Annotated in this window: 98 protein-coding genes, 1 tRNA gene and 1 pseudogene; 60 read left to right on the forward strand and 40 right to left on the reverse strand. The window is 64.6% G+C overall.

Translation table 11 applies throughout. The features are described 5' to 3' along the window. The coding region (locus tag IPP90_22540; protein ID MBL0173414.1) for a hypothetical protein at window positions 1–430 on the forward strand (430 nt) is incomplete at its 5' end. Between the two features lie 33 nt (window positions 431–463). On the opposite strand, the gene IPP90_22545 is transcribed toward IPP90_22540, so the two are convergent. Then, window positions 464–1,879: a sulfatase gene (locus IPP90_22545; protein MBL0173415.1), complete on the reverse strand. Its 1,416-nt coding sequence runs from the start codon at window positions 1,877–1,879 to the stop codon at window positions 464–466. 102 nt (window positions 1,880–1,981) lie between these two features. On the opposite strand from IPP90_22545, the gene IPP90_22550 reads away from it, so the two are divergent. The 3 genes from IPP90_22550 (at window position 1,982) to IPP90_22560 (ending at window position 4,781) form a co-directional block, all read left to right on the forward strand. Next, window positions 1,982–2,899 carry an ABC transporter ATP-binding protein gene (locus tag IPP90_22550; protein ID MBL0173416.1) on the forward strand — a complete coding sequence of 306 codons (918 nt, stop codon included), beginning with the start codon at window positions 1,982–1,984 and terminating at the stop codon, window positions 2,897–2,899. Window positions 2,900–2,902: 3 nt separating this feature from the next. Continuing rightward, window positions 2,903–3,670: an ABC transporter permease gene (locus tag IPP90_22555; protein MBL0173417.1), complete on the forward strand. Its 768-nt coding sequence runs from the start codon at window positions 2,903–2,905 to the stop codon at window positions 3,668–3,670. An 82-nt stretch (window positions 3,671–3,752) separates the two neighbouring features. Next, complete coding sequence (locus tag IPP90_22560; GenBank protein MBL0173418.1) at window positions 3,753–4,781, forward strand: c-type cytochrome; 1,029 nt, start codon at window positions 3,753–3,755, stop codon at window positions 4,779–4,781. Window positions 4,782–4,834: 53 nt separating this feature from the next. Here the strand turns inward: IPP90_22560 and IPP90_22565 are convergent, their stop codons facing one another. Further along, window positions 4,835–7,294, reverse strand: a complete 2,460-nt coding sequence (locus IPP90_22565) for a fused MFS/spermidine synthase (protein MBL0173419.1) — start codon at window positions 7,292–7,294, stop codon at window positions 4,835–4,837. Between the two features lie 351 nt (window positions 7,295–7,645). On the opposite strand from IPP90_22565, the gene IPP90_22570 reads away from it, so the two are divergent. Genes IPP90_22570 through IPP90_22585 form a run of 4 tightly spaced genes read left to right on the forward strand, consistent with a single transcriptional unit; the run spans window position 7,646 to window position 11,822 of the window. Then, the gene (locus tag IPP90_22570) at window positions 7,646–8,623 is read left to right on the forward strand and encodes a glycosyltransferase family 8 protein (protein MBL0173420.1); all 978 of its coding nucleotides are present in this window, start codon (window positions 7,646–7,648) and stop codon (window positions 8,621–8,623) included. After that, on the forward strand, window positions 8,623–9,585 hold the full coding sequence (locus IPP90_22575) for a glycosyltransferase (GenBank protein MBL0173421.1): 963 nt from the start codon (window positions 8,623–8,625) through the stop codon (window positions 9,583–9,585). Before IPP90_22570 ends, IPP90_22575 begins: the two co-directional genes overlap by 1 nt. A gap of 3 nt (window positions 9,586–9,588) precedes the next feature. Further along, the gene (locus IPP90_22580) at window positions 9,589–10,620 is read left to right on the forward strand and encodes a Gfo/Idh/MocA family oxidoreductase (GenBank protein MBL0173422.1); all 1,032 of its coding nucleotides are present in this window, start codon (window positions 9,589–9,591) and stop codon (window positions 10,618–10,620) included. Window positions 10,621–10,631: 11 nt separating this feature from the next. Then, window positions 10,632–11,822, forward strand: coding sequence for a glycosyltransferase family 4 protein (locus tag IPP90_22585; GenBank protein ID MBL0173423.1), 1,191 nt, complete (start codon window positions 10,632–10,634; stop codon window positions 11,820–11,822). 96 nt (window positions 11,823–11,918) lie between these two features. Here the strand turns inward: IPP90_22585 and IPP90_22590 are convergent, their stop codons facing one another. After that, complete coding sequence (locus IPP90_22590; GenBank protein ID MBL0173424.1) at window positions 11,919–13,133, reverse strand: aminotransferase class I/II-fold pyridoxal phosphate-dependent enzyme; 1,215 nt, start codon at window positions 13,131–13,133, stop codon at window positions 11,919–11,921. Window positions 13,134–13,191: 58 nt separating this feature from the next. On the opposite strand from IPP90_22590, the gene IPP90_22595 reads away from it, so the two are divergent. Both IPP90_22595 and IPP90_22600 read left to right on the forward strand, forming a co-directional pair. Next, the gene (locus IPP90_22595; protein MBL0173425.1) at window positions 13,192–13,659 is read left to right on the forward strand and encodes an Lrp/AsnC family transcriptional regulator; all 468 of its coding nucleotides are present in this window, start codon (window positions 13,192–13,194) and stop codon (window positions 13,657–13,659) included. A gap of 96 nt (window positions 13,660–13,755) precedes the next feature. After that, window positions 13,756–14,412 (forward strand): DUF1080 domain-containing protein, encoded by a 657-nt coding sequence (locus IPP90_22600; protein ID MBL0173426.1) that lies wholly within the window; start codon window positions 13,756–13,758, stop codon window positions 14,410–14,412. Here the strand turns inward: IPP90_22600 and IPP90_22605 are convergent. From IPP90_22605 to IPP90_22670, 14 genes are all read right to left on the reverse strand, one after another. Beyond that, window positions 14,409–14,903 carry a hypothetical protein gene (locus tag IPP90_22605; GenBank protein ID MBL0173427.1) on the reverse strand — a complete coding sequence of 165 codons (495 nt, stop codon included), beginning with the start codon at window positions 14,901–14,903 and terminating at the stop codon, window positions 14,409–14,411. The genes IPP90_22600 and IPP90_22605 overlap by 4 nt on opposite strands. 22 nt (window positions 14,904–14,925) lie before the next feature. Then, complete coding sequence (locus IPP90_22610) at window positions 14,926–15,900, reverse strand: prohibitin family protein (GenBank protein MBL0173428.1); 975 nt, start codon at window positions 15,898–15,900, stop codon at window positions 14,926–14,928. Further along, on the reverse strand, window positions 15,884–16,144 hold the full coding sequence (locus IPP90_22615; protein ID MBL0173429.1) for a hypothetical protein: 261 nt from the start codon (window positions 16,142–16,144) through the stop codon (window positions 15,884–15,886). The genes IPP90_22610 and IPP90_22615 overlap by 17 nt, the downstream gene beginning before the upstream one ends. Window positions 16,145–16,267: 123 nt before the next feature. After that, window positions 16,268–17,656: a TIGR01777 family protein gene (locus IPP90_22620; protein MBL0173430.1), complete on the reverse strand. Its 1,389-nt coding sequence runs from the start codon at window positions 17,654–17,656 to the stop codon at window positions 16,268–16,270. A gap of 4 nt (window positions 17,657–17,660) precedes the next feature. Beyond that, window positions 17,661–18,239, reverse strand: coding sequence for a DNA-3-methyladenine glycosylase 2 family protein (locus IPP90_22625; protein ID MBL0173431.1), 579 nt, complete (start codon window positions 18,237–18,239; stop codon window positions 17,661–17,663). A 99-nt stretch (window positions 18,240–18,338) separates the two neighbouring features. After that, window positions 18,339–18,920: a hypothetical protein gene (locus tag IPP90_22630; GenBank protein ID MBL0173432.1), complete on the reverse strand. Its 582-nt coding sequence runs from the start codon at window positions 18,918–18,920 to the stop codon at window positions 18,339–18,341. Between the two features lie 96 nt (window positions 18,921–19,016). Next, window positions 19,017–19,808 (reverse strand): protein-glutamate O-methyltransferase, encoded by a 792-nt coding sequence (locus IPP90_22635; protein ID MBL0173433.1) that lies wholly within the window; start codon window positions 19,806–19,808, stop codon window positions 19,017–19,019. Between the two features lie 29 nt (window positions 19,809–19,837). Beyond that, window positions 19,838–20,131, reverse strand: coding sequence for a hypothetical protein (locus tag IPP90_22640; GenBank protein MBL0173434.1), 294 nt, complete (start codon window positions 20,129–20,131; stop codon window positions 19,838–19,840). A 17-nt stretch (window positions 20,132–20,148) separates the two neighbouring features. Then, window positions 20,149–20,457: a flagellar biosynthesis anti-sigma factor FlgM gene (locus IPP90_22645; protein ID MBL0173435.1), complete on the reverse strand. Its 309-nt coding sequence runs from the start codon at window positions 20,455–20,457 to the stop codon at window positions 20,149–20,151. A gap of 76 nt (window positions 20,458–20,533) precedes the next feature. Further along, window positions 20,534–20,785, reverse strand: coding sequence for a hypothetical protein (locus tag IPP90_22650; protein MBL0173436.1), 252 nt, complete (start codon window positions 20,783–20,785; stop codon window positions 20,534–20,536). Then, window positions 20,782–21,255 (reverse strand): hypothetical protein, encoded by a 474-nt coding sequence (locus IPP90_22655; GenBank protein MBL0173437.1) that lies wholly within the window; start codon window positions 21,253–21,255, stop codon window positions 20,782–20,784. The genes IPP90_22650 and IPP90_22655 overlap by 4 nt, the downstream gene beginning before the upstream one ends. A 17-nt stretch (window positions 21,256–21,272) precedes the next feature. Then, window positions 21,273–21,668 carry a flagellar export chaperone FliS gene (gene fliS / locus IPP90_22660; protein ID MBL0173438.1) on the reverse strand — a complete coding sequence of 132 codons (396 nt, stop codon included), beginning with the start codon at window positions 21,666–21,668 and terminating at the stop codon, window positions 21,273–21,275. 58 nt (window positions 21,669–21,726) lie between these two features. After that, on the reverse strand, window positions 21,727–23,793 hold the full coding sequence (gene fliD, locus IPP90_22665) for a flagellar filament capping protein FliD (GenBank protein MBL0173439.1): 2,067 nt from the start codon (window positions 23,791–23,793) through the stop codon (window positions 21,727–21,729). Window positions 23,794–23,881: 88 nt separating this feature from the next. Then, window positions 23,882–24,649, reverse strand: coding sequence for a flagellin (locus tag IPP90_22670; protein ID MBL0173440.1), 768 nt, complete (start codon window positions 24,647–24,649; stop codon window positions 23,882–23,884). A 222-nt stretch (window positions 24,650–24,871) separates the two neighbouring features. On the opposite strand from IPP90_22670, the gene IPP90_22675 reads away from it, so the two are divergent. Genes IPP90_22675 through IPP90_22690 form a run of 4 tightly spaced genes read left to right on the forward strand, consistent with a single transcriptional unit; the run spans window position 24,872 to window position 30,787 of the window. Beyond that, a complete protein-coding gene (locus IPP90_22675; protein MBL0173441.1) occupies window positions 24,872–26,281 on the forward strand; it encodes a hypothetical protein in 1,410 nt (469 codons plus the stop codon). Continuing rightward, entirely contained in the window at window positions 26,278–28,578 is a 2,301-nt protein-coding gene (locus tag IPP90_22680) for a glycosyltransferase family 4 protein (GenBank protein ID MBL0173442.1), read from the forward strand. The genes IPP90_22675 and IPP90_22680 overlap by 4 nt, the downstream gene beginning before the upstream one ends. Then, a complete protein-coding gene (locus IPP90_22685) occupies window positions 28,575–30,467 on the forward strand; it encodes a glycosyltransferase (protein MBL0173443.1) in 1,893 nt (630 codons plus the stop codon). Before IPP90_22680 ends, IPP90_22685 begins: the two co-directional genes overlap by 4 nt. Beyond that, the gene (locus IPP90_22690) at window positions 30,464–30,787 is read left to right on the forward strand and encodes a hypothetical protein (GenBank protein ID MBL0173444.1); all 324 of its coding nucleotides are present in this window, start codon (window positions 30,464–30,466) and stop codon (window positions 30,785–30,787) included. The genes IPP90_22685 and IPP90_22690 overlap by 4 nt, the downstream gene beginning before the upstream one ends. Before the next feature lie 328 nt (window positions 30,788–31,115). Here IPP90_22690 and wecB read toward each other — a convergent pair whose 3' ends face one another. From wecB to IPP90_22705, 3 genes are read right to left on the reverse strand one after another with little or no spacing between them, the layout of a single operon-like run. Further along, complete coding sequence (gene wecB, locus IPP90_22695; GenBank protein MBL0173445.1) at window positions 31,116–32,174, reverse strand: UDP-N-acetylglucosamine 2-epimerase (non-hydrolyzing); 1,059 nt, start codon at window positions 32,172–32,174, stop codon at window positions 31,116–31,118. Beyond that, a complete protein-coding gene (locus tag IPP90_22700; protein MBL0173446.1) occupies window positions 32,171–33,322 on the reverse strand; it encodes a glycosyltransferase family 4 protein in 1,152 nt (383 codons plus the stop codon). The genes wecB and IPP90_22700 overlap by 4 nt, the downstream gene beginning before the upstream one ends. 58 nt (window positions 33,323–33,380) lie before the next feature. Then, window positions 33,381–35,318: a glycosyltransferase family 4 protein gene (locus IPP90_22705; GenBank protein MBL0173447.1), complete on the reverse strand. Its 1,938-nt coding sequence runs from the start codon at window positions 35,316–35,318 to the stop codon at window positions 33,381–33,383. Window positions 35,319–35,653: 335 nt separating this feature from the next. On the opposite strand from IPP90_22705, the gene asnB (IPP90_22710) reads away from it, so the two are divergent. Genes asnB (IPP90_22710) through IPP90_22720 form a run of 3 tightly spaced genes read left to right on the forward strand, consistent with a single transcriptional unit; the run spans window position 35,654 to window position 39,626 of the window. Then, complete coding sequence (asnB, locus tag IPP90_22710; GenBank protein ID MBL0173448.1) at window positions 35,654–37,627, forward strand: asparagine synthase (glutamine-hydrolyzing); 1,974 nt, start codon at window positions 35,654–35,656, stop codon at window positions 37,625–37,627. Beyond that, complete coding sequence (locus IPP90_22715) at window positions 37,627–38,565, forward strand: NAD-dependent epimerase/dehydratase family protein (protein MBL0173449.1); 939 nt, start codon at window positions 37,627–37,629, stop codon at window positions 38,563–38,565. Before asnB (IPP90_22710) ends, IPP90_22715 begins: the two co-directional genes overlap by 1 nt. Then, window positions 38,562–39,626: an NAD-dependent epimerase/dehydratase family protein gene (locus IPP90_22720; protein MBL0173450.1), complete on the forward strand. Its 1,065-nt coding sequence runs from the start codon at window positions 38,562–38,564 to the stop codon at window positions 39,624–39,626. The genes IPP90_22715 and IPP90_22720 overlap by 4 nt, the downstream gene beginning before the upstream one ends. Window positions 39,627–39,636: 10 nt before the next feature. Here the strand turns inward: IPP90_22720 and IPP90_22725 are convergent, their stop codons facing one another. The 4 genes from IPP90_22725 to flgL are packed head-to-tail and all read right to left on the reverse strand — an operon-like array spanning window position 39,637 to window position 43,998. Beyond that, the gene (locus tag IPP90_22725; GenBank protein ID MBL0173451.1) at window positions 39,637–40,770 is read right to left on the reverse strand and encodes a hypothetical protein; all 1,134 of its coding nucleotides are present in this window, start codon (window positions 40,768–40,770) and stop codon (window positions 39,637–39,639) included. 41 nt (window positions 40,771–40,811) lie between these two features. After that, the gene (gene asnB / locus IPP90_22730; protein ID MBL0173452.1) at window positions 40,812–42,545 is read right to left on the reverse strand and encodes an asparagine synthase (glutamine-hydrolyzing); all 1,734 of its coding nucleotides are present in this window, start codon (window positions 42,543–42,545) and stop codon (window positions 40,812–40,814) included. Between the two features lie 27 nt (window positions 42,546–42,572). Continuing rightward, window positions 42,573–43,082 (reverse strand): flagellar assembly protein FliW, encoded by a 510-nt coding sequence (locus tag IPP90_22735; GenBank protein MBL0173453.1) that lies wholly within the window; start codon window positions 43,080–43,082, stop codon window positions 42,573–42,575. A 7-nt stretch (window positions 43,083–43,089) separates the two neighbouring features. Further along, window positions 43,090–43,998: a flagellar hook-associated protein FlgL gene (flgL, locus tag IPP90_22740; protein ID MBL0173454.1), complete on the reverse strand. Its 909-nt coding sequence runs from the start codon at window positions 43,996–43,998 to the stop codon at window positions 43,090–43,092. Window positions 43,999–44,257: 259 nt separating this feature from the next. Between flgL and IPP90_22745 the strand changes: the two genes are divergently transcribed. The 35 genes from IPP90_22745 to IPP90_22915 all read left to right on the forward strand — a co-directional run bounded on the left by IPP90_22745 (window position 44,258) and on the right by IPP90_22915 (window position 77,265). After that, window positions 44,258–45,700 carry a sigma-54-dependent Fis family transcriptional regulator gene (locus tag IPP90_22745; protein MBL0173455.1) on the forward strand — a complete coding sequence of 481 codons (1,443 nt, stop codon included), beginning with the start codon at window positions 44,258–44,260 and terminating at the stop codon, window positions 45,698–45,700. Between the two features lie 283 nt (window positions 45,701–45,983). After that, entirely contained in the window at window positions 45,984–46,283 is a 300-nt protein-coding gene (locus tag IPP90_22750) for a hypothetical protein (GenBank protein ID MBL0173456.1), read from the forward strand. Further along, window positions 46,283–46,912, forward strand: coding sequence for a flagellar basal body rod protein FlgC (gene flgC, locus IPP90_22755; protein MBL0173457.1), 630 nt, complete (start codon window positions 46,283–46,285; stop codon window positions 46,910–46,912). The genes IPP90_22750 and flgC overlap by 1 nt, the downstream gene beginning before the upstream one ends. Window positions 46,913–47,026: 114 nt before the next feature. Beyond that, on the forward strand, window positions 47,027–47,395 hold the full coding sequence (locus IPP90_22760) for a hypothetical protein (GenBank protein MBL0173458.1): 369 nt from the start codon (window positions 47,027–47,029) through the stop codon (window positions 47,393–47,395). Between the two features lie 16 nt (window positions 47,396–47,411). Continuing rightward, on the forward strand, window positions 47,412–47,726 hold the full coding sequence (gene fliE, locus IPP90_22765; GenBank protein ID MBL0173459.1) for a flagellar hook-basal body complex protein FliE: 315 nt from the start codon (window positions 47,412–47,414) through the stop codon (window positions 47,724–47,726). Between the two features lie 16 nt (window positions 47,727–47,742). Continuing rightward, window positions 47,743–49,329, forward strand: a complete 1,587-nt coding sequence (gene fliF, locus IPP90_22770) for a flagellar M-ring protein FliF (GenBank protein MBL0173460.1) — start codon at window positions 47,743–47,745, stop codon at window positions 49,327–49,329. Between the two features lie 20 nt (window positions 49,330–49,349). Then, entirely contained in the window at window positions 49,350–50,393 is a 1,044-nt protein-coding gene (gene fliG / locus IPP90_22775; GenBank protein ID MBL0173461.1) for a flagellar motor switch protein FliG, read from the forward strand. Continuing rightward, the gene (locus tag IPP90_22780) at window positions 50,380–51,036 is read left to right on the forward strand and encodes a hypothetical protein (GenBank protein ID MBL0173462.1); all 657 of its coding nucleotides are present in this window, start codon (window positions 50,380–50,382) and stop codon (window positions 51,034–51,036) included. The genes fliG and IPP90_22780 overlap by 14 nt, the downstream gene beginning before the upstream one ends. Window positions 51,037–51,095: 59 nt before the next feature. After that, a complete protein-coding gene (locus IPP90_22785; protein ID MBL0173463.1) occupies window positions 51,096–52,412 on the forward strand; it encodes a FliI/YscN family ATPase in 1,317 nt (438 codons plus the stop codon). Continuing rightward, window positions 52,412–52,936 (forward strand): flagellar export protein FliJ, encoded by a 525-nt coding sequence (gene fliJ / locus IPP90_22790; protein MBL0173464.1) that lies wholly within the window; start codon window positions 52,412–52,414, stop codon window positions 52,934–52,936. The genes IPP90_22785 and fliJ overlap by 1 nt, the downstream gene beginning before the upstream one ends. After that, window positions 52,933–53,631, forward strand: a complete 699-nt coding sequence (locus IPP90_22795) for a hypothetical protein (protein ID MBL0173465.1) — start codon at window positions 52,933–52,935, stop codon at window positions 53,629–53,631. The genes fliJ and IPP90_22795 overlap by 4 nt, the downstream gene beginning before the upstream one ends. Beyond that, the gene (locus IPP90_22800) at window positions 53,628–55,631 is read left to right on the forward strand and encodes a M15 family metallopeptidase (protein MBL0173466.1); all 2,004 of its coding nucleotides are present in this window, start codon (window positions 53,628–53,630) and stop codon (window positions 55,629–55,631) included. Before IPP90_22795 ends, IPP90_22800 begins: the two co-directional genes overlap by 4 nt. Before the next feature lie 20 nt (window positions 55,632–55,651). Continuing rightward, entirely contained in the window at window positions 55,652–56,425 is a 774-nt protein-coding gene (locus IPP90_22805) for a hypothetical protein (GenBank protein ID MBL0173467.1), read from the forward strand. Between the two features lie 28 nt (window positions 56,426–56,453). Continuing rightward, on the forward strand, window positions 56,454–57,965 hold the full coding sequence (locus IPP90_22810) for a flagellar hook protein FlgE (GenBank protein MBL0173468.1): 1,512 nt from the start codon (window positions 56,454–56,456) through the stop codon (window positions 57,963–57,965). Between the two features lie 282 nt (window positions 57,966–58,247). Further along, window positions 58,248–58,814 carry a flagellar basal body-associated FliL family protein gene (locus tag IPP90_22815; protein MBL0173469.1) on the forward strand — a complete coding sequence of 189 codons (567 nt, stop codon included), beginning with the start codon at window positions 58,248–58,250 and terminating at the stop codon, window positions 58,812–58,814. Window positions 58,815–58,830: 16 nt separating this feature from the next. Then, on the forward strand, window positions 58,831–59,829 hold the full coding sequence (locus IPP90_22820) for a flagellar motor switch protein FliM (GenBank protein ID MBL0173470.1): 999 nt from the start codon (window positions 58,831–58,833) through the stop codon (window positions 59,827–59,829). Continuing rightward, window positions 59,826–60,203 (forward strand): flagellar motor switch protein FliN, encoded by a 378-nt coding sequence (gene fliN / locus IPP90_22825; GenBank protein MBL0173471.1) that lies wholly within the window; start codon window positions 59,826–59,828, stop codon window positions 60,201–60,203. The genes IPP90_22820 and fliN overlap by 4 nt, the downstream gene beginning before the upstream one ends. Before the next feature lie 66 nt (window positions 60,204–60,269). Beyond that, window positions 60,270–62,057: a flagellar type III secretion system pore protein FliP gene (fliP, locus tag IPP90_22830; protein MBL0173472.1), complete on the forward strand. Its 1,788-nt coding sequence runs from the start codon at window positions 60,270–60,272 to the stop codon at window positions 62,055–62,057. Between the two features lie 1,157 nt (window positions 62,058–63,214). Further along, the gene (locus tag IPP90_22835) at window positions 63,215–63,484 is read left to right on the forward strand and encodes a flagellar biosynthetic protein FliQ (GenBank protein ID MBL0173473.1); all 270 of its coding nucleotides are present in this window, start codon (window positions 63,215–63,217) and stop codon (window positions 63,482–63,484) included. 26 nt (window positions 63,485–63,510) lie between these two features. After that, window positions 63,511–64,338 carry a flagellar biosynthetic protein FliR gene (locus tag IPP90_22840; GenBank protein MBL0173474.1) on the forward strand — a complete coding sequence of 276 codons (828 nt, stop codon included), beginning with the start codon at window positions 63,511–63,513 and terminating at the stop codon, window positions 64,336–64,338. A 1-nt stretch (window position 64,339) separates the two neighbouring features. Beyond that, a complete protein-coding gene (locus IPP90_22845) occupies window positions 64,340–65,434 on the forward strand; it encodes an EscU/YscU/HrcU family type III secretion system export apparatus switch protein (GenBank protein ID MBL0173475.1) in 1,095 nt (364 codons plus the stop codon). 55 nt (window positions 65,435–65,489) lie between these two features. Next, a complete protein-coding gene (gene flhA / locus IPP90_22850; GenBank protein ID MBL0173476.1) occupies window positions 65,490–67,568 on the forward strand; it encodes a flagellar biosynthesis protein FlhA in 2,079 nt (692 codons plus the stop codon). Further along, entirely contained in the window at window positions 67,558–68,400 is an 843-nt protein-coding gene (locus tag IPP90_22855; GenBank protein ID MBL0173477.1) for a hypothetical protein, read from the forward strand. Before flhA ends, IPP90_22855 begins: the two co-directional genes overlap by 11 nt. An 11-nt stretch (window positions 68,401–68,411) precedes the next feature. Next, window positions 68,412–69,290, forward strand: coding sequence for a hypothetical protein (locus IPP90_22860; GenBank protein MBL0173478.1), 879 nt, complete (start codon window positions 68,412–68,414; stop codon window positions 69,288–69,290). A 35-nt stretch (window positions 69,291–69,325) separates the two neighbouring features. Next, complete coding sequence (locus tag IPP90_22865; GenBank protein ID MBL0173479.1) at window positions 69,326–70,081, forward strand: FliA/WhiG family RNA polymerase sigma factor; 756 nt, start codon at window positions 69,326–69,328, stop codon at window positions 70,079–70,081. Beyond that, window positions 70,078–70,719 (forward strand): hypothetical protein, encoded by a 642-nt coding sequence (locus IPP90_22870; GenBank protein ID MBL0173480.1) that lies wholly within the window; start codon window positions 70,078–70,080, stop codon window positions 70,717–70,719. The genes IPP90_22865 and IPP90_22870 overlap by 4 nt, the downstream gene beginning before the upstream one ends. A gap of 163 nt (window positions 70,720–70,882) precedes the next feature. Beyond that, entirely contained in the window at window positions 70,883–71,587 is a 705-nt protein-coding gene (locus tag IPP90_22875; GenBank protein ID MBL0173481.1) for a flagellar hook basal-body protein, read from the forward strand. 14 nt (window positions 71,588–71,601) lie between these two features. Further along, entirely contained in the window at window positions 71,602–72,390 is a 789-nt protein-coding gene (gene flgG / locus IPP90_22880; GenBank protein MBL0173482.1) for a flagellar basal-body rod protein FlgG, read from the forward strand. Further along, the gene (gene flgA, locus IPP90_22885) at window positions 72,390–72,902 is read left to right on the forward strand and encodes a flagellar basal body P-ring formation protein FlgA (GenBank protein MBL0173483.1); all 513 of its coding nucleotides are present in this window, start codon (window positions 72,390–72,392) and stop codon (window positions 72,900–72,902) included. The genes flgG and flgA overlap by 1 nt, the downstream gene beginning before the upstream one ends. 11 nt (window positions 72,903–72,913) lie before the next feature. Further along, window positions 72,914–73,591: a flagellar basal body L-ring protein FlgH gene (locus tag IPP90_22890; protein ID MBL0173484.1), complete on the forward strand. Its 678-nt coding sequence runs from the start codon at window positions 72,914–72,916 to the stop codon at window positions 73,589–73,591. Then, window positions 73,588–74,661, forward strand: coding sequence for a flagellar basal body P-ring protein FlgI (locus IPP90_22895; GenBank protein ID MBL0173485.1), 1,074 nt, complete (start codon window positions 73,588–73,590; stop codon window positions 74,659–74,661). The genes IPP90_22890 and IPP90_22895 overlap by 4 nt, the downstream gene beginning before the upstream one ends. Then, the gene (locus IPP90_22900) at window positions 74,658–75,005 is read left to right on the forward strand and encodes a rod-binding protein (GenBank protein MBL0173486.1); all 348 of its coding nucleotides are present in this window, start codon (window positions 74,658–74,660) and stop codon (window positions 75,003–75,005) included. Before IPP90_22895 ends, IPP90_22900 begins: the two co-directional genes overlap by 4 nt. Beyond that, window positions 75,005–75,547: a flagellar protein FlgN gene (locus IPP90_22905; GenBank protein ID MBL0173487.1), complete on the forward strand. Its 543-nt coding sequence runs from the start codon at window positions 75,005–75,007 to the stop codon at window positions 75,545–75,547. Before IPP90_22900 ends, IPP90_22905 begins: the two co-directional genes overlap by 1 nt. A 2-nt stretch (window positions 75,548–75,549) precedes the next feature. Continuing rightward, a complete protein-coding gene (gene flgK / locus IPP90_22910; GenBank protein MBL0173488.1) occupies window positions 75,550–76,998 on the forward strand; it encodes a flagellar hook-associated protein FlgK in 1,449 nt (482 codons plus the stop codon). Window positions 76,999–77,004: 6 nt separating this feature from the next. Next, window positions 77,005–77,265 (forward strand): carbon storage regulator, encoded by a 261-nt coding sequence (locus tag IPP90_22915; protein MBL0173489.1) that lies wholly within the window; start codon window positions 77,005–77,007, stop codon window positions 77,263–77,265. 8 nt (window positions 77,266–77,273) lie between these two features. Here IPP90_22915 and IPP90_22920 read toward each other — a convergent pair whose 3' ends face one another. Next, window positions 77,274–77,942 (reverse strand): hypothetical protein, encoded by a 669-nt coding sequence (locus IPP90_22920; protein ID MBL0173490.1) that lies wholly within the window; start codon window positions 77,940–77,942, stop codon window positions 77,274–77,276. A 21-nt stretch (window positions 77,943–77,963) separates the two neighbouring features. Here IPP90_22920 and motA point away from each other — a divergent pair, with 21 nt between their 5' ends. Continuing rightward, window positions 77,964–78,821: a flagellar motor stator protein MotA gene (gene motA, locus IPP90_22925; protein MBL0173491.1), complete on the forward strand. Its 858-nt coding sequence runs from the start codon at window positions 77,964–77,966 to the stop codon at window positions 78,819–78,821. 2 nt (window positions 78,822–78,823) lie between these two features. After that, entirely contained in the window at window positions 78,824–79,735 is a 912-nt protein-coding gene (locus IPP90_22930) for an OmpA family protein (GenBank protein ID MBL0173492.1), read from the forward strand. Between the two features lie 4 nt (window positions 79,736–79,739). Here the strand turns inward: IPP90_22930 and IPP90_22935 are convergent, their stop codons facing one another. Next, the gene (locus IPP90_22935; GenBank protein ID MBL0173493.1) at window positions 79,740–81,035 is read right to left on the reverse strand and encodes an HDOD domain-containing protein; all 1,296 of its coding nucleotides are present in this window, start codon (window positions 81,033–81,035) and stop codon (window positions 79,740–79,742) included. A gap of 72 nt (window positions 81,036–81,107) precedes the next feature. On the opposite strand from IPP90_22935, the gene IPP90_22940 reads away from it, so the two are divergent. The 4 genes from IPP90_22940 (at window position 81,108) to IPP90_22955 (ending at window position 85,229) form a co-directional block, all read left to right on the forward strand. Continuing rightward, window positions 81,108–82,004, forward strand: a complete 897-nt coding sequence (locus IPP90_22940) for a hypothetical protein (protein MBL0173494.1) — start codon at window positions 81,108–81,110, stop codon at window positions 82,002–82,004. 35 nt (window positions 82,005–82,039) lie between these two features. Next, window positions 82,040–82,744: an ABC transporter ATP-binding protein gene (locus IPP90_22945; protein MBL0173495.1), complete on the forward strand. Its 705-nt coding sequence runs from the start codon at window positions 82,040–82,042 to the stop codon at window positions 82,742–82,744. Next, window positions 82,741–84,504, forward strand: coding sequence for a hypothetical protein (locus IPP90_22950; GenBank protein MBL0173496.1), 1,764 nt, complete (start codon window positions 82,741–82,743; stop codon window positions 84,502–84,504). The genes IPP90_22945 and IPP90_22950 overlap by 4 nt, the downstream gene beginning before the upstream one ends. 80 nt (window positions 84,505–84,584) lie before the next feature. Next, window positions 84,585–85,229, forward strand: a complete 645-nt coding sequence (locus tag IPP90_22955) for a hypothetical protein (protein ID MBL0173497.1) — start codon at window positions 84,585–84,587, stop codon at window positions 85,227–85,229. A 33-nt stretch (window positions 85,230–85,262) separates the two neighbouring features. Here the strand turns inward: IPP90_22955 and IPP90_22960 are convergent, their stop codons facing one another. The 13 genes and pseudogenes from IPP90_22960 to IPP90_23020 form a co-directional block, all read right to left on the reverse strand. Further along, window positions 85,263–86,018 carry a hypothetical protein gene (locus IPP90_22960; GenBank protein ID MBL0173498.1) on the reverse strand — a complete coding sequence of 252 codons (756 nt, stop codon included), beginning with the start codon at window positions 86,016–86,018 and terminating at the stop codon, window positions 85,263–85,265. Then, entirely contained in the window at window positions 86,015–87,148 is a 1,134-nt protein-coding gene (locus IPP90_22965) for a DNA recombination protein RmuC (protein MBL0173499.1), read from the reverse strand. Before IPP90_22965 ends, IPP90_22960 begins: the two co-directional genes overlap by 4 nt. Window positions 87,149–87,190: 42 nt before the next feature. Continuing rightward, window positions 87,191–88,393, reverse strand: coding sequence for an alpha/beta hydrolase (locus IPP90_22970; protein MBL0173500.1), 1,203 nt, complete (start codon window positions 88,391–88,393; stop codon window positions 87,191–87,193). Window positions 88,394–88,404: 11 nt separating this feature from the next. Next, entirely contained in the window at window positions 88,405–89,322 is a 918-nt protein-coding gene (cysK, locus tag IPP90_22975) for a cysteine synthase A (GenBank protein ID MBL0173501.1), read from the reverse strand. 42 nt (window positions 89,323–89,364) lie between these two features. After that, window positions 89,365–90,192 (reverse strand): serine acetyltransferase, encoded by an 828-nt coding sequence (locus IPP90_22980; protein ID MBL0173502.1) that lies wholly within the window; start codon window positions 90,190–90,192, stop codon window positions 89,365–89,367. Between the two features lie 4 nt (window positions 90,193–90,196). Beyond that, window positions 90,197–90,733 (reverse strand): class I SAM-dependent methyltransferase, encoded by a 537-nt coding sequence (locus IPP90_22985; protein ID MBL0173503.1) that lies wholly within the window; start codon window positions 90,731–90,733, stop codon window positions 90,197–90,199. A gap of 56 nt (window positions 90,734–90,789) precedes the next feature. Beyond that, a complete protein-coding gene (locus IPP90_22990; GenBank protein ID MBL0173504.1) occupies window positions 90,790–92,508 on the reverse strand; it encodes a hypothetical protein in 1,719 nt (572 codons plus the stop codon). Continuing rightward, the gene (locus tag IPP90_22995; GenBank protein MBL0173505.1) at window positions 92,468–92,875 is read right to left on the reverse strand and encodes a hypothetical protein; all 408 of its coding nucleotides are present in this window, start codon (window positions 92,873–92,875) and stop codon (window positions 92,468–92,470) included. Before IPP90_22995 ends, IPP90_22990 begins: the two co-directional genes overlap by 41 nt. Window positions 92,876–92,935: 60 nt before the next feature. Continuing rightward, a complete protein-coding gene (locus IPP90_23000) occupies window positions 92,936–93,469 on the reverse strand; it encodes a hypothetical protein (GenBank protein MBL0173506.1) in 534 nt (177 codons plus the stop codon). A 31-nt stretch (window positions 93,470–93,500) separates the two neighbouring features. Further along, entirely contained in the window at window positions 93,501–94,034 is a 534-nt protein-coding gene (locus IPP90_23005; GenBank protein MBL0173507.1) for a hypothetical protein, read from the reverse strand. 60 nt (window positions 94,035–94,094) lie between these two features. Next, window positions 94,095–94,418 (reverse strand): hypothetical protein, encoded by a 324-nt coding sequence (locus IPP90_23010; GenBank protein MBL0173508.1) that lies wholly within the window; start codon window positions 94,416–94,418, stop codon window positions 94,095–94,097. A 167-nt stretch (window positions 94,419–94,585) separates the two neighbouring features. Continuing rightward, window positions 94,586–94,651: pseudogene (locus IPP90_23015) on the reverse strand (hypothetical protein). A 69-nt stretch (window positions 94,652–94,720) separates the two neighbouring features. Beyond that, window positions 94,721–95,053 carry a hypothetical protein gene (locus IPP90_23020; GenBank protein ID MBL0173509.1) on the reverse strand — a complete coding sequence of 111 codons (333 nt, stop codon included), beginning with the start codon at window positions 95,051–95,053 and terminating at the stop codon, window positions 94,721–94,723. 296 nt (window positions 95,054–95,349) lie between these two features. Between IPP90_23020 and IPP90_23025 the strand changes: the two genes are divergently transcribed. Beyond that, window positions 95,350–96,225, forward strand: coding sequence for a hypothetical protein (locus IPP90_23025; protein ID MBL0173510.1), 876 nt, complete (start codon window positions 95,350–95,352; stop codon window positions 96,223–96,225). A gap of 143 nt (window positions 96,226–96,368) precedes the next feature. Here IPP90_23025 and IPP90_23030 read toward each other — a convergent pair. Next, a tRNA-Cys gene (locus IPP90_23030) sits at window positions 96,369–96,441 on the reverse strand. Window positions 96,442–96,707: 266 nt separating this feature from the next. Between IPP90_23030 and IPP90_23035 the strand changes: the two genes are divergently transcribed. After that, window positions 96,708–96,911, forward strand: a 204-nt coding sequence (locus tag IPP90_23035) for an LON peptidase substrate-binding domain-containing protein (protein ID MBL0173511.1), incomplete at its 3' end; no start/stop codon positions are given.

A 96,911-nucleotide genomic window follows, 5' to 3' on the forward strand; every position in this document is an offset into this window, starting at 1 on the left:
GGCCGAGTCGTTGCGCGCCAAGTACGCCGGCATCGTGTTCGACATGGCGTGGGCGTTGCTGGAAATCCGCGTGCATCGCACGCCCGATGCCGATCCGAATCGGCTGTGGACCGAGATCACGTCGCAGTATTTGCGCATCCGACCGCACCCTGAGTGGTCGTGGTGGGCCATGCGTGGACAGTTGATTGAGGATCCGGGGTACCTGATCAACTACGCATTGGGCGCGTTTCTCGTGGCCGACATGCGGGCCCGGGCCGCGCAACAGTGGGGATCGTTCACGATTGCCGACACGTCGACGTACGTTCGGCTGACGGACCACCTCTATCGTTTCGGGAGAGAGCGATCGTCGCGTGACGTGTTGGACGGGTTTCTGGGGCGTGCCCCTTCGCCGGATGCGCTGCGCAACGACCTCCGCCGCATGTCGCCCTGACTCGGTCACACGGAATCGTGCCGGCTATCCGGCCTACTTGCCCGGCACGCGGCCCGGTTCCCGAACGCCATGGCCTACCCGCTTTGTCAGGGCATCGCCCATGTCCGCACGGGCCTTCTCCGCGAGGACCATCATTCGCTTGACTACATCGGGGTGTTTCGCGGCAACATCGGTGTGTTCACCGACATCGCGCTCCAGGTCATAGAGCTCGAGGCCGACAGCGACATTGTGATACTTCGCCGGAATACCGCCCGTGGCTCGCGGCTGGTCGCCAAGTGAACGGTAGGAATGCGGCAGAATCAGTTTCCACCTGCCACTGCGCACCGCCTGCAACTCATTGGTGTTGTAGTAGAAGTAGAATGCTTCGTGCGGGGATTTCGCGCGCGCATCGCCCTTCAGCAACGGCCAGACATCAAGGCCGTCAATCGTGTGCGTCGGCAACGGCGCGCCGACCAACGTGGCGATGGTCGGCAGCATGTCGATGGTCATGGCCGGCTCGGAGGTCGTGCGTCCGGCCGCTATCCGCCCCGGCCATCGGGCGAGGAACGGCACCCGCACCCCGCCCTCCCACACCGTGCCCTTGCCTTCGCGCAACCGGCCGGCCGAACCCGCATGGTCACCGTACGACAACCACGGCCCGTTGTCGGAGGTGAAGATCACCAGCGTGTTGGTGTCCAGACCATTCCGCTTGATCGTTTTCAGGATTTCGCCCACGCTCCAATCCAGCTCCTGCACAACATCACCGTACAAACCGCCGGCGGATGCGCCCCTGAACCGTTCACCGACGAACAACGGCACATGGACCATCGTGTGCGGCACATACAGAAAGAATGGCCGCTTCGCATTGCGTTCGATGAAACTGACCGCGCGCTCGGTGTACAGGCGGGTCAGCTGCGACTGCTCGGACATGAATTGTCTGACCGTATCGCCCTCGAGCAGCGGGAGCGGTGGATACGTTCCGGGTTTGGCCTCCGGGTGATTGGGCCACATGTCGTTCGAGTATGGCAACCCGAAATACTCATCGAAGCCATGTCGGGTTGGCAAAAACTGCGGACGATCTCCCAGATGCCATTTTCCGAACGCCGCGGTCGCATAGCCTTTGGCCTTGAGTAACTCGGCGATGGTCACCTCGGCGTCGCCGATGCCCACGGACGAGTTGGGTCCCAGCGCGCCATGAATGCCAATGCGATTGGGATACGTGCCGGTCAGCAAGGAGGCCCGCGAGGCGGAGCACACCGGCTGTGCGTCATAGAAGCTGGTCAGGCGCGTGCCTTCCTTCGCCATGCGATCCAGATTCGGTGTCGCGTAGCCCGCCGCACCGAAAGGCCCGATGTCCGCATACCCCATGTCGTCCACGAAGACGATCACAATGTTCGGCATGCGCTGAGCCGCAGCGGGACTGGACGCCGCGGCCGCGGCCAGCAGAATCGAGGTGAGGGTGCGTCTCATCGGTGCCTGTGACAAAGATGTCGGTGTGCCGCCGTGCAGAGCTATTGCGCCTCGAATATGCCGCCCGGCTCGCGGTTGCGGCATCACCGGATACGTTTCACCATGCCCCGCGCCGTCATTTCTGTCACCCACCTTGCCAAGCGCTATGGCGCTACCGTGGCCGTCAATGACGTCTCACTTGACGTGTACGAAGGCGAGATCTTCGGACTCATCGGCCCCAACGGCGCCGGCAAGACTACCACCATGGAGTGCGTGGAAGGACTCCGGAAACCCGATGGCGGCAGCATCTCGGTACTCGGCCTCGATCCCCAGCGTGACGCTTCAGCACTGCGACAGAAGATCGGCGTCCAGCATCAGGAAGCACATCTGCAGAAGCGCATCAAGGTGTGGGAGGCGGTCGATCTGTGGGCGTCACTGTACCAGCAGACCGTCGATGCCAACGACCTGCTGACCCGGCTTGGGTTGGATGAGAAACGCAACGCGTGGTTCATGACCCTGTCCGGCGGTCAGAAACAGCGGTTGTTCGTCGCGTTGGCCCTGATCCACGATCCCGAAGTGGTCTTCCTCGACGAGCTCACCACCGGACTCGATCCACAGGCGCGTCGTGCCATCTGGGAGTTGATCCTCGGCATCAGGGAACGCGGCAAGACGGTATTCCTCACCACGCACCTCATGGAAGAGGCCGAACGACTCTGTGACCGCGTGGGCATTATCGAACACGGCCGCCTGATTGAGATCGGGACACCGGCCGACCTGGTGGCCAGGCACTGTCCCGAACGCCGCGTGGTGTTCACCAGCGATTCCACCGACGTCGCGCAGCATATGGCGGATGTCCCGTCGCTGCGATCCGCGATCAGCACGGGATCCACGCACACCCTCTGCGGCGAGGGCGATGAATTCACCACCGATGTCATTCACGTGATTGCCCGCGAAGGGATTCATGTGCGCGGATTTCGCACCGAGCATCCCTCACTCGAAGACGTCTTCCTGAAGCTCACCGGACGCGGAATCAGGGACTGACCCATGGCCAACGGCGTGCTGAAAGGATTCTGGAAACTCACCTGGGTCGAGATCAAGATCTTCCTGCGGGAGCCCATGGGTGTGGTAGGCACGCTGGGTATTCCCGTTCTCCTGTTTGTCCTGTTCGCGCGCGCGCTACGAACCGCATCCCCTTCGGCGGGTACGCTCGCGCAGGCGCAAGCACAGGCGCCCTTCAACGTGGCGATCCTGGCCGCGCTCATGATCGCCATCAACGCGGTGTTGTCACTGGTCGCCATCATCTCGATTTACCGGGAAGGCGGCATCCTCAAACGACTGCGAGCGACGCCACTCTCACCGCTGACTATCCTGAGCGCTCAGGTGCTGGTGAAGCTGGTGTTCACGGTCATCAGCCTCGCGCTGTTGGTATTGGCCGGCCGTCGGATCTTTCCCGGCACGATGAACGTGCCCATGATCAGTTTCACCGCCGCGCTGCTGCTCAGCAGCCTCAGCATCTTGTCTCTGGGCTTCATCATCGCCAGCATCATTCCCACCGCGCGCTTTGCGCAGCCCATCGGCGCCGCGGTGCTGTATCCCATGGTCGCACTCTCCGGTCTGTTCTTTTCGCTCGACCGGGTGCCACGCGGATTGCGGTTAGTCGCCAACGCGCTGCCAACCACCCACGCGGTGGCCCTCATGCAGGGCGTCTGGGATGGATCGGGGTGGAGCGCCCACTGGATGAACGCCGTGGCGCTGGTGGCCGTGTTCGGAGTGTGCAGCGCGCTCGCCACCCGGTGGTTTCGCTGGGAGTAAGCGCGTGCGGCGCTGGACAAGTCATATATGCAGCCGCAAGTTCCTGCCGCCAACCGTAGCTCGTACCTGACAGGAGGTGACGATGGGCATTGCGCGCACAGTGGCGATCGGCGTAGGTGGCTTGCTCGGACTGCTCGTTGTAGTCGGCGGCGGCGGATATCTCTGGGCGTCGAACTCGGCGACGACGAAACTCGCGGCCACCCACGACGTGCATCGCGTTGACTTCCCGATCCCGTTTCCACTCGCTGATTCGGAGCTCGCCGAGTTGCGCGCAGAGCGCAGCGCGTCCGCCCCGAAAGGCGCCAAGGGTGGCGACGTACTCGCCGGTGTCGATGTGAACGCGCTGGCGACGGAACGCGCGGTCGCGCGCGGGAAACATCTCATTGAGTCGTTCTATGCGTGCGCCGAGTGCCACGGGGCGGACTTCGGCGGCGGCGTCATGGTGGACGAACCAGCCACCATCGGGCGACTGCTGGGCCAGAACCTGACGCTGGGAACCGGCTCACGTACGCTCAAGTACACCGCCGCCGATTGGGATCGCATGGTGCGCCATGGCGTGAAGCCGGATGGCACGGGTTCGCCCATGCCGTCGAAGGATTTCTTTGCCATGTCCGACCGCGAACTCTCTGATATCGTATCGTACATTCGCTCGCTCCCTCCCGTGAACAAGGAGGTACCGCCAGTGACGTTGGGTCCGGTGGGCAAAGTGCTGGTGGCTACAGGTCAGTTCAAGCTTTCGGCCGAACTTCACCCGACGAAGCACGTCATCGAGCATGCAGCGCTCCCACCGGCCGCAGTGGCCGATGCAACATTCGGCAAGCATCTCGCGCAGACATGCACCGGATGCCATCGCGAAAACTTTTCCGGCGGTCCGATCATCGGTGGCCCGCCGGACTGGCCGCCGGCTAGGAACCTCACACCTACTGGCCTCACCGGTTACACGTATGAAGATTTCGTGCGCGTGCTTCGGGAAGGGAAGCGCAAGAACGGGGACGTGTTGCTCGAACCGATGGCCAGCATGCCAAAATTCGCCAAGAACATGACGGACATCGAGCTGAAAGCCCTGTGGTCCTATATCAAGGATCTGCCGCCGCAACCAACTGGCAAGTGACGCGGTGCAGGCGCCGTTTCACGGAAACGGCGCCTGCAGTCACTGCCGAACCATCACTGCCGAATCATCACCGCTTCCCACAGCGCCTTGAGCGACTCGGTTCCGCCGGTGAACAAGTTCGGCTTGAACTGTCGCGCCTGCAGAATGCCCCGGTAAATCGTCGCCTGCTCGTACGCGTTCACCCCGGCGCCCGCCAGGTACTGCAACCGCAAATTCCGGTCGGTGTTGATTTGCGCATCGGCCAGGTACGGCCCCATGTCGGCGCCCTGACCCGCAAACGTCGACAGCAGCTCAATCGCCGACGCAAAACCGATCTCGCGCAACGACTGCGCCACCTCGGCGAATTTCGGTGAATCGAGCCTCGCCTGGATCATGTCGACGTCAATCGGCGTATCGTCCACACGGCCCATCATCACCACATCGTAGCCCTGACCGTTGCTGGTGTTGCCCCACACAATCCCGTTGGGGAACACCTTCAGGAACGTGGCAATCTCGCTCTTCACCGCCGGTTCGCCGCTTTCATACAGCTGCACGAACACAGTCATGACGCCGCCCGGATTCAAATGCGCCTTGGCGGTTTGGAAGAATTCCTCCGTATACAAGGACGCCGCACCTTTCACCCACGGATCGAATGGATCAGACGTGATGCCGTCAAACTTTTCCTTGGTGGTCAGCAGAAAGTGCCGCGCGTCGTCGATCTGCACGTGCACCTTGGGATTGTCCACCACTTTGTAGTTGTGCTCGCCGAAGTATTTCGAGACGAACTTGGGCACCAGTGGTTCGATCTCGGCGATGGTCTCGCGTTCCACCAAGGGCGAAATGCTCACCGCTCCCGCCGTCACGCCGGCACCACACCCGATCACCAGCACGTTCTTCGGATTCGCCGGAATGAGCGTCGTCAGGTGTCCCAGCATGCGCTGCAGTCGCATGTCCTTCGGCTCGCTGGACGCCTGAATCTTGCCGGCGTTGTGGTAGTTCAGCACCCCATTCGATAACTGTGACACCGCCATCGATGAGTTCATCCCCTCACCGGTGAAGAGAATCTTCCCGCGTTCCCATCCGTAGCCAGCCGTCCAGCGGCCGTAGCCGATCAACGCATCAGGGATACGCTCGATCTTCCAGGTAATCCACCCCCCGCCGGCGATGACCAGCACCGCGCCCCACATGGCGGCCAGCCGGCCGCCGGCCTCGGCGTTCTTCGTGCGAAGGGCGTGGGCGAACATCACCACGGCCGAGACGATCGCGAATACCGCCAACACACGCTGCGCATTCTGCGTGCCAATCCACGTGATCAGCACCAGCGCAGTCACCAGCGAACCCACAATGGCCCCGACCGTATTGGCCGCATACACGGAGCTCACCAATCGCGACGAGTCCTTCTCGCTGGGTGCGACGGCGGCCAGGGCCAGCGGGAACGACGCACCCCACAGACAGGCGCCCGGCAACACCACCCACAGACAACGCACGAAGTCAATCTGGAACAGCGCGCCCGGCGTGTAATCCAGCGTCGGTTGAATGGGCCACCAGGGCAACCAGCTCGACAGCGAAATCGCCGCCCATCCAATGGCCAGCACCAACAGAGCCTGGCACCATCCCAGCGCCATTCGCGCATTGGGCGTCAAGCGCGCAATCATCGAACCCACGCTGCTGCCGATGCCAAGGCCCGAGAGAAACGCCGCGAGAATCAACGAAAACGTGTACACCGTCGCCCCAAGCGTCAGCGACAAGAGTCGCGTCCAGATGACCTCTGCACCCAGCGCGGTCATGCCGGAGAGTGCGATGGTGAGGTACACCGGCGCTGTACCCGGTGGCATCTCGAATAGCGGCGCCTTTGCGGTGGACGTTGACCCGGAGTCGTCCGTGGCGTACGACGTTCTGCTGGCAATTCCAAACGCCATCGCGGCGACAACCACGTTCAAGGCGGCTGCGGCAAACGTCGCATACGAATTGTCATGCACCCGCAGCAGGTAGAACCCCGCCAGCAGTGACCCGGCCACCGCCCCCGCGATGTTGCCGCCGTAGAAGAAACCCAGCCACGAAATCCCGGAAGGCGTGGTTTGCACCCAGCGGGCAATCGCCGGCAGCGTGGCACCCATCATCAGCGTGGGCGGGAGCAGGCAGATGGCGCACAGCACGGCGGCGAGCAGCATGCCGCTCAGTCCCGGGCCACTGATGACCACGTAGGCCTTCCCAAGCAGCGGCAGGCCAAACAAAATCAGCAACCCGCATATGCCGATGCCGAGTTCCAGTTTGGCATACACGCGCAACGGGTGCTCTCGTGCGGAAAACCAGCGCGGCAGGTATAGGCTGCCCAGGCACATCCCGCCCATGAACGTGCCCAGAATGATGCCCATCGAGATCGCCGACGATCCGACAATCAAGCTGAGCAGCTGGAACCACACCACTTCATAGATCAACGCCGCGCAGCCACTGCCGATGAACAACAGCAGCATCAACGGCAGGGTGCGTTCATTCAGCGGATTCGCAGTCGCGCGAAGTGATGGCGCCGTCATCAGCGCGCCCGGTCGCCGACGGCACTGGCCGACACGTTCGGTGGCCACACCGGCTTCTGCTGACCCTGCGCGTTCAGGGAGTTGAACTTCACTGTCTTCGCCACATCGATCTCGTTGTGCAAAATGTTGACCTATGCAAACACCACCGTCCGGTCCCGGGGCGGTGCCCGGTCGTCGGCGCCGCGCACTGAAGCCACGGTGCGACGAAATGGTCGGTAAAGCTGCAGGTCGAACCCCCCGAGCGACAGACCCCGCAATCCAACCGGGTCCCCTCGCCCGTTGGAATTTGCGGCGCGCGCGACGCCGGCAAGGCTGGTCCCGCAAACCCCGCGGTGAGATACTTCGGGCTGCATGGAGCACACTCCCATCATTCTCGCATGCGCGACCGACCGGAATTTTGCCCAACCGCTTGGCGTGATGCTCGCGTCGGTCGGGGCCAATCTCAGTCGGGACTCGCCGCTTATCGCATATATCGTGGACCTCGGCATCCAGCCCGAGGAACGCGATATGATCGAGCGGGCCGCGGCACCCTGGAGGATGCGCATTGAGTGGATTGAGGAATCCATGGCGAAGTACGGCGGATTGCCGCTCTGGGGGCGGATGACGGCGGCAACCTACGCGAAACTCGACCTCGCGGAGTTGTTGCCGCACGGCACCACCAGGGCCATTTGGTTGGACTGCGATCTGGTGGTCACGACCGACCTCGCCCGACTGTGGGCCGAACCTCTGGGCAATCATCTGCTGTTGGCCGCCACCGATGAAGTGGTGAGCACCGTGTCCTCAACCGGCGGCGTGCAAGCCTGCAAGGCGCTCGGCATGCCAACATCCGCTCCGTACTTCAATGCCGGGGTCATGCTGCTCGATCTGCTCGCGTGGAAGCGCGAGCAGGTGCGCGAGCGGGCCCTCGACTATCTCCGCACCCATGGACCCGAAGTGTATTTCTGGGATCAGGAGGCGCTGAACGTCGCTGCGGTCGGGCGTTGGCGGGCCCTGGACGCGCGATGGAATCTCAATGCCAGCGTGCCCATTCCCGGTCGCGACCTGCGGCTGTACGAGTCCGATCGCGCACCATGGATTGTGCATTATACCGGCCAACTCAAGCCGTGGACGTTTGCTCCACCCACGCGATCCCTGCGGCAACTGTATTTCCGTTATCTCGACATGACACCATGGTCGGGATGGCGCCCCAATCGGTCCCTGCGGACCACTCTGGTTCGGGGGTACGAAGTGTCCGGCGTCCGGCGTGTGCTATACCCTCTCGAGCGCCTCGCCATGCGACTCTCACGACGGTGGTCGCGCCATGCGGCCGTCTCCAACAATCGGGACTGATGACGGCGCCCACACCGCGCGAACCGCACCTGGCGATCGTGCTGATTACCGACCGCCTCGCCACGATCCGGCGTGTCCTCGATCATCTGAGTCGGCAGACACGTCGCGATGTCGTTGAGTTGGTCATTGCGCACACGCCTGACACAAACATCGATATATCCACCGAGCTATTTGCCGGGTTCGCTGCGGTAAGGCTCGTGCCGGTCCCGTCGCTGTTTCCCATGGCCGCCGCGCGCGCCGCCGTCGTGCGTGCCGTTACGGCACCACTCGTTTTCCTTGGCGAGACGCACTCGTTCGTGCACCCCACGTTCGTCGAGGAAGTCCTGCGCGCGCACGACGGCACGTGCGATGTCGTGGTGCCCGGCTTCGATAATGCCAATCCGGGCAGCGCCCTCAGCTGGGCGGCGTTTCTCGCCGACTATGGCGCCTGGCTTCACCATCAGGCGCCCGGATTCATCGCCGGCGGACCCATTTGGAATGTCGCCTACTCGCGGGAAGCGCTGCGTGACGCCGACGACGTGCTGGAAGCCGCACTGGGGCATGGCACCATCCTCGGCATCCGACTACGCGCGCACGGACGACGCGTGCGATTTGCACCGTCGGCGCGCATTGACCACGCCAACGTAGCCACACCGCGGGAATGGGTACATGAGCGATTCCTGTCGGGACTGCTGGTGGCATCACATCGCCGCACCGACTGGTCACTCGCGCGTCGACTCGCGTACGTGGCCGCGTCACCGCTCATTCCGCTGGTGACCTTGTCCAGAATACGGCAGCCATTCACCATCGCCTGGCGACAAGGGCTCCTCCCCCGCGGCACCGCGGTGGCGCTGGTGCTTGGCGCGTGCATTCGCACGGTGGGTGAAATCGTGGGCTACGTCTCGACCCCCGGTCCGCAGTTTGAGGTGGACATGGAACTGCACTACGAACTCCACAAGATGAAACACGCCCGCGGGGGCTGACGGATGACCGTCCGCATCGGCGTCATCGGATGTGGTGCCGTGACGTACCACTGCCATCTGCCGGCCCTGGCGCGCGTGGCCGATGCACGCGTGGTGGCACTCGCCGACCACGATCCGGTCGCGTTGGAACGGGCACGGGCACGGGCGCCATCGGCCAGCCTGCTTACGGTCGACGCCCTCATGCAGGATGGGCAAGTCGATGCGGTCCTGATTGCCACGCCCACCGACGCCCACGCGGAGATGGCAACACGCGTGGCACGCGCCGGCAAACACCTGTACCTGGAAAAGCCCATTGCAACGTCCGCCGCACAGGCCGCGGATCTGCGGGCGATCGTCGCCCATCATGGCGTGCACGCCGCCGTCGGATTCAACCGTCGCCAACACCCGATTTATCGGCGTGCGCGCGCCTGTTTGCGTGATGGCCTGATCGGGCACGTGCACGCGGTCCATTCGGTGTTCGCCGAGCCCGTGGCGACCGCGGCGATGCCGATATGGAAGCAGACTCGCGCGACGGGAGGAGGCGTGCTGCTGGACCTCGCGTCGCACCACATCGATCTCGTGCGCTGGCTGCTTGATCAGGAGGTCGACATGGTCACGGCGCGCGCGGAGTCGCGCGAGTCTGAACACGACGTGGCGACGATGACCCTGGCGATGCGCGACGGCACACCGGTACAAGGCTATTACGCGTTTCGATCCGCCCTCGCCGACACGATTGAACTGCACGGTGAGTGCGGCGTGCTGCGCATGGACCGTCACCGACACACCATCACCCACGCAACGCATCGTCGATTCGGCTACGGCACGCGGGAAGCGCGGGTACCGCTGGGCATTTCATGGCGTGAACGTTGGCGCCGACTTGCGCGACCATCCGAAGACCCTTCGTACGAAGCCGCGTGGCGTGCCTTCGTCAGCCTGATCACCGGTCGCCCGACGGAAATCGCCTCGATGGACGACGGGCTGGCCTCCCTGCATGTCGTCCTGGCGGCCGAAGCGTCGGCGTTGGCCGGCAGCCCCATGCGCATGACGCCTCGGTAACGCGTCACCGTATGCGCATCGGCCTTGTCAGTGATTGGATGACTCATGCCGGCGGCGCGGAGGCGTACATGCGTACGGTGCGCGAGGCACTCCGTTCGGCGGGGCACACCGTCGCGCTGTTCGCGTGCGGGCCGCGACCGGATGGGTCGGCGGACTATGCGGTGGTAACCAGCGACTCGATGCTGGCGCGAGCGGTGCTGCAGATGGCCAATCCGGAGGTGTCGCAGGGTCTGCGCACCATGGTCCGCGAATTCCGGCCCGATGTCGTGTTGGTTGGCCACTTCGCATATCACGTCTCGCCGCACGCACTGTCCGCCTTGGGCGATGTGCCGATGGTGATATACCTGATGGACTACAAGTCCATCTGCCCTGTTGGTTCCAAGCTGCTGCCCAATCTGTCCCCATGCCGCGAGGACAGTGGCATCGTGTGCATGCGCCGTGGCTGCGTGTCACCCCCGCACTGGTTGCGCGATCGCCCCCGCTATGCGCTCATCCGCCGCGCTCTCGCGCGCGCGGCGCTCGTGCTCACACCCAGTGCGACATTGCATCGACAACTGGCCACCGCCGGCATCCAGACCACCGTCTTGCCGCAACCGGTGCCCTTGCCCACATCAGGATTCCAACGTCAACCCGCGCACGCGCCATGCTTCGTGTACGTGGGACGCCTGAGCCGCGAGAAGGGCGTGCCGTTGCTCATCGATGCATTCATGCGTGTCAGACGCGCGTATCCAGACACCAGCCTTCGCATCGCCGGAGACGGCCCGCTGCAATCAGAGCTCGCTGGTCTGGTCGCCGCGACCGACGGTGTTGCGCTACTCGGGGCGTTGTCGCCCGAACAGGTTGAAGCGGAGCTCTCCACCGCCTGGGCATTGATCGCGCCCTCGCTGTGGGAGGAGCCGTTCGGACTGGTGGCACTTGAAGCCATCGTCCGCGGCGTTCCCGTGATTGCCAGTGATACCGGGGGGTTCACCGAGACCGTGGTGCACGGTTCCACGGGGCTGCTGTTCACCACCGCGCGCGTCGAAGCCCTCACGGCGTCGCTGGTGTCCATCGCGTCCGGCACCGCGTTCCCCGGCGCGCGCATTGACGAGGCCTTCATCGCGCAGGCGCGTCTGACGTACACCACGAACGCGCATGTCCATCAACTCATTGAGATTTTTGCACGGGTGCACCGCGATCGGGCTCTGCCGGCGAGCGAATAACCCAGTCCTACCCTCACCGGCTCACCCCTCTGACGCTCAACGCTTCAGTTGCTCACCCCTCTGGCCCTCATCGCTCCCGCACCGAGTTCAAAGACGTCAAGGCGCATTGCCTACACCCGGCCAAGTGCTGGAGAGCGCCTGCGACAGGTCCGCCCAGATGTCGTCGACGTGCTCAAGCCCGACACTCAGTCGCATGAGCTGACTGCTGATGCCGTGGTGTTCGCGAACGGCCGTATCCACCACGCGATGCGTCAGACTGGCCGGGTGTTGAATGAGCGTATCCGTGCTCCCCAGCGACACGGCCGGCGTAATGAGCGTCAACGCCGCCAGGAGTCGCGCCGGGGCGTCTGGGTCGTCAGAACGCAGGTCAAAGGCCATCGTGCTGCCCGGCCCAACGAGTTCGCGACCGAGAAGGCCGTGCGGATCACCGCCGGGAAGCCCGGGGTAGTGCACCCAAGCCACAGCTGGATGTGATTGCAGCAACTCGGCAATGCGCTGCGCGTTGGCTTGCGCCGCGCGTACGCGCAACGGCAGCGTCTGCAATCCGCGATGCAACAGGAATGCAGCCATCGGATGCAACACGCTGCCGGTCAGCAGCCGAATCTGGCGCAGCGCTCCAAGCCACGACACATCGTTCGTGCTGATGACACCCGCCAACACATCGCCGTGACCGGCCAGTGCCTTGGTGGCGCTGTGCAGTACCAGTGTCGCACCGAAATCCAGCGGTCGCAGCAACACCGGCGTGGCAAACGTCGCGTCGACCATCACCGGCACCGAACCCGCTTGCCGCACCACATCGCCGATATCCACCAGGTCCAACGTGGGGTTGGCCGGTGTCTCGATGGCCACCAATGCCGTCTCGGGTCGAATGGCCGCCTGCACCTCGTCGGCAGTGGCAAATGTCACATCCACGCCAAGCATGCCGCTGGCCAGGAGATGATCGGCGCTGCCGTACAGTGGGCGCACCGCCACCACATGCCCGCCGCGCTGACGCGCGACCAGCAGCGCCGCAGTGTACGCCGCCATCCCCGACGAAAACGCCACGGTCCCCTGCGCGCCCTCCAACGCCGCAATCGCCTGCTCGGCTCGAGATACCGTCGGGTTGTACAGTCGGCTGTATACGGCAGACCCCGTCGGTTCGCCCCCCGCCACCATGGCGTCCAACGACGCCATGTCGGCCGCCAGATCGTTCACGGGATACGTGCTGGACAAGTCGATCGGCGGCGCATGCACGCCAAGCGCGCGGAAGTCGTCGCGTCCGCCATGGACAGCCAACGTTTCGGGATGGGCGGAGTTGTGGTTTTCTTGCATAGGGGTAATTTCACAGAATATTCTACAGGAGCCGCCAATTCCGAAGACTATTCGGACAATGCCCGTCGGAATCCCGCTCGACCAAATCGACTTCGATCTGGTGCGCCTGCTCCAGCAGAATGCTCGGCTTTCCAATAAGGAACTTGCCGCGCGTGTTGGGCTGGCCGAATCCAGCACGCTCACGCGGGTACGACGGCTCGAGTCCCGCGGGATATTGCGCGGCTATCACGCCGAGGTGGCACCGGCGGCGCTGGGCATTGGATTGCAGGCGCTCATTGCCGTACGACTCACGCGGCATGCGCGTGAAATCGTGGAGCGCTTCCGACAACACTGCCGCACATTGCCGGCCGTGCTGGCCGCCTACAACATTGGCGGCACCGACGACTTTCTGGTGCATGTCGGGGTGTCCGACTCCGAGGCGCTGCGCGAGTTGATCCTCACGTCAATCAGTACGCGCCCCGAAGTGGCACATATCGAAACGCATCTGGTGTTCGACATGGTGCGGGGGCCGGCATCCGTGGGATGATGTGCCTCGCAGTCCGATCGCCAGTACGTCCACACATCTCTGACTCGGAGACCATCCGTGAAAGCGCTGATCGTCCTCTCGACCGTCCTGCTCACGATGGGACGCGCGTCGCACGGCGCGGTCGTGCCCCACGCACTGTTCAACGGCCGCACTCTCGCGGGCTGGCACGTCGACGTGCCGGCCTTGGACTCGGCCGTCGGCGCGCGGAATCCGTTCATCGTGCGCAACGGACGATTGGTGAGTCTCGGGCTGCCCAATGGACACCTGATTTCCGACTCAGTGTTCCGCGACTACCGACTGGAGGTGCAGTATCGGTTCACGGGCAAGCCGGGAAATGCCGGTGTGCTCGTGCATGCGTCCACGCCGCGCGCACTCTACGGGATGTTCCCCAAGTCCATCGAAGTGCAGATGGAACACCGGAACGCTGGAGATTTCTGGTGCATTGTGGAGGACATCACCGTGCCCGACATGGAGAAACGGCGCGGTCCCCGGGCCACGTGGGGCGTAACAGAAGGCAAGGCGCGTCGTATTGTCAATCTGACCGACGGCTCGGAGCGGCCGGTTGGACAGTGGAACCGCATGGTGATTGAAGCCGTTGGCCGGTCCATCAAAGTCTGGGTGAATGGCACGTTGGTGAACCACGGCACCAACGCCACCGCCGACCACGGCCAGATCGCCATTCAGTCGGAAAGCTCCGAAGTGGAGTTTCGTTCAATTACCATTGCGCCCGCGGGAGCACGAGGCGGGCCCTAGCTCCGAAGCAGCCGCGCATGCCATGACGTGGCGGCTGGGCGTTCAAAGTGTTCGCGCCACGCTCCCGCCGTATCAATCAGGGTATCGAACACGCGCGTCTCGTCATGCACCAACCCGTCGCGTGCCGCCGTTCTGAAATCACTTCGGGTTGCGCCGGTCACGCACCCATCAGGACGACGCCAGAATACCGTGCCGCCATCCACCATCGACGTGCCCAACTGGCGCTCCAGGTCCTTCAGCACGCGAAACAGTCCGTCAATCGAACACCCGGACGCGCCGGTCGCCGCCTCATCCACCGCGATCGCCAGGAACTGATCGTCGCGCCACTCGCGGGCGCACACCAATGGCGCGCCATGGGCCGCCCACTGCGCCAGATGCGCATCAACCGCGGTCAGCAGCGCCTCAGCGGCGGCACCCGTAACAGGCGCCGCCGCTCCGAACACCCACACGCGCGCCGAGTCCGGCATCGCGTCAAAGTCAATCTGCGGCATGGATCGTCCGTCAGGAAAGTCGTTACTCTGGCTTGACCGTGCCCGGCAACTGCAGCATCGGCATCGCCCCGCCGGTCACCTGCGGCATCTGACCGTTCCAGCGCTTCGCCATTTCGTACTGCACCAGCGTGGGCGTGATACTGCGCGACAGCAAGTCGTTCGCCTTGGCCTGGGCTTCGGCCTCAGCCAGAATCGCCTTCGCGCGCCCCATTGCCTTGATACTGTCACCTTGCGCCTGGAATGTGTTCTTTTGCAGTTCGTTCTGGGCCGTGAGCGACTGCTGCTGCATCACGTTCTTCAGTGATATCGCATCCATCACCGCCTTGGGCGCGCGGAATTCGTTCAACGTGAATTGCCGGACCACGATCCCATAGGCATCAAGCTTTTTCTGCAACAGCGTCTGCGTGCGTGTCACCACTTCAGCCTTCTTGGGGCCAAGAATGGCGGCGATCTCCTCATTGCCGACCACTTCCTGCAGCGACTGACGAATGGCCTGCTTGATGAAACCATGCGAGATCGTCTGCACGTCGGTGCGAAACGTCGAGTACAACGCGGGGACTCGGGTGCCATCGAGTTCGAAAGACATCGATACGTCCAACGACAACGGCTGCCCCTCGATCGAGTTCACATTGATCTCGTCGTTATTGGGCGAGCCCTCCGTCGCGTCACGGGTCAGCACCAGCGTCTGCATGAACGTTGGATACTCCTGAATGGCCGTCATGGCCGGATTGCGCATGTGGAAGCCAGGACCCAACGGCTGCGGGTCGACACCGCCACCGCCGCGATGAATCACGATGCCCACATGGCCGGGTTCGATGTAGGCTACCATCGGCTTGACCACAAACAGCCCCACCAGCAGCACGGCCGCCGCCACCAACAGACGCCGAATGCCGCCACCGCCGCCGCCCGTCAGACCGCCGCCGCCGGAACCGCCGGTCATGGAATTGCGCATGGAGCTTCGCAGCCCTTCAAGTGTCGAGTCAATCGATGTAGCCATGGACGGCCTCCTTGTAGCAGTGGGGACATAACGGTTCACCCGTGGGCAGGCGCACGAGATCGGTCTCGCGCTGCAGCCCGTGGATGGGACAGGTGAGATCCGCTTCGCGATCGATGCGTTTGCGATTGGCGGATTGCTTGATACGCTTGCCGAACGGCGTCCAGCCGAGGGCGGAAACGAGCAGAGCGCCGACCACCGCCAGTAAGGCGATGAAGAAGGCGCTCTCGAGAAATGCGGGGTTCATATGTCCTGAATATTACGGGAAGTGTGGTCGGTTGGTGTCAGGGAGGTAGCGCGTGGTGCGCCGAGGTGGATACATGCATACGACGTGCCCGCTGCACTCGAACAGGTCGTATCCCCATGACCATCAACCAGATACGACCCCAAGCTCAAACCGCAGCATCGATTCCACCGTTGGCAGCCGAAACGCGAAGCCGGCGTCCAGCAACCGCATCGGCGCCACGCGCTGACTGGCCAGCACGGTGAGATTGGCCATCTCCTCACCCAGCACCAGTCGCAACGCAAACGCCGGTACGCGCGCCAGCGACGGCCGATGCATCACAGTGGCCAACACGTGTGTGTAATCGGCGTTCGTCAGCGCGGCTGGCGCCACCAGATTCACGGCGCCGCTCACGTCGTCACGCATCACGCAGAAGTGCAGCGCGCCAATCACGTCATCCAGCCCGATTGGACTCAGCCATTGCGTGCCGTGGCCAAGCACGCCGCCAACACCAAGACGAAACAACGGCGCCTGCTTGGCCAGCGCCCCACCGGCCGCACCCTGCACGATGCCCGTTCGCGCATGCACAACCCGAATACCCGCGCGCGCTGCCGGTTCGGTCGCGGACTCCCACGCCAGCGCGGTGTCGGCGAGATAGTCGCGTCCGGCCGCACTCGACTCGTCCAACAGCTCTGCGCCACGACTGCCGTAGATGCCGATGGCCGATCCGCTCACCAGGACGCGGGGCCGACGGTCCAACTGCGCCAGCGTGTGCGCCAACAACGAAGTGCCTTCCACACGACTGGTGCGAATCGCCGCACGACGCGCGGCGGTCCATCGTTCGGCAATCGGCGCACCGGCCAGATGCACGACCGCATCGACCCCTTCAAGCGATCGCGCATCAAGCTGCCCGCGTTCGGGACTCCAGGAAATATCGGTCACACCGGGCACCACCGGCCCGCGTCCGATACGCACGACCTCGTGTCCGCCGGTCGACAGGAACGCCGCCAGCTGCGTGCCGATGAATCCGGATGCCCCCGTAATCGCCACACGCATGCGCGGCCGGGCGGTGTATTCGGCGTGACGGGCCAGATCGGCCAGCATCAGCTCATGACGATAGGCAAACACGCGCGCCAATGTTGACTGGGCGAAGCCGCCGGCAACGGCCTCGCCAAGCACTCCCATCGGCAGGGCATAGGCAATGTGGTCTTCCAGCACACTGGCGTTCGGACCATCTGCCGAGAAGCGGTGCGTGTGCACCCAGTGCGCGAATGGCCCTTCGCGCATCACATCCACGAACTGCTGATTGGCCACATAGTCGCGATGCTCGATGCGCCACGTGGTGGGGATTGGCCCGGCATGCACCGGCAGCGTCACGCGCGCACCGTCACGAATACCGCCGGTGTGCTCCAGCACCCTCGGTGCGTCCCATGGCGGTGCGAGTCTGGCAAACGCGCCCGGCCGCTCGTGCCACGCGAACAGCGCCTCAACAGGCACCGGTACGCGCACCGAACGTTGGAATGTGCGCATTGTCATCGGCCTACCAGCCGCCCGCGTTCTCCACGTCGAGAATGCGCCAGCAGTACCAACTGGCAATGCTCGCCCACGGCCGCCATGTGCGCGCCACCTTTTCCAGACGTTCGGCCTCGGGCAACGCGCGCATGTTGTAGATGCGCTGCGCGCCCTTGCGCACGCCCAGATCGAGCACCGGCAACACGTCGGGTCGCCACAACCGGAACATCAGGAACATTTGTGCCGTCCACCGTCCCACTCCGCGCACCGGGATAAGCGACTCGATAATCGCTTCGTCGTCCATCGTTTCGATGGTGTCGAGTGGTAAACGCCCATCGACCACATGTCGTGCCAGGTCCCGGATAGCCGCGGTTTTGGCACCGGAAAGACCGCACCCACGCATGGTGGCTTCGTCATGGTTCAGAATGGCCTGCGGAGACGGCGGTTCGCCGCCTCCGCACTGCACCGTGAAGCGCCCATAGATGGTGGCAGCGGCCGACCCGGAGAGCTGCTGGTAGACAATGGCCCGCGCCAGATGATCGAAATGCGTCCCCTCAGTCCGAGGGCGCAACGTGCACGGTCCAACCACCGCGATAGCCCGCGCCATCTTGGGATCCGCCGCGCACAGCGCGTCCACCGCCTTGCCGATCGATCGTGTCGTCAGCGCACGCGGCACGCCGGATCCCTTCGCAGGCAATGCCACCTGCTACATGCTCGTCGAGAACATGATATGAGCCTTGGGGGTGCCCGGCAGCATCAGCCACGGGGTCTTGTCCGACGGCTTGGTGGACAGCCCGGTGCTCTTTTCCGTAGCGAAGGGGATATAGACCACGAACAGTGTCCGACCTTTCGACACGGTGCCGGTGCCCGCATCGTAGGCCTCGCCGAAAATCTGATACAGCGATGCCGGCGCGGTCGGCATCTTGATCTTCCCCGACTTCACCTCGGCGAAGCGCACCGTATCCACCTGCGTGCCTTTCACGCCCTCGGCACGCAACGACCGGCCACGCGCCATGAAGGGATCCATCGAGTCGTGATAACACGACACGTGGAATTTCTCCTCCGCCGGATCGTCGGCCAGACACAGCATGCCGTTCTTGGACGGCCGCAGGAGTTCGAGCTTGTTCGGCGTCTTGTACCCCATCACACCCGCCTCAGCGCGCATGGCTTCGGGCAGTGCGAGGACGGCCGCCGCAATTTGCTGGGCAGCCGGCGGCGGCGTCTGGGCGCGCGCGACCGGCACGGCCGTCAGGGTCAACAACACGGCACTCAACACATGGCGATGCATGGAATCCTCGGGAAAGGCTGCACGGTCGATGACGATGCGGGTCGTCAGTGGCGGGACACCAAACGATAGCACCCGTGTGTCCGCCGTGCGACCTCTCTACTTGAGATACACCGCCGGCTGCACGTACCCGAACCGGTGCGTCAGCCCCGTCAGACTCTCACTATGCCCGACAAAGAGGAACCCGCCCGGCTTCAGAAGGGCGTGAAACCGCTCCACCAGGCGCTGTTGGGTACCCTTGTCGAAGTAGATCATCACATTCCGACAAAAGATCGCATCGAAGGGGCCGTGCATCGGCCACCGCTCCATCAGATTCAGCGGCGCGAAGTGGACCAGTTGACGGAGGGCGCGTCCCGCGACGAACTCATCGCTCTTGTCATTCGGCTGGCACGTCCAGTACCGCGACAGCCATTCCGTCGGTACGTCGGCCATGGCCTCCGCCGGATAGATCCCGGCTGCCGCCGTCGACAGTACGCGGCGACTGATGTCCGTGGCCAGGACGCGAATGTCCGGCGCGGTGTGCATCGCAAACGACTCGAGCGCCAGCATGGCCAGGGTGTAGGCTTCCTCGCCGCTGGCGCATCCTGCGCTCCACAGGCGGATGGGTTCCGAGAGCGAGGGGAATACGTCGGTGCGCAGGAAATCGAAGTGCGCGCGTTCCCGCAGGAAGCTCGTCTTGTTCGTCGTCAGCGCATCGATCATCTCTGCGAATTCGCGGCGATCCGGGTCGGACTCGACACGCGCGAGATACGTCGAGAAATCCGTCAGGCCCAGCTGGCGGAGACGTTTGGAGAGCCGGGCGCGCACGAGGCCTTCCTTCCCCTCGCGCAGGCGAATGCCGCTATGCTCGTGCAGCCACCCGGTGATGCGCGCAAACTGCGCCGGAGTCAGTTCCGACTCGGCGACACCCACCAGAGGAATCAGGCCGCCGGATCGAGCAGCGTGGCCACTTCGGCGAGCTGCCCTTCGATGTCCCCGAGAAACGCCGACGACACTCCGCCGGTCGCCGAGCGTTTCTCCCGCACCTGCGCGAGCACACGCAGGATCTGCTCGTTGGCCCGCTCCAGCAGCTGCGGCAATTCATTGAGACTCATGTCCGAAAAGCGCTGACTCGATGGCGTCGCACCACGCAATTCGTGGATCTCCTGATCCACGAGGCGCAGTGCGGCCTCGGACTCGTAGAACGCTTCCTGCGCCCGGCTGTTGCTGTTCATCGGTCTCGCCTGCTTCGTCAGAGATCGCCGCGGGTCAGAATGCGACGCGCCACCTGATCCACCACGTCGAGGGTGTTGTAGGCACCCGTCAGGACCTTGGTCCGCAGCTCCGCTACCCGTTCGGGGTCGAAGTCCACCTGCTGGTCCTTGGCCACCCGTCCAGCCAGCGAGCGCCCGGCGTCCGAGATCTGCACGGAATCCGATTTGCCCGCACCTGGCACAGGTGACGCTTCGCTTTGACCCGTCGGGCGTGAGCCAGACGGATCGACGTTGGATCCCGCCCGGTCGGGGCGTAGTGGATCGAAAATACTGCCGTTGATACGCATAGGGTTTCCTCCTCCTCAGAAAGACTATCGGCACGCCGGCGCCGCAACTTGAGCGTCGGCCCTCCAATCGAACGGTTCAGCGCAGGATGTTCAGGTGCCGTTGTCTCGGTTCCTCCGGCGGGGGGGCCGGCGGGACGATGTACGCCTGATGCCCGTTCCGGGGCATCGGGCCGAGGTGCTCCGCCAGCACAGCCTGTCGTGTATCAAGCCGCAACCGCTCCACCGGGTCATCATCGACGACCACCGCGTGGGGCGTTTCATCGGCGTCCAGCTCCGCGAGCTTCTCGCGCAGCAGCGCCCCGAACGGCTCGAGCACCAGTTCGCTCATCGACGGCTGTCCACGACGGTTGGCGACGCCTGCGAGGCATACCCGATGCCCGCACTGCCGGCGCGCTGTACCGCATCCAGTTCGGCGCGAATCTCGGCGGCCCGATGCGCCACACGCGCCGCCAGCTCCATCGTCACGCGTTGCGAACACGACAGCGCAGCACACACGTCGGCGATCAGCGCGTCGGCCTCATCGACCGCACGCTCGGTGGCCGCGAAGAGCGGGCTGTCGGCGGTCGGACGTTCCAGACGCAAGACCACGAGGTGTTCGGCCAGGTCGCGCAGCATCTCATCTCGCTGCTCGAGCAGACTGAACAGCCGATCGTCGTCGACGCCCACGATGCCTTTGGCTTCCTGGGCCGCCGCGTCGGCGCTCGCACAGATGGCCAGCGCTTGGCGCGCGGCTTCCTCGCGAGCAGGCGAGGACCGGCGCGAGAAGCGAGGCATGCGGAATCCGGTAAGATCGTTCATGGCGTGGCCAGTACCGATCAGGCGGACTTTTTGAGTTCGACCACTTGCGTGGCCGCCGCGGAGAATCCGTCGCGCAGGTTGGTGGCGATGTTCACCAGCTTCTTGAGAGTCACGACGTCCCCGCGCTGACCGATATCCACCAGCTCGTACATCATGTACTGGTACAAATCGGCGAGTTGGGTGGCAATGCGCCCCCCTTTCTCGAAATCGAGTGTCGCCATCAATTCGCCGACCAGACCGCGCGCGCGACGCAGCGAGGCCACGCGCAGCTCAAGGTCGTTGCGCTCCATGGCAATGCGCGCGCGCTCGAGATTGATGACGAGCTGTTCGAAGACGAAGACGACAAGTCGCTCAGGCGACGCGGAGCGAAGCTCCATTTCGCGGTAACTCGAGGACTGGCTGGCGTAGGACATCGCGATCGGGGCTGAAGTCAGTGGCAGAATTGCGGTGCGCTGCTCTTCAGTATCGGCATCAGTTGTTCGAACCCGTAAGGGCATTTATCGAACTCGTGAGTGATGCCTTCTGCGCGTTGAGGCGACTGATGGCCACTTCCATCTGTGTGAACTGCGCGACCAATTGTTCGCGACGATAGTCAAGTCGCTTCTGGGCGTCGGCTTCACGCGTTTTGAGCCGGATGGCCGTCTGATCGAGATTCTTGAGCTGGGCGCTGATGGTGCCGATGCCGTATTGCGTGGCCTTGTCGGCCGCCGCCACGAACGCGGCGCCGACGCCGGAAAAGCCGAACAGGGCTTCAATCTCGAGCGGCTTGTCGGCCATCGCGGTCTTCAGCTTGTCCGTATCGATTTTCAGGACACCAAACCGATCGAGCGCCACCCCGGCAATCGCCAGCTTGTTGTAGGTGGTGTTGGCCGTCACGTCGGTGCGAAGCGCATCGGTGAAGCTGTTCACCACGCCGCGCAACAGCGTGTCCGCATACAACGGCGCGTCCACCTTGCGTTGCTCGTCGAGAAAGGCGTGAATGGCGTTGTACGAATCCACGAGCTTCTGCACCGACGCGAGTCCACCGTTCACATCGCGGTCGATCGACACGTCGATGCTGGTTCCGGGTTCAGCCGTCTGCAGATTGAGCGTGGTGCCCACGATCGCGTCCGTGATGGTGTTGGACGAGCGCGTGAGGTCGCGCCCGTCCACCCGCAGAATGGCATCCCGACCCTGCTGCAGTTCCCGACTGCGACCGGTCACGGCCACCGTGGCAGCGCCCAGCGAACCCGCCGACCCGTTGCTGTGCGTCACACCCAGCGTCAGTGACAGGCGCGAGGCCCCGCCCTGACTGTCCGCGAGACGAATGCGTCCGTCGGCGCCCAGCGAGGCCACCGCCGTGCGCGCGCCGGATCCGAATCCGGTGGTCGCATCATTGATCTTGTCGAGCAGCGTTTGCATGGTGTCACCCGCACCCACCACCAGGCCGATGGTGACGGCCGTGCCGTCGCCGCGCATGCCGCGAATGTTGATGGCGTCGCCAACCGCCAGGCCGGTGGCGCTCCCGTCCACCTTGAGCCCGGCCAGCAGCGTCGACGCGGTGGCCACCGCGTCGGCCGCATCGGTGTACACGCCGGTCTGCACCGACTGGCTCACCGCGCCGGTCGTGCCGGCAATCAGGCCCAGTGCATCAATCACGTCCTGGCTGCCGGCATCCCCCACGACAGCGCTGACGTTGCCGTCGGCGACGAGTCGATAGCGCGTCTCGCTGCCATACTGCTCCGATTCCACCGATGCCGAACCGCCGGCCGCATTGATCTTGGCGGCAATCGACGCAATCGACTCGGTCGCCAGGTCAACCGTGATCACAGTGTTCCCCACGCGAATCGTCGCCGGGGGCGGTGTGACCGCGAGGCCCAGTGCGGTGGCCGCTGCCACCACGGCGGAGGACACCGGCTTGGAGCGCGAATCGATGAATCCCAGCTCACGCGCCATGCCGCCGGTGCCGTCGGTCAACGTGATGCCCGCCGCGCCACTCGTGTCGCGCGTCAGCACGAGCCGCCCGGCGGTCGTGCCCTCCTTGACGATGGTCGCGGTCACACCGGTTGGCGTGGCGCCGCTGTTGGCCGTGTTGATCTTGTCGCGAATCGCGTCCAGGGAATCCGTGGCGCTGATCGCGACCGACGTCCCGTTGATCGCGAAATCGCCAGTGAGGTTCAGGGCGGCGCTGGTGTCGGCCACCGAGCCGCCGGCGATCTTTGCCGTGTCGGCCAGCTGCAGCACTTCCACCCGATAGCGTCCCGGAACGGCATTGAGCGACGGCGACGCCGTGAGCAACGTGCGCGACGTGGTCGGGCTGGGCGGGACGGTGGCGGTGAACCCGCCGAAACCGGTGCGCCGCACCAACCGGGCGTTCTCGTTGAGCGTCTCGACCAGGGAGTTGAGCTTGGTCCACGCATCTTTCTGGGCCGCCCGCTTCGCGATTTCGGCCGTGATAGGCGTGAGATTCCGCGCCTTCTCGGCGTCGATCGTCGCGTCGACGATGTCGCCCCACTGAATGCTGCTGCTCAGCCCACTGAAGTTGATCGTACTCGGCATCGTAAGCTCCGTCGCTTATGCTATGGCCATACCCCGGAGCCGGCCAAGGCCGACTCCGGGGTCATTCACCTGCGAGAAGTGCTGCGAATTAGCGCAGGAGCTGCAGAATGCTCTGGCTGCCCTGGTTCGCCTGCCCAAGCATCGCCTGAGCCGCTTCCTTCAGGATGTTGTTCTTCGTGAAGTTGGCCATTTCCTCTGCCATGTCGACGTCGCGGATCGTGGACTCGGCCGCGCGGACGTTCACGACCGCCGACTTCAAGTTCTGCACCGTGTAGTCGAGCACGTTCTGACCGGCGCCGATGGTGGCGAGCGTCGCGTTCACGGCATCAAGCGCCGTATCCGCATTGGCCAGCGTGGACGAACCGCTGAGCGAGGTCAGCGTCAGCGAAGCCGCCACCGTGACCGTACCGTTGGTGGTCGAATCGGAGACCTGGAAGGTCAACGAGGCAAACACCGACGCCCCTTGGAAGTCCGCGTCGGCGAGAATACGCGCCGCTTCGGTCTGAAGCGTGGCGATTTCCGTGCCCAACGTGGCCGACACCGTGCTGTTGTTACCCGTCGAATCCTTCTGCGTGATCAGTTCCTTCTGACGCTCGATGATGCGCTGGATCGTCGAGGCCGCACCTTCCGCGATCTGCAGCATCGCGTTGCCCTGCTCGGCGTTGGACGCCGCCTGCGACAGCGAACGGCTCTGCGTGCGAAGCTTGTTGGCGATCGAGAGACCAGCCGCATCATCAGCCGCGCGGCTGATCTTGAGGCCGGAGCTCAGCTTCCGCATGCTGTTCTCCACCGCCATGTTGTTGATGAAGATGTTCTTCGAGGCGGTCAGAGCGCCGACGTTCGTGTTGATACGCATGGACTGCTATCCTCCGTGATGTTTTTTTGAGGCATCCGTGCCTCGCCCGCTACCCGACGATCGGATGGCGGTCACCAGACAGTCTCGTCCACGCCTCGAAATACTTGAGCGAGATCACACACAATCCGGTCGCATCTCACACCCCCGGCACGCGGTGTCACGCAACCGGTCGCGGACGGCGGGATTCCCGTCAAACCGACCTCCCAACGGGGTCGACAGCGCATGCCTGACGCCGTGTCCCGCTGGCTGGAGGCTGGTCAGCAGGCGCTCGAGGCCGGTCGGTTTCCCGAAGCGGCAACGGCCTTTGCGCTGGTACGTGACGCAATGCCTCGCGACGTGTCCATCGCGATCGCCTTGGCGAACGTGTATCGGCTGGCCGGCGACGTGCTCATGGCGCGGGCCACATTGCGCGCGTCGCACGCGAGCGGAGCCTGGGTCGATCCGTCCATCGCATTTGCACTGGGTGCCGCACTGCTCGAGGCCGGCGCGCCGCTGGAAGCGGCGGCGTGTTTCAAGCATGTGGTGTCGCTCATGCCGCACAACCCGGCGGCGCTTGGTGCCTTGGCCGGTGCGATGCGTACCATGGGCGATCCGGCCGCGGGCTGGCCGCTGATGCACCGGGCGATCACCAAGGCTCCCGCCGATCCCGCCCTGCTGCTGACCGCAGCACAACTCCGTCATGATCTCGGCGATCCGGCCGGGGCGATGCGTTGGCTCGATCGCGCCGACGCGGTGCGACCCAACCATGCCGCCACGCACTTGCAACGGGCGTATACCCTCCTGTTAGGCGGGGCGTCCGCCGCCGGATGGCGTGCGTTCGAGGCACGCCCATTGCCCACGCCGGCAACCACAGCCCGCGCCTGGAACAGTGAGCCGCTACAGGGCGCGTCGATTCTGGTGACCGCCGAACAAGGGGTCGGTGACCAGTTCCAATTTGTCCGTTTCGTGTCCCATCTCGTCGCGCGAGGGGCAACGCGCGTGGTCGTGGAGTGTCACGCCGACGCCGTGTCGTTGTTGATGCACAGCGGTTTGGATGCCGTAGCCCGTGGCGCACCACCGGAAACCGATTGGCATGTGCCGCTGTTGTCGCTGCCGCATCGTCTGGAACTGCACGACAACGTCCTCGGCAACCGCGTGCCATATCTGCGCGCCGCCGGCACCCGATCGGTGGCACCGTCTGGCGACCGCGCCGCACGACGGTTCGGACTGGTGTGGGCGGGGAATCCCTCGTTCGTCGGACGCGTAACGCGCGATCTCGACCCGGCACTATTGCCCGTCATCGTGGACATTCCGGGCATCGAGTGGGTGGCCCTGCAACATGGTGACGCCGGCAATGTTTCCATCGACAGACTGCAGCGCATTGCGCTGTCCCCCGATTGGTCCGCGACCGCTGAAACGCTTGCCGGCCTGGACGGACTGGTGACGACCGATACGGGCATCGCCCATCTGGCAGGTGCGATGGGAATTCCCACCTGGGTGATGCTGCAGCATGTCCCCGATTGGCGATGGGGCCTGCACGGCACCACCACACCGTGGTATCCCTCGATGCGGTTGGTGCGCCAATCCCGCCCGCAGGACTGGTTGGGCGTGGTGGATGCGTTGCATCATCTGTTGACGGAAATCCCGTCATGACGACGCCAATGCCGTTGGTGTGGTGCGCGCCCATCTACGAGGCCACGGGGTACGCCGATGAAGCGCGCGGGATAGTGATCGCGCTCGAAGCGGCCGGAATTCCCGTGGTGCTTCGTCCGGTGGCGGAACGCCAGGTACCGGGCTTCCGCGAGCAGTTGCCTTCGGCGATGGCGAGCACACTGGACCGACAGGCGCAACGCAGCGCGACGCCGCCATTCCTCTTGGTCGAGCACTTTGTCGCTGATGGTTTTGTGCCCACCGACGCCGCCGCCGCCGTGGTCGGCCGCACGATGTTCGAGACCGATGCGCTGCCCGCCGCCTGGGTCGCCAGCTGCAACGCCCTCGATGCGCTGTGGGTCCCAAGCCAATTCAACGTCGAGAGCTTTCGACGGGCGGGCGTGCATGTCCCCATCGCTGTGGTGCCGGGCGGGATCGACAGCACCCAGTACACTCCTGACGGTCCGCAATATCCGGTTGCCGGAACGCGCGGCACCGTGTTTCTCTCGATCTTCGAGTGGCGCCGCCGGAAAGGTTGGGATGTGCTGTTGCGTGCCTGGGCCGACGCCTTCCAGCCAACCGACGACGTCAGCTTGGTGTTGCGCACCTATCTGCCGGGCTTCGGCGCCTCCGCTGAATCGGCGGCGTGGCTCGAGCACGCGGTGAATACGTTCCTGTTCGAATCGTGCGGGCGGCATCGCCACGACGTGGCGCCCATCGTGCTGGTTCCGGAGCTGGTGGCCGAACAGGACATGCCCGCGTTGTATCGCGCCGCGCACGCCTATGTCTCACCTACCCGTGGCGAGGGGTGGGGACGACCGCTGATGGAAGCGATGTCGACGGGCCTGCCGGTGATTGCCACGCGCTGGAGCGCGCATCTTGAGTACATGACCGACGAGAATAGTCTGCTGCTGGACATCGACGGATTGGTGTCGGCGTCCGATCCGGATGCGCTGGTCTATCGGGACACCGCGTGGGCGGAACCGAGCGTGTCGCATCTCGTCAGGCTGTTGCGCGGTGTGCATGCGGATCGCCCGCGGGCCCGCGACATCGGACAACGGGCGCGCCACGACATGGTGTCACGATGGACGTGGGCGGGCGCGGCGTCGGTGGTACGCGAACGTCTTCGTGAACTGCACGCACTGCATGCCACGGTCAACCGCGCGGACGCCCGAGTGGTTGATCGCCCGGGTGACCGAACGCGCATTGTGGTTGATGCGCCGGCCTTTTCATCAAACACCACTCCCCTCGAACTGACGGCGCTGCTTGCACCGCTGCATCGCGCGGCCGTCCAAAGTGTGGGACCCCTGCGCCTGAATGGCACCGCAGCAGATGAACGTCCCTCCATTGCTTCGCCCCGGTATCCCCTTTGGCGTGATCGTGTCACGACAGGGACCGTGGGTGTTCGCGCGCGCGACATCGTACTGACCTGGTGCAGCGCAACGTCAGACAGCACCATGCGGGTGCCACCCGATGCTACCTGGGTTGTCTGCACGGGTGATGCGGTGTTCGATCACGTCCCGGAGTGGCTCGCACCACACCTGTTGTCGCGAGCCAACGACGTGTGGGTGCCGCATGCGGCGGCACACGCCGCCGTCCGCGAACTCGGCGTGCCCGAGTCGCGAGTCTTCCGAATTCCTGCCATGCGCGTGCTGGATGCGTCGCAGGTGGCGGCCTTTGACAGCGTTGCGGGAGTCAGGAAAGATGCGCGGCGGCGAGTCCTGTTGCCGGTGTCCGCGGTGGGCGATATCGCCATCGCCGAACAGGCCGTGCGCATGTGGCCTCGGGTCAGCGGCGGCGGTGCCGATCTGGCCATCCGGATCGACCGCGCGTCAGAAGACGCCGTTCGTGAGTGGGGCGGAGAGATGGAGAAGCGCGCACGGACGATGCGGGGACTTGAACATGTGTCGGTGTGGAACGAGCGCTTCGCCGTGGCCAACGTTCCGTCACTGCTTCGACGCGCCGACGTCCTGTTGTCTCCGCACGGATCGACGCACTCGCTCACGTGGTGGCGTGTGGCGCGCGACCTGGGATGCGCGCTGATTGTGCCGGAGCACGCCGCTGTATCGGAATGGCCTGCGGCCGGTGTTTGGACCATACCGAGCGGACCGGGTGGCGCGATGTCCGGCGCGGCGCTGGCGAGTGCATTGTCGGCGGCCTGCACAACCGACGCACTGACAGCGCACCGGACCGCCATGCGTACGGCAGCCGCAGCACTGGTCAGTGCCGATGACGTCGCCGCCATGCTGGTGACGAGACTGCTGACGCATGTCAGCGCGGCCGAGGGCGCCGCGTCATGAGTGAGTTGGCGACGAACGCGGCCACGCACCCCTGCCGACTCCGGCTCTTCGCCGACGACGGAATGCGCGGTGCGCCGTCCACACCGCCCAGGCTGTGGTTCGCGATTCTCACCTATAATGCGCTGGCCTACACCAAGCGGTGTCTGCTCAGCCTCGATCTGCATACCGATGAACCCTGGCACGCGGTCATCCTGGACAATGGCTCTACAGATGGAACGCGTCGCTGGTTGAACGCCCTCGATGACCCGCGAGTCACGGTGGAACTGGGCACCGAGAATCGCGGTGTGGCCGGAGGGCGCAATCGCCTTGTGCAACTCATCGACACCCAGGTCCCCGACGATGGCTTCATCGTCTTCATCGACAATGATCTCGAATTCTTTCCGGGATGGTTGACGCCGTTTCGCGAGCTCTTCCAGCGGGTACCGGAGGCCGGTATGGCGTCCGGCAGCGGATTCGAGATGGTGGTGCATGCCACGCATCGCGAGCTGTTGTCGCCGTTGGCATTCGTGCCGATGCTGGTGGATGTCGCCTCGGGAGGGTTTGCCTGCTTCGTGCGACCGGCGGTGTTCCGCGCCATCGGCACCTACGACGAGCAGCTCAATCCGTTCTGGCACGAGGACGACGACATCACGGTACGCACGCGCGCCGCCGGATGGGACGCCTATGCCGTTCCCACCACCGCCATCGTGCATCACGGACACAAGTCCGGGGCGGCAGTGCCCGCGATCGCGCATTTGGGTTCGCGCAGCAAGCAGGCCTATCTCGTCAGGAAGTGGCGTGCGTTGGGACTCGTGTTGCCCGATGGTCGACTGCACTATGGGCAGCCGTCCGATGAGGATGCGCTTGGCGTCGCCTTGGCGCGTCGTCTGCATCGCGCCTCGCCCGTTCGCCGCAGCGAGTACACCCGCGCGCGCGTCGATCTCGCGCAACTCGCACAAAGTCTGTTGCAGCACGGCACGCTCATGGCCCGGCAACGATTCGCGTCCGCACCGGCGCTGGCATTGTTGGCGGAACTCTCGACCGCCGAGCCGGAGCATCCCACGTGGCCGGCGCTGCACGCCGCACTGCAGTCGTTGCTCGACGCTCGGCGTCGGCAATCGCGGCTTCCGGTGCGTGAGACGGGATCACCCCGCCTCTGCAAGTTTGCCGACACCGCAGACTGGGCGGACGAGCAATGGTATGCGTCGGCCGTGCTATACGCCGATGATGGTCGAGGACGACTGCAATGGTATGACCGCACGGCCGCCGTGTGGGACGCGACGCAAGCCGCCGTGGCCCTTGAACGACTGGGGATCCTCGGGTCGGATGCTCGCGTGCTGATGATCGGTGATTTGCGACGCGCCTGCGCGTGGAGTATCGCCGCCGAGGTACGGTCGATGATCGTCGCCGATCTGCTCGAGCAGTACGGGGCGGCGCCGGGAACCGTGTGGCTGGACCATCCGGAACAATTTGCGTTGAATCCTGATGCGGCCGATCGGCTGCGTGCGGTGGCGGTTGACGCGCTCTACGCGGAGGTGCCCCCGCTGGAAGCGGACGCCGGCATCGTGCTCCCGTGGTCGGACGATATGTCAGTGGCTGATCTCGCGTCGTTGATAACGGTGATGCGCCGACATCTGCGTCTGCACGCGCTGATGTGCGTAACCATCCCGGTGCGCCTGGCCGGACCCCCCGATGCGCGTGTGCTCGACGGCGTCGCCCGCGTTCCGGCGTGGCTGGCTGCTCTGGGGCTCGAATTGATCGAGCCCGTCGATACGTCGCTCAGCGATGAGGGCCTGCTCGCCGCGACGGACAGCGAGTCACGCATGACGCGTACGCCGAACCTGCTGCTGGCCGATGGCCCACGCCTCGTCGGTCGACTATTCGTGGCCGCTCGCACCATCGTCCGATGAACGCGCCTCGCCAGCCCGTTCCAGCGCACGATGTGTTGCCACCGGCGATGTTCGATCGGATGGCGCAGGCGATCACGCCGGATCTGCTGATCCCGTATCGGGTGCCCGCGCGCGCGTTCCCGCTGGGAACGGACGTCACCTTTCTGCATTCCGGGCGGATTACCGCGCGCGGGTACCCGACGGCTCAGGAGCTCCGCAAACGCCGGCCGGTGTGCAGCGATTGGCCGCGCGCCTCGATTCAATGCTGGAAGCCCGTATCGTTGACGCTCAGGAAGAGTGGCGCGACGTCACCAGCGCGGCCGAGTGGCGGGATGCGGTGATCGTCTGCAGCGACACGCTGCAGCGGCTGGCCGACCCGGCACCAAGGCTGCAGGCACTCCAGCACGTACTTCGCCATGCACTGGTGGCTGTCGTCTCGGTGCCGCTGCGCGCGCTCGGCACCGACGCGGATGACCTCGGACCGCCTGCGTCGCCCGCTCACGCGCGGGAATGGACGTTTCCCGAGTTGCAGGCCTGCCTCGACGCCTACGGCATGGAGCCGCTGTTTGGCGGCCTGCTGCCAAACGACTCCGATGGCCACGCCGGACCACCGATTGGTGTCATCATTGCCGCGGCACGAACGTCCTCCGCCAATCCAGTCACCGCCACTCAGCGCAATCGGCTGATCGCGTCCACCACGCGTTGCGCCGCGCCAATGTCCCCATACGCGTCACGCGCTGACGAAGGCGCCCGCGCCTGTTCGACCGCGTGCACAATGCGATGCATATCGGCATCCGCGAGGACGTTCCATCCACTGGCTACCGTTTCCGTCCACTCGGTCTCGTGGCGCAACGTGACGCATGGGATGCCCAGCCAGTACGCTTCCTTCTGCAGGCCACCGGAATCGGTGACCGCGACCTTTGCGTGCTGCAGCGCCACCACCAGATCCAGATAGCCCAGCGGTTCGACCACACGAACATGCGGAGGCACCGACACGCCGCGCGTCTCCAGCGTATGACGCGTTCGCGGATGCATGGGCCAGAGCACGCGTCGGCCAAGCGCACCGAATGCGGCAAGGATGGCATTCAGGCGCTCGGGATCATCGGTGTTGGCCGCACGGTGCACGGTCGCCAGGATATAGTCGCCGGAGGTAATGCCCAGTGCGCTGAGGCGGTGCGGATGTTCGGCAACGCGAGCGAGCGTGTCACGCAGTGCATCCAGCATCACATCCCCGACCACCTCGACACCGGCGGTGATCCCTTCGCGCGCCAACTGGTCGCGTGCAGACGCACTGGGACAACAGCACAGCGTGCTCAAGCGGTCAGTGACAATGCGATTGATCTCTTCCGGCATGTCGCGCACAAAGCTGCGAAGCCCCGCCTCGACATGCACCAGCGGGATGCCCAGCTTGGCCGCCGCGAGGGCACCGGCCAGTGTGGAGTTCGTGTCGCCGTACACCAGTACCGCGTCTGGTCGGTGCGCCATCAAGTCCTGTTCGATCGCCTCCAGCATCCGGCCGGTTTGCGCACCATGCGACGCCGAGCCCACGTGCAGGGTCACGTCGGGAGCCGGGATATCCAGCTCGTCGAAGAACACCGCCGACATCAGCGGGTCGTAGTGCTGTCCCGTGTGCAGCAGGCGTTCCGAATGCACTGCGCGCAGCACACGTGACACCGGCGCCGCCTTGATGAACTGTGGACGGGCACCCAGCACGGTGGTGATGTTCATGCGGAAACGTAGTCCCGATGCGGCGCCCCGCGAGCGGCACATTGTTGCAGGAAGTTCAGCAACAGCGGAATCTTGGCATCCCACGAGACGTGCGATTCGGCCCACTGCCGGATCTGTCGACGGCGGGCTTCGTGGCTCCAGCCAAGGGCGAGTGCGCGCAGTATTCGCGGGGAGATGGGGGAGTCGTCGGCCGGGAATTGCCGGAACCAGGGGAGCGCCGTCGTGAAGTCCGCGTCGCCGCCGGCCAGAATCATGGGGATCCCGCGCAGCACGTATTCCCGGTGCTTGAGCGCCGCGAGTTCCCGCAATCCCACCCGATGCGGTGCCAATGATCCGATGGCGACATGGGCACGCGCATACCACGGGCCCAATTCCGAGACGCGTACATGGCCGTGAAAGTGGATGCGATGCCCCATGCCGGCGTCATTCACCAGCGCGCGAAGCGCCGCCACGGTTGGCCCGTCGCCAACAAGGTGCAGGTGCACATCGCGCACATCCGGCTCGGACACAAATCCGACCACCAGGCGGTCGATGCCATGCCACGGATAGAATGAGGCCACGCACAGCAGATCGACACGATCCTCGGCCAGTTGCGGGCTCATGAACGGTATGGTGCGCGGGTCTGCGCCATTCGGCATGACGTGACCCGGTAGCTGGCACCCCGGTGCCGCGCGCGCGGCTCGGGACAGTTCGTCGTCGAGGATCTCGCGGGTGACGCCTACCAATCCGCTCGTCATCGGGAGAACGCGGTCCGCCCACGCCGCTTCTGCGGCCGCGGACTGCGGCGACGCTTCGTTGCGGAAAATGGTCTGCAACTCGAAGACCACCGGCGGCGCGGCGCGCACGAAGTGCTGCACTTCGGCGTCGTAGATCGGGTAGCGCAGATAGACCACATCGGGGGCGAACGTTTGCGCTGCCTCCAGACACTGGGCGAACGCCGTCGCGCGCCCTGGCAGGTCAAATCCGCCGCCGGGCACATCGATCACGCGATACGGTGCGTGACACGGCGCCGGCGCCGTCCGCGTGTCCGCCACAACCAGCGACTCCACCTCCGCGCCGTGGGCGCGCAGCGAAGTCACCTGCTCGGACAGCTTGCGGTGGACCCCGGCCTGATCGGTGCCGGCGAACGCCAGATGGAGAATTCTCACGCGATAGGTTGCCCGTTCGCCGGTATGCGCTGGACGGAGCGCCGCGCGGGACGAGTGCTCACACGATGGCGTCGAGCGCGCGCACGAGTTCGTCAGCCGCATGCTGCCAGCTGTAGCGCTGTGCCGTGCGAATGCCGGAATCGTTGCGCGGCATGGCGCCCTGCTGTTTCCGCTCGTGCACGCCGCGCAGATGCGTCACCAACTGCTCGTGCTGCCGCGCGCCCCACGCGGCCCAGCGACCAGCCAGCGCCGTCCCGTTGCTGGTGGCCTGCTCGAAGCCGTCGATTGTGATCAGCCGAGCGTTGTCCCGATTCAGGAACTCCGTGTGCGCCGTGCAACTGGACGCGATGACGGGCTTCCCCATCGACAGCATTTCGAGTGCTTCCAGGTTCCATCCCTCGGCACGGGATGGAAAGACGCCACAGTCCGCACCCGCCATCAGCGCGGCCACATCGTGCAGGGTGGGCAGCTCATTGGTCAGGATCGTGATGCGCGCAGCCATTGGCGACTGCCGGAACGGCATCAACATCGCCTCCATATCGGCGCGACTGACAAACGGATTCCCGCAGGAGAGGACGAGGCGCACGGCGTCGCGCGGGGTGAACGCCGCTTCGAACGCCCGCAACAATTCCAGTTGGCCCTTTCGCGTCTCCAGCTTGCCAATCTGCATGAAGACCGTCTCGCTCCACGAGGTGGCGGGGCGTACCTCGGCATGAAAGACCGTACGGTCCACACCCAGCGGCACCACGTGAATCGGCCGATCGACGATGCCGTTGTCGAGGCAGACTTGTCGCGCCCATTCCGAACAGACCAGCAGCGCATCTTGCTGTCTCAGATGGTGCGCTTCGCTGGCGGTGAATTGATCGCGCTCGAAGATGGTATAGGCCACGTGCCGACCCCGACCGACGTGCATGGCGAGGTCGAACTGCTGCGACAGCCGCACACTCGGCACATCAGGACGAAACGCGCCCTGCAGCTGCAGCCCTTGCCCCATCTGGGGATTCTCGATCAGCGTGCGATCCACCGGGCCAAGCGGGAAGAATGCCACGGGCATGTCGCGCGCCTGCAGCGTGCGCAGCAGATGCGCGCCGACGACGCCGTAACCGGTTCGCGAGTATGGTGCGATCAGCGAGATGCCGTCCCGGGCCGCGACCCAGCGCTCGCTGACCATCAGCGGCTGGGTAACTGGCAACGTCGGAAAGATGAATTCCTCGCCGCTCACGTCTTCCACGATCGGGTCATCAGCCGTGTCGTGCATCACCGCCGTGTCCATCGCGGCGGCGGCCGCCGTGACGGCCTCCATCGCACCAGACTCCGGCGTGGGATGTTCCGTGAGCGCATTCGGGAGCGCGATGACCGGCGCTGACGGCGACCCGACAACGGGCACAATGATCGCGGCACCTTCGTGTTCAACAACCTGACACGGCGTCATGCCGTTGTCGGCGAGGGCATCGGCGGCCGCCGTCCAGTCAGGCGAGTCGCTGGCATCAGAGACACAGATGGCCAGCACCCGCCCGGTTTCGATGAGCGGCTGCAGGGTTCGGCAAATCCACGGCACGTTGGCCGTGCTGACATGCACGAACACGCGTCCCTCGGGCTCGAGTCGCGAATCCAGCGCGGCAATGAGCGCCGTGGCGTCGGTGACATCCACGGTCTCCAGCCAGCCGCCCGCGTCGGCCGCGACATCCTGCAGTCGTTGCAGCCGCTCGGCCGGCAGTCCGGCCACAAACACCGTCGGCATGCCTCCCGGCGCCGTGGTGGCGCTCAGCGCGACAAATCCGAATCCAGGGCTCAGGTCCAGCAGCACGTCGCCGGTTTCAAGCTGCGCGTCCAGGAAAGCTCGAATCTCAGCCTCCACGCCGCCCTCCGCTTCCGCCGTCGCCGCTTCCGCCCATCCGGGCTCGTCGGCATTTCCTGGGACATGGAATCTCGGAACGCCGTCCACGACGACTTGCACGCTGGGGATGCTGCTGGCACTGAGTGTGTTGCCCGACATTGGATGAGCTCGGTAATCGTTGACGGAGTTGTGGCTGGTCTCACGTCTCCCATATTCACGATCCGTGCCATACCGTAAACTATTTATTATCAACGTTTTACGTATTGCAAGACCATTTCGTCACGGCGCCGCCTGGTAGAAGCTGCAAACACGGCGGCATAATTTGCCGCGTTGATACGTATCGGCGCAATTTGCCGGATATTCTTGAATCCTCTCCGAATACACTAGACGTAAGTCATTAATTGGCAACATATTAAGCTGCTCGCACGCATGGCACGCGTGTTGCTATTGGTGGCTATGGCCATGTAGCACTCACCGGCCGGAGGAATGCCCCGATGTGCGGTATCGCTGGATTCATCGATCTCCAACGACGTCGAGTTGAAGCCGGTTCGCAGCGCCTGGCGCTGATGAACCGGCTGCTGGCGCATCGTGGACCGGATGGTGAAGGCCAGTGGCTCGACGAGCGGGAATCGGTCGGGTTGATGCACCGTCGGCTCAGCATTATCGATCTCGAGGGTGGGCGTCAGCCGATGGAGGACGCCGAGTCTGGTTGCATCATTGTCTTCAATGGTGAGATCTACAATTACATCGAGATTCGCGACGCGCTTGGGCGCGACCGGTTTCGCACGAGCTCGGACACCGAGGTCATCCTCCGCGCGTGGCTCCGCTGGGGTCCTCGCTGCGTCGATCATTTGCGCGGGATGTTCGCGTTTGCGATCTGGGACCCGCGTCAGGATGTCTTGTTCTGCGCCCGCGACCGCTTCGGCATCAAGCCCTTCTATACAACCGAGATCGGTGGCGTGCTGTACTTCGCCTCGGAAGCGAAAGCGCTGCTGCCGTTCCTCGACCGCTGCGAGACGGACGAGTCCGGACTGCAGGACTATCTGACGTTTCAGCTGTGCCTGGAGGGCAAGACGCTCTTCAAGCATATCGAAGAGCTGCAGCCCGGTCATACGCTCACCGTTTCGAGCGGCACGGTCCGTCGCGCGCGCTATTGGGAAGTCTATTACGATCTCGACTTCACCCATCGCACCGCGTGGTTCGAGGAGCAACTCCGCGGTCAGCTTGAGGAATCGACGCGACTGCATCTGCGCGCCGATGTGCCGGTCGGGGCGTACGTGAGCGGTGGTATCGACTCCGGACTGGTCGCGGCGCTGGCCACCGGTCAGGGACAGTCGTTGGTGGGCTTCACCGGCCGCTTCGATGAGGGGCCTGCCTACGATGAGAGTCCGTACGCGCGCTCCGTGGCCGACCACCTCGGCATGACGCTGCACGAATGCACCATTACCCCCGCCGACTTCATTGAACATATCGGCCGGGTGATCTATCACCTCGATTCACCGGCGGCCGGGCCCGGGGCGTTTTCGCAGTACATGGTTTCGCAGATGGCCGCCCGGCACCGCAAGGTGGTGCTGGGTGGACAGGGCGGCGACGAGATTTTCGGCGGATACACGCGCTACCTCGTGGCGTACTTCGAACAGTGCATCAAGGCGGCCATCGATGGCACCACCGACGGTCGCAATTTCGTGGTGACGTACGAGTCCATCATCCCAAACCTGTCGGCGCTCCGCAACTACAAGCCGATGCTGCAGGACTTCTGGCGCGACGGGCTCTTCGATCCGATGGACCAGCGCTACTTCCGTCTCGTCAATCGCGCCCCGCATGCCGGCCGCGCGGTGCGTTGGGAGCAGTTTGGTCGATATTCGCCGTACGACACGTTCCTGCGCGTGTTCAACGGGGAAAACGTGCGGAAGCAATCGTACTTCGACCTGATGACGCACTTCGACTTCAAGACCTTGCTCCCGGCCCTCCTGCAGGTGGAAGATCGCGTGTCGATGGCGCACGGATTGGAGGCGCGCGTGCCCATGCTGGACCATCCGCTGGTGGAGTTCGCCGCGACCATTCCCGCCGACGTGAAGTTCACCAATGGCCGGCTCAAGCGAACGTTGGTAGACGTTTCGCGCGATCTGTTGCCGGCGTCGGTCACCAGCCGCACGGACAAGATGGGCTTCCCCACCCCGTTCAACGACTGGGCGCGCGGCCCCATCCGGGACTTTCTGCACGGCATCTTTTCATCCGACGCCGCGCGGTCGCGCACGTACTTCGACAACGCACAGGTACTTTCGCAGCTTGAGCACGATGGCCAGTTCGGCCGCAGCCTCTGGGGTCTGTTGTCCCTCGAGCTGTGGCAACAGGCGTTCCACGACCGACATCGTCCGTTTGTCGCCGATGCCGACTTCCCTGCACTTTCGTTCCCTCACGCGACGGTTCCCGCCGACGCGTCACCCGACCTTCTCAGCCCACTCTAATGCGTGTAATCATCACCGGCGGCGCCGGATTTGTTGGCTCTCATCTCGCCGATCGCCTCCTCGCGCGCGGTGACGAGGTGCTCGTCATCGACACTTTTGCAACCGGGCGTCGTGACAACCTCACCCCGCAGCCCGGCCTCACCGTCGTTGAGGGCAGTATCGCCGACCGGGACGTGGTGGATGAAACGTTTGTCGATTTCGCGCCCCAGGTCGTTGTGCATGCGGCCGCGGCCTACAAGAATCCGGATGACTGGGCCGAAGACTGCGCCACCAATGCCCTCGGCAGCGCGCTTGTCGCGCAGGCGTCGGCGCGGGTTGCGGCCAGCCGCCTGATCTACTTCCAGACCGCGCTCTGCTACGGTCTCAAACCCATCGAGCAGCCCATCACGCTCTCGCATCCCCTGGTGCCGTACGGATCGAGCTACGCCATCAGCAAGACGGCGGGAGAGGGATACGTCGCGCTCTCCGGCGTGCCATTCCTGTCGTTCCGACTGGCGAATGCGTATGGACCGCGCAACATGAGCGGCCCGCTGCCGACGTTCTTCCAGCGTCTCGATGCCGGCAAGAAGTGCTTCGTCATGAACACCCGCCGTGACTTCGTCTTCGTCGATGACCTCATTGACGTGATTGAGAAGGCCGTGCACGGCATGGGCAGCGGCGGCTTCTACCATGTGTCGTCCGGGCGCGACTACTCCATCAAGGAGCTCTTCGACGCGACCGTCGCGGCCATGGGCATTGCCCTCGACGCGCCGGTTGAGGAACGCGAGCGAAATCCTGACGATGTGTTTTCCATCCTGCTCGATCCCTCGCGCACGCAACGGGAGTTTTCGTGGACCACGGGCACACCGCTCAGTGACGGCGTGGCGCGGGCCATCGCTTACTATCGCGAGTACGGCATCGAAGAAACGTTCACCCACCTGCGCCTCGCCGCCACGTGAGTCGGACGGCGCACACGTCGGCGCTTCGCGATACCCGCATCCTCGTTACCGGGGGTGCGGGATTTGTCGGAAGCAACCTGGTGGTCCGCCTGCTGGACGAGGGCGTTGGCCACCTCCATGTGGTGGACAATCTCCTGTCGGCGGACCGGGACAATGTGCCGGCCGACGCGCGCGTGCGTTTCACCGAAGGATCAATCGCCGATGACGCGGTACTGCAGACGTTTGGTGATGAGTACGACTACGTCTTCCATCTGGCCACGTACCACGGCAATCAGAGTTCCATCCATGATCCCATCGCCGATCATGACAATAACCTGTTGACCACGCTCAAGCTGTTCGAGCGACTCAAGTCGTTCACCCGTCCGCGGCGCATTGTGTATGCCGGGGCCGGCTGTGCGGTGGCCGAGAAGACCTTTGACGATCCGACGCCCACCGACGAGAACGCACCCATCTCATTGCGGATGGACAGCCCATACAGCATTTCGAAGCTGGTGGGTGAGTTCTATGCGGTGTACTACCACGAACGGCATCAACTGCCCACCGTTCGCGCCCGCTTTCAGAATGTCTACGGCCCGCGCGAAATCCTTGGGGCCGGACAGTGGCGCGGCACGCCGGCAACGGTCTGGCGCAATGTGACGCCCACCTTCATCTACAAGGCGTTGCGCGGAGAGTCGCTGCCGCTGGAGGGCGACGGCGACACCACCCGCGACTTCATCTATGTCGATGACCTGGTGGAAGGTCTGATTGCCTGCGCGCTGCGCGGTGCGGCGGGCGATGTCTACAATCTCGCCAGCGGTCACGAAATCTCCATTCGGGATCTGGCAATGCGCATCAATGAAGCCGCAGGCAATCCCGCGCCGCCTACGATGCTGCCTCGGCGCACCTGGGATCGCTCGGGACGGCGGTTTGGCGATCCTGCCAAGGCGCGACTGCAGTTGGGGTTCGAGGCGCGGATTGCCCACGACGAAGGCATTCGCCGTACGGTGACGTGGACGCGCGACGCAATGCCCCTGATCGAACGGTGCATGCAGGCGCACCAGGCACAGATGGCAAACTGCTAGGCGCCTCGCGTCAGGCGCTTTGCGCGGACGCCTGAACAGAGCCAAACAGCTCCATCACGTTCAGGAAGTGATTGGCCAAGCGGTCGTATCCGTATTCACCCGACACCACAAAGTCCGCCAACGCCCGTTCCGCAATGCGGGTAACCAGCGCGTCATCGCGCAACGCATCGGCAATCGCGGGCAGGTCGGAGAGATCGCGTTTGACGGGGATGTAGTGCTCCCACGGGCGGAACAGTCCGCTGTAGTGCCCCTCCACCAACACTTGCACCGTGCCCATCATGATGGCTTCCAGATGGCGGGGCCCCAGCGCGGCGAAGTGATAGCGGGTGAGCTCGCCACCGCAAAGCGCGTCAGCATCAGTGAATGACAGGTTGGGCTGATCGGCCAGCAGACTGCGCACATGCAGTGCCACCTCGCCACGCTTGTCGAGCACACTTGAGCCGCTTTCGCTGCCCAGTATTGAGCGACTGCTGGCCAGGAAATCCAGCCACTGGTCGCCAAGGACCGTGTCTTCGGGACGCACGGAGATGTCGAGCCGCAGTCCTGTCGACGAAAGCCGGGATGTGCCTTCGAGGCCAAGTCGTGCCTTGATGTTGCCGAGCCAGCCAAACCAGTACGGCAGATGATTCGCGCGATACACCACGTCGGTGCCGCGCGCACCAATCGGTTTGCGCTGCTCACGCGCCGACACCACGCGCGCCGGATGCAGATAGCCTGTGAGCGCCTCCACGAAGAACGCCCGCTGATGCATGCGCGGGTACAGCAGCGCGCGGTGTGTGTCGTCAAAGCATGTGACAATCACCTGCACCCGCAGCGACACCAGCCACTCGTCCAGCGTGTGCGCGTGGTCGTATTCGTCCTGCGGCATGGCCGCGACCAGCCCGGTGAATTGCTGCATCCACTCCAGGCGCTTGGCCAGGACGGCAAACTGCGGGTACCAGCGCCAGCAAAGCAGCGTGGTGTGCAGGACAATCACGTCATGCTCCAACCAGCGCGGGTCCACGGCCGTCACTTCGGCCATGTTGACGTAGGTGACCGCCACGCGTCCCGGCTCGGCGTGATCGAGAAAGCGCACGTGATCGAGAATCGCCACACGTTGTTGCGCCGCATTGCGCAGATCGCAGAGCACGAGAACGGAAAGCATGGCGGAGGGCGTGGCCGTGTCGAAGATGTGCCGCGGCGCCGTCAGGCGACGGCTGCCAGCGTCGGAGATGTCGCACCCACCATGGCGCGATCGCCAAGGAACAGGTCGCACCACACCGTGTAGGCGAAGAGCCGCCAGGCCAACGAGATGGTCACCGAGTCTGCCGAGGTCCACGCGCGCCGCGTGGTGCGGTCGCGGACTATGACGGACAGCGCGTCAGGCTGTGCCACGGCAGGCGCCGAACGCCAGGCATCGGTGTAGGTGGCGGCTCGCAGCGCCGGCCCCAACGCCCCATTCGCCCACCCAATCAGCGGTGATTCAAAACCCAGCTTGGACGTGCGTGTGCGGATCACGTCCGGCATGATCCCCCGCATGGCGTCGCGCAGGATGCGTTTGGTCCACGTGCCATCGTGCTTCGCGCTACCGGGCAGCGCAAACGCGTACGTCACCAACTCCCAGTCCAGAAATGGCGAGCGAACTTCCACTCCGTTGGCCATCGAGCATCCGTCGAAGTTCCGCAAAATCGATGGCAGGTGCGTGCGATGGAAGTCGCTGTAGAGCGCGTCCGTCAATGCGGCGCCTGACAGGTCGCGATACCAGGGGTACCCCGCCAGCAACTCGTCGCCGCCATGGCCGTCCAGCGTGACCACCACGCCGTGCTCGCGCATGGTGCGGTAGATGTTGTACACGGGAACGGCGGGCGCGCCGCTCAAGTCATCCATGGCCCACACGCTGTGGGCAATATCACCCACGGCCGATTGTGGCTCGAACGGCCAGTAGGTGGGCGTGGCCCCCGTATGGGTCACCACGGCGTCGGCAAACTCGCGCTCATCCACCTCGTGACCCGGGAACGTCGCGATGAACGTCCGCTGCCAATCGCTGGCGCAGCGAGTGAGATCGCCGTGACTGTCCCCGCGACCGATATGGGCCACACTCGATGCCACGGCGCTTGAGTCCAACCCACCGCTCAATGACGTGCCAATGCGCACATCGCTGCGCATGCGCAGCCGCACGGCATTCAAGAACCGTTCGCGAAAACCCTCCACCTGTTCGTCGTACGCCACCGGCGCGACGGGCAGATGCTCGCGCGTTTCCCACCAGCGCTTGAAGCCCTTGGCGCCCTGCGGGGTTACAGTCAGTGAATGTCCCGGTGGCACGCGATGGACGCCGCGCATCGCGGTCGTGAGCATCGTGCCGTCGTACGCCACGGGGTTGGTGAAGAACGCCTCTGCCGACTCGGCGCTTAGCCGCGGTGTGAAGTCGGGGAGCGCGAGGAATGCCTTGATTTCCGACGCGAACGCGACGCGGGTTCCGGCCACGGCCACATACAGGGGCTTGACGCCAAATCGATCGCGCGACAGGAACAGCGTTTGGGTCGATGGACTCCAGATCGCGAACGCCCACATGCCGTTGAAGCGCAGCTGGCACGCGTCGCCCCACCGATGAAACGCGGCGGCGACCACCTCGGTGTCCGTTTCCGTGTGGAACCGATAGCCATCGGCGCGCAACTGATCGCGCAGTTCGAGGAAGTTGTACACTTCCCCGTTGAACGTGATGTACACCGTCGTCCCATCCGGACAGGCCACGGCCATCGGGCACGCGCCGGCCGGGGACGGGTCGAGAATCGACAGACGACGATGACCGAGCGACACGGGTCCGTCGGTGTAGACGCCGCGTCCGTCCGGTCCGCGATGCGCCAGCGCGTCGGTGAAGCGATCAATCAGATCGCCCCGCCCGCCGTGCACGAAGTCAAGAATTCCGGTAATGCCGCACATGGCGAGATCGGCAGCGTTGAACGCGAACTACTGAACGCGCACGCCGTCTGGCTGCGATGGGAACACGTCAAGGGTCACCGCACGGCGCAACTCGTGCGCGTCGTCGCGGCTCACCACCTGCATGCCCACGCGACGGGCCAGGTTGAACACCAGGGGCGCCTTGAAATTCGCGGTCGCGCCTTCGGTTGAATCATTGGGCAGGGTCAGCATCACCAGACCGAACGCGTCGGCTGGCTGCTCGATACCCAACGCGGCCCGCTCGGTCTCGCCCAGATCGACGCCATAGGTGGCATCGAGCACGAACGGATCGGCAAGCAGGAACGTTACGGCATCGTTGGTCATGGCCTGCATCCACCAGAGCCCCTCCCGGGCGGCAGGCACCAGCGCGTACTCGGCGTAGTCGGGAAAGCCCCACAGCGGCGTCGGAAACGACATCACGACATCGGCGGAGACTTCCAGATCACCAAGTACCAGAGAGGAAACGGAACGGACAGCGGATTCGAACGCCTGCGGGTCTGCGTGTGCCACGGAGATCATGGGAGGATCAAAGGTAATTTGCGAGGCTCAGGCCAAGTATGCGCGACGTCGCGCTCATCGCTGCCTGGTACAACGTTTGCTTGCCAACCAACTCCGCAATCGCCTTGTCGACTTCCGTGTCTCGCAGATCGGCGCGGAATGCTTTCAGATTGAACTCCATTCCGTTCAGATTCGTGCGGGCGTTTTCCAGCTCGTTGATGCGGGCGCCCTGGGCGCCCAGCACGTTTTGCACCTGACTGCTGGCCGCGGTGATCCGATCGGTCGCCGCCTGAATGCCGGGAACATCATTGTTGCCCAGCGCCGTGGAGAGCGCGCGCAGCGCTTCCAGGGCATCGGTGCTGAGAAAGACTTCGGTGCCATTGTGCGACGGCGTCATGAATACACCGTCGTTGATTTCCAGACTCGTCGCACCGCTGGGATTGACCGGCGTCACACCAACCGTCAGCGCGGAGAATCCGTCCGCCGGTGTAGGCGGTAGCCGAAACGGCTGCTCTCCGGATCGCGTGCCACCGAACAGATAGTCGTCACCAAGACGCGTGTTGCCGAGTCCGACGGCATAGTTGATGAGCTGATCGACTTCGGTTTTCACCAGCAGTCGCGTTTGCGCGTTGGCGGTGCCGGATGCCTGCGCCACACCAAGCTCGATGGCGCGACCGAGTCCGTCAGTGAGTTGGTTGAGTACCAATTCTTCCGCCGACGCGCGCGACAGCCCGAGATCGACGTTGCGCTGAAACTGCGTGAGCGCGCGCATGGAACTGGAAATGCGCACCACTTGTCCCGCCGACGTCGGATCGTCGGACATCTTCCGCAAGCGGATGCCCGAAGAGATGTCTTCGTTGAGTCGATCGATCGATTGCAGGTTGGTCTGCAATCGATTCTGACTGTTCCGTGTGATGAGCTGATTCGTGACGCGCATCGGTCGGGTCGAGGCCGGTTGGTGTCACCGCCCGGTTGGGTAGCAACACACCACTGGCATTCTTCAATTGAGTATCGGAGCCACCCCGCCAGCCTTTAGCCCGTATCTGGTCGATTTTTTCCGGTGCCATTGGAATCGAACCAGGCGGCCGAATTTGCCGGGTGGGGTGTTTGGCCCCATACTATAGGACGCGCGCTGGTGAGCGGGGTCACCGTCCGGCCCTGGCCACAGAAGTGATACGACCCCCGAACGCAGTGACATGGCCACCATCCTGTACGTCGACGACGAACCCAGCGTCGGCCTGATTCTTGAGGACACCCTGATTCAGGGTGGTCATTCGCCAGTAGGCGCCCGTGGCGTGCCCGAGGCGTTGCAGATTCTGGAACGCGGCGGCATCGACCTGATCATCTCCGATTACCGGATGCCGGGTTTGACCGGGCTGGAGTTCCTCCAACTGCTCACCCGCGAGGGGTACGATGTCCCGCTGATCATGCTGACCGGGTATGCCAGCATCGAGCATGCGGTGGCCTCGATCAAAGCCGGCGCGATTGACTACATCACCAAGCCGGTCCGCCCGCAGCAGTTGGAGCTGGCGGTCGATCAGGCCCTGGAGTTCGTGCGACTGCGTCGGGAGAACGAGTCACTTCGCAAGGAGGTGATGCAGTTCCGCAATGAGAAGCAGATCATTGGTGACTCGCCGGCCATTCGGCGCATTCTCCAGACCGTATCCATGGCCGCGCCCACACGCGCCACGGTCCTGCTGCAGGGCGAGTCGGGCACCGGTAAGGAGCTGTTCGCGCGGGCCATTCACGACCAGAGCGATCGACGCGACCGTCCCTTCATCAAACTCAATTGCGCGGCGCTCCCGGAAGGACTGGTGGAATCGGCGCTGTTTGGTCACGAAAAGGGCGCGTTTACCGGGGCCATCAAGCGGGTGGAAGGCGCCTTCGAGCGAGCCAACCGCGGCACGCTGTTGCTGGACGAAATCTCCGAGATGCGGCTTGATCTGCAGGCCAAGCTGTTGCGCGTGCTGCAGGAGCAGGAATTCGAGCGCGTGGGTGGCACGTCGTCCATCAAGGTGGACGTGCGCATTGTGGCCACCACCAATCGCGACCTGGCGTCCGAGGCCGATAACGGGCACTTCCGTCAGGATCTCTACTATAGACTGTCCACCATTCCGGTGGTGATTCCGCCGCTGCGTGATCGGGTGGAAGACATTCCGGTGCTGGCGCTGCGATTCGCCATGCGCAACGCCGCGGAAATGGGCAAGAAAATCGAGGGGATTGCCCCCGACGCGCTGGACGCCCTGCAGAAGTACCCGTGGCCAGGCAACATCCGCGAGTTGCAGCATGTCATTGAACGCGCCGTGATTCTCACGCCCGATCCGATGATCCAGCAGCATTGCCTGGAAGGGACGCGGTTTGGCCTGGCGCATTCGCTGGGATCGCCAAACATGCGGCCCCGTTCGATTGCCACCCCGGGCAGCATGCCGGCGCTGTCAAACGGTGGCGCCAACGGCTCCATCAACCTGTCGTCGCTGAACGTGGCGGAGGCGGAGCGGGTGCTCATTCAGCACGCGCTGACGGCGTCAGGGAACAACCGCACCAAGGCGGCCGACCTGTTGGGCATCAGCGTTCGGACGCTGCGAAATAAGCTGAATGGGCCGGGGCGGGAGACGGAGGGGGACGGCGAGGATGAATAGGAAGGGCGTATGGGCTTGGCCCCAGATCGGCAAGGACCGCCGTGTTGAGCTAGGAAGTATTTGCCCTGTATAGCTCTGTTATCGCCTGGCCAGGATGGACAATTTGACCGAATTGTCTAGCGGAAAATATTGCCTATCAGTATTGTAAGCTATTGCTAGTTAAAGGTTTATAAGACGGCAGGAAGGATTTGCCGACTATTTGCACGGTGGGTGTGTGAAGCTGGCCCGACCATTGCTTTTCAGGGAGGCGAGAACGTTCGCCCTCTTTCCCTGGAAACCGCCGATGCTCTTCGGATTCATCGATCGCGTCACCTCTGCCTCGCCGCTCAAGACGGCGCTCGACCGTAGTGTCGAGCGGTCGCGGAGCATTGCGGATCGGGTCAGCAAGGCCTCGCTGCAGAACAGCGACGGCTTCGCGCTTGAAGCCACGGGCAAGAATTCGGCGCCGAACGCCAACCCTGTAAATGTCGAAGACGAGATGGTCGCGCTGGCGGACGAACAGATCCGCTTCCTCGCGACCTCCCGCCTGCTCGAAAAGACCTACGCCAGCCTGCGCGGCGCCATCAAGGGTAGCTCCGTCTGATGCCCATCGATCCGATGCGGCGTCCGGGGCTCCTGCCCATTCCGTCGCAATCCTCCGTGCGCCCGATGTTCAAGACGCTGGGGATTGCCGGCAGCGGATTGGCCGCGCAGCGCCAGCGCATGGAAACCATCGCGCAGAACATCGCCAACGCCGACGTCACGCGTGGTGCCGACGGCCAGCCGTTCAAGCGTCGCGACGTGGTCATGGAAGCGGCCACCCCGCAGAACGCGGTGTACGGCGAACAAGGCAATGGGTTTGGTGGTGCGGCCGGCGCTGCCGGTGTGTTCGGCTCGAATCCGTATGCCGTTCCGGCGCCAAGCACCGACGGTGCCAAGTCTATTGAAGTGCCGGTGCTGCAGTATCGCACCGAAAGCGCGGGACCTGGCCCCGGACCAATCGGTGGCGAGTACGGCGTGCGCATCGCCGGCATCGCCGAAGACCAGGGTGAAGGTCGCCTGGTATACGAGCCGGGTCACCCCGATGCCGACGCCAACGGCTACGTGCGCTATCCCGACATCGATACCACACAGGAAACGGTGCGGCTGCTGGACGCGAAGCGCCTGTTCGAAGCCAACGCGGCCGTGTTCCAGGTGGCCAAGTCGATCCTCCGCGCTTCACTCGATATCTGAATTCACTGAGCAACTCGCAGCGGGTCCGGGAATCGGTGTGACGTCAACCTCCTCCTCTTCCTCTCCGATTCCACATCGATTCCCGGCTCGCTGCGCCTCCTCTCTACACACGTCATGAGCATCAACGGCATCACCAACCCGCTTCTCTCGAGCCTCGGCTCGATCGGCCGACCGGACACCACTCGGCCAGCAACCGATCGCGCCGGTTCGGCGGCGAACGCCGCGACCAACGCGGCGGCGAGTGCGCGGACCGCGCTCAAGCCGCAGGCGCCCATTGCCGGACAGGCGGCGTTGCAGAACGCCGTTCCGGCCGAAGCACCGGCCGGTACCGATCCGACGCTGTGGAGTGTGCTCACCGCCGACGAACGGAACTTCTTTGCCAAGACGGCCGCACTGGGCCCGCTCACCTACGGTCGCATCAAGGCCGTTTCGAATGCTGCACCGCCGGCGGCGCGCGGCGTGCGCCTCGACGTCCGCGCCTGAACTCGGAGCCATCACCATGCAGACGCGTATCGATCAACTCACTCGCTCGCTTCCCGATCTCATTGGTCGCGACACCGGCGCCAAGCCGGTGCCGGTCATTGCCGACGGCGAAGGCTCGTTTGGCAACACGCTCACGCGCGCCATCAATGAAGTGTCCGATGCGCGCGACAAAAGCGGCGATCTCACGCAGCGCTTTGCCGCCGGAGAGAACGTCGAGCTCCACCAGGTGATGGCCGCCAGTGAAGAAGCCGGTCTCGCGCTCGATCTCCTGATCGAAATGCGCAACAAGGTGGTCGAGGCCTATCGGTCCGTGATTTCCATGCAGTCCTGAACCCGCAATATCCGTCATGGCTTCGTTCGCAGATTCTCTCTTTGGTCGCATGAGCGGTGGTCGCCAGGTGGCGATCATCGCCGTTGGCGTGATTGTCACCGGCGCCGTGTTCGGCGTCTCGCGCTGGGCCACGCAACCCACGATGGTGCCGCTCTACGCGGACATGCCGGTTGGTCAGGTGAAGAAAGTCACCGACAAGCTGACTGAACTGGGCATCGCGCACGAGCTCGATGTCACCGGCACCACGGTGCTGGTGGCCAGTACCGATATGGTGAAGGCGCGCGTGGACATGGCGGCCGAGGCGATGCCCGGTGAGGGCCGTCCGGGACTCGAGCTGTTCGACAAACCGTCGTGGGGCATGACGGACTTCACGCAGAAGATCAACTATCGTCGCGCGCTGGAAGGAGAACTGGAGCGCACGATCGGCAAGATGAAGAACATCGAGGCCGTGCAGGTGCATCTGGCACTCGAAGACGACAAGCTGTTCAAGGAGAGCGAGCGCCCGTCGAAAGCCTCGGTGACGCTCACCATGGCCGGCGGCGAGGCGCCGCGCGCCGAAACCGTTCAGGGCATTGCCAGCCTCGTGGCCAGCAGTGTTGGTGGTCTCGATCCGGAGCACGTGACGATTGTCGACTCGCGCGGACAGGCGCTGACGTTGCAGGACGAAGGCTCGATGGCCGGGCTGACCAGCCGTCAGTTGGCCGTGCAGCGCGAAGTGGAATCGCACATGGAGCAGAAGGCCGACCGCTTGCTGTCGAGCCTCGTGGGCTCCGGCAATGCGCGCGTACAAGTATCGGCGTCCATCAACTTCGATAAAGTGGAGCGCACGACGCAGGCCGTCGATCCCGACAAGCAGGCACTGGCCACCGAACAGAAGTCGGAAGTGACGCCCAGTTCGCCGCAGCAGGGCGCGGGGTACACGCAAACCGCCACGTCGTACGAAAACACCCGCAGCACCGAGAATTTCAGCGGGGCCATTGGCAATTTGAAGAAGCTGACCGTGGCCGTGCTCATTGCCGACAAGGTCACGCGGGCACCCGGCGCGGATACCAGCGCCAAGGCGGCGGCCATTCCGCCCACGATCACCGCCCGCACACCGGACGAACTCACACGTATTGAAACACTCATGCGCAGCGCGCTGGGTGTCGACTCGGCGCGCGGTGACGTCATCTCGGTGGTCAGTGCGCCATTCGACATTCCCGCACCCCTGGTCGTGCGACAGGACTCGGTGGTGGCGCCGGACATGATGGCGCGACTGCAGACTAATCCCAAACCCGTGGTGGCGGTGGCCGCATTGGTCGTGCTGCTCGTCATGGCCGTCCTGATGCTCGGCGCGCTCAAACCCAAGAAGGGCGTGCCTCAGCAGGCCGCCGATCCGCGCAGCTTGCCATCGCGCGCCGGCTATCCGGAACTGCCCGCGTCATCGCAGATGCAGTCGGCTTTGCAGGCGTCGCGCGAGATGGAACAGATGCAGGCCGAGGAACGTCGTCAGGTCATTCTGCCGCCGACGACGACCAACGCCGAACGCGAGCAAGCGATGGCCACGGTGGATCAACGTCCTGACGCGGCCATGCGCGTCACACGTGGCTGGCTTCGCACCTGACCGACTGACCGCCCGAATCAATGTCCACCGCACTCGCCAGAAGCAGCGCCGACCGATACGCCCCTGACCGCCTCACCGGCCGTCAGAAAGTGGCGATCGTGTGCATGGCGCTCGGCACCGAACACGCCGCGAAACTCACCACCGGGCTCAATCCGGACGAGGTCGAGATCGTGGCGATGGAAGTCGCGCAACTTGATCATGTGCCGCCCAGCACCGTGGATGCCGTCCTCGCGGAATGGCTCGAGCTCACGCTTGGGATCGACTCGCTGAGCACCGGCGGCATGGAGTTCGCCAAGGAAGTGCTGGAAGCCGCGTTTGGTGAAGCGCGCGCCGGCCAGATTCTGACCCGTATTCAGACACAGCTGGCCGACAGCGATCGCTTTGGCCGGTTGCGTCATGCCGATCCGCAGCAACTCGGCAACACGTTGCGCGGTGAACATCCGCAAACCATCGCGCTGGTCCTGGCGCACCTGGACCCGGGGCATGTGGCCGCCATCCTGAAGGAAGTCGATCCCGCCTTGAGCGGTGACGTGATGTTCCGGATTGCCAAGATGGACAAGGTCTCGCCCGAGATGGTGACACTGGTGGAACGCGCCATCGGCACCGAAGCCGACATGACGTTCTCGCAGACCATGAGCCAGGTGGGTGGTCCGGCGGCGGTCGCGGCCGTGCTCAACCTACTCAGCGCGTCGCTCGAAAAGGAAGTGCTCGATCAACTGTCGGAGCGCGATCAACAGCTCAGCGACCAGATCAAGAATCTCATGTTCGTGTTCGAGGACCTGCTGGCGCTCGACGACAAGTCGCTGCAGCGGCTGCTGCGCGAAGTGGACGTCAAGCAGTTGGCGCTCGCCCTCAAGGCCACCAGCGCCGAACTCAAGAGCAAGATCATGGGCACCATGTCGCAACGCGCGGTGGCCGGCCTCAAGGAAGAGATCGAGTTCCTCGGCCCGGTCAAGATGCGCGATGTCGAGGCCGCGCAGTCGGACATCGTCTCCAAGGTGCGCGCGCTCGAAGAGACCGGCGAGATCGTGATGAGCAGCGGAACCGACGATGTCATCGTCTGACGGCCCGAAGATGATCATGCATGCCACGCCCTGGGCGCTCGATGAACTGCCGATGCCCGACATCTTTCCGATGTCGGAGGCGCCATCACGTCATGCGGAGATGTCGTCCGACATCGATGTGCACGCCCATCTTGCGGCGGAACGGACACGTCTGGAAGCGGACGCGTATGCGCGCGGCGTCCAGGACGCCGAGCGTACCGCGCGATCCGCCAGCGACGCGCGGATGGCATCGGCGCTCAGCGCCCTTGGCGAATCGATAGCCTCCGTGCAACTGCATGTCACACGCTGGACCGCCAATACGGAAGAGAACGTGGCCGCGATCGCGATTGCCGTGGCCCGGCATATCGTGGAGCGTGAAGTGACCGTCGATCACACCATTGTGCGTGATCTCGTGCAGCGCGCGCTGTCGCAGTTCCCGCTCGACCAGACGATTACCGTGCGCCTGCATCCGGACGACGCCGCCACCTGCAGCAGCGCCGCTGTCGCCGATGGCAGTGGCCGCGTCAAGGATGTGCGCTGGGTCTCCGATGCGAACATCATCCGGGGTGGCTGTCTGGTGGAAGGCCGCGAACGCATCATCGACGGGCGCGTCGACACGTCCCTGGAGCGCGCCTATCGCAGCATCGGTCAGGTGCAGGCATGACGCTGTCCATTCATGCCGATCCCGCGTTCGGGACTGCCTTCACACCGGCCGTCGAGTCCATGCTCGAGCGCCTCGATCCGAACGATCGTTTTGCGACGTATGGCCGGGTGACGCGCGTTGTTGGACTCGTGCTCGAAGCCACCGGCCTCGAGGTCGGTCTGGGCTCGCTCTGTCGCATTACCAGTCATTCGCGTGATCGCTCGGTGTTGGCTGAAGTCGTCGGCTTTCACGAGCGCGGTGTGCTGCTCATGCCGCTGGGGGAACTGGATGGGCTGCATCCGGGCAGCTCCGTCCAACCTCTGGGCCGTACCTTTGGTGTCGATGTGGGGCCGGGACTGTTGGGTCGCGTGCTGAATGGCCTGGGCCATCCCATCGATGGGAAGGGCAAGGTGGATGTCATCGAGCGTGTGCCGTTGGCCGCCGAGCCACCCAACCCGCTTGAACGTCAAACAATCGACCGACCGCTCGAAACGGGTGTGCGCGCCATTGATGGACTGCTCACCGTGGGACGCGGCCAGCGCATCGGCATCTTCTCCGGTTCGGGCGTGGGCAAGAGCACGATGCTTGGCATGATTGCGCGGCATGCGCAGGCCGATGTCAATGTCATTGCCCTGCTCGGCGAACGCGGTCGTGAAGTGCGCGACTTCATCGAGAACTCGCTCGGTCCGGAAGGGCTCGCCCGTTCGGTAGTCATTGTCGCCACTGGCGATCAGGCCGCGCTGGTGCGCGCCCGTGGCGCGTTGGTGGCCACCGCGATTGCCGAATACTTCCGTGACCAGGGCAAGCAGGTATTGCTGATGGTCGACTCGGTCACGCGGGTGGCAATGGCGTGGCGCGAAATCGGCCTGGCCACCGGCGAACCGCCCACTACGAAAGGGTATCCGCCGTCGGTGTTCGCGGCCCTGCCGCGTTTGCTGGAACGCGCGGGCAACGCCGCCAAGGGCGGCATCACCGGCATCTACACCGTGCTGGTGGACGGTGACGATTTCAACGAACCCGTGGCCGATGCCGCGCGATCGATTCTCGACGGCCACATCGTACTCACGCGACGCCTTGCGGCCCAGAATCATTTCCCGGCCATCGATGTGCTCGAATCGAAGAGCCGGGTGCGCGATCATATCGTGAACGACGTGCAGCGCCGCGCAGGCAGTGCGTTGCTGCGACTGGAGGCAGCCTACCGGGAGAAGGAAGACCTCATCATGGTGGGCGCGTATCAGAAGGGCAGCGATGCCTATGTGGATGCGGCCATTCAGTATCGTGAGCGCGCACTGCAGTTCCTGCAGCAGCGCCCCGACGAAATCTCGCATTACGGTGACACCTACGCGGCGCTGGCGAAGATCGCGGAAGCGATCGAGTTGGCGGTGGTGCGCCGCTGATGTTCAACTTCCGTCTGCAGCGCATTCTCGAGCTGCGCGAGAAGGCCGAACAGGCCAAGGCGCGCGAACTCGCCTCGGCGCAGGACCTGGCCGAATCGGCACGCCGTGAGCGCGACGCGCTTGCCGCGTTGCATGCGACCTCGCGCGCCGAAGTGGATGCGGCCCATCGCACGGAGCCGCGCATTGGTCATCTGCAGCAGCTGGGATTGGTGCTGCAGTCACTGGACCAACGGCTGGAATCGGCCGGCGAGACGGTGCGGGCCGCTGATGAGGTAGTGGACAGCGCACAGAAGTTGCTCGATGCCGCCTCGCGGGATCGGCGCGTGCTCGATCGCCTGAAGGTCCGACACACCGATCAATGGCGCGTAGAAGAGGCGCACAAGGATCGCCTGGGCATGGACGAGATCGCCCTGTCGCGATTCTCGCGCAATGCGGAAGCGCGCACCAAAGATGATTCAGCAACACGATCCCGCTCCGACGACGAGCAGCGGGAATCCACCCGGAACGACGGCTCCACCCTATGAAGAAACTCCTCATCCCCGTACTGATCGCGGTTCTCGCCGGTGTCGGCGGCGGCTCCGGATTTGCGTATATGCGCGCGTCGAAGGCCTATGTGGCCGATTCCACGCAGCTCGCCGACAGCCTGAAGGCGCATCCGCCAGCCGCGCCTGATTCACTGGCGCCGGATTCCAGCGCGCACGAGTCCACGACATCGGTACATGTGCCCACCACCGAAGTGCTGCCGATGACGCCCGCCGACAGCATTCGCGCGGTGGAGGAATCGCGCGCGTCGTTGCACGGCGCCACCAAGGGGCTCCCTGATGCGGCACCGCCGACGCCTGCCGCGACCGCTACACCCAAGCCTGATCCCAAGCACGCGGAACCGGCAGCGGCCGATCCAAAGCATCCGGCACCCGCTGCGCATGTGGACGCGCCCAAGCCCGGCAGCACCACGGCCTCGGTGGCCAACATCGTTCGCGATGCGCGCAATGAAGCCATGAACACGGCGCTTCCCGAGCAGCGCCTGTCCAAGATCTTTGCCGCGATGTCGGCCAAGGACGCGGCCAAGGTCATGGAGCAGATGCCGGACGCCGATGTGCGCGCGATCCTCGCCATGATGAGCGATCGCACGGCCGCCGCAGTGCTTTCGCAGTTTCCCGCCGCGCGCGCGGCGGCCATCACGAAGGGCGCCGTGCGCGTCCCGGAGTCCAAGCCATGAACGTCAACACCGTGTTCACGTCGCGCCCCGCGCCACGTCCCGAGCCACCGGCACGCCCGGACGCCGCATCACGCCCGGACGCGGGTGATGATGAACGCGACGGGCGCGAACCGCGCGTTCCGGCGCGCGCGGAATTCTCCGCGTTGCTGGCCATGATTGCCGGCGCTGGATCCAAGGTGCGCGCCGATCTGTTGAAGCAGGTGCCCGCCGACGGCGCGTCACTGCTCGACAAACTGCTCGACGGGTCCGCGCTTGACGCGGACGCCACCGGCGATGGCGGTCTGACGGCGGAGCTGGGAGGTTCGTCATCGCTTACCTCGCTGCTGTCGTCGTCGCAGAACGCCGCCGACGCGCTGCGCTACGGCATCCTGAAAGACGCCGGCACTGCCGACGCGGCCGACCTCGACGTGCTCAAGGCGGCGCTGAATGGCACCAGTGGCCGGTCCGCAGCTCGCGCGGGTGACGAGCACGCGCACCTGAATGAAGTGATCGGCCGGATTGTGGCTCGTCGCGGCGCATCGGTTGACCAACTGAAGGCGCGTGGCGACAACGAAGCCGCTGAGGTGCGGGCCGCGCTCGACGCGCTCCTCGCGCAGGCGGGCACACCGGCTGGCCTGCACCTGGCGGCGGGCGCCGACAACGCCGCACTGGCCGCGGCGGCGACCGCATTGGCAAGTGCAAAGAGTGCTTCGGCTGCCGATGTCACCACGCCGGTGCGCGAGATCGACGCGCTGGCGCCGGAACTTCGCCAGAAACTGGCGCGCGTGATTGAGCGCATGAAGAACGAATACGGACATGATGTCGATGTGGTGGAGACGGCGCGTTCGCAGGAACGCCAGGACTTCCTGTACGAGCAGGGTCGCACACGACCGGGTGCCGTTGTCACCTGGACACGGGACTCGGCGCACACCCGTGGAGACGCGGTGGATGTCATGGTGGACGGCAAGTGGAACAACGCTGACGGGTTTGCACGATTGCAGCGAATCGCCCGCGAGGAGGGACTGCGCACGCTGGGCGTTCGCGATCCCGGACACCTTGAGATCGCCTCGCGTATGAACGAGGGTAGCGCCGTCGGCAGCGTCACTCGTCGCGAGACGACCGCTACGCCATTGGTCGCCACCGCCGCGATGCACTCGGGCGTCGCCCGCGTGGCCGGAATGGCGGGCGTCGCGGGTATCGCGCGCGTCGCTGGCGCCGGCAGTGCCGGCGGCCTCGATCGGTCGATGTCCGCCAATAGCGAGCTGTCGGCCGCTGCCGCCACCATTGCGGGTGCGACTGGCCCAGCGAGTGATCGCGGTCAGGGCAACGCCTTCGGTCGCGGTGAGCGCGACACCGACGGTCGGCCGCTCAACGATGGTCGCAAACTCGGCGACACCCGTCGCGAATCCCTCGGCGCCGCGGAACCGAGCGCGTTTGGTGCGCTCCAAACCAACACCGTGGTCACCGCCTCGGCGCCTGCCGATGCAAGCGCACCTGCGGTCGCCACGGACTCCGCGTCCCGCGTGGCCGATCTGCAGCAGCTGCGCGACAATGCGCCCGCCGGCTCGGTCTCGCGCATGACGCTCAACATCGACACGGCCGACGGTGGCCAGGATCGCATCACGGTGGACCTGCGTGGCACGAGCGTTGGCACACAGATCAGCACGGACGTCGAGAGCGCCGAACGGCTGCGTATGCGCACGGCGGAGTTGCAGGACGCGCTCGGTCGTCACGGCCTGGACAGCGACAGCGTGCGGATCTCCAGTGCTGCGCGCAGCGAATCGAACGCGGCGGCGCGAGTTGTTGGCAGCGAACAGGAGGGTTTGCGGCTCACATCCGCACAACACGGCGCCGCCAGTGATGGCGCGGCCAATCAGGGGCAGCGCGAGCGCGCCGCCACTGCGCGTGAATGGGATCGACCCGAAACGTCGAAGCAGTCGCGCGACGAGCAGCGGGAATCAGCACGTCAGGGCGCCGGCCAACGTGGCCAGCGCGGTACGCCCAACGGGAGCGCCTCATGATCACGGCAGTTCGCACCACCATGTTCGCGGACACCACGTCCACGACACCAACGACCACCGGCACAACCGCTGGCAGCCCGCCGGTCGGTCCGCTGGCCCCGTCACAACCGCGCACGTTGCCCACGAACAAGGCGGGCATGGGGCGTGATGAGTTCCTGAAGCTGCTGGTGTCGCAGCTCAAGAATCAGGATCCGCTCAATCCGATGGACGGCAAGGATATGGCGGCACAGTTGGCGCAGTTCTCGACGGTTGAACAGCTCATCGCCTTGAACACATCAATGGACGAGTCCAAGGCGTCGGCGGCGGCCACGGCCGATGCCATCAAGGCGCTCGAGACAACGCAGAACGATCGCGCTGATGAGTTGGCCCAGCTCATCGAGGGACAAATGGCGATGTCAACGGTTGGCAAGATTGGCGTGACGACTGGCAACACGCTGTTTGTCGATCGCGATGGCGCAGGCACCATGGTGATCGACAGCGGCACGTTGAAAGGCGCCGGCTATGTCACCGTGACGGACGATCAGGGACACATCGTGGCGCGTGGTACGGTGGCCAAGGTCGGCGTAGGGCAGCAGGCATTCGATTTGCGTGACGTCGCATTCGATCCGCCGCTGACCGGAGGGAAGTACACGTTCAAGTTCGAGGTCGCAACGGATGGCGGTCAACCTCGGCAAGTCAAGACGTACTCGTCCGGAAGGATCACCGGCATGAAGTACGACCAGGGGAACCCCATACTCATCATCGGTGACTCGCTTTCGGTCCCGATGTCGCAGCTGACGCAGCTGCGCGGCTGACCGCGAACCTCCACGAGGACCAACCCACATGCTTCGCTCGCTTTACGCTGGTGTCTCCGGCCTGCGCAACAACCAAACGCGCATGGACGTGATCGGCAATAACATTGCCAACGTCAACACGGTGGCCTTCAAGGCCGGCCGTGTGACCTTCAAGGAAGGCTTCGCACAGTTGCTGCAGGGCGCCTCGCGCCCACCTGGTGATCAGGGCGGTATCAATCCGATTCAGATCGGACTCGGTATGCAGATCGGTTCCATCGATCAGATCTTCAATCAGGGCAACCTGGAAACGACCGGCTTGAACACCGACGTCGCCATTCAGGGCGATTCGTTCTTCGTTGTGCGCAAGGGCAACCAGAGCTTCTACACGCGCGCTGGCAACTTTCAGGTAGATGCGCTGGGACAGATGGTGACGCCGGCCAACGGCTTCATCGTGCAGGGCCGCATGTATGACAACGGCGTGTTGCAGGACGGTATTCGTGATATCCGCTTGCCATTCGGCCAGAAGGTGTCGGCGAAGCCCACCACAGAGACCACCCTGGCGGGTAACCTGAACGCGTCGTCGCCGGCGTTTCAGGGCAACTTCAACGACCCGCTCGACCGCGCCCTTCCCATCAATGAGAAGGCGTGGACGGAAACGCAGATTGCCGTATTCGATTCACAGGGCACCAAACATGACGTGAAGATCCAGTTGTGGAAGACGGGTCAGAACACGTGGGATTGGCAGATTGATCCCCTGGCGTCGGCCACCACGCAGGGTTTCCAGACCGATGCGTTGTCTCCGCCATCGGACATCACGCTCCCAACCCCGCCGGCTGGCTATGAAATCCTCCCGGCCAACGTGCGCGTGACGAGTGCGTCGGGCACCGAGTACTTGTCGCCGGCCGACTTCACCTTCGCGCCGCCGGCTGTGCAGTTCACGTCCAACATGCCGTCGAGTTCGGAGATCAAGATCTCGTACTTCATGAGCCCCACCACACCGGTGCCGGGCGTGAACGGTGGCACGTTCACATTTGATCAGACCGGCATCATGTCCACCAATACCACGGCATCGCTGGACTTTGCCGTGCCGGGTGCCAGTCCGATGATCATCGATCTCAAGCTGGCAGGTGGCGTAAACGGCTTGACGCAGTTCGCGTCCACCGGCTCGACCGCCGTGCTGCGCGATCAGAACGGGTATACCGCCGGTTCGCTGGAAGACTTCACGATCGACCGCTTCGGTCTGATCACCGGATTCTTCACGAATGGCACCACGTCGTCACTGGCCAAGATCGTGCTCGCCGATTTCAGCAATCCGTCGGGCATGCTTCGGACTGGCGACAACATGTATCAGGAGTCGGCCAACTCCGGTGGCGCGGTGCTGGGCTTCGCGCTGGAAGGCTCGCAATCGGCGCTCACCAGCGGCGCGCTGGAAATGTCCAACGTCGATCTGGCGCAGGAGTTCACGAACATGATCGTGGCTCAACGCTCGTTCCAGGCCAACGGCAAGGTGATCACCACGGCCGACGAAATGCTTCAGGAGTTGATGTCGGTCAAGCGGTAAAACGCTGAGTGAAGGGTGAAGACGGAGGGTGGGGTCCACTTGGCCTCACCCCCCGTCTTTGTCGTTCCTAGGGGGCAGATTTTGCCGAGTATGGCCCGTATTGCCGTGCGGCAATCTTCGCCATGTCTGTGGTTTTCCTAAGTATGGAATTCTGTCTGTGACGTAAGTCGTTCTTTTTCAAGGACTTACTTAGTACCAAGTACTCGGTACTCGGTACTCACTTCATGGCCCCCCCTTTGCTTTTACGAGACCCGCTGGCCCAACCCTCGTCCGCAATCTGCCATGTCTGCTCCAGAACAAGCCCCGGTTCCTGAAAACCAAGACGGCCAGGCCGCCCCAACGGGGTTCAAGGCCAAGCTGCCGATGATCGCTATGGTGGCGGTCGGTATCGCCATCGGCGGCGGAACCGGTGCCGTGGTCATCGGTCCAATGGTCGCCAAGAAGATGGGCAAGGTCGCGCCACCCCACGCCGACAGCGCTGCGGCGCATGGCGAGGCGGCAGCGGGCGGCGAACACGCCCCGGCCGAAGGCGAGAACGGCGGCGGAGCCGAAGCCGTGCACTTGCTCGAGAACCTCGTGCTCAATCCGGCTGGCAGCAATGGCAGCCGCTTTCTGTTGTTGTCTGTGGCCATCGAAACGGGAACGCCGGCGATCGCGACCGACATGACCACGCGCGATGCCGAGCTTCGCGACATCATCCTCACCTCGCTTGGCACCAAGACGGTGGATCAACTCACCGACATCAGCACCCGCGAAGGCATCAAGGTGGAGCTGCAGACGGCCATCACGGGACGCTTCGGCAAGGCCTCCGTGAAGCGCCTCTACTTCCCGCAGTTCGTCGTGCAGTAAGCAGGAGCACAGCGAGATGGCCTCCGAGACTCTCAGTCAGACCGATATCGATCGCCTGTTGGGTGGGAGTGCGCGCCTCACGCCGCACACCGCCGCCGCGATGGATATCCAGAGCTACGACTGGCGCCGCCCGCATCGCATCTCCAAGGAACGCCTGCGCATGCTCGAATCCATGTACGAGCGCCTGGTGAAAGGGCTCGAGACGTGGCTGGTCACACGACTGCGCGGACAGGTGGAAGTGCGGCTGCAGAGCGTCGAGCAGTTCTCGTTTGGCGAGTTCTCGCTGTCGCTGCCAATGCCCTGTTCCTCGTTCATTTTCGACATCGCCGGCACGGGCCAGAAAGGCGTCATCGACATTGGTCCTGAGCTGTCCACGTATGTGGTCGACAAGCTGTTCGGTGGCGAGGGCAGCGGCAATGCGTTGTCGCGCGCCCTGACGCCCATCGAACGACTGGCCGTGCGCTCCATTGCCGACAAAGTCGCCACCATGGTGCAGGACATGTGGAAAGACCATGCGCCGATGTCGCTCAGCATCACCGGATTCGAATCCGCGCCGGAAGCCCTCCAGGTGATTGGTCGCGATGATCCCGTGCTGGTGGCGAATGTGGAATTCTCCGCCGGCAATGTGAGCAGCCTGATGATGATCTGTCTGCCGTTCGCGGTGCTGGATGCGTTCGTCAATGCGCACAGTCAACAGCGCGTGGCGCCGCCATCGGCCAGCGTGGCCGAGCGTGACAACAGCCGCCAGCGGAGTGAAGCCGCTGTGCGCGCCAGCAAGGTGCCGCTCACCGCGCGCCTGCCGGACTTCCAGTTGTCCATGCGCGACATCGCCATGCTGGAAATTGGCAGTGTGATTCCCACCGGCATTCCGAAGGACGCGCGGGTCATCGTGCGCGCCGGTGCGCAGGAACGCTTCATCGGTCACCCCGGCCGCGTGTCGGGCAACCTTGCCATTCGCATTCTCGACGCGGTGCCGTCCGCGTCTTCGTCACCCGATTCCCGGACCTCCGAATGAATCCCGCCGAGATCGACGCCCTGGTGGCCAGTGGCGACCAGTCCACCGATGCCGCCATCGCGCGCACGCCGCAGTTCACCGAATTCGAACAGACTTCCACGGGTCACAGCGAAGTGCCCATCGGCATGCTGCTCGACCTCACGCTGCCCATCTCCATCGAGTTGGGTCGCACGACCATGACGGTGCAGGAATTGCTCCGTTTGGGTCGCGGCTCGGTGGTGCAGCTCGATCGACTGGCCGGCGATCCCATCGACATCTATGTGGGTGATCGTCGTTTCGCCGAGGGCGAAGTGGTGGTGCTGGGTGAACACTTTGGCGTGCGTATCACGCGCATTTTGTCCGCTGGCGGCGTTGTCAACCAGCAGGTGGCGTAGTGACTACAGGCGATTGTGTGCTGGTGTCGGATTACGTGCCGCCGACCACCTGAGTAGACACCCCTCATGCTGATCGCTGCCCTTGGCGTTGTTGCCGCGCTGGCTTTTGTGCTTGGCCTTGGTGCCCTGTGTTTGTGGGCACTCAAGCGCTGGGGCAAGATGTCGCTCACGTCGCGCACGCGGGTGGCCGTCGAAGTGGTGCAGCGCGTGCCGCTGGGTCCCAAAACCGGACTCGCGGTGATTCGTGTTGGCGAGAAGGTGATGGCCGTTTCCGTTGGTGAAGGCGGCATTCGCACGCTGTTCGAGCTGGACGAAGTGGATCGTCAGCGGGTGATTGCCAGCAGTCAGATTCCGATGCCCATGGAATCGAGCAGTGAGGCGTCGGCGTCGTTTGCGAAGTTCCTGCCCAGCGCGTTTGGCAAGACTCTGCAGCATACCATGGAGTCAACCGCGGAGCCTGGCCCAGTTGCCGCGCCGCCGCTGGTCTCCGCCGTTGCGGTGTTCAGTCCAACGGAGCCGTGCGAAATCCCGTCGTTCCTGACGTCGCCGCCGGTGACACAGCGCGGACAACCACTGTCGTACGGCCCGCCGGTGCCGCGTCCATCGCTGGCGGCTGAACGTGACTTTCGCGCGATGTTGGGTGGTGCGATGAGTGGTGCGACGCGCCTGGCGGTATTTGCAGGAGCGATGATTTTGGCGTCGGCGGTGGTGATGCCGTTGCGCGCGCAGGCAGCGCCACCGACTTCGCCACCCACCTCACCGCCAACGAATCCGCCAGCCACATCGAGTGTTCCACCGAGTGTCGCGATCCCCGTGGCGGCTTCGGCGGTGACACCTGCCGTGGCGGCCGATGCGCCGCAACCGCTTCCGTTGCCCGCATTCCCTGCGGGTGCCGGAGCGCAACAGACGGCGCGACAGACGGCAGCGCCAGGTGCGCCGGTCGCGCCGGTCGCGCCGCAATTTTCCCTGCCGTCTTCGGTGCGTACCGCCACGGCGGGCACCACCGCGCCCGTCAAGCCGCGTTCCGGCAACGGGGCGTCAGTCACACCGGGTGGTGCGGCCGCGCGTCGTCAGATGTCGCAGATGCAAATCGATTCGACCCTGGCGGCCGCGAAGAGCCCGCGTGCCGGAGCCGCACAGCCCGCACCCGTTGGCGCCGATGAGGCCATCATGCGCATGATGCCGCAAATGGACGTGCAACTGGGTGACGCGAAGGATGGCGGACTGCGCCTGAACGGCACGGTGGGTATCGTGGTGATGATGGGGCTGCTCACGCTGCTGCCCACGTTGCTGCTGATGATGACCGGCTTCACGCGCATTCTGATTGTGCTGCACTTCCTCAAGCAGGCCATGGGCACGCAGAGTGCGCCGCCGGCGCAGTTGCTGGCCGCGATGGCATTGTTGCTGACCGGCTTCGTGATGGCGCCCACGCTGAGTGAAGTGAACAGCAAGGCCATCACGCCCTGGCTGGACGGCAAGATCACGCAGGTGGAAATGATGAAGACCGGCGTTGCCCCGATGCGCGAGTTCATGCTGAAGCAAACGCGCGAGTCCGACCTCAAGACGTTTGTGGATATGAGCCGCCTGCCGCGTCCGAATACGGCCGAGGACGTGCCGTTGCATGTGCTGATGTCGGCATTCGTGGCCAGCGAACTGCGCACCGCCTTTCAGATTGGATTCGCGATTTACCTGCCGTTCATCATCATCGATGCCGTGGTGGCATCGGTGCTCATGAGCATGGGCATGTTCATGTTGCCTCCTGCCATGATTTCATTGCCATTCAAATTGCTGCTGTTCGTATTGGTGGACGGGTGGACGCTCACCATTTCCAGCTTGGTACAGAGTTTTAAGTAAGGCGTGCATCTGCAGTCTCGTTGCACCGCGTAAACGGCCACACTGGCCCGGCGCACCGCGACGAGTTGAACGGCCGCTCACGGGGGAAGTGGGCGGCCGTTCGTGGTGCCCTGGGGGGATCACATATTCGGCGAGTGCACTCGTGCCGTCCGCCTGAGCGCGCAGCACAAAAACCCCATTTGGTGGAACCCGGACCACCGGAAACCGGCCGGGGGGGGGGGGGGGGGGGGGGGGGGTCCCGGGGGGGGGGGTATGGGGGTTTTGGGGGGGGGGGGGGGAGGGGAAGGGGGGGGGGGGCCGGAAGTTTTTTTGTCGGGGGGAAGGGGCGGGGGGGGGGGGGCGCCGGGGGGTTGGGGGGGGGGGGGGGGGGGGGGGGGGGGGGTGGGGGGGGCCCCGGGGGGGGGGGGGTTTGTGGGGGGGGGGGGGGGGGGGGGGGGGGGGGGGGGGGGGTGGGGGGGGGGGGGGGGGGGGGGGGGGGGGGGAGGGGGGGGAAGGAAAAAGAAAGGGGGGGGGGGGGGATTTTTGGGGGGGGGGGGGGGGGGGGGGGGGGGGGGGGGGGGGGGGGGGGGGGGGGGGGGGGGGGGGGGGGGGGGTTTGGGGGCGGGGGGGGGGGGCAGGGGGGGGGGGGGGGGAGGGGGAGGGGGGGGGGGGGTGGGGGGGGGGGGGGGGGGGGGGGGGGGGTTGGGGGGGGGGGTTGGGGGGGGGGGGGGGGGGGGGGGAAAGGGGGGGGGGGGCGGGTGGGGGGGGGGGGGGGGGGGGGGGGGGGGGGGGGGGTCTGGGGGGTTATTGGGGGCATTGGGTCCGCAAGCGCATTTCGATGCCCGCCGGGAAACCAGCGGTACGCGTTGGGCGAGCAGAACCAGTGACCCTGCCCAACCCATTGGCGTGGCGCGAAGGGAGGCGACTCCGCCGAATACAATTGATTTGGATAGCAAAGACTTCCGGCAATTCCATCCGATGTGATGGGCGGCACGTTTTTCCGGTTCAATCGCAGGCTGTGCAATTCCGTTTCCAGTCAAAGTGCGTAAAGTGTTGTGAATAATGAACTTATGATTTTGGACCAATGAGATATCCGCTGGTACGGTCCCTGCCTATAGAGTCGCCAGAGTCGCCCGCACCGCGACGTACCGACCCCCAGGCCTCCGACCTAGCACCAGATGTCTCACCAGATGGTCATCGACCTCTCCCGCGACGCGATCATGACGGCCCTGATGATCGCTGCCCCCATGCTGCTGATCGCGCTGGGTGTCGGGCTGCTGGTCAGCATCATCCAGTCGGTCACGCAAATCCAGGAGCAGACCCTGGCTTTCGTGCCCAAGCTGGTGCTGGTAGGTGGCGCGTTCATCGTCGGGATGCCCTGGCTGCTCCAGATCCTCATCCGCTTCACCACCCAGCTCATTCGCGGGATTCCCGCGATGGTCGCCTGAGTGGCGCTGTTCGCGAGCACGTGGTCGTGAGCGATTTCGGTCTCCCCGATTTCTTCGCCCCGGGCGTCGCGGCAGCCTGCGTGCTGACCGCGCTGCGCGTGGGCGGACTGCTGCTGATCGCGCCCGCGTGGTCGGCCAAAGTCGTCCCCATGCGGCTCCGCACTGTGCTGCTGGTGCTGTTCGCCGTGTTGCTGCTGCCGGCCGCGCGCGCCAACACCGATCTCGCATCGCTGCGCATCACACCGGCCACGTTCCTCGCCGAAACGGCCGTGGGCTTCATGATCGGTATGGCCGGCGCGCTGGTGATTGCCGCCGCCGAGTTCGCGGGCGAGTTGATGACCACCACGATTGGTCTCTCCGGCGCGGCCATTTTCGATCCACTCAACAACACCCAGGGCGCCATCCTGCAGCAGTTCATGCAGCTCATGGCGCTGATTGTCGTGCTCATCGGCGGCGGCCACATCATCATGCTGCAGGCCGTCGCACAGAGTTTTGTCTCCATGCCCCTGGGCGCGCCGCTCCACATTGGCGACGGGTCGCACGCCGTGGTGGTTGCCGCCAAGTCCATCTTCGTGACCGGTGTGCAGTTTGCCGCACCCGTGATCGCGGCCGTGCTGCTGCTCAATCTCGCGCTGGCCGTGCTTGGACGCGCCGCACCGCAGCTCAACATCATGGGTGTCGCCTTTCCGCTGCAGATTGGCGTGGGACTCATCACCTTCGCCGGTTCGCTGGCGCTGGTAGTGCACGCCATGAGTGATTGGACCCCCGGCTTCGCCTCCACGCTTGAGACGGTGGCCCGGGCAACGCACGTGACCGCCCCCGCAGCCGCGAACATCGCATCGGGGGTGCGCTGACATGGCCGACAACGAGTCCGGCGAAAAAACAGAAGCCCCTACTGGTAAACGGGTTGAAGAGGCGCGCGACAAGGGACAGATCGCGAAGAGCCCCGAGCTCACCACGGCAGCGTTTCTATTTGGCTCCACGGTGACACTGTCGTTTGCCGGGCCGCCACTCTGGCGTTTCCTGCTGGAAACCATGGGTCAGGGTTTGGCCACGTCATTCAACGACGAGCACACCGGCGCGTCGGCTATTCCGTGGCTGCAGACCATGGGATTTCGCACCATCGTGGCCGTGTTGGGTTTCGTGGGCGCCATGGCGTTGATCGCCATCGCCATTCAGGCCGCGCAAGCGGGTGGCATCATCACCACCAAGGCGCTCGCGCCGAATTTCCAGCGACTCAATCCGCTCACCAACCTCGGACGCATTGCCGGCAAGCAGGCCTGGGTGGAGCTGGCCAAGGCCATGCTCAAGATGTCCATCGTGGGGTGGGCCGTATACGCCACGTTGGTGGATGCGTGGCCCGACATCCAGGGCCTGGCCATGCAATCACCGCTGGCCCTGATGGACATCGTGCGCCAGTACGGTGTGGGAATGCTCAAGAACGCCGGCCTCATGTTCCTCGCGCTCGCGCTGGCCGACTACGCGTGGCAGCGCTGGAGTACGAACGAGCAGCTCAAGATGACGAAGCAGGAAGTGAAGGAAGAATCGAAGTCGCAGGAAGGCAACCCGGAAATGAAGAGTCGTCGCCGGCAGGTGGCGCGCGAGCGCATTCGTCGCGCGATGTTCGCCGCCGTGCCCAAGGCCGATGTCGTGATCGTGAACCCGGTGCACATCGCTGTCGCCATCAAGTACGACCCCAACGTCGCCCCCGCCCCGATGGTCGTGGCCATTGGGCAGCGCAAGATCGCCTTGCGTATCAAGGAACTCGCCTTTCAGCACGGTGTGCCGGTGATCGAGAACAAGCCCCTCGCCCGCGCGCTGCTGGCCACCACGAAAGTCGGTACGATGATTCCCGTCGACATGTATCTGGCCATCGCCGAGGTGCTCGCCTTCGTGATGCGTCAGCGTGAACGCTATGGTCGCCGCTGGCGCGGCACGGTGGCCGCATGAGCATCCTGCACATGAGTGACGCGCGCATGAGTGACTCCATATGACCGCCGCTGCCATGCCGATGGCGTTCGACGCGCCGGACACCAAAAAGCGCGCGGAAGTGGCGCTGGCAGTGGCCGTCGTCCTCATCATTGCGCTCATCGTGGTGCCACTGCCACCGATGCTGCTGGACCTGTGTCTCGCGGCCAGCATCGGACTCTCGCTGGTGGTGTTGCTGGTGTCGCTGTACACCACGAACCCGCTGGACTTCAGCAGCTTCCCCGCGCTGCTCCTGCTGCTCACGCTGTTCCGCATTGGCCTGAACGTGTCGTCCACGCGCCTCATTCTCACGCATGGGCACGCGGGCAAGGTCATCGAGGCGTTCGGCACGTTCGTTATTGGCGGCAATTATGCCGTGGGTATCGTCATCTTCCTGCTGCTGATCGGCATCAACTTCATCGTGATCACCAAGGGCGCCGGACGCATTGCCGAAGTGGCGGCGCGTTTCGCCCTCGACGCGATGCCCGGCAAGCAGATGGCCATCGATGCCGACCTGTCGGCCGGCCTCATTGACGAAAAGGAAGCGCGCATCCGTCGCGACGAGATCTCGCGCACCGCCGACTTCTATGGCGCGATGGACGGTGCCTCCAAGTACGTGAAAGGCGATGCCATACTCGGCATTTTGGTCGTGGCCGTGAACATTCTGGGCGGCATCTTCATTGGCGTGGTGCAGAAAGGCATGCCGCTGGCCAAGGCGGGCAGCACCTACACGCTGCTCACGGTTGGCGATGGACTGGTGTCGCAGGTGCCAGCGCTGATCATCAGCACCGCCGCCGGTCTTATGGTGACCAGCGCCACGGGCAGCGATCGCATGGGCGTGGTGTTGAGCCGCCAGCTGGGTTCGCACCCGCGGGCCATGTGGATGGCCGCTGCGGTACTCGGCGCGTTTGCGCTGGTGCCGGGTCTGCCGATGTTCCCGTTTGTCTCACTGGCCGGTGGCGCGGCCATTCTGGCGCGACTGTCAGGTCAGGCGGAAACGCGTCGTAATGAATTCGCGATGATCTCGGCGCCGCCCACCGAAGTCGAGGCGCCCGCCCCATCCGACCCGATGCGCGACCTGCTGCAGATCGATCCCATCGAACTGGAAGTTGGCTACGCGCTCATTCCGCTCATTGATGAAGGCCAGGGTGGCGATCTGCTCGAGCGCATCTCGCTGCTGCGCAAGCAGGCCGCCATCGAGTTGGGCATTCTCGTCCCGCCCATTCGCATTCGTGACGACATCCGGCTGCCGGCCAACGAGTACGTGATCAAGTTGCGCGGCTCCGAAGTGGCGCGCGCCGAAGTACTGCCGCGCTTCATGATGGCCCTCAACACGGGTGGCGTGGTCGCCGAAATCGACGGGATGGAGTCCATCGATCCGTCGTTTGGCATGCCGGCGCGTTGGATTGCCGGTGCGCGCCGCACGGAAGCCGAAGCGCTGGGCTATGTGGTGGTCGAACCCACCACGGTGGTGGCCACGCATCTATTGGAAACACTCAAGGCCAGTGCCTCGGAGCTGCTGGGCCGTCAGGAAGTGCAGGAGATGGTGGAGACACTCAAGAAATCGCACCCGGCGCTGGTGGAAGAGATCATCCCCAACAAGGTGTCGTTGAGTGTGCTGCATCGGGTGCTGCAACGCCTGCTGCGCGAGCGCGTGCCCATTCGCGACCTGGTCACGATTCTGGAAGCGCTTGGCGACGGCGCCGAAACCACCAAGGATCCGGAAGCGCTTACGGAAGTGGTGCGCAAGTCGCTCACCAACGTCATCGCGCGCATGTTCGCCGATAGCACGGGTGTCGTACGAGGTATCACGATTGGTGGCCGACTGGAGTCGGCGTTGCTGGGGCTCTTCTCCCCGCGCGCGTCGCAACCCAACGCACCGGTGCTCACCCCCGATTCACTGGCCGGCATGTTGCGCGACCTGAATCACCTGGCCACCACCTACGCGTTGGATGGTCGCCCGTTGCCACTCATTACGCCGCCGTCGCTGCGCATCGGCGTGCGTCGTCTGATTGAACCCGTGCTGCCCAGTCTCCCGGTGGTCTCGCTGGCTGAGCTGCCGGCGGCGATCACCCTGAGCAGCGTCGCCACCTGGGAGATGCCACATGGCTCCTGAACGATTCCGCGGCGCCGACCTGCCGCACGTGGCCGATCGCGCCAGACGCGCGCTGGGCGACGATGTGATGATTCTGCACACGCGCATGGTGCGTGACGGCGGCGTGCCGATGGTGGAAGTGCTGGCCACCACGTCCGACGTGATTGATCGTCTGCGCGCGCGTCTTGAACCGGCGCCGTTTCCGCGCCAGATGCGCGCGGCCGATGGCAAGCCGTATCGCATTGCGTTGGTGGGACCCACCGGTGCCGGCAAGACCACCACGGCCGCCAAGTTGGCCGTGCGTCGCGGCATGTTTGGTGCGGCCCGCACCGGATTGCTCACGCTCGACACGTATCGCGTGGGCGGCATGGAACAGCTGGCCACCTACGCCGAACTGGCGGATGTGCCGTTCGAAGTGATCTATGATGCCAGCGAGATCGACGCGGCCATGAAGCGTCTTTCGTCGTGCGACGTGGTGATCATTGATACCCCCGGTCGCAGCCCCGCGTCGTCCCAGCTCACCGAACGCTGGCGTTCGCTGTTGGACGCGCTGGCGCCCGACGAAGTGCATCTGGTGTTGCCCGCCTCGCTGCGTCCCGATCTCGCGCGCGACGTGTCCCGCGCCTACGCGGGTACGCGCGCGCACCGCGGCGCGACGCATCTGTTGCTGTCAAAGGTCGATGAAGTCCCGCGCGAATCGGGAGTGGCCGATCTGGCGCTGTCACTGGAGATGCCCACGCGCTGGGTCACCGATGGGCAGGACGTGCCGGCCGACCTCAAGCCCGGCGTAGCGCGAATTTTGCGGGCGTACGGTTTGTCGGCGGATACCGAAGCCGACTGGTTGCCGGCGTGAGCATATCCGTGATGCCGCAGACTTCCCATGGCGCGTCGCAGCTTGATGCGTTGCTTCAGCGTCGCCATCGCGAAACGCCTGGCGGGACGCACGCCGTGATACCGAACGACGGCGGCAGTGTGCCGACGTTGCTGTGCGCCAGTGGACGCGGCGGCAGTGGCACGACCATGATCGCCGCGCTGCTGGCCGTTGCCGCCGCTGGCGACGGCGCGCGCGTGCTGCTGATCGACGCCGATGAACATGTCGGACCGCTGTCCATGTTGCTGAACGTGTCCGCGCGGGCCAGTTGGCAGGATTTGCGCGGGGGACGCGTGTCGCCTTTGGACGTGGCCACTCCGGTCAGTACCACGCTGACCTTGGTGGCCGGTGGAGCGCCGCGTCACACCACGGGCACGAACAGCCCGCTCTCCGCCGCCGAACGCAAAGCGTGCATGCGGCGCCTGAGCCCGCTCGCCCTGGGAATGGACCTGGTGGTGATCGACTGCGGCGCCCGATTCGACACGGTGTCGGCCTCGATTGCACCGCACGCTGGCGAACGACTGCTCGCCATCACGGCCGGCGCCGATCCCATCGGACTGGCCGCGACCTATGCGCTGTGCAAGGCGGTGCATGCCCGGCACGGTGCCCTTCCACAGGATGTACTCGTCAATCGGCATGAGGGATCCGAGGCAGCGCGCTGCTTCGACGCCATCGATGCCGGTGTTCGTCAGTTCCTCGGTGGCACACTCCGTTTTGCCGGTGCCGTGCCCGCCGATCCGACGCTCGATGCTGCACTTCGCGCGGGGATGCCCTTCCCCGACGCGGCGGCAGGATCACCCGCAGCGATCGCCGCTCACGATGTCGTGATGCGCACGCTGGCCGGGACATCATCAACCCGACCAGGTGTCTGATTGTGACCTACGCAACGCCACAAGGATCCGTCGCCATGAATCCCACGCTCTGGCAGTCGTACCATTCCGGCAGTGACACCGCCCGCGACCGACTGCTGCAGGAGCACCTTGGACTGGTCCACCATGTCGCCCGTCAGGTCTCCCGCACGCTCGCGGTGCGTATCGACTTCGACGAGTTGGTCAGTGCCGGGACCATGGGACTGATGGCCGCACTCGAAAGCTTCGATGCGACGCGCGGACTGGCGTTCAGCACCTATGCCGCGCCACGCATTCGCGGCGCCATTCTCGACGAATTGCGCAAGCAGGATCACGTGCCGCGCTCAATTCGCCGCAAGACGCGAGAGATCAGCGCCGCGCGCGAAGTATGGATGCGCGAACACGGCCGAGCGCCGGAAGATCGCGAGTTGGCGGCACAGCTGAATGTGGACATGGAGACGTTGTGGCGCTGGCAGGCCGACGTGGAAGGTGCCCACCACATTCCGCTCGACCGGTCACCGGGTGAACGCGAGAACAACACGCCATCGCAGGCGGAGATGCTCCCCAGCAGCGAAGAGTCCGAGGTCGAGGAGCAACTCACGCACGCGCAGGAAGTGGTGCATCTCAAGGACGCCATCCTGCGACTGAAGGAGCAGGAGCGCATCGTGCTCTCGCTGTACTACTTCGAGGAACTCAAGTTGCACGAGATCGCCAAGGTGCTTGAACTCACCGAGTCGCGCGTGTCGCAGATTCGCTCGAAGGCGCTCAGCAAGTTGCGCGTGGATCTCAAGCCGTTGCGGGATCGCGTCGCATGAGTGCCCGACACACGCTCCCGCGCGGAACTCGGGTGATCGAGCGCGTGCGCTCGGCAGCCGCCGCTTCGATGCTGATTCGTTCGATGCTGCTGGGAACGCTGGCCATCGGCGTCACGGCGGGTGGCGTGATGGCCGGTGCGCTGGTCGTGGCACCCGTGGTGGCCAGAGCCACGCGCCCCGATGCCACCGCCCAGGTAGCTCGCTTGCTTGGCTCTGTCAGTTCGGCCACCATGACCGTCGCGCGAATCGCCCTGGAACAGGTGCTGGAGTTCAAATCCGACGTGCGCGCCGCGCTGCCAGTACCGGTCACCCGGTATGCGCCCCCGATTCTGGCCATCGTGTCCATCATCGGCGCACTGTCCGCGCTGTTCATGCGCCGGACCACGCCCCAGCGAACGCTGGTTCCGGTCACGGGCGACGCCCCTGCCGCGTCATTCAGCCTGTCCCGTCTGACCCCCCGCAGCTCAGCGCGCGTTGGTGGCAAACGCCACCGCACGCCACGTGCCGTCGAAGCGCTGGCCGCCACAGGAGCTTCCACAACCGACATCGCCTGGCGCACCGGACTACCCATCGACGCCGTCCAGCTGCTTCTTGCCATTTCGTCCGCCCCTCGGCAACTCCAGCCGCCAACGGCATGATTTTCCCTGTTGGCTCTGTCTCCCGTCTCCCGTCTCCCGTCTCCAGGCTGTAGTTAAAGTATTACCAGTAAACAACTTCCATCAGTTTCTCTCGGTCGGGCCACGGTGGCCCGACCGTTGCGTTTTGGGCTTGTGAGTTCGTGCACCCTTTTCTGAGCACGCCATGCCCGATCCAGTAAGACAGAACGGAATGACCAGCGCCGCCTCCGCCCTCCAGATGCTGGAGCGGCGGCAGCAGGTGCTGTCGAACAATCTCGCCAACGCCTCCACCCGCGGATTCAAGGCGGAAACCGCCTTCGCCCGCATGATGGGTGACGCGATGGCCACCACCGACACGGCCCTCGACCTCACCCCCGGTACGCTGAACGAGACGCACAACGCGCTCGATCTGGCAATCGAGGGCGACGGCTTCTTCGTCACGCAGACTCCGGCCGGAGAACGGCTGGTGCGCAATGGAAGCTTTCGCCTGGACGGCGACCGACGCCTGGTCGACGCACACGGCAGCCCGGTGCTGGGTGACGACGGTCCGATCACCCTGCCACTCGGCGTTGCCGAAATCGACGAAAGCGGGCTCGTGAAGGTGAACGGCAAGCCCGTGCAGCGTCTGCGCGTGGAACGCGTGGCCGATGGCACCCAGCTCAAGCATGAAGGCGGAACCCAGTTCGTGCCCGATGCCTCACGGCAGTCCGTTCCTCCGACACAGCGGCTCGTGCGACAGGGCTTCGTCGAAGAGTCAAACGTGAATCCGATGTCGGCGATGACGGCGATGATTGAAGTCCTGCATCGCTACGGCGCCGCACAGAAGACGCTGTCCACAATTGACGCGGTTCGCGGCATCGCCGTGACCGATCTTGCCAAGCCCGTCTAACCGGAACGCAATCCATGAATCCAGCCTTGAGCGCCGCCGCCACCGGCATGATGGCGCAGCAGACACGCACCGAAATCATCTCGAACAACCTGGCCAACGTCAACACGCCGGGCTTCAAGCGCAGTCGCGCGCACTTCGAAGACCTGCTGTATCAGACCGTGCAGGGACAGCAGATCCTGGGCGATCCCGATGCCACCACGTCACCGGCCATTCAGGTGGGTCGAGGGACGCGACTCGCCGGCGTCGATCGATTGCACCAACAGGGTCCCATCGAACAGACCGGTCGCAACCTCGACATCGCGGTCGAGGGTGAAGGGTTCTTCCAGATTCAAATGCCGAATGGCGATACCACCTACTCGCGTGACGGCAGCTTTCAGATTTCCGATCAGGGCCTGTTGGTGACCAGTGGGGGTCAGGCGCTGCAGCCACCGATTCGCGTTCCCGCGGATTCTGCCGAGCTCACCATCTCGGCCACTGGCATCGTGACGGTGCGTCGCGGTCAGGACATCCAACCCACGGAAATCGGTCGCATCGAACTGGCGCGGTTTGCGAATCCGTCGGGATTGCTGGCACTCGGGCAGAATCTCTACGCCCCCACGGCGGCGTCGGGACAGCCCGTGGTAGGCTTTCCCGCCGACGAGGGCCTGGGTCGCCTGCAGCAGGGCAGCCTCGAAGGCAGCAACGTCGAGATTGTGCAGGAGATGGTGGAGATGATCAGCGCCATGCGCGCGTACGAGATCAACTCCAAGGCCATCAAGACGGCCGACGAGATGGGTCAGATCGCCAACAACATCACCCGCTGATGTCGGTGCGTGTCATCGTCCTGGTGGCAGCGTTCGCGCTGGGTCCCGTGTCGCGGCTGTCGGCACAGGGTCCGTCGTTGAACGCTTCACCGCACGCGGTGGCTGGCGACTCGCTCGCGCGCGGCAGTTCGCGCGTGCGCCTGTCAATTGCCACGCGGCCGCTCCTGCGCGGCGACACGCTTCGATTGGAAGACATCGCGATCGTCGACACCATCATCGTGTGGCGTTGGTCAACCAGTGCGCCGGACACAACGCGCGCGCAGGCCGGCTGGATTGCCCGTCGTCCGATTGCCGCTGGTGAACTGCTGCGCTTTCCGGCTGTTGGCGCTCCGCCGGTGGTCACGGTTGGCGCGCGTGTGTCACTGATCTACCAGGATGGCCCGGTGCGCATCCTGTTGACTGGCGTCGCCACGAATACCGCACCGCTCGGCGCTCCTGTCGGCGTGCGAATCGATCCGACGCGCCGGCTCGACGGAATTGCCGTCGCGCCCAACACTGTTCGACTCCGCTGAGACCGACCGCCATGCCTCGCGTCGCATTCACATATTGTCCCGTACGCGCCGTCGCCGCGTCCTTGTTGCTGAGCGCCCCGCTCCTCGCGCAAACGCCGCCGGTGACACCGCCGGCCGCTGGTGCGGCCACGCAGGCCGCGGCCGCCACGACCGCCTCCACCGCGACCGCCTCCACCGCGACCGCGCGTCCCGTTCGGGAATCGTGGACCTCCGACCGGCGCAACTTCGCGGTCGGTGATCTCATCACCGTGCTGATCGACGATTACACGATCGCCACGGCGCTCAAGGAGAACACGGCCACCGATACCCGCACCCGCGGGCTTTCGGCCAGCGCACGACTGCCCACCTCCAGCAAGAATGTGGGTCTCGACACCCGCAACAGTGCCGACCAGCAACAGCGTGGGTCGTCGCGCCGCGAGAATCGCTTTCAGAACGAGTTGAGCGTGCGCATCGTGGCCATCGGGCCGAACGGGTTGCTGCAGCTCAAGGGCACCAAGAACATCAACGTCGACAAGTCCGGTCAGGACATCGTGTTTACCGGATTTGCGCGGCCCCAGGACATCTCGATCACCAACATGGTGGAATCCAATCGCGTGGCCGATGCGCAACTGGGCTACCTCTCACCCGGCCCGTTGGGCAAACCCAAACAAGGCATGATCAGCAAGGTGCTGGGAGCATTCTGGCCATGATCGATACCACGATTCGAATCAAAGGCGTACGCCTCGCGCGTCTCGCCGTATTGACGGCGGGATTGCTGTTGCTGCCGGTGCTGGCGCATGCACAGGGCGACGTGAAGATCCGCGATCTCACCTCTCCGGAAGGTGCGCTGCCAGTGCGCCTGGTTGGCTACGGGCTGGTCATCGGACTTGACGGCACGGGTGATCGCGCGATTGGCGGCCAAACGGCCGGCCAGACCGTTCAGGGCGTCATCAACGTGCTTCGCCGTTTCAATATTGAAGTGCCGGCCGAGTTGATCCGCATGCGCAATGTCGCGGCGGTGTTGGTGACGGCGGAGGTATCACCGTATCTGCGTTCGAGTGGCCGATTCGAAGTGCACGTCTCGTCGATGGGCGACGCCCGCTCGCTCAAGGGCGGCGTGCTGTATATGACGCCGCTGGTGGCCGATCCGAATGGTCCGCCGCTGGCCACCGCGCAGGGAACCGTCCTGCTCAGCGAAGGGGGTTCCACCACACGATATGCCACCACCATCGAAACCTCGGCACGCATCCCCACCGGCGGCGTGTTGGAAGCCGACTTGCCACGACCGACGATTGCCGCGACCTCGCGCTTGCTGCTGCGCGAGCCCGATCTGGGCACTGCCACACGAATCGCCACCGCCATCAACGGCGCATTTGGCGAGAAGACCGCCGTCGTGGAAGACGAAGGGTCCGTGCAGGTGACATTGGCCGACAGCATGGTGAAGGCCACCGCCTACACGCGCATTCGTGAACTCAGTGTCCGTCCCGAGCGCGCGCCGCGCCTGGTGATTGATGCCAAGGACGGCACCGTGGTTGCCGGTGGCGACATGATGATCGGTGTCGCGACGGTGAGTCACGGTGCCATCACTTTGGTGCTTGGGGCCGATGTGGCGGCCGATACCAGCGCCATTCCGGGCAGTGTCCGTCTGCCGGCCAACATCTCCGTCCAGCGCGTCGCGGCCGCTCTGCATGCGGTCCGCACGCCGCCGTCCGAAATCGCGGCGATCTTTGCCGCGCTGCGGGAAGTCGGTGCACTCACAGCCGAGGTGATCGTCCGATGATCGATCCCATCGGTCTCGCGGCGACGACGCCGAAGGCGACCGACAGCCGCGATACGAAGCTCCGCAAGGCCGCCCAGCAATTGGAGGGCGTCTTCGTCCAACAGCTGTACAAGTCCATGCGCGACACCGTTCCGCAGCAGGAAGGAATCGTTTCAGGCGGGGCCGGTGAGGACATTTTCACCGGACTACTGGATCAGCACCTTGCTGCCGAAACTCCCAAGCATTGGGACACCGGACTCTCCGACGCGCTGTATCGACAGTTGCGCCGAGGAATGCCCGTGGATTCCGCTGCCGCAGCGTCTGCTGCGGCGCCTGCGCCGAACTCCGTCACTTCCGCACTCTGATGTCGCCCACCCTGCTCACACCGGAAGCCGCGCCGCACTTCGGACCGTCCACCGCGGTCTTGCTGGAGGCGTTGCATGATGCGCTGATCAGCGAGCGTCGGTTGCTCGACGAACTGATTGCGCAGATGCGCCGCCAGCGTGCCGCCGTCGGCACCGACGACATTCAAGGCGTTGACGACAGCACCTTCGCCACGCACCGCGTCCTGGCCACGTTGGGTCAGGCCCGGCAGCGCCGTCGCCAACTCAACGTGTTGCTGGGCGGCAGTGAAGACTGCAAGCTGCGCGATCTCGAGGAGCAACTGGGCGATCAATTTGATGCGCGCATTCGTGACGCCCGTCAGCGCCTGCAACAGGCGGCCGATGTATTGACCCGGGAAGTGGGTATGAATCGCAAGCTGCTGCGCGAAGCGTTGTCATCCAACGGCCAGCACGTACGGACGCTCGCCGGTGGCCCGGCCACGTCGTCCACCTACGCGCTGGAGGGCACCGTCCCGGTGGCCACTGGCGCGCCGCGCGGCATTCTCGTCAACCGGACCGTCTGACCATGAGCTTCGGGCTGTTCGGCATCGCGCGCAGTGCGCTTCTCACGCATCAGACGGCGCTCCAGACGATTTCGCAGAACATTGCAAACGCGGAGACGCCGGGATACTCGCGTCAGGAAGCCGTGCTCGCGGCCAACACCCCGGTGCGCCTGCCGAATGGGACGGTCGGCACCGGCGTGCATGTCGACACGATCATTCGCAAGCGCGACATCATGCTGGACGACACCTATCGTGCGGCGGCAGGACAGTCGGGCGAAGCGGAACTGCGTGGCAGCCTGTTGGGCCAGATGGAAGGGATCTTTGGCGAGCCCAGCGACGCCGGCATGTCGAATGCGCTCGATCAGTTCTGGGGTTCGTGGAGCGACCTGGCCTCATCGCCCAGCAGCAGCGCCGCGCGCGCGGTGGTGCAACAGCGCGGTCGGCAGGTGGCGCAACTGTTCAACAGTTACGACGCCCAGTTGACGCAGCAGCGCTCGTCGTCGATGGAACGCCTGTCGGGCACCATCGCCGAGATCAACGCGTACGCCAAGCAGGTGGCCGACCTCAATGGTCGCATCATGTCGGCGGAAAGCGGCGGCAACAGCGCGAACGACCTGCGCGATCAGCGGGACCTCGCGGTCGACCGCCTGTCGAAGATTGCCGGCGCGCGCGTCATCAATCAGGCGAACGGCAACACCACGGTGTTGCTGGGCAATTCCACGCTGGTCGACGGCAACACGGCGCGCGTGGTATCGATGCAGCTCGATGTCCCGGTGCCGCCGCCGGCCGTCACCCCCGCGGACATTCCGGTCAAGCTGCGCCTGGGTGACTCGCCCGACCGGATGCTTGCGCCGGGCGGTGAGCTCCGGGCGCTGGTCGACAATGTGAACACGGACATTCCGGGAATGCGCGGGCGTCTTGATGCGATGGCCGCATCGCTCGCCACCGCAGTGAATGCCGCGCACACCACGGGATTCGTATTCAACGGCACGACAATTCCCGGCACGGCAGCCGGCAACTTCTTCGATGCGGGAACGGTCACCAATCCGGTGCGCGCGAGTACGCTCACGCTTGACGCCACCATCGCGACCGACGCCTCACAGATTGCGGCCAGCGGTGATGTCAACGCGCCCACGGACAACACGGCGGCGCTCACCCTGAGCGCGCTGCGCACCACCGGCGGCACGGTCAGCTACACCAATCCCGGTGGCGTGGTCGAAACCGGCAGCTTTCTGGGCTTCTTCCGCAGCACGGTGACGTCGCTTGGCATCAACGTGAAGGCGGCAGTCGACGATGCCACTGTCTATCGCACGCTCGCCGAGCAGGGTGACGCCCGTCGGCAATCGGTGAGCGGCGTGAGCACCGACGAAGAACTCGTCAACATGATGCGTGTTCAGCAATCGTACACGGCCGCCACGAAACTCATCAAGACGGCCGATGAGATGCTGCAAACCCTGCTTTCGCTGATCTGATCCACGATGCTGATACTTGGACGTCGCGAAGGCGACTCGATTCTTATTGAAGGCGGGATTCGCATTGTCGTCGTCTCGTGCGACCGCGGTGGTGTGCGGATCGGCATCGAGGCGCCGGCGGATGTCAAAATCCTGCGTGGTGAGATCGCCGACAAAGTGGCGCTGGAAAACCAGCGTGCCACCACGGTGCCGTCCGCCTCGCCCCTGTTGGCGTCGCTCAGGGCAGCGCCATCGGCGCCTACGGTTGTTCCGGTCGTGGACGCGTGAACTGCCGTTCAGCCCCGTCGCGATCGACGTGCCGCTTGCAGCGTCGGGACAATGACGCCGCCGCCGCCGTCCTCGGCCACACCGGTTCCGTGCCAAGGGGCGAGCAGCCACTTCACTGCGTCCACATCACGCGACATGCTGGCGTCCGCCTCGCCAATGGTGCCATCGGCGCGCACGCCGTGCACGGCGATTCGCACGGTTTCGGTGCTGCTGGAAATGGTGAGTGCGACGTGGCCGTCAACTCCACCGACCACGCGATGGGCCGCCCCGAGCATCACGGTCACCGCCATCACCAGGGCCGCCGGGTCGGCGTACGCCGGCTGCAGGTCGCCATCGAGTGCGACCACCGTCTCCAAGTCACGAACATCGGGATGATACGACTGGAGCGCGACCGCTTGCGTGGTGGTGTCGGTCGGGACAATCGGCTCGGCCACGGCGTCCGCTCGTCTCGGCAGCAGACGCAACAACTGCAGCAGCGCATCCAGACGTTCGCTCTCCGCCCGCAGGGTGGCAGCAGACGTCTCGAGGGACGCCGGCTGCATCTCGATCATGTAGGCCACGGCGCCAACCGTCCCCACGCGGTTGCTGAGCGCATGTGTCAGGCCGCGCAACAAATCGTCATGTACGGAGAGCCAGCGGGCCGCGCCCGTCTGCTCGCCGCTCACTGACTCGTCCACTCACACCCCAGGATCGCCCGCGTGTTCGTCATCATTGGCTTGGTCATCGTGTTTGGATCCGTCATCGGTGGCTATATGATGCACCATGGCGAGCTGATGGTGCTGGTGCAGCTCAACGAGTTCCTCATTCTCGGTGGTGCGGCCGTCGGCACATTGATCATCGCCAACCCGCCGGCGGTGCTGAAGGCCTGTCTGGGACAGACCCTTGGCTTGCTCAAGCCCAATCCGTACGGTGCCAAGGCGTATGCGGAACTGCTGCAGGTACTCTACGAGATCTTCCAGAAGGCCCGCAAGGACGGACTGGTCGGCCTTGAGTCGCACATCGAGAATCCGGAAAGTAGCGACATCTTCCAGAAATATCCGTCGTTCACAGGCAGCCACCATGCCATCGCGCTGCTGTGCGACACGCTGAAGGTCCTCCTGACGGGAACGGTGGAGGATCACAATCTGGCGGAGATCCTGGACGTTGACCTCGACAAGCATCATCACAAGACGATGCAGGTTCCGCATGCGATCACCACCGTGGGCGATGCCATGCCCGGCTTCGGCATCGTGGCCGCCGTGCTTGGCGTCATCATCACGATGGGATCGATCGGCGGCGCCGCGTCGGAAATCGGTGAAAAGGTCGCCGCCGCGCTGGTCGGGACGTTCCTGGGCATTTTGCTGGCGTACGGCGTATTCGGTCCCCTGGCCAAGGCCATGGAGAATCGCATTCACGCCGAGCACGATTACATGCTGTGCATCCGGACCGCACTGCTGTCGTTTGCCCGTGGCGATGCGCCCATGACGGCGGTGGAGTTTTCGCGGCGCAACATCGAACCGCACGAGCGGCCGAGCTTCGCCGAACTCGAAGAGCTCACCCGGAAGAAGGCGGCCTGATCATGGCCGCCCGCGCTGGCAAGAAGGTCATCATCGTCAAGAAGGTCATCAAGGGCGGCGGCGGCCACCACGGTGGATCGTGGAAGGTGGCCTACGCCGATTTCGTGACGGCCATGATGGCGTTCTTCATGGTGATGTGGATTCTCGGCATGGACGACAAGACGAAGCAGGCCATCGAGGGCTACTTCGCCAATCCGGTCGGCTACAAGAAAGGCTACGGCGCGGGTTCGAGTCCGTTGTCAACCGGCAGCACGCCTTCGAACGTGCAGAAGACCCAGCTGCGGATGATCGTGCGCTCCACCGAACAACGGACATTTGAGCAGCTCAAGTCGCAGATCCTCGACAAGCTGGCCAAGAGTGATTCGCTCAAGCGCCTGAACGCGTTGATTGACGTGCAAGTCACAACGGATGGCTTGCGGATTGAATTGGTCGAAACGGGCGCTGGCGATGTCTACTTCCCGCTTGGATCGGCGCGCATGAAGGCCGCAACAATGCTCGCGCTGCAGTTGATTGGCAGTGAACTGGCCCAGATGCAGCATCCCGTGGTGCTGGAAGGCCACACCGATGCGGCCAAGTTCGGTTCGGATGGCGGCTACGGAAACTGGGAGCTCTCGGCGGACCGCGCGAACGCCGCACGCCGCGTCCTGGAGAGCGCCGGCGTCACGGGTGGACGCGTTGTCGGCGTGACGGGTCTCGCCGACACGCACCCCCGGGTGCCGGACGATCCCATGGCGTCGGCCAATCGGCGCATCTCGATTCTGCTGCCCTACAGTCGGGTCAACGCCAGCGATGCGTCGGCCGAAGACATGGCCGCGACGAAACGGGACTCCTTGATTGCCAACATCGGCAAGCCGTTGCCGCAATCGCCGTCAACGACCATGCCAGTGGCCGCCGCCATTCCGCCACGGCCGTAGCGCGTTACGCGCGGTTCGCGCTCTGGATTCGATCGCGGGCCCACTGCGCCGCTTCGGCGTACATCGCCGCAGGGTCCAGACCGCGATCGGTCGCGTCGTCCACGTACGACGCATCCACCGTCAGCCAATCGCCGGCGTCGTAGGCTTTCGCCAAGGCCAGGGTCGCCGCGTGCGGCCCGGTGCCCCGCAGCAGTGCATTGCGGATGTCATCAGTGACCGGCAACTGCTCGAGAATTTGTGGCATGGGCTGCGCCAGCAACACGTCGATGAATGACAGCAGACCAACCATGAATCGCGCCGCCGGATCGCCCGATCCCGCACGTTCGGTCAGCAGCTCGCAGAAGCGGGCGCGAATCATGGCTTGCATCACCACTTCGTTCGCGACCGGGCTTTGCGTCGCCACCGACGCCACCAGCATCACCAGCAACCATCGTGAGAGCGCTTCGCGCCCAACCAGCCGGATGGCATGTGGAATGGACTCGACCGAGCGGGCGCCAAACGATGCCGAGTTGACGATGCGCAGCAACGCCAGCGAGAGGGAAGGGTGCGAACGGAACGCCTCCTCCAGCGCCGTATCACTCACCCGCGAGTCGCCCAGCAGCCCCATGACGTTGAGCATGGTGGTCTGCGCCAGCGAGATCGCGCGTCCATCAAGCGTCTCCGGTCGACTGAAGACATAGCCCTGGAACAGGTCGCATCCCAACTGCTGACATTCCGTTCGCATGGCGCCCGTCTCGACCCGCTCCGCCAGCACAGTGAGGCCCAGGCGTCGCAGACGCGTGACCGTGGGCGCCAGCTCGTCGCGCGTGAGATGCAACACATCCAGCTTCACGATCTTCACCAGCGGCAGGAGCACATCGAGTGACGGGCGACCGTCGTAGTCATCCAGCGCCAGCGTGTAGCCATCCGCCACGGCACGCCGACAGGCGTCTACTACGGCTGGCTCGCCATCGATTGATTCGAGCAGTTCCAGCACGACCGTGGAGGGATCGAAGACCTTGTAGAGCTCGCCCACCAGATGATCGCGGGTAATATTGACAAACGCCAGCACCCCGTCGGTGAGCCGATCGAGTCCGATCGACACCACGGCGTGCAACGCGGTGTCACTGCACATCGCGTCGCCGGAGATACTCCCTGAGTTGAGAGCTCCCGCACTGGCGCGATACAGCAGTTCGTACGCCACGCGGCGATTCCCGGTGTCAAATATCGGATGCCGCGCGACGTAAACCGTCTGCGCGGATGAAAGCGGTTCGGAAGTGGAGGTCGGCACAAGATCGAAGTTACGGAACGCCTGCTTCATGATGGCGTAGTCTATCTGCAGGCGATGGGAGGGCAATCGTCGCCCCCGCACATTTCATGGAGTATCGGCCGCATGATCCCGCAAACATTGTCATTCCTCGCGCCACGTTGGGGCCGCGTTGCGACGGCGTGGATGTTGGCGGTCGCGGTCGTCGCGTGCGACAAGGCGCCGCGCAGAGTGGCCATGGACTCGCTCCTGGATCGCGACCTGACGCTGGCAGGGGCGGCAGCCCCGTCGCCGCTCCCGCTGACCCTTTCGGACACGGCGCCAACCGGGCCGACAACGCCGGCGCGCGTTCCCCAAGCGGTACATCGCACGCCGACAACTCAACGACCGCGGCCGCCGCGCCAGGTCGTGTCCACTCCGTCGGCGGCCGCGCCCCTCCCGAGTCCGACGCCCGTTCCCTCCACACTCCCTGAGAGCGTCACACCCGATCGCGCGTCAGCAGCCGGAACTCGCCACGCGCTGGGAAGCGGCTCTATCCTCACTGGCCAAACCACCGCGCAGCTCTGTTCACTGGCGAACCGTCCCGGCGATCGCATCGTGGCCTCGCTCAGCACCGACGTCGCCTCTCCAGACGGCGGCGTGCTTCGTGCCGGTACGCCGATTCTGGTCGAAATGGCCGTGCCCTCCGATGCGGGGTTTGCCTTCAGGGTCATCGCGGTCCAGGTGGACGGGGTGCTGATCCCGATCACTGGCATCGTCAGGGTCGATGGGCCAACAACCAGGCACCAGGTTTCCAAGGGTGGCAATCAAGGAAAGGTGATTGGCGGTGCCGTTGCCGGCGCGATCCTCGGGCGCGTGCTGGGCGGCGGTGCAAAAGGTACTGTCATTGGCGCCGCGGGCGGCGCGGCCGCTGGCACGATTGCCGCCTCTCGTAATACTGTCACTGATGTCTGTTTGCCTTCCGGGGCGAACCTGACGGTAACGCTGTCCGCCCCACTCGTGCTCACCACAGGAACTCCGTGATCGAAGTCGAGCAGTACACCAAGCTGTATGGCGAGATGATTGCCGTGAATGCGCTGTCGTTTACCGTCCCGGCCGGTGAAGTGCTTGGGCTGGTCGGTCCCAATGGAGCCGGAAAAACCACCACGCTGCGCGCGCTCGCCGGCATCCTGCAGCCGACCTCCGGGAGCATTCGCATCGCCGGCATCGATCTGAAGTCGCATCCGGTTGATGCCAAGGCGCGGTTGGCCTTCATCCCCGACGAGCCGCAGCTGTTCGACTACCTCACCGTTACCGAGCATCTGCAGTTCATCGCCCGTCTGTATGGTGTCGACGATGCCGCACCGCGTATTCCGGTGCTGCTCGAGGAGCTCGAACTCACCCCCAAGCGCGATGCACTGCCGCCGGAGCTGTCCCGCGGCATGAAGCAGAAGCTGGCCATTGCCTGCGGATTGCTCCATCGCCCCGCCGTGGTCCTGTTGGACGAACCGTTGACCGGTCTTGATCCCGTCGGCATTCGCCGCATGAAGGAGACCATCACGGCCCGGGCGAGAGAAGGCGCCGCGGTAGTATTGAGTTCCCACCTGCTGCATCTGGTTGAGGAACTGTGCACGCGTATTCTCGTTATCCGTCGCGGTCAGGCCGTGGCGATCGGCACCATTCCTGAAATCGTGATGGCGCACCCGGAGCTGGCCGGACATTCGCTGGAAGAGATGTTCATTGCGCTTACCGGCGATGGGACGACCGCCTCGGCATCCGCATGATCGAGAACCTGGGCGCGGAACAGCGAACGCCGGCGCCGGCGTCGGCCCTGTGGTTCCTGTATGTGCACACGGCCCGCAATCGCTTTCAGGCGCAACTCAAGCGCGCCCGCAGTCCGCGCTACCTCGCGGCCGTCGTCCTCGGCATCCTCTACATCTGGTGGGCGATGTTCCGGAACACACGCCTGGGTGGAGGGCCTCTGGCGTCGATCGTGCGCACGGACATGATCCTGCCGGTCCTCGCGGCATTCCTGATGGTCTCGGCGGCTCGCTGGTGGATCTTTGGTGCCGATCGCGGCACGCTCGCGTTCGCGCCGGCCGAAGTGCAGTTCCTCTTTCCCGCTCCGGTCTCCCGGCGCGCGCTGGTCAACGCCAAACTTGTCCGGACACAGCTCGCGATTCTCCTCAACACCGTCATCTTTTCGGTGCTGCTCCGCGGCGGCGGCGGATCCGCGCAGGGATGGCGCCGCGGCATCGCACTCTGGATCGGATTTTCCGTGCTCGCCCTCCATCGGCTCGGCGCCGCGATCGTGCGCGCCAATGCCATCGAGCATGAACGGCCCGGGCAACGCCGGAGTCTCGCCCCCATCCTGATCTTCGGCGCTGTCCTTGGTGCCGTGGCCTGGGGGCTGGTGACAAAGCTCGCGGTCCTCAAAGCCGCCAGCACTCAAGGATTCAAGGCGGTGGCCCTCGCCATCGTCGACGCATTGCAGCAACCGATTCCGGCCGCCGCGTTGTGGCCCGTGCGCGCGGTACTCGCTCCGGTGTTTGCCACCGACGCTCGCAACTGGCTGTCCACCGTGCCGTTCGCGGTCGGCATCCTGCTCATACACTACCTCTGGGTCGTGCGACTTGACGCGGCATTCGAAGAGGCCGCGCTGGAAGCGACGCAGCATCGCGCCGAACGACTGCAGCGTTTTCGTTCGTCTCAGATGGGCAAGACGCGCTCCCGCAAAGGCAAGCTGACGCGCGTGCCGCGCCTCCCGTCATTCGGTCCGCCGGCGATCGCCGTGGCGTGGAAGAATGTCGCCGCCGCTATGCGTGGCGGTGCCTGGCGCTCCCAGTTGATTTCGTTCACCATCGGGCTGGTGATCATGGCGGTAGTCATTCGCTCGGCGTCGGAAGATGCCGCCGACCTGTTTGTCGGCATCACGGTCGGATGGGGCGCCATGCTGGTGTTTGTCGGACCACTGTGGATGCGCTTCGATCTGCGCCTCGATTTGCCGAGGCTCGCGATTCTCAAAACCTGGCCCCTGCCGGGACGTCAGATCGTTGCCGCCGAAATCGGCGCGGTCACGCTGCTCCATTCCGTCACCATCTGGTCGCTGATGGTCGTGCCGATCGTGCTGGCGGTGATGGAACCGACGCTACTGGCCAAAAGTGGTGCAGGCATCCCGATGTTTCTGGCCGTCGCACTCGGCATCCCGGTGCTCAATGCGCTGATGTTCACGGTCCAGAACGGCACGGCGCTGCTCTTCCCCGCCTGGGTCAAACTCGGGACCGAGGCGAGAGGTTTCGAAACCATGGGCCAGAATTTGCTCACCATGGGTGCCACGACGCTGGTGGCCGCGGTGGCATTGGTGTTCCCCGTTGGTCTGGGACTCCTCATCGTCTATCTGGGGCGTGGCCTGGAGGGATGGGCGTTGCCGCTGGCGACATTCCTGGGCGGCATTCTGCTATTGTTGGAACTGTGGCCGGTCATCATCTGGTTGGGTGATGTATTCGACCGAACCGATGTCAGTGACGTCGCCCTGGGCGCCTGACCCGGTTTACCCCCTGTACAGTAGTTTCGCGCACCCATCGATGCGGTCAGCGCACCAATCCTACTTGCCTGCATTCCGTCATGTCGTCCGACGATTTCGAGTATCCAGACCACGTGCCCGACGACGAGTTCTCCGACTCGTCGTCGGGCGAACAGCGCCCGGCCGTGTTCGTGACCACCCGTGAGCCCGTGAACCTCACGGTCACGCAACTTGATGATGCGCGCGCGCCGGAGTCGTCCGCGTTGGCCGCCTACATCGATGGTCGTCTGGTGGCGCGCAGCGCCATGGCGCCCGAAGCCATTGCACGGCTGGTGGACTTGCATCTGTTCGACGTCCCCGTGCGGCTTGGCCTCTTTGCTTTCGAGGAGGCGCCGGGGCTGCAGTGTCGGCTGTTCGCCCTGGTGCCGCGCACTTCACTCGAGGCGGACGCGCACGCGTCGGAACCATGGAAGGCCAGTGTGCCCGCCTACGAGGCGATGGCCGACGACGACGATGACGATGATGACGACGATGCGATGGACGGTGAGGACGACGACGGCGAAGATGACATGATGCCGTTCGAGACCATCCTCCTCGGGCATATCGTGCGCTTTGAAAAGGATCGGCAACATCCTGACGAACTCGCCTTGGAAGCTGTCGATATTCTGCAGCGCATCATTCACGGCGCCGAGTCACTGGAAGACGCGGACCGGAAGGCGATCGACGACTTGCTGGGATCGTTGTAGCGACAGGCGTTCTCAACCGGCCGCAACGCGTCGTCAGCGTGTGTCGAGCGTCGCGGCCATCCAGTGCAGACGCTTCCACAGATAGGACACGTACATCGCGCGGCGCCGCGCCACGTCGCCGCCGAATACGTCCAGCAACGTCTCCGGCACCACTGCAACGACCGCGTCGAGATCGGCGCGCGCACACCGCGGCATCAGCATTTCGTGTGCGGCTGACAACACCGGCTCGGCCCAGCCGAACACGTGCCCCGCGATGTCGTAGGGGCGATGCGCAGAATCTTCGCGCACGGCACTCCAGTCGTGGTGAAATGGCAGCGCCGCGCCGTGATCAATCAGCCAGTACGTGCCGCGACGCACCATGATATTGGGATTCGACGGCGACCGATCGAGATTCTGCACCAGCACGTCCAACCAGAGCACCGACGCCGCCACCTCGAGCGGGACGCGTTCGTACTCGGGTCGCGTGAGATTGCGCGCCGCCTCCAGAAACTCGAACCCCACATTGACGCCGACGCTGGCGTCCAGCAGGTCACGCAACTCATCGCTGACATCCGCCGACGGCACGCGTGGTGGCAGCGTCACCATCGCGCGAGCGGGAACGGCCAGCGAGAGCCGGTCGGCCAATTCGGCCACGATGAGTTCCGCAATGAGCGCCGGGATACCCTGCGCCGCGCCGCGCAGCTTGGTGAACCACAAACCGTCCGTCGTTTCGACGACCACGGGAGACGATGAGCCGTGACGTTCCCGGCGCACGACATGCATGGCCTGCACGGTTCGCATCGGCTTCACGGATTGATGTCCCGAACGGCTGTTTCCACCAGCGGCGGCGTCTCCAGCGGCGGCCCGCCTTCCTGCAGGTCGGCCAGTTTGCGGGCGCTCACCAGCACGCGGCTCTCGAGGCTGCCGACCGCGCGATTGTACGCCATGACCGCGCGCTGCAATCCCTTGCCGATCTCTCCCAGCTGCTCGTCGAACGCCGAGAGGCGTTGCTGCAACTCCTGGCCCAGGGCGATCACCTGCGCGGCATCGGCGGTGACGCGTTCCTGGCGCCAGCCGTAGGCCGCTGCCTTGAGCAGCGCAATCAGCGTGGTGGGGGTCGCCAGCAGCACCCGTTCACTCAATGCCGCTTCCAGCAGCGACGGATCCGCCTCGAGCGCAGCGGAAAAGAACGCTTCGCCGGGAAGGAACAGCACCACGAATTCCGGTGATTCGGCAAATTGCGCCCAGTACTTCTTCGCCGCGAGGCGCTGCACATGCGTGCGGAGTTGCGCGGCGTGCGCGGTGAGATAAGTCGCGCGCACACGATCATCCGACGCGGCCGAGGCTTCGAGGTACGCCGCGAGGGGCGCCTTGGCGTCCACCACCAGCTGCCGGCCGCCTGGCAAGCGCACGACCAGATCGGGCCGTTGCACACCGTCGTCATTGCGCACGGTGACCTGCGGCTCGAAATCACAATAGGCCAACATGCCCGCGAGTTCACAGACACGCCGGAGCTGCAACTCGCCCCACTGGCCGCGGACGGTCGGCGCACGCAGGGCCTGCGAAAGCCGTTGTGTCTCACCGCGCAGCGACTCGCTGACCAAGGAGACGGCGTCGAGTCGTTCCCCGATGACGCCGGTCGCATGTGCCTGCGCCGCGCCAATCCGTGCCAGCTGTTCGTCGTACCGAGACAGCGTCTCGCGAATGGGTTTGAGCAAGTCGGCCACGTTGCCGTGGCGTCCGGTCAGGCTTGCTTCCACTTCCTGCCGCACCAGTGCCTCGCGCAGCGCCCCCATGTCCGCGCGCGCAATGGCGTCGGTCTCGAGGCGCGCGCGCGCGACTTCGCCCGCCAGCATGCGTCGTTGCACAAGCCATGTCAGGAGCGCACCAACGCCGACGCCGACGATCAATGCCAGCATCACCATGCCAACATCCGTCACGACGGGTCCACGCGGATCACCATTCCCGTACCGCCCTTCGGCTCACGGCCGATGTGCCAGCAACCACGGAAGCGCCATCCGCACGCCGTTCCCGACCATCAACGTGTGACCTTCGTTCGCCAGCACCCGGTACGTTGCGGTCGGCGTGCCGTTCGCTGCGGCCTCCACGATTCGCGGCGGTGCGATGGGATCAAGCGCGGCACTGATGAACATGATGGGTGGGGCATTCGGCACCGCCACCGCCGAGCCACCCGCAAGGCAAGCGACGGCGGTGATCTGCTGGGGTCGCTGTTGCGCCAATCGGGCGGCAACCCCGGCTCCCATCGAGTGCCCCAGCACGTACACGCGCGCCGTGTTCACGCGATACTCCGATCGCAACACCGCCATCAGGCTGTCGAAATTCGCCGGTGATACGCCGAACGCGGACGTGGCCGGCGATACCACGATGGTGTTCGCGGCCAGGGCCAGGGTCGCAATGACGCCCTGTCCATAGGCATCGATAAACATGTTCTCGTCACCACCGGCACCATGCAGCGCAATGAGCACCGGCACCGGAGTCCCCGATGTTGCGGCGGCGGCAGGTGCCACGATGCGCAGCGGAATCAGCACGCCATTCGCGCCGCGGAACACGCGCCAGAGATCGCCCGCCTGCCCTACATAAGGGTCGCGTCCGCGTTCAAGCACGCCAACCTCGTGCGCCAGATCGCGCGCCAACTGCGCCGGGTCACTGAGGAATTCCGCACTGCGCTCGCGGGAGGGCACATCCACCAGCAACTCGGCGCGTGCACGAGCCGACACGAATGCCTGCGCCAGTGGACCCGTCGTGTCGATGGTCGCCAGACGCGCCAGAAACGCGTCACGCGCGACCGACGGCGCCCGTCCATTCACCAGTCGAGGCAACGCGAAAGGTGCTGGCGCAATGGCGGAGCCGGTCAGTGCCACGGTGGCCGAATCCACCCCCGCCACCGCTGCGGCAAATCGCCCCGTGAAGAAACTCAGCGTCGAGCGATCAAACTGCTGGTTGATGGTGCGACGAGTGCTGTCATCAAGCGATGCCGCGGCGTACGCCTTGTCCAGTCGCAGGTACGCGGCCCCAAGGTCGGCGCGTGTCACCGCCGCTCCGGTGGGCAATGGCGGCACCGCCGCCGACTGCGAAACCGCACGGAAGGCCGTAACGGTTGTCACCATCAGCATCGCCCCCGTGGCGACCGCGCATCGCGTCAGCGTCCGGAATCCAATTGCCATGTCGCGATGGTTCAAACGGGGAACAGGCCATCGATGGAAAGATACCGCTCGCCGGTATCGTAACAGAACGTCAGCACGCGCGCACCGGCAGGCATGTCCGGCAATGCCTGCCCGACAGCGGCCAACGACGCACCACTGGAGATGCCGATGAAAATGCCCTCCTCACGTACCGCACGTTGCGTATACAGAAAGGCGTCCTCTTCGGAAACCTGAATGGTCCCGTTTAAGGTGTCCCGATGCAGGTTGGTTGGAATGAAGTTCGGACCGATCCCTTGAATACGGTGCGGTCCGGGGGCGCCGCCGCTGATGATCGGTGACTTCACTGGCTCCACCGCCAGCGTCTGCATGGACGGAAAGTGCTGCTTGAGCACTTCGGAGCACGCCGTGATATGACCGCCCGTACCGACTCCGGTAATCAGGTAGTCGATCCCTTCCGGAAAATCGTCCACGATTTCCCGCGCCGTCGTGGTGGCATGGGCACGGATGTTTGCGGGATTGTCGAACTGCTGCGGCATCCAGGCACCGGGAGTCTGCGCGAACAGCACGTTCGCTCGTTCGATGCACCCTTTCATCCCCAGCTCCCGCGGCGTCAGGTCGAACGTGGCGCCGTAGGCTGCCATGATGCGGCGACGCTCAATCGACATCGACTCGGGCATCACCAGCACCAACTTGTAGCCCTTCACCGCGGCCACCATCGCCAAACCAATGCCGGTATTCCCGGACGTCGGCTCGATGATCACGCTGTCCTTGGTCAGCAGGCCACGCTGTTCGGCGTCTTCAATCATCGCCAGCGCAATGCGGTCCTTGATGCTGCCCCCCGGATTGGCCCGTTCGAGCTTCATCCACACTTCCACCCGCGGGTCGAAGAGGTGCTGCAATCGGACGTGTGGTGTGCGACCGATGGTCTCGAGAATCGTATTGGCACGCATTGGGATGGCTCCGAGGAAAGGCGGTGGATACCGCAGTGGCGGTCAGATATGAAACTCGAGGCCGTCGTCGGTCGGGCGACGGGCTACGGTGCTGTTGAACTGTACGACCGAGCGCGGCGGAACGGACGCCGTCAACCAGACGTTGCCGCCGATGATGGACCCTTCACCAACCACGGTATTTCCGCCCAGAATCGTCGCGTTGGCGTAGATGACCGCATCATTCTCGACGGTCGGATGTCGCTTGCGGTTGGCCAGATGCTTGCTGACCGCCAGCGCACCGAGGGTGACACCCTGATAGATCTTCACGCGCTCGCCGATCACGCTGGTTTCCCCGATCACGATACCCGTCCCGTGATCGATGGCAAACGAGGCGCCAATCTGCGCCCCGGGATGGATGTCGATACCTGTTTCCCGGTGAGCCCATTCCGACAGCAGGCGCGGCGCCAGTGGCACTTTCAGGACATATAGCTCGTGCGCCAATCGATGGACCGCCGTGGCCAGAAACCCCGGATACGCGAGTATCACCTCGTCGAGACTCTCGGCGGCCGGATCGCCGGCGTGAATCGCCTGTGCATCCGTGCGCAGCAGGTCGTGCACCGCGGGCAGGCGTTCCAGGAACGCCCCTACGATGTGCGCCGCGTCGGGCACCAGCGGGCCAATGGCCATTTCCAACACCTGCTCCACCCGCACCGCGTCCGCACGGACGTTCAAGCCGCATTCAGCGTCAACGCCGGAAAACTGCGGGAACAACAGGGCCAGTGCGCGCTGAATAAACTCCTCGGCCAGCGCTCGAATCGGGCGTTCGGTGCCGGACACGCGGCGTTCCGCCGCCAGACGATCGACAAATGCGGACCAGCGTGAATCAGTCATGGTGTCACAGTCGCTCGAGGGTCGACACACGGTCGCGCTGCGCCATCGGCACGTATCCGTGCATGCCGATGCTATGAAGTCCCGCGTTCCGGATGACCCGCCGATACCAAGCGGCAGCCTGCGGCCGGGGCCAGTTGGTATCCCCTTCAAACGCGTCCGTGCGCGTGAAGAGTTCCAGGTAGGCCACGCCTCCCGTGCGACGAGACAGTTGCACCAATCCTCGTCGCAGCGTGCGCGACGAGAGATAGTTGAGCATGCCACAACACACCACCAGATCGTACTGCGGGCGCAGCGGCAATGCATCCAGATCCTCAATGCCACCCAACTGCAGTCCGCGTCGCGCCCCGTATCGCGTCACCGCGTACGCGCTCGGGTCCACGCCGTCATAGTGCACCAGTGGACGCAATCGCGCCAATTGTGGTCGCCACTGCCCCTCGCCACATCCCACGTCCAGCACACTGCGCACCGGTCGACCCAGCACCCATTCGGCCATGCGCAGGACAAACTCCACTTGTCGACGCAGTTCGGGCGGTGACTTCACGCGATGTTGCGGATGGCGATACCACTTGTCGAAGTACGCCTTGTCGTAGTGCGACGTCAGAGGATCCCCCAGAAGCCGCGATCGATATCAATGGCAAATCGCCAGGCGCCGTTGCGCAATCCGCGCGCCACATCAATCCGCAGCAGGTCGAAGAAGAACAGCGCGCCAAGGCCGGCGGAAGGCCACACGCCGGACTCGCGTGATGACACACCTGGAATACCGCTGGCTGTCGCCGTCACTTGCCCGTACGGTGCCAGGGTAATATGCCCCGGCGCCTTGCCGTAACGGCCCAATGGAATGGTGGGCCCCCGAACGGGCTGCCGCACTTCGAGCCGCTGCGAGACATATCCGCGCGTCGCAAACGACCCGGCGTCGTACCCTGGCGCCGACCACGGACCACCCGCAAACACCAACCACTGCGGGGCAAGGTCTCGGCCTCCGGCCACACCACCCAGCGTCAGCGACACGATGGCGCGATCATGCGCGAGCGGACGTTGCACCAGCAACTGTCCCTGCGCTCGTGCCACGCGAGGGGCAACCGGTTGGTTGCCGATACCCGTGCCCGCGTACCCGCCGATCGATGCGCTCAGCGACCACAGTCCACGCGTCTGATGCGCGTCGCCCGGGATCCAACCGCCGGCGCCGCGCAGTTCCGCGCGCACGCCACGCAACCGCCACGCCGCCACCACGGGTTCAAAATGCCCGCTCCACGCATGAGCCGTGAGTGTGACCGGTGCGTCAGTCTCGTACGCCATACGCAGTGTCAACGGATCAAGCGGTGAGCGGCGGAACGCCATGCCCGCTGCCCGCGTGTCCACCTGCTGTGTGTAATCGCTTCCGAACGCCAGCGCGGCCAACGAATTCGTGACGCCGCCGCGCTCCGGAATGGCCAGGTCGCGCACGTCGCGCTCGGCGAACAGCTGCAGCAGCGGTACCCGGCCAAACGCCGGTGCCCGACCGAGGGCCAGTTGGCCCTTCATCTGTTTGTCGTCAATGCCATAGCGGCTGCGCGCGGACAGCAGCCAGCCCGCACCCCACCGACGCGACAGACCAACCCCCAACGACAAGCCCTCGGCGCGCGTGAAGCGGGCCGCATCGCTGATGCCTCGACCGGTCACGGCCGTGCGTGCCGGCCGAGCCAGCATGGCCGCACGCACGGCGGCTTCCGCCTGCACGCGCGCGCGGACGACGTCTTCGCTGGTGGCCACCTGAATTTCAGGCGGCAACACGTCCACCACGCGATCGGTGAACGGATAGCGGCGCAACGAATCCGGCGACACCGAACTCCACCGCGGCAGGGCTTGCGTCGCGGCCGGGATGCGTTCGTTGACATCATAGTGGGACACTTCCCAACGACCACGCACGATGCCACGCACGGGAATGTCCATCCACGTCGAGCCGCGCGACACCTCCACATCCTGTCGACGCGGCAACCAGTAACGCTCGCGCACCAGGCCGTTCTCCAGCGTCACCACCAACGTCTCGATACGCTTGTCCAGAATCGCCGCACGCGTGAAGGTCATCGACAGGCGAACCACCGCAGCCGTTTCGCGATCGAGAAACACCGAGCCGATCGCCGCGGCGGTAGTTCCGTCCCGCGGGCGGAAACGCACTTCGTCCACCACAATCTCTCGCCCCGGGATGCGCATGCGCACCGGACTCGCGCGCTGAAACTCGTACAACGACCGCGCGCTGGCGGCCAGCGGGTGCGGCACGTCCCTCACGTCCTGCCCATCACCCAGACGAATGCGATCGGGCAAGTTGTCGAGAATCACGCCGTAGCGGTCGCGGTAATAGCCGACATTGGCGGGCAACAATGTCGTGTCGCGCCGTCCGACCAGCTGCTGCGCACTGCGATTCCGGTTGCCACCACGAAATGGTGAGCGCCAGTTCTTCACTTTGCACCACTTTCGGCGGGATGATCACCCCTTCGCCCAATTGCGCCAGAAACGCCAGAAATCCGTGCGCATCGGCGTGATAGCTCAGCAGCGTGCTGTCGGCCAGTTGGAGACTGCGACGCTGCGTTGCCCGCTCGATCAGCGAATCCGCGCCCGCGTCGTTCCATGGCTCGCGTGAGGTCGGCGCGTTGCGCTGCGCGTTCGACTGACCGGGCACCATGATCGACCAGAGCATGCACGCCACGACCGCCAAATATCCGGAACACCGCGAAGGACATTTCACGGGGAGCAAGCTAACCTTCGCTCACGGCCGGCGGAGGGAATCGGAGGCGACCAGCAGCGACCATCCGCGGTAGACCAAGGCTGACGTTGCGGCGTGTTGACGACCCACGAGCGCGAGATAGGCCCATCCGTATCGCCAGCCATCAGCAGATGTATCGGCACCCGGACGACGCGGGGCACGAAAGGGCCGACGGGCAATGACAACAGCGGACACCGTCGTAATGGTTCCTGAAGGACCGGTCAGTCGTACCCGTGCGCCCGCACGCAGCGACGACATCTCACGACGGGTTCGGAATTGAATGGCGAATAACGTATCGGCCGTCGCGGCGTCTCCTGCGGACTCCACTCGCGAAGACGGTTCTTCGCCCAGTGGCATGCGTCCTGTCAACGAGTCGGGCAACAGCTGAACCCGTCGATATCGGCTCACCAGCCACGTATCCAGCGCCGAGAGTGCCGCCGGATTGTTGCCCGACCGACGCGGCGACGGCTGCGCACCCGCGTCGCGCATCGTGCCGCTCAGAATCGCCAATCCCGCGATGGCAATTCCCCTTCGCATGGATCCTTGCCTCTGTGCGGCTCCCACGGTGTCAGCGCGTGCGGGGCGCGTGCGGCAGTTCCGTTGGAATCACCCGTGTCGCGTCAATTCCCGGGGCCAGCACATCCAATCCTGCATGCATGGCCACGTCTTCGCGCATGGCATACCGCAACAGCGCCTCGTCCATCCCGTGAACCTCGAACATGCGCACCGTTGCCAATCGCGTGGCGACACCAACCCAGCGCGCCGAACCCACCTCGGCGCTCAGGCGGCGCGGAATCTGCGCGGACAACTGCTGCCGTAGGCGTGACTCGAGCGTCGCCACCGACGTGGTCGCCCACCCTTCTCGCAGGCCGGTCATGGCCACCGAATCCGCCGCCGCCACCAACGAACCAATCGTCGTCGACGGCCACTCGCGTGGCACCCCCGACGGATCCCGCCATGTGGCATCGTCGAGCAGAACATCCGGCTGCATGCCGCCAGTTGCCGCGGATCCCGTGCCCTGTCGCCGTTCCAAGGGTGCGCCCGGTCGGCGGAGCCATCGCGCCGTCGTCAACCGCAACGACAACTCTGGCGACAAACGCACGACCCGCTGCACCCACCCTTGCCATACGTCGGTGCCCCCACCAGCAGCGCCCGATCGTGCTCACGAAGGGCGGCGGCCAATCACCTCGGCGGCGCTGGCCGTCCCGGCGTCCACCAGCACCGTCAGCGGCATGGTGGGCCATCGCGAACCGTGCGCCCGATACACCTGCGGCTGGACCCTCCGCGTCCCGCCAACGACGCGACAATCACGTTCGGGGGGCAGGAATAGCGCGGCGGCGTTCACGCCCTCTTCGAACAGCCCGCCACCGTTGCCTCGCAAATCCAGCACCAGCGATCGCGCACCGCGTCTGGTCAATGCAGTCACCGCGCCCTCCAACTCCGCCGTGGCGTGCTGCGTGATCGACGCCAGTCGCACGTAGCCCACGGAATCAGACAGGGAGTCCCGCCTCGGTGACCGCCGGCTGAATGCCAGGTGGCGCGATGCACCGTGACACGAATGGAGTCGCCGAGGTGGTGCGCGCCAGAGCAGCAGTTCGCGTGTGATTGCCCCTGCACGGCTGCTGTCGGCACCGGCACGAAGACGCGAATCGGTTATGGAACGCCATTCCATTCCAGCACACGATCGCCTCGCCGGACACCGGCTGTGGCGGCCGGAGATACCTCGCACTACACGTCGCACGCTCAGCAGCGCTCCTGCAGACGCAGCGACATGCCCATCCCTGACTCTCACCCAGCAATGCGCCGCGATAGCTCTTGTACCCTTCCGGCCGGAGCAGCGCGGCGTGCGGATCGTGCAGCTTCGCGCAGCATCCCCGACACAGCGCGCCGAATCAGCTCCTCGCTGGGCAGCGAGTCCAATGCGTTCGCTCGCACCGAATCAATGGCGGTCGACAGCAATTGTCCGCCAATCCATTCGTCGCGGGCGCGTACACGATCGGCACCATATCGCGCACCCACGGCGAACACCGCCGCCAGAAGCGCGATGCCCACCGTCGCACCAGCCACCCGGAGCAGGGTAACCGAGCGCTTCTGAGGGTTGGAGTCAGGTGATGTCGACATGTGCGGTGGCTGTGGTACCGATCAACTGCCCTGGTGATCCCGATCAACGGCACGTATTCCGATCAGCCTTGGTGCCAGCGTCCTGCGCGGCATACGCACGAGTGTCCACACCTGGAGACGCCAGCCTGTCTGAACGCTGTCTTTGAGATTCGCTTAACTGTATCAACGTTAACGACTTGAAACCGAAAATGACCCGCGTTGGTTGGCCACTCGCAATCGCACTGCTGATGCTCCATGCCTTGTCGACTGCCCGCGATGGTTGCGGGATACCGCCAAGCGCTGGATCAGGAGGCACCATGTCAGTGATTCGTCGGACCCTTTATGCCGCGCCCGCCGCCCTCGCGTTCCTCGCCACATCGGCATCATCGTCCTCGGCATTGCCACCGAGTGCGCGCACCCTGTTCACCTGGAACGGCCGCATCGATCGCGAAGTGCTGATTGTGGTTCAGGGACGCAACGTCGAAACGCGCGCCGGCGGCCTGGACGCCTCGTTCGCGCCTCGATTGGACGTCCGAGACGAACTGCCTCGAGAAGGTGGCGATGTGGACGTTCATCTGGCGGACGGACGAGGGTCCGTGGACATCGTACAGCACCCGTCCGCGCGCAACGACTACACGGCCATTGTGCGCGTGATGGACCCGCGGTCGGGAAGTGACGATTATCGGGTGGTGGTCGCGTGGCAGGCCATGGGCTATGCCGAGGACGACCGTAACGGCAATCGCGACGGCAACCGGGATGGCAATCGGGATGGCAATCGGGACGATGACCGTGCCGGAAATCGCGACAGAAATCGGGATCGTGATGACCGGGACGACCGCAGCAACAACGGGCGTGGCAATGGCGGCTGGGACACTCGCGGCGGCTACGGGCGCGACGCCGGCAGCGTGGCGTGGCGCGGCGCGGTCGACGACGTGGTTGATATCCGGATCCAAGGCCGTCGCATCGAATACCGCACCCGGAGCGGGCAAGTGCTTCGCAACGTCCGGTATGACGTCCGCGGCAACGGACTGCCGCGACGACCGGTCCCGCTCGACCTCAACGTCTCGCGCGGCCGGGGCGACGTAGTCGTGGTCCAGCAGCCGAACCGGTCCAACGACTTCACGGCGATCGTTCGGGTGGTCGACCGCCGCGCCGGCTACGGCGACTACGATTTTGACCTCCGCTGGTACTGATAAACCCCTGCCCGCAACGCACCAACGCCCCCGACCGATGAGGTCGGGGCGTTGGTTGTTCTAGGGACCAGTACCAAGTACCGAGTACCAAGTACCTGGTACTCGGTACTCGGTACTCGGTACCTCGGTACTTCTCTTTCCAGAGGCGCCGGTCGGAATCGAACCGACGGTGGGAGATTTGCAGTCTCCTGCCTTACCGACTCTGGCGACGGCGCCGACCCAGCCGGAAACCGGCCGGGAGGCGCAATCTCCCGGCCCTCCGCGTTCGGTAGCGGGAACCGCGAGGAACCTGATGGAGGCTCACGTTCACCCCACGGAGGCGAGGCCAGAATGATCGCCTGACATAGCCGGCCTTGAAGTGTCACAGGACAGGAAATTGCGCATTGGCACCTTTTTTGTCTTATTACCGTTTTAGTACCGGCGCGTGATGGGTTTTGCTCTGCAACGATCTACTCCATTTTACGCGAGGCTCGCCTGATCCCATGACCGATCAACGGCTGCCGATCTTCCCGCTGGGCATGGTCCTCTTCCCGGGCACCGTCGCCCCGCTGCATCTCTTCGAACCCCGCTACCGACAGCTGCTGGCCGACATTCGCGATGGCGATCGCCGTTTCGGATTGGTCTGCATTGGGCCCGGTGTCAATGAACCCGACCCTGCCACCGGAACCGTCGGATGTGCATCGCCG

It is taken from the genome of Gemmatimonadaceae bacterium (assembly GCA_016720905.1).
In the GTDB taxonomy this organism is placed as follows: Bacteria; Gemmatimonadota; Gemmatimonadetes; order Gemmatimonadales; family Gemmatimonadaceae; genus Gemmatimonas.

Coding starts and splice junctions, on each gene's coding strand:
- IPP90_22970 (MBL0173500.1), bottom strand. CDS start 88,393: ATGGCAATTGGATTCCGGACGCTGACGCGATGCGCGGTCGCCACGGGG.
- IPP90_22950 (MBL0173496.1), top strand. CDS start 82,741: ATGATCGAGAACCTGGGCGCGGAACAGCGAACGCCGGCGCCGGCGTCG.
- fliE (MBL0173459.1), top strand. CDS start 47,412: ATGCAGACGCGTATCGATCAACTCACTCGCTCGCTTCCCGATCTCATT.
- IPP90_22650 (MBL0173436.1), bottom strand. CDS start 20,785: ATGAGCGAACTGGTGCTCGAGCCGTTCGGGGCGCTGCTGCGCGAGAAG.
- IPP90_22600 (MBL0173426.1), top strand. CDS start 13,756: ATGGGACGCGCGTCGCACGGCGCGGTCGTGCCCCACGCACTGTTCAAC.
- IPP90_22705 (MBL0173447.1), bottom strand. CDS start 35,318: ATGTCGGGCAACACACTCAGTGCCAGCAGCATCCCCAGCGTGCAAGTC.
- IPP90_22560 (MBL0173418.1), top strand. CDS start 3,753: ATGGGCATTGCGCGCACAGTGGCGATCGGCGTAGGTGGCTTGCTCGGA.
- IPP90_22875 (MBL0173481.1), top strand. CDS start 70,883: ATGCCCGATCCAGTAAGACAGAACGGAATGACCAGCGCCGCCTCCGCC.
- IPP90_22955 (MBL0173497.1), top strand. CDS start 84,585: ATGTCGTCCGACGATTTCGAGTATCCAGACCACGTGCCCGACGACGAG.
- IPP90_22905 (MBL0173487.1), top strand. CDS start 75,005: ATGTCGCCCACCCTGCTCACACCGGAAGCCGCGCCGCACTTCGGACCG.
- IPP90_22690 (MBL0173444.1), top strand. CDS start 30,464: ATGAACGCGCCTCGCCAGCCCGTTCCAGCGCACGATGTGTTGCCACCG.
- IPP90_22745 (MBL0173455.1), top strand. CDS start 44,258: ATGGCCACCATCCTGTACGTCGACGACGAACCCAGCGTCGGCCTGATT.
- wecB (MBL0173445.1), bottom strand. CDS start 32,174: ATGAACATCACCACCGTGCTGGGTGCCCGTCCACAGTTCATCAAGGCG.
- fliF (MBL0173460.1), top strand. CDS start 47,743: ATGGCTTCGTTCGCAGATTCTCTCTTTGGTCGCATGAGCGGTGGTCGC.
- fliG (MBL0173461.1), top strand. CDS start 49,350: ATGTCCACCGCACTCGCCAGAAGCAGCGCCGACCGATACGCCCCTGAC.
- IPP90_22870 (MBL0173480.1), top strand. CDS start 70,078: ATGAGTGCCCGACACACGCTCCCGCGCGGAACTCGGGTGATCGAGCGC.
- fliS (MBL0173438.1), bottom strand. CDS start 21,668: ATGTCCTACGCCAGCCAGTCCTCGAGTTACCGCGAAATGGAGCTTCGC.
- IPP90_22575 (MBL0173421.1), top strand. CDS start 8,623: ATGACGGCGCCCACACCGCGCGAACCGCACCTGGCGATCGTGCTGATT.
- IPP90_22725 (MBL0173451.1), bottom strand. CDS start 40,770: ATGCTTTCCGTTCTCGTGCTCTGCGATCTGCGCAATGCGGCGCAACAA.
- IPP90_22760 (MBL0173458.1), top strand. CDS start 47,027: ATGAGCATCAACGGCATCACCAACCCGCTTCTCTCGAGCCTCGGCTCG.
- IPP90_22595 (MBL0173425.1), top strand. CDS start 13,192: ATGCCCGTCGGAATCCCGCTCGACCAAATCGACTTCGATCTGGTGCGC.
- IPP90_23000 (MBL0173506.1), bottom strand. CDS start 93,469: ATGCGAAGGGGAATTGCCATCGCGGGATTGGCGATTCTGAGCGGCACG.
- cysK (MBL0173501.1), bottom strand. CDS start 89,322: ATGCGTGCCAATACGATTCTCGAGACCATCGGTCGCACACCACACGTC.
- fliD (MBL0173439.1), bottom strand. CDS start 23,793: ATGCCGAGTACGATCAACTTCAGTGGGCTGAGCAGCAGCATTCAGTGG.
- IPP90_22605 (MBL0173427.1), bottom strand. CDS start 14,903: ATGCCGCAGATTGACTTTGACGCGATGCCGGACTCGGCGCGCGTGTGG.
- IPP90_22780 (MBL0173462.1), top strand. CDS start 50,380: ATGTCATCGTCTGACGGCCCGAAGATGATCATGCATGCCACGCCCTGG.
- IPP90_22945 (MBL0173495.1), top strand. CDS start 82,040: ATGATTGCCGTGAATGCGCTGTCGTTTACCGTCCCGGCCGGTGAAGTG.
- IPP90_22625 (MBL0173431.1), bottom strand. CDS start 18,239: ATGGCGCGGGCTATCGCGGTGGTTGGACCGTGCACGTTGCGCCCTCGG.
- IPP90_22835 (MBL0173473.1), top strand. CDS start 63,215: ATGTCTCACCAGATGGTCATCGACCTCTCCCGCGACGCGATCATGACG.
- IPP90_22585 (MBL0173423.1), top strand. CDS start 10,632: ATGCGCATCGGCCTTGTCAGTGATTGGATGACTCATGCCGGCGGCGCG.
- IPP90_22555 (MBL0173417.1), top strand. CDS start 2,903: ATGGCCAACGGCGTGCTGAAAGGATTCTGGAAACTCACCTGGGTCGAG.
- flgK (MBL0173488.1), top strand. CDS start 75,550: ATGAGCTTCGGGCTGTTCGGCATCGCGCGCAGTGCGCTTCTCACGCAT.
- fliP (MBL0173472.1), top strand. CDS start 60,270: ATGCTGATCGCTGCCCTTGGCGTTGTTGCCGCGCTGGCTTTTGTGCTT.
- asnB (MBL0173448.1), top strand. CDS start 35,654: ATGTGCGGTATCGCTGGATTCATCGATCTCCAACGACGTCGAGTTGAA.
- IPP90_22570 (MBL0173420.1), top strand. CDS start 7,646: ATGGAGCACACTCCCATCATTCTCGCATGCGCGACCGACCGGAATTTT.
- IPP90_22810 (MBL0173468.1), top strand. CDS start 56,454: ATGCTTCGCTCGCTTTACGCTGGTGTCTCCGGCCTGCGCAACAACCAA.
- IPP90_22565 (MBL0173419.1), bottom strand. CDS start 7,294: ATGACGGCGCCATCACTTCGCGCGACTGCGAATCCGCTGAATGAACGC.
- flgL (MBL0173454.1), bottom strand. CDS start 43,998: ATGCGCGTCACGAATCAGCTCATCACACGGAACAGTCAGAATCGATTG.
- asnB (MBL0173452.1), bottom strand. CDS start 42,545: ATGTGCGGCATTACCGGAATTCTTGACTTCGTGCACGGCGGGCGGGGC.
- flhA (MBL0173476.1), top strand. CDS start 65,490: ATGCCGATGGCGTTCGACGCGCCGGACACCAAAAAGCGCGCGGAAGTG.
- IPP90_22580 (MBL0173422.1), top strand. CDS start 9,589: ATGACCGTCCGCATCGGCGTCATCGGATGTGGTGCCGTGACGTACCAC.
- IPP90_22900 (MBL0173486.1), top strand. CDS start 74,658: ATGATCGATCCCATCGGTCTCGCGGCGACGACGCCGAAGGCGACCGAC.
- IPP90_22860 (MBL0173478.1), top strand. CDS start 68,412: ATGCCGCAGACTTCCCATGGCGCGTCGCAGCTTGATGCGTTGCTTCAG.
- IPP90_22685 (MBL0173443.1), top strand. CDS start 28,575: ATGAGTGAGTTGGCGACGAACGCGGCCACGCACCCCTGCCGACTCCGG.
- fliN (MBL0173471.1), top strand. CDS start 59,826: ATGAATCCCGCCGAGATCGACGCCCTGGTGGCCAGTGGCGACCAGTCC.
- IPP90_22735 (MBL0173453.1), bottom strand. CDS start 43,082: ATGATCTCCGTGGCACACGCAGACCCGCAGGCGTTCGAATCCGCTGTC.
- IPP90_22815 (MBL0173469.1), top strand. CDS start 58,248: ATGTCTGCTCCAGAACAAGCCCCGGTTCCTGAAAACCAAGACGGCCAG.
- IPP90_22645 (MBL0173435.1), bottom strand. CDS start 20,457: ATGCGTATCAACGGCAGTATTTTCGATCCACTACGCCCCGACCGGGCG.
- IPP90_23020 (MBL0173509.1), bottom strand. CDS start 95,053: ATGTCGACATCACCTGACTCCAACCCTCAGAAGCGCTCGGTTACCCTG.
- IPP90_22550 (MBL0173416.1), top strand. CDS start 1,982: ATGCCCCGCGCCGTCATTTCTGTCACCCACCTTGCCAAGCGCTATGGC.
- IPP90_22800 (MBL0173466.1), top strand. CDS start 53,628: ATGAACGTCAACACCGTGTTCACGTCGCGCCCCGCGCCACGTCCCGAG.
- flgA (MBL0173483.1), top strand. CDS start 72,390: ATGTCGGTGCGTGTCATCGTCCTGGTGGCAGCGTTCGCGCTGGGTCCC.
- IPP90_22930 (MBL0173492.1), top strand. CDS start 78,824: ATGGCCGCCCGCGCTGGCAAGAAGGTCATCATCGTCAAGAAGGTCATC.
- IPP90_22545 (MBL0173415.1), bottom strand. CDS start 1,879: ATGAGACGCACCCTCACCTCGATTCTGCTGGCCGCGGCCGCGGCGTCC.
- IPP90_22715 (MBL0173449.1), top strand. CDS start 37,627: ATGCGTGTAATCATCACCGGCGGCGCCGGATTTGTTGGCTCTCATCTC.
- IPP90_22620 (MBL0173430.1), bottom strand. CDS start 17,656: ATGACAATGCGCACATTCCAACGTTCGGTGCGCGTACCGGTGCCTGTT.
- flgG (MBL0173482.1), top strand. CDS start 71,602: ATGAATCCAGCCTTGAGCGCCGCCGCCACCGGCATGATGGCGCAGCAG.
- IPP90_22675 (MBL0173441.1), top strand. CDS start 24,872: ATGCCTGACGCCGTGTCCCGCTGGCTGGAGGCTGGTCAGCAGGCGCTC.
- IPP90_22785 (MBL0173463.1), top strand. CDS start 51,096: ATGCTCGAGCGCCTCGATCCGAACGATCGTTTTGCGACGTATGGCCGG.
- IPP90_22795 (MBL0173465.1), top strand. CDS start 52,933: ATGAAGAAACTCCTCATCCCCGTACTGATCGCGGTTCTCGCCGGTGTC.
- flgC (MBL0173457.1), top strand. CDS start 46,283: ATGCCCATCGATCCGATGCGGCGTCCGGGGCTCCTGCCCATTCCGTCG.
- IPP90_22935 (MBL0173493.1), bottom strand. CDS start 81,035: ATGAAGCAGGCGTTCCGTAACTTCGATCTTGTGCCGACCTCCACTTCC.
- IPP90_22750 (MBL0173456.1), top strand. CDS start 45,984: ATGCTCTTCGGATTCATCGATCGCGTCACCTCTGCCTCGCCGCTCAAG.
- IPP90_22805 (MBL0173467.1), top strand. CDS start 55,652: ATGTTCGCGGACACCACGTCCACGACACCAACGACCACCGGCACAACC.
- IPP90_22940 (MBL0173494.1), top strand. CDS start 81,108: ATGATCCCGCAAACATTGTCATTCCTCGCGCCACGTTGGGGCCGCGTT.
- IPP90_22590 (MBL0173424.1), bottom strand. CDS start 13,133: ATGCAAGAAAACCACAACTCCGCCCATCCCGAAACGTTGGCTGTCCAT.
- IPP90_22610 (MBL0173428.1), bottom strand. CDS start 15,900: ATGGCTACATCGATTGACTCGACACTTGAAGGGCTGCGAAGCTCCATG.
- IPP90_22855 (MBL0173477.1), top strand. CDS start 67,558: ATGGCTCCTGAACGATTCCGCGGCGCCGACCTGCCGCACGTGGCCGAT.
- IPP90_22890 (MBL0173484.1), top strand. CDS start 72,914: ATGCCTCGCGTCGCATTCACATATTGTCCCGTACGCGCCGTCGCCGCG.
- IPP90_22680 (MBL0173442.1), top strand. CDS start 26,278: ATGACGACGCCAATGCCGTTGGTGTGGTGCGCGCCCATCTACGAGGCC.
- IPP90_22820 (MBL0173470.1), top strand. CDS start 58,831: ATGGCCTCCGAGACTCTCAGTCAGACCGATATCGATCGCCTGTTGGGT.
- IPP90_22845 (MBL0173475.1), top strand. CDS start 64,340: ATGGCCGACAACGAGTCCGGCGAAAAAACAGAAGCCCCTACTGGTAAA.
- IPP90_22980 (MBL0173502.1), bottom strand. CDS start 90,192: ATGACTGATTCACGCTGGTCCGCATTTGTCGATCGTCTGGCGGCGGAA.
- IPP90_22895 (MBL0173485.1), top strand. CDS start 73,588: ATGATCGATACCACGATTCGAATCAAAGGCGTACGCCTCGCGCGTCTC.
- fliJ (MBL0173464.1), top strand. CDS start 52,412: ATGTTCAACTTCCGTCTGCAGCGCATTCTCGAGCTGCGCGAGAAGGCC.
- IPP90_22915 (MBL0173489.1), top strand. CDS start 77,005: ATGCTGATACTTGGACGTCGCGAAGGCGACTCGATTCTTATTGAAGGC.
- IPP90_23025 (MBL0173510.1), top strand. CDS start 95,350: ATGTCAGTGATTCGTCGGACCCTTTATGCCGCGCCCGCCGCCCTCGCG.
- IPP90_22655 (MBL0173437.1), bottom strand. CDS start 21,255: ATGAACGATCTTACCGGATTCCGCATGCCTCGCTTCTCGCGCCGGTCC.
- IPP90_22865 (MBL0173479.1), top strand. CDS start 69,326: ATGAATCCCACGCTCTGGCAGTCGTACCATTCCGGCAGTGACACCGCC.
- IPP90_22630 (MBL0173432.1), bottom strand. CDS start 18,920: ATGCATCGCCATGTGTTGAGTGCCGTGTTGTTGACCCTGACGGCCGTG.
- IPP90_22670 (MBL0173440.1), bottom strand. CDS start 24,649: ATGCGTATCAACACGAACGTCGGCGCTCTGACCGCCTCGAAGAACATC.
- IPP90_22640 (MBL0173434.1), bottom strand. CDS start 20,131: ATGAACAGCAACAGCCGGGCGCAGGAAGCGTTCTACGAGTCCGAGGCC.
- IPP90_22615 (MBL0173429.1), bottom strand. CDS start 16,144: ATGAACCCCGCATTTCTCGAGAGCGCCTTCTTCATCGCCTTACTGGCG.